Raw genomic sequence first — 91,293 nt, 5'->3', positions numbered from 1 at the left:
CGGCCCCGACCCCTCCAAGGAGACATGGCTCAGCGAGCAACGACTCCGACAACTACACACCCTCAAATAACCCGGAACGTTAAGCCGGGAAACCACATGGGACACGGCCAGCCACCAAGACCCTGAACCGTTCCCCGGCTTAACAACAAACCCGGCTTAATCGCTGTGGTGGATAAGACCATCCGCGCCGCCGCGGGACGCGGCCCATGAGATCGTCTGCTCCAACGCCTGCAACGGCAGCTCCTGCGTGTTCATGGTCATGGCGCACGCCCATCCCACGATCCGACGGGCGTACACGTCGGCGGCGAACGCCGTGTAGCCGAACGAGCCGTTGGCCATGCGCACGTGGGTGATGTCGGCCACGTGCAGGCGGTTCGGCGCACAAGCCTCGAACCTCCCGTCCACCGGATCCGGCCTGCCGCCCGTGCCCTTGGCGGGTTTCGTCGTCACCGGGGTTTTGCCGCGGCGCACGCCCCGGATGCCAAGCTCGCGCATGATGTTCATCACCTGGTCGCGGCCGACCTCGGCCGGATCCCGGCCCTGGGCGACCAGCTGCGCGTGCATCTTCCCGTAACCGTACACGGCCATGAAGAAATCCGAATGGATCTGGAGGATGTCGCGGGCCAGCGCCCCATGCCCCGCCCGCATGCGGCTGACGGGACGCGTTCTGAACATGCGGCAGCCGCGCGGCGTGAGAAACCCGCAGTCCAACGATTCGAAAAGGACCCCGCAGATCGGCCCGACCTTGAAACGGCTTTCATGCCCGTCGACGTACGCGGCCATCAACGCCGTGTCGGGTCGAGCCTGGCCGCGAAAAAAGCCGACGCCGTCGTCAAAATCTCGTTCGCCCGACGCAATTCCGCGTTCTCGGCCCGCAGCTTCTTCAGCTCCGCCATCGCGTCCTCGGCCGACTGCCTCGTCTCCTCCGCGACCGTCGCGTCCGACTGGTTGCGCCAACGCCGCAGCGATTCCGGCGCTATCCCCGGATCCTTCGCCACCGCGGAGATCGCGTTCGTCTCCGACGAATACGAGGAACGCGATTCCGCCAGCAGCCTGACCGCCTTCGCCTTGAACTCCGGCGTATATCGAGTGCCCTTTGCCATGGTTCCATCATCTCCCATCGAGTTAGAGGAAATGCGGAACAAAAATCAGTTCATATCAGTGAGAACCATGCGGCTCCCGGAACACTGCTGAAGTCGGCTGCGCCCATGCTGACGGCAACCAGTGTGCCGACGAGAAGTGCGATGATCACGGAGAACATGTGGAGAATGCCACTGTTGCGCAGCTTGTACTGGAGGACCATGCATACGAGCAGCACAATGAATGTGACACAGCCGCTCAAAGCGTTAGCGGTCAGATTGCCTTTGGTGCTGAACACTCCAGTGACCGCGGTAGGCACCAGGGTGAGGCCGACGATGAGGATGATGATGCCACCAATGAACGGTGGGATGGCGCGGCTGATGAACTTGGAGAACAGTTTGCTCATGCCCAGTAGGATGATGATGATCGCACCCGGGATGAGGCTACCAATCATTGTGGGAATGCCCATGGTCGCGCCGATCATACACAGTGCGGCGAGAGGCACATAGGACGGGCCTTGCACGATTGGATAACGCATGAACAGTCCGCTTTGCAGGAGTGTGGCGATACCGCAGGCGAAGAAGCTCATCTGCAGGAAGTAGGACAGGTCGCCTCCTGCCAGGCCGATGGCGCCACCCAGGATGAGTGGCATGATGTACAGGTCCATGGACAGGACGTGCTGGAGTCCGAAGACGATGGACTTGCCGACTGGAATCTTGTCGTCGATGCCCGCTACGAGTTGCGGCGTTTCTTCCTTACTCATGATAGTTTTCCTTCCAAATTCAACGTGATGTGTGAGGTTCGTCAACTGGCGTGGTGGCGAGGGACGTTCCAGATTGGAACGGGGTGAGGTTAGAGCTCAGGCGTCAACCTGAGATTTGAGTTTGGTTAGCTCCGCGTTGATCGCGTCGGACAGGTCACGTTCGTCGATACCGCAGGCGAATTTGCCGTCATGGTAGACGATCTTGCCGTTGACGATGGTTGTGGAAATGTTTTCCGGCGTGGACGAGTACACGGTCGTCGCGTAAGGATCATGCATGGGCATGGAAGTGAGTTTGCGCGGGTCGAAGAGAATCAGGTCGGCTTTGCGACCCTTCTCCACGACTCCGAGAGTGTCTGGCATGCCGATGGCCTTGGCGCCACCGTTCGTGGCCATGCGGATGGTTTGCGGGGCGGTGATGCGGGCGGCGTCACGCGTGAACCCTTTCTGCACGAGCGCCGCGAACTTGATGCTCTCCAAATAGTTGGTGGTGTTATTGGAGGCCGCGCCATCGGTGCCGATCGACACGTTCACTCCCGCATCCAATGCTTCGCGGATCGGCGCCGCACCAGACCCCAGGTACATGTTGGAGACCGGATTGTAGCTGATGGAGACACCGTTATCGGCGAACCGTTTGATCTCGTCAGGGGTGAGGTTCACGCAGTGCACGCCGAGCATATGATCCGTGAGGAAGCCCATGTCGTCCAGCATTGGTATGATGTCTTGCCCGTAATGCTTCTGGCACATGTCGTCATCGACTTCGGTTTCGTCGATGTGCATCGCGTAGCGCACGTTCTCGGACTTGCAGTAGTCCAACATGGTACGGTATCCCTCTTTGGTGGTGGACCATGTCACGTCTGGACCGGTCCAGATGGAGAGCATGTCGCTACGGTCCGCGTAATCGTGGCGTAGGCGGCTGACTTCTTCCATGGCTTTGTCTGCCGGTTGGATGAAGCATGCGGGCATGCCGTAGTCTTCGCCGCAGTCCTGGAAGGTGCGGATGAACACGCTGCGGATCCCTGTGTCTTCCATGCCGGCGATGCACCCGTCGGCCAGCTCAGGATCCTGGTCAGTGTAGAAGAACTCGCAGAGCGTCGTGCAACCGCTTTTAATGGCTTCCATGCAGGTCAGTTGCGCGGCGAGACGATGCTGGTATGGAGTCATGTACTTGCCGTACGGTAGGGCGGAACGGTTCAGCCATTCGATGAGATGATGGTCCGCTCCCAGACCCTTGAGGAATGACTGAAAGATATGAGTATGAGTGTCGATGAACCCAGGGAACAGCACCTGACCCTCGGCGTCAATGACAGTATCCGCCTCCACTCCTGCGGGCACGGAACCTTCGTTCACAGAGGTGATGGTTTCTCCGTCGACGACGACATACCCGTGTTGGATGCGGGTCATGTTCGCGTCCATCGTGCAGATGTCCGCGTTCTTAATGATGAGATCGTGATGAGCCATAACATTTCCTTCCCTTGTGATCTGCTGTGATCCCACCCTGAAACGCAGGACGGAACCAATTCCGGCCCACGTTTTGGTTTAGAAGGAAAACGAGGAAAACTTTGTTTACTTATAGCTTTAACCATAAGGGGGCACATGTTACGGCGAGTTACAGAACATCGCACAAGTTATTACGATCCTGCCGAAACCGGTAACCACGAGGAAACAATGCACGGAGCCACTAAGTAGACATGAACCTGCTAGCAGGCATGTGCGATAGCGATCTCATCCCATCTGGTCGTGGCACACGACGACAACCTATTAAGCCGAGTCCGCCACTCACCACCGGTCTCCTCGTTCGTACGACCGTCACCGCGAATGTCACCCCAGCCGATACCCGCATGCATCGCGCCAAACTTACGGTTAATCTCTTCCAGCGCCTCCGACAATCCCTTATCGCATACCGGATCCAAACCATCTAACGTACAGTATCGATCCCGATCACCGTCAAACAAGCCTGTGTGGTGCAGACGCCGGCGACCGGTCATATGCAGACCGGCTTGCCTAACATCCTGACTTGTGTTGCGGGATTGTTGGCTGGTCTGGCTGTCGGGTTGCTTTCGCGCCGTCGGAGCAAGGTCTGAGCCTAGTTGCCATGCGAAAAGGGGTCCTTCCGATTGTCGGGAGGAACCCTTTTCGCATCTGGCCTAGTCGTGCACATTTGTGCGGAGCATCGTCCTTTGTTGGTCCGAATACGCCGTACATTGGAATTGACGATGAATCCGCGGCAATGCGGCCGGAGATGGGAGATGGTGATGATTGATGAGGAAACGCTTCGTCTGTTCGAAGCGAATACGGCATTCCGGCATGGCGGGGATGCGGAACGTCTCCGGCTTGAACATAAGCCTGAGGGCGTGGCTTCCGTTATGGACATCCCTTATGTCGGTGAGTCTGACCCATCACATGACGTTCTGCACAAGCTGGACGTCCATCGTCCCGCTGACATTCCGACGAAGAAATCGTTGCCGGTCATCGTGGATTTCCATGGCGGCGGTCTGTATCACGGGGACAAACGGAACACCACCTGTCGTGACATGCTGTTCGCCAAGCATGGGTTCGCGGTCGTCAACGCCAACTATCGGCTCGTACCCCAGGTATCGTTCCGTGATCAGCTTGCGGATGCGGTCCGCGCATTGGACTGGATTGCCAAGCATTGCGAGGAACACGGGTTCGACACGACGCGAGTATTCATTACCGGGGATTCCGCGGCCACGTTGCTTGACCTTTATCTGTGTGCTGTTCTCCATTCTCCGATCGTCGCCGCGCAACTGTGCGTCTCGCCCGGAACCAGTGGCCTGTGCATACGCGGCATTGCAGGAGTGAGCGGCATGTACCGTTTCGAAGGCGGCGCCCATGGCACAGCCATGGCCTATTACGGCAGCGGCTTCTTCCCCACGCCCAAGGATCGCATCGCCATCACCCCATACCTGGACATGGATCGTCTCGTCGTCGACGGGAACCTTCCTCCCATTCTCATGGTCTCCAGCGCCGAGGATTATCTCGCGGACAATACGCTGGAGTTCGCGCGTATCCTCCAATACCGTCATCATGACTACGAGGTGCGGGTCCTGCCCAGGGGTTTGTCGCATCCGTTGGACCATGATTTCAGTGTCAAGGAGACAGGCTTGCCCGACAACACGGAAGCGTTGGATGTCCTCAATGGCATCATCCGGTTCTTCCGCCGCTATTGTTGAGGGATGCTGTCTGTATATTCGCAGGGTTCTCGACGTTGGTTGGTGTTCGCCGGCTGTTGCGTCATGTCGTTCGTCGGTTCCGGTCTGATTGTCAATACGGCGGGACTGTACTTCGACGCACTCGGCCAGGACCTGGGCATCAGCCGTACGGCAGCGGCGTTCCCGGTGTCGGTGCGATTGATTGTGAGCGCGTTGGCGATGCTGCTGTTCGGACGCGTGTTCTCCCGTTTGAATCTGAGGGTGGCGTTGTCCGTTTGCGTCATCGTGTGTACGACGGCGTTCCTCGCCTGCGCATGGTTCGACAGTGCCTGGCAGTTCGACGCGGCTTTCGCCGTCATGGGTGCTTCCTATGTGGTTCCGGTGACGTTGGCGCCACCCGTGTTGCTGTCCATGTGGTTTCCGACACGGTTCGGCACGGTGATGGGCATCGCCGGATGCTTGTCCGGGTTGGGTGGGGCGGTGTTCAACCCGTTGGTGTCGCATATGATCACCGCCTATGGGTGGCGCACGGCATACGCCGCCACCGGTGTCACGGTCCTGTTGTTGTTGCTGCCTTTCGCGGCGACGGTCATGGAACGACCATCGCCACGCAATGCTCCCGATGTGCAGAAGAGCCAAACCAACATTCCTGATGCATCTTTGTCTGACAGTCAGAAGAAATATCGGCGTCATCTGGCGTTCGGGTTACTGCTTCTCTCCATGGTGTTGCTGCAGATCGCGTCCGGCATCAACCAGCATGTCCCAGCCCATGAGCTTGCCGTCGGCCTTACCTTGGGACAGGCGTCGATGGTGGTGTCTGCACGCATGATCGGCTCGGCCGTCGGCAAGAGCACGCTCGGTCTTTTGCTGGACGGACGGCGCCCGTCGCTAGTCATGGGCCTGTATTCCGTAATCGGGTGGATCGGCTGGATCGGAATATGGCTTGCCACGTCGGCGTCGATAGCCATGGGCGCAAGCCTGTGCGCAGGCGTAGGACAGGCGATTCTGCTCACCGCGTTGCCTTGGACGATACGGCAGGTGGCGGGGGAAGGTGATTATGCGCGGCCGTTGTCCGTGATCACGGCGACGGGACAGGCGACGGTGGCGATTGCCACGACGGTGCATGGGCTGATGTTCGATGCCACCGGTTCCTACTCATTGTCCTTGGCAGGGAACGTGGCGTGGTATCTGGTTGCGTCGGCGGCGTTGATCGCCGCTCTGCACCTATGTCGTTCAGGGCATGTCGAGCAGTAGCTCGGCCATGCCACAGTTCGTCGCCAGCCCGCTCATCAGATGACCGACAAGACAGGCATGCAAAGCCTTCGCGCGCCATAGCTCCCATACGATGCCGATCACCAAAGGGATTTCACGGAAACGGTCGAAATCCACGCTGATGGTCCGGTCACACAACGAAGTGCGCACATGTCGCCCCTGAGCGTCGATGTGATGCCCGCAGATGTGCCCCACCACGCCGTCGCGTTCCATCTGACGCGCGATGGCCGCGTCTTCGAACGAGTTGAAAATGCGACCGGAATGGCCTTCTCGGATGGCGCCTACGCCGACGATGGCCATGTCGGCACGGTTGCCCAGGGCGAGGGTGCTGGCGATCATGTCCTCTCCCCGCAATGCTTCTGCCATTTGTGCGGTTCTGACGACCATGGGAACGGGAAGAGTGGAGTATGGGCATCCGAGTTTCTCGGCGAGCATGCGGCAGATGTCCTGTGAGTCGGTCAGGGGATTGTTGGGGGACAGGGAGCCGAGCATTTGGGTGACATGGGCATGCGGGTAGTCGAGCACTGGCAGGGCGCGTACGGTCGATGCCATGGGTGTGCCGGTGGAGGTGAGGATCAGGGAATCGGGTTTCAGATTCTCCATGAGGAGGGCGGCGCCGCATTGGGGGACCAGCATCGAGTCGATGTCGTCGCCGTATGAGGCGGAGACGCGCACGCATTTCAGCCCGTATTTCTTCTTCAGTGCGTTTTCCATGGATACGAGTCGTTGCAAGGGGTGGCCTATGGAGATGTGGACCACGCCTTCCTCCCGTGCTTCGGTGAGCATGCGTGATACGGAGGATCGGGAGAATCCTACTTGTCTGGCTATCTGTGCCTGGTTGAGTCCGTCCTCGTAGTAGAGTTGCGCCACTTTGATGAGCGTTTCGATGTGCTGTCGCGTCTGCGTCGATGCGAGTGAGGTCATCAGGTCCTTGGACATATGTGCATGTTAGCGCGAATCGTGTTCCTGTGCTTCCGACGGCAATCCGCATGAACCCGCCCGTTGGATGCAGACGGACATTGAGGTGAAACGTTTTGGACGTGCACATTTGTGCAGCATGCCGCCGGAAAGCCAGTATTAACGCGGTTAACATCATGAGTACGCCGGTTCGAAGCGGAACGGCGACGCCCATGGGAGGGCGGAATTCCGAACACGCGCAACGCGCATGACAAGGAAAGAGGAGAGAAATGTCCAGAACCTGGCATTACATCAAAACCCACGTGTACGGGGCGGCGACCATACTCGCCGTGGCCCTGTGCATCATCGGCAGCTGCCTGGCGAACCTCGCACAAACCGACTTCGGCAAAGTCGACAAGGAAAACCTGATCATCGAATCATCCTCCGGTCACCGTCTGGGCATCAACATGCTCAAGCCCGACACCGCCACCGACAAGACACCCGCACCCACCATCGTGTTCTCGCATGGCGGCAACGGCATGAAGGAAAAGTGGGACAACTATCAGATCGAATGGGCGCGGCGTGGTTTCGTCGTCCTGTCCTTCGACCTGTACGGCATGGGTGACTCGGAGATCCTCAACAACACCGACTGGCTTGTCAACGGGCGCGGCCTGTACGACACCGTCAAGTATGCGACCACGCTTCCGTTCGTCGACAAGGACAAGATCGGCGTGTCCGGCCAATCCCGCGGCGGTAACACCATCCATGAGACCATCCTCCTTGACAACGAGGCCAAGACTCCGTTGATCAAGGCAATCCTGTACGTCAGTCGTGACGCCGTCTACAAGGACAACGAAACCCAGGCGTTCGGCTATGTGCCCGGCAAGACCACGTCCGCGCAGGCCGCGTCCAAGAACAATGGCGAATACTTCAACTATTACGGGAACCGTGACGTCGGCATCATCGCCGGCAAGTTCGACCAGTATTCCTTCAAGGAAACCGACAAGACGACCGGCAAGATGCTGCCTAACCCCGATTATCTCAAGCACAACAACGCCAAGTCGTTCCTCAACTTCGGCATCACGCCCGATGCCTCCACGCCGGACGGTGTGAGCGGCAAATGGTATACGAAGACCATCGACGGCAAGGAAGCGGCCCGCGTCATCTACATGGAGAATGGCTTCCACACTTCGCAGCTGTTCCAGCCCAGGTCCACCACGAACGCAGTCGAGTTCATGACCCGCGCGCTCAACGTGGACACCACGCTCAAGAGCACCAACCGCATCTACCCGCTGCGCATGATCGGAAGCACGATCGGCTTCCTCGGCATGTTCCTGTTCGTCGTGTTCTTTGCCCTGTGGCTCTCCCGCATGCCGTTGTTCCGCGGCACGTCCCGCGGCGAAGCCGTCATGCGAGTCGCCGCAGCCCATCCGGGCAGCAAACGCTGGGCTTGGGGCTGCCTCATCGTCACGACTCTGTTCGCGACCGTCAGCACTCTGTCGCTCTACTATCTGGGCGTCGACACGCACATCGGCTCGTTCTTCCGCCAGGGACAGCCGTTGTTCTCCGCCGCGATGCTTGCCATTTCGTCCGTGTTCACCGGTCTGGTGACGTTCGTCTGGTATCACTGCTTCGCCAAGAAGAACGGCATGGATCTTGATGAGATCGACATCAAGACCACGGTCTTCGACCTGTTCAAGACGATCGTGCTGGCGTTGACTGTCACCGGCGGAACCCTGCTGCTGGTGTGGGGCGCGCAGTACTTCTTCAAGACGAACTTTGCGTTCCTGTACTGGTGCATCGTCCCGTTCCCGGCCTACAAGATCATCGAGATGCTCAAGGTCCTGCCGATCTTCCTGATCGGCTATGTGATCTCGTCGATCTTCGTGAACTGCATGAACTACAACACGTCGTACGGCCGGAACAAGATCGTCAACATCCTGGTCCTCGCCGCCGTGACCGCCGCCGTGCCTGCACTGGTGTCCGGCGCCGGCTGGACGTGGTTCATGGTCACGGGTGTCAACGACATGTTCGGCGCCGCTTACACGCGCATCGTCGACAACCTGTTCCTGACGATCTTCCTTTTGTTCGTCACTCCGCTGACGGCGCGAGGCATCTACGCGAAGACCCGCAACCCGTATCTCGGCGGCATCGTCAACGCAATCCTGGCCATGGTCATCACCTGCGTCAACTCGCAGATTGTGTTCCCGGCATGATGTGACTTCGCGAATCCCGAATGATGGTTGTGGCACTGCCCAAGGGCGGTGCCACAACCGTTTCCTGTGCAATACAGAGTATGCCCCTCTGATGTTTAGCTTCCTTCCGGTACCTAACGAAAGGAAGCTTTCTTATGTTCTCAGTCCTGTAGATGGGATCATGATTCGTGCGAACAACTTATCCGCCATTCGGACTGCTGCATGGAAAGAGCCGCCATAGGCGAGCCCTTTGGCTTCTTAGGGGATGATAGAACGCATGGTCATGTGGCATCCAGGTCGGGATAATGGCGAGAAGCCATTTGCAGTTCCAGTCACGAAGGTGAATGAGTTCAGCCTGCTGTTCCAGTTCGACGGCCCGGAGTCGGAGATCCAGGAACGTGTGGCGGCCCAGACTCGGCTGCTCCGCCAAGGCAGGGGCTTGTACGAGCGCGGCGGCCTACGCAACTGGCATGAGATGGGCAACACGTGTCATGCGGACGTGGTCGATGGCGACAATCTGGTCGCATCCGTGGCCGTCAGGATGCAGGAACGGACGATCACCGGCATCGGTTGCACGTGTGCACAGGGCGAGGCACCGCGTTGCGTGCATGCGTGCGCCGTGTGCTTCCGCCTGTTCTACCGCAACCGGTATTCATCGAAGCTCAATGGCAAAATCGTCATCCCGTGCGAGGTGTCGGAAATGGTCGACCGTTGTGGCGCCAGGCGATTGGGCGCGTGGGTGTATGGCGAGGATGCCGCGCGGGAGACAGCACTCGGATTGGAGCACCTCATCGGCTTGGCTGAAGAGTACAGGTACCAGCGTTGGCTGGACGGCACGCATTTCGGAGAAATACTCGGCAACTGCATTCCCTCCGTCGAAGAGGAAATCGACATGGACACGGACCATTGGCCCGACCCCAAGGCGCCGGACCTGACCGCGGACCTGCCCCACGGATAGTTCACTCTGCTGGAGGCCATGTACGAGAAATCCCATGACTTCGAGAAGCTGGCACGGCTCTATGCCATCTACATCGCCCGGGGCAAGCTTGCCGAGGACGCGCGCTACGTGGACCGGCTGCGCTGGATGCTCTCGGAGACAGGACAAGACGACGAAATCGACGCCTTTCTGAAGGAACTGTTGCAGGAGATCCTCAACCAGCTCATGGCCAGGCCCCGGCTTTCCGATGGCGACGATAGGCATAACAACGCATACGAATGTCTGCTTCGCGAATACGGCACGCATGAGGCGATCCGCGCATATCTCGATGCCGTCGAGCAGATGGGTCACAAAGAGTGACCTTAAACGACAGTCGCCCGCCGACCGTGAACGGTGGCGGGCGACTGCGATGCAATGTCCCTTTGTCTAGGACTATCGCAGCTTATCACGCGGGGTCTATGCGTCCGAGGCCCCCGATGTCTATTTAGAGGTGCAACACCCCTGTTGGTCCTGCAATTCTAGCAGTTCGTCGGCGAATGCCTCGGCGGGCGTCCGGTAGCCCAGCACGCGCATGGGACGGTTGTCGGCCTCGTCGACGATCTCCCGCAGTCCCCCGGCCATGTCCATCCGGATCTCGCTGCGTTTGGGCAGATACCGGCGGATGATGCCGTTCCCGTTCTCGTTGCTTCCCCGCTGCCAGCTGGAGTACGGGTCGGCGAAGTACGTGTCCATGCCCAGCTCGTCGCGCAGGCGCGTGTGGCGGGCGAACCCGGTGCCGTTGTCGTGCGTGACGCCGACGCGCGCGCCGGCCGGCAGCGGGGAGGACATCGCCAGCTGCGCCCCGACGCTTTCCCCGGCGGTCTTGCCGGGCACGATCCCGGCCATGAGGAACCTGGTCTTCCTCTCGACCTCGGTGTGCAGGTTGCGTCCGGCGCCGATCACGCTGTCGGCCTCCCAATGGCCGAAACCGCTGCGGTCGCCGGCCTCCGGCGGACGCTCGGAGATGGGAGACCGTCCGGGAATCGGGAAACGCGACGTCCTCCCGCCGCCACGCCTGCGCCGCCTCCCGTGGCCGCGTGGAAGGCAGCGCGCCCAGCGTTCACGGCAATGGCGGTCGGCGTAGATCCAACGGTAGACGGTCTGCGGGCACACGCGCATGGCGGAGCCGTCGGGGAACAGGACGCGCAGCCCGCCGCCGATGATCGGCCACCCGCGCCCACAGGCGTTCGCATGACAGGCGGTAGCGCTTGCGCGGTTCGGCGCGCCTGCGGCCGGCCTTGCGCCGGGCGGGGCCGGCGATGTAGTATCCGCCCGTCCACGGGCCCGTCTTCAGCCGTTTCGGCCGGTACGGCCGTCAGGACTCGTTCTCGTTGGACGGGAACCACGTGTCGCGTTCGATCTCCCTGCCGACCGTCGAGACGTTGCGACCGAGCATCAGACCGATCCTGCGGATGCTGATGCCGTTGCCGATCTCGATCCGGATGACCCGGCGTTCCTCTTCCGACAGGTGCGAATATACTTCTCCCATAGGTGCAACATCCCTTCGGACTGGTTATCCGGACAATCTCCAATCTAACGGGTGTTGCACTTTCATTTAGCCAACGGGGCCCCAGCTGACATGACTGATTTGAGGTATGATATACGTATGTCACACCACTGTTATAAGGAGTAATGATGGCTATCAAGGAGAAGACCACGATCAGTCTGGATGCGCAGACCAAGCGTGACGGCATCGCCATACTTGACGCCATGGGGTTGAACCTGAGCACGTTTGCCGAAATGTCTCTCAGACAATTGGTACGCGACGGGCGTCTGCCATTCACGCCAAGCGTCCGCCCTTCATTCGAAAAAGACAACGAGGGATATCCCCTGTTCAAAGCGAACATGGATGATCCCCGCATCGTGACGCCCCAGATACGTGATGGTGCCGTGATCCTGCCGGAGGGTTGGGACGATGATGAAGACTGATCCGCACCAGTTCGAGATATGGTGGGTGCCGTTCACTTTTCCCGACAAGCCAGGCAAAGCGAAGAACCGTCCCAGCGTGATCCTCCAATGGGACGACGGTACCCGCATCGCCTTGGTGACCAAGGTCACCGGCAACACCTGGCGCGACGAACCGGGCTATGTGGTGCTGCGTGACTGGCAGGACGCGGGACTGAGCAAGCCCGGCGCCGTGCGATGCTCGCAACTGCTGCGGCTGCCAAGCAATCTTTTCCTCGACGACGGCCCGACAGGAAGACTTTCGGCATATGATGCCGGCCGCGTCACCTGGGCGATCAACGAACTCTATCCGGGCCTACTAGCCTGAGAGCAACCGATACCGTCACCATCCCTGTCGAGGTGCTTGCCGCAGCACGGGTCACCGACGTCACTCTTGTCAAGTTTGGCGTGATGGGCTGTTGTCGCGGGCGAATCGTTCCCCGCTAACCGCTAATGCAGTCCGAACCAGCCGCTGCCTCCTGCCTCCCGATAAAAATGAATCCGTCAAATTCTTTCGGGCAGCGAATGCAGATACATGTATAGAGCATCTGTACTATTTTCAAGAATGCTCATTGTCTGCGGCAACGGTTCGGCATACACAGTTTTATAATCCACCTCATCGTACTCTTTCCGAATGGGGAAAGCCAAACGTTCATCGTCAACAGAAAAGTCTGCTTGTACACCCTCTTTATTCCCTCTTGCATCTACACGAATCCATCGGTCAATGGATCTCAGATAAATGGCATTCAAGGCATGGATGCAGTATCCGCTTTCAGGCGTACTGCCTAACGTAAGCCTTTGATAGCATATTCCGGCAGGAATGCCATTTGCCCTTAATAGGGCGGCCAATAAATTAGATTTTGCCCAACAAATACCGACGCCCTCCCTTAATGCGTCTGAGGCTGTTGCCGTGACTCTTTTGTCTTGGACATCCCATGAATGCTTGATTTCATCTCTAACAAAATAGTAGGCGGCTTTTGCCAGTTCGATTTCGCCTTCAGTGGAGTCTTTTAGTTCCTTGGCTTTTCTTTGCACACTCGGTTCATTCCAATCGATATAGTGCGAAAAGGCAAGGTAGCTACTGATATCATCTTGAATATCCAACATATAACACCTCCGAGAATCCCGATTCGTCGCTCTCTTACTTTTTACCCCGTTGCGAGGTTGGTTGTTTCAGCAAGTCCGACATAGCGGCTTCTCACCAAGCTATCTCATTTTCGTGCAGACCGATCTGCCACAACAACGACGACCAGATTGGCCAGCACCATGACAACAAGCGTGGCCACCAACGCAATCAATGCCTCCGATGCCATGTTATTGAAGCTCTTCTCCATGGCCCCGCCAATGATGATTTCAAGGGCGATGAGGAACAGGGCACATGCATCAACGAGGAATATCGGAGCGTACTGCTTGTGAATCCGATTCCATGTGTCTTCGGATGACATTGTTGCCGGCGTTTTGATGCCTACCGAATTCTGCAAAGGCAACGTTCCGTTCTTTGCATCACGATAGACCCCGACCAAAAACACGCCGACGACCACGGCCACAACTACTTCGACGATAAGCATGCGTCAAGGATATCTCCCCCCCCCTAGACTAGTAATGGTTTGAATCCCGCCTGCCCACCGATGGCAGGTCGATTACGCGAGGTGACCATATGGCTCCAGTGGAGCGTCATATCGAGGAAACGCTGTATCGCAGTGCCGTGGAACTGATCGAGCGAAGGTATCCGACAGGATGGGGAGGCGCGGCGGCGATGCGACTCGCCGGCAAAGACAACGGTAAACATGACGGAAGCAACGGCTCGGAGGCACTTATCGTCACGAGCGTGGCGATTGAGACACCCAATGCCGCCGCTTCGCTATGCATCGAGGTCGGAGCGATGTGCGAGGCGATGAAGCTTGAACGCCGTGTCACCCACACCATCTGCGTCGTACGCGATGACGAACACGCCCCGTTCACCGTGTTGTCTCCATGCGGCATCTGTCAGGAACGGCTGCGCTATTGGGGCGACGACGTGATGTGCGCCGTTTCAGACAACAATCAGGGAGAGCATCCGTGTTCGTGCCGCTGCGCGACCTGCAGCCGCACCATTGGACTCAGGTGTACCCACTCGCCGAATTGGAACACTACGAGCGATAAGCCGCCCTCGATTGAAATCCCTACCTCCCTAAGCTATGCAGTAGGCTCCGCCCGCAAGTCACACTGGTACAATTTTCAGGTTTGAGACTGTAGCAAGTTGAGTCGCTTTATCAGTAAGTCTGTATTTGGAGGTATCGATGGCCCATCGTCCGCTTATCGGCGTGGTCCCGTTGTGGGACGACAAATTGAACAGCCTGTGGATGCTGCCCGGCTATTTCGACGGCATCGCCGAAGCCGGCGGCATCCCGGTGATGCTGCCGCTGACCGACGATGAAGCTGCAATCGAACAGCTGGTCGGCCAATGCGACGGATTCCTGGTCACCGGCGGCCACGACGTGGATCCGGAACGGTATGGCGAGGCGGCCGGCCCCAAGACGGTCAAACTATGCAAGGCCCGCGACCGGATGGAGGAGCGCCTGATCCCCTCCGTCATCGCGGCGGACAAGCCATTGCTGGGCATCTGCCGCGGCATCCAGAGCCTCAACGTCGCCTTGGGTGGCACGCTGTGGCAGGATCTGCCGGACGAACATCCCAGCCCGGTCGTGCATCATGGCGACAAGCCGCCGTATGACCCGGTGGTCCACGAAGTGTCGATCGCGCCCAATTCGCCATTGGCCCGCGCGTTGTGGCCGCTGGGAGACAACGGCCCGAGTGAGGCGGAGGCCGATGAGGTCGATTCCTTCGGCAGGCCGTATCATCCGCGCGCCTATACGCTGGGCGTCAACAGCTATCACCATCAGGCGATTCGTACGCTGGGCCAGGGACTGGAACCGATGGCCACCGCGCCGGACGGCATCGTGGAGGCCGTCCGGATGTCTGCCAAGCGTTTCGTCTGGGCCGTCCAATGGCATCCTGAGTTCTCCCACCGCGCCGATAGCAACCAACGCCGCATCCTCAGCGCCTTCATCGACGCCTGCTGACGCAAGCTCCCGCCAATCTCGACGAAACGCCTTCCAGGAAATGGCTTGCCCGCATCCGTAGACCAGCAGATATTCAATCAATGTGCCGAACGGACTCATCGCAACAACAACATCCAGATCACCCACAATGCAGGTGACAAGACCGAGATGAGCGCCCGGCGCCGCAGCTCAAGCCCAAAGTCCGCCCCATTCCTCCTGCGCAGAACGGCGTGATTCCAGTGCTCCGGCAACCGGAGCCGTCGGAATCACGCCGTTTTGATGCGCCCGTGGTCGTGCCAGCGGATACAGTCGTCGATCGGGACGAACACCTCGTCACGGGCACGCTCCTCCCAATGCCCGGGGTGGACGGATTCCGTTCATTCAGTCTCCGGGAAAACGCCCGCACCCCGGAACGCGAGAACCCCGCGTCCCTTGCGGGAGCGGGGTCCAAGCGGTATGTCCTTGATTCTGATGTTTCAGATAAGGGGGCCCGAATCAGCGGGCGTAGAATTCGACCACGTACTGGATGTTGACCTGCACCGGAATCTCTTCGACCTCGGGCTTGCGGGTCAGGGTGGCCTTCAGGGAGGCAAGGTTCACGTCGAGGTAACCGGGAACCGCGGGCAGCACATCACGGTGCACGCCTTCGGCGGCGATCTGGAACGGAACCATGGTCTGGCTCTTGGCCTTCACCTGGATGGTCTGGCCGGGCTTGACGCGGTAGGACGGACGGTCCACCACGTTGCCGTCAACGAGGATGTGACGGTGCACCACGAACTGACGGGCCTGGGCGGTGGTGCGGGCGATGCCGGCACGCAGAACCAGGTTGTCGAGACGGGTCTCGAGGTCGGTCAGCATGGCGTTACCGGTCTGGCCGGCGGTACGGGTAGCCTTCTCGTAAGCGGCGCGGAGCTGCTTCTCGGAGATGCCGTACTGAGCGCGCAGACGCTGCTTCTCGCGCATACGCACCGCGTAATCGGATTCGGTGCGGCGACGGTCGCGACCGTGCTCGCCAGGAGCGTACGGACGCTTTTCGAAAATGCGCTGAGCCTTGGGGGTCAGTGCGATGCCGAGGGCGCGGGACAGGCGCACCTGACGGCGAGAACGCTGAACGTTCGTCATTGGATTATTCCTTCTGTCGTTATCTGAACGGAACGTTTGGTTTCGTATGATTCCAAACGCTGAGTCGGGCCTCTCCAACGCTTCGTCGTGATTGCTCACGAGCGGGTTGACGTTCTTGCGATCGCCTACCGCCGACCCGTTGACGGGCTATGACTCCAGACGGCATCTACCAGTCGGCAGACACCAGCGAACAATATTACACCGCAGCCATGGACAGCACTCCGGCATCCATGCGGTATACCTTGTCCGCATACTCCAGCGCATCCGGATCATGCGTGACCATGAGGATCGCCGTACCGTTATCGGCTTGGCTTCTCAGCAGTTGCATCACGATGTCAGTGCTCTCTTGGTCGAGATCGCCGGTCGGTTCGTCCGCGATAAGCAATTTGGGCTGATTCATCAGGGCGCGGGCGATGGAGACACGCCGCATCTCACCACCGGATAGTTCGCGCGGATAGCTGTCTGCCAAATCGGCGGCACCGAGCTGGGTGAGCAGATGCTTGGCGCGCTCGGTAAGCACATCAGGCTGTCCGAGCGCTGAGTATAAGGATTGGTCGGTGCCTGTGATTGGCGCGATGACATCCGGCATAAACGGATCCGGCTCGGTGGAAGACTCGGTACTGTTCTCATCGGATGCGGAACCGTTATCGGCCTCAGATTCGATGCAAGGCTCGGTCTCGGCCATATTGTTCTGTTTTTGCACGGCTGCATCGTCCTTATTCTCAGCCTCCCTGAACGGCAGAGCATCCGGGAACATCGTCGCGGGCAGAATCACATTGTCGAGCACCGTGAGATTGCCGAGCAGGGTCTGGCTTTGGGTCACGAAACCGATGGTTCGGTTGCGCAGTAGGGACAGTTCCTTATCGCTCAGCTCAGTCACTTCGCGCCCATCCACACGCACGGTTCCCGAACTTGGGCGCACCAATCCGGCGACCATATTAATCAGGGTGCTTTTACCGTTACCTGAGCGACCGACGATGGCGACGAATTTCCCAGCGTCAATCGTGAGATCGACGTGACTGACCGCGTCAAACGGCGTGCCGCGACGGACGAACTGGCGGGTCAAATCCACCAATTCCAGCAGATGAGATGCAGTTTCGGTCATGTCACTCCCCTTCTCGCAGGGTCAGATAGGCTTCGGGGCGGCCAAGTCGCCACATGGTCAGCAACGAGCCGACAATGCCGATGGCGGTTGAGCACACAATAGTTATGGCAATGAATCCGATAACGGCGGCCGGTCCGGCTTGCAAATATGGCAATTGCAATTGTTTGCCGATCAGCGAGCTGAATGGGAAGAGCACGAGGCTCGCCACGCCTACGCCGATTACGCCGCCAATCAGTCCGATAATGGCCGATTCCTTGAGAATGATGACATCCAACATGCCACGCGTGGCTCCCATAATGCGCAGAGACGCGAACTCGCGCTTGCGTTCGTTCACCGAAGAGGCGAATACGGCGAGCAGCACGATCACACCCATCACCCAGATCACGGCCACGAACACCTTGAGGTAGGTGACCAATGCGGTCAGCGAGGTCTTGGTATTGGCGGTGATGCCGCCGGGATACACGTAGCCCAGATCGGCGAATCGGGAGTCAATGCGTTTGATGTTTTCGGCCACGGTTTGCGCCTCATACCCCTGCTTGACCTTGATCATCACGGTGGAGACGGCCTTGCCCGCATATTCCATGGGCATGACCTGCTTGGAGACCTTGGACGATGCGGCGACCATGTCGGGCACAGTGGCCTGGTTGATGAACACCGAATTGTCGAGGCTGGTGCCGGTATTGGCCAGCTGAGCGACCACCGGCCATTTACGGCCGTATAGCTCAATGGTGCCATCGGTGGACACATTGACGTTCGCGCCGGCGATCATCTTGCCGTCTTCGAGGGTGCCTTTGAATTGGGAGGCAACCCATGGCTCGATAACGAAATCGGTGGACGGGTCGTAGCCGATGATCTGCAATTTCTCGTCACAGCAGGCGGCGGCCAGTGACGATATGTAGGTTTGTTCGCTGGCTTGTTCGATGCCATCCGTTTGCTTGACCTCAGTGGCGATGTCTCTGGTGAAATAGAACGTGCTGGGGTTACCGTTGGTCAACAGCGCTTCGGCTTTCTGCGCGGTGTCCTGAGGCACAACCATCAGGTCGGCGCCCAGGCGCTTCTCCATGCTGGTCATACCGGTGTTGAGGTTCATGGTCAGCATGGTGCCGCCGAAGAACGTCAGCGCAAGAATGGTGACGACGGCGAGCAGGGCGCCGGTGCGGAATGGCTTACGCTTGAGATTTTCAAGCGGCAGGCCGCGCAATGCGATATGCGATGGCACGATGGGGGTCCTTTATTGATTTATGGTGCGGTTGCAATAAGCGAGACCGGAACCCGACTCCTGGAATGAAATCGGACCCCAGTCACACAAGGTCAAGTTCAGTGCTTGGCCGCTCGGGAATCGAGCCAGATGGCGACAGCGGCGAATACGAGAGTGAGTACGCCGAGCACGATAAGCGTGGGCAGCATGACCATGCGGCAGTGCATCATGGCGCCCTTGCAGATGCCGATCAGGAAGGTGGGCACGGCAAGCAGCAGCAACGCGTTAGCGATGGCGGCGATGTTCAGACCAATACGGACCTGGGCGTTGACGAACAAGGCCACGACGCCGAGCACAAGAATCACGACGCCGATGCCGGTGGCGGCCTGCTGCGAGTAGTGGCAGGCGCCTGGCATGTCATGGCCGGAGCAAGCGTGAGCAAAGGTCTGGGGTGCGATGGCAATAAGCGCACCGAACAGAATATTGGGCACGGATGCGAACAGCTTGTTCTTCATAACTTCCTTCCTCTCCCCTGTTATCAGGGGTTCGTGAGCACAACCTCCGCATTATGCCCACAGTGTGATGAGGAACACAAGTCTTGTTTTTTATGAAATTATCTGGTATGAGCTTTCAGCTCACAGCTTTTCGATCGGTGCCACGCGGAGCATGAGGCGTTTGACGCCGGCTGACCCGAAGTCCACGGTGATGACCGAATTGCGGCCCTTGTCCTGCGCGTCGGTGACCTTGCCGAGACCGTACTGATCGTGGCTGATCATGTCGCCCACAGCAAAGTCAGAGATATTCAGTCCATTATCTTTAGCGAGCTTGGAACTTGGCATGGAAGATCCGGCGGAACCGGACTTCGGCGTGGTGTGGCGCGTAGTGACCTTGCCGCCACGAGTGCCGCCGGACGCCGAACTAGAACGGGAACGAGAACCATATGAAGAGCCGGAACCCGAACCATAGGACGAACCCGAGCGCGAGCGGGAACCGTAGGAGGAGCCGGAACGTGAGCCATACGATGAACCGCCCGAACGGGAGCCATAGGACGAGCCAGATCCATAGCTTGACGAGCCGTAATGAGATCTCGAGCCATACGACGAACCCGAACCGCGAGAGCCGAATGTCGAGGACCCACCGAACGTCGTACCGCCAAAATCGTCGTCGTCCCAGCCACCGAACTCGTCATCGAAGCCGTCGGATTCCCAGTTGGCGCGCATGCGTTCCATGCCGGCCTCGCGGCGTTTCCAATCGATGAGCGAATCGGGGATCTCGTCGAGGAACTGGCTGGGCATCATGTCGGCGGCCTGCCCCCACTGGGAGCGTACGGCTGCGCGCGTGACATACAGGCGCTGCTTGGCGCGGGTGATGCCCACATAGGCAAGTCGGCGTTCCTCCTGCAGTTCGGTGGTGTCCTCCATCGAACGCGAATGCGGGAACGTGCCCTGTTCCATGCCGGTCAGGAACACCACCGGGTATTCGAGGCCCTTGGCCGTGTGCAAGGTCATCAGCGTCACTTTGCCGGAATCCTCCGCCTCGCCGGGCAGCTGGTCGGAATCGGCCACGAGCGCGGTGGTCTCCAGGAATGCGGATAGCGTGGCGTCGGGCGTGTTCTGCTCGAACTCGGCTGCGGTGGACTGCAGCTGGGAGAGGTTTTCCAAACGGGAGGCGTCCTGCGGGTCCACGGACTTTTCCAGCTCTGCACGCAAGCCGGACTTCTCCAGCACTTCGGCCACAATCTCGCTGGGCTTGGCGTCATGTGCTCGCGTGAATTGCGAGAGCTCACCCATCAAATCACGGAAGGCCTTGAGCTGCGTGGCGGTACGTGTGGGCACGTCCTGAATTTCATCCAAATGCATGAGTGCATAGAAGAAGCTGGTGCCACGTTCGCGCGCATAGGCGAGCAGGATGCCCTCGGCACGATCGCCGAGCCCGCGCTTGGGCACGTTCAAAATTCGACGCAGGTTCACGTCATCATCCGGGTTGACCAGCGCCTGCAGGTAGGCCAGCGCGTCCTTGATTTCACGGCGTTCGTAGAACTTGGTGCCGCCGACGAGCTGGTACGGCAGCCCTGCGTTGATTAACGCCTCTTCGAGCGAGCGGGACTGCGCGTTGGCGCGATACATAATCGCCATGTCAGAGTAGGCGATATCTTCTTCGGCGTGCAGTCGGGCGATTTCGGTGGCCACCCACTGGGCCTCCTGCTGGGCGTTATCCGCCGCGTAGCCGACGATTGGCTCGCCTTTGCCGAGTGCTGTCCACAGTTTCTTGGGCTTGCGTCCCTCGTTGTTGCTGATCACCGCGTTGGCCGCGTCCAAAATGGTCTGCGTCGAACGATAGTTCTGTTCGAGCATGATGGTCTTGGCGTTCGGGAAGTCCTGTTCGAAATCCTGGATGTTGCGGATGTCGGCGCCGCGGAAGGCATAGATGGACTGGTCGGAATCGCCCACGACGGTGATCCAAGCAGGGCCCGCCTTGCCGGCGTTCGGCGCGCCCGGAATGGCCTCCTCCCCTGTGTCCACGCCGGCCAGCTCGCGTACGAGCACATACTGGGCGTGGTTGGTGTCCTGATACTCGTCGACCAGAATGTAACGGAAACGGTGATGGTAGTACTCGGCGACGGCCGGGTCGGTGCGCAGCAGTTCGACCGTGCGCCCAATCAGATCATCGAAGTCGACGGCGTTGGCCAGGGCGAGCCTGTGCTCGTATTCGGCGTATATCACCGCGTAGATGGCTTCAAGGTCGCCCACCGTGCCGAACTGGTAGCCGCGCTGGCCGGGCGTGAAGTCGGGCGCATGGACGGCGAGGTTTTCCTTCCAGCCGGTCAGGTTGTTTTTCAGGTCGGAGATGTGGCCGAGGATGGAGCGCGGCGTGTAGCGCTTGATATCGAGGTTGAATTCGGTGGCGATGATCTTGACGAGTCGCTCGGAATCGGCGGAATCATAAATAGAGAAGCCGGACTTGAGACCGATGGATTTGCCGTCGCGGCGCAGAATCCTCACGCAGGCGGAGTGGAAGGTGGAGACCCACATGCGCTGGGCCACCGGACCGATAAGTGCGCCCAGACGTTCGCGCATCTCGGCGGCGGCTTTGTTGGTGAAGGTGATGGCCAGGATCTGGCTGGGCCATGCGCCGAACTGGCTCAGGATCCATGCGATGCGTCGGGTGAGGACTCGGGTTTTGCCGGAACCGGCGCCGGCTCCGATCAGTAGCGCCTGGCCGCGGTATTGCACGGCTTCGGCCTGCTGCGGGTTCAGGTCGCCTACGAGTTCCTGCGCGCTGCGGGCGATGACTTCCGGCTCGTCGTACACTGTTGCCTCCCTTTGAATCGCGACAATCATGTTTACCACATGCACGGGTCAGCGGCAGCTGAAGAACCGGCTCGGGGGTGGGCGTCTGGCACCCGAATTGTCACGGGCTCCTGGTGTTCCGGCAGCCGACTCATCATGTGGCGAAGAACCGCCGCCGCACCGCCCCTCGCATCGGACAACGTACACTTGCAGATATCCATATCATCCATATCGGTTGTGGCACACGATGACAGGAGGTCCGATGCAGGAACTTGAGGAACGAATCCAGAGCGAGGGAACGGTAAAGGCAGGTGACGTGCTCAAGGTGGACGCGTTCCTGAACCACCAGTGCGACGTACGTCTGTTCGACCGTATGGGAGCCGCGTGGGCCAAGCATTTCGCCGGCAAGCACATCACCAAAATTCTGACCATCGAAGCGTCCGGCATTGGCATCGCATGCGTGGCCGCCCAGCATTTCGGCAATGTGCCGGTGGTGTTCGCCAAGAAAGCGCAGTCCATCAATCTGGACGGCGACCAGTACACCACCACCGTGTATTCCTTCACCAAGCAGAAGGAATTTCCGGTGATCGTGGCCAAGAAGTATCTGAATGCGGGCGACCATGTGCTGCTGATCGACGATTTCCTGGCCAACGGTAAGGCGCTGCGCGGCCTGATTGATCTGTGCAAGGCGGCCGGCGCCACGGTCGAGGGCATTGGTATCGCCGTGGAGAAGGGCTTCCAGGGCGGCGGCGACGCGCTGCGCGCCGATGGTTACGACGTAGATTCATTGGCCATTGTCGAATCCATGGATCCCGGAACCGGCGAGATCACCTTTAGGCACTGAGGACTATTGCCCGCTCCCGCTGGCGGGAGCTGTCACGACAGTGACTGAGGTTGGTTCATCTTGACCGCAGACCACCCTCAGTCGGCTACGCCGCCAGCTCCCGCCAGCGGGAGCAAACAAAAAGGGAACAGAGAAAAGAGAATCATGTCAGAGAAGAAAACCAAGAATTCCATATCATTTGAGGCATTGTCCTCGCTGGACGCGCCCGTATCCTTCTGGAAGGGCATTCCGTTCGGCCTGCAGCATGTGATGGCCATGTTCGTGGCCAACCTTGCCCCGATCTTCATCGTCGCATCCGCCGCGAAGATGACGCCGGCCCAGTCGGCCACAATCATTCAGTCCGGTCTGCTGGTGGCAGGTCTCGGTACCTGTCTGCAACTGTATGGCGCGTGGCTCATCGGCTCCCGGCTACCGATGGTCACCGGCATCTCCTTCACCTACGTGGCGGCCGCCGTGGCGATTTGCGCGGACAAGGGCTATGGCGCCGTGGTCGGCGCGGTCATGGTCGGCGGCCTGCTGGAACTCGTGCTGGGCTTAACGGCCAAATATTGGCGTCGGTTCGTGCCGCCAATCGTCTCCGCCATCGTGGTCACCTCCATCGGTTTCTCCCTGCTCAACGTGGGCGCCACGAGCTTCGGCGGCGGCAGCGGCGCCAAGGACTTCGGCAACTGGCAAAATCTGACGCTCGGGCTTATATCTTTGGTCGCCTGCTTGGCATTCCAGCTGTTGATGAAGGGCACGGCCAAGCAGCTGTCCGTGCTATTCGGTCTGGTGGTCGGTTACGTGGTGGCCATCTGCATGGGCAAGGTCGATTTCTCCGGTTTCCAGAACCTTGCCATTGTGTCTGTGCCGCAGATCATGCCATTCAAGCCCGAGTTCGACTGGGGTTCGATCATCTCCATCGGCCTGCTCTATGTCGTCTCCTCTGTTGAGGTGCTGGGCGACACCGCCGCGCTGACCAAAGTGGGTCTGAACCGTACGCCAACCGAACGTGAGACTGCTGGCGCCATCGCCGGTGACGGCCTTATCTCCACCGTCTCCGGCCTGTTCGGCTGCCTGCCGCTGACCTCCTTCGCGCAGAACATCGGACTCGTGGCCATGACCAAGGTCGTCAATCGTAAGGTCATTCTTTCCGGTGGCGTAATCCTGATTTTGGCGAGCTTCGTGCCGGCCATCGCCGAGGTGTTCAACTCGCTGCCGCAGGCGGTGCTCGGCGGCTGCACCATCATGATGTTCGGCAATATCATTCTTTCCGGCTTCCAGATGATCGCCGAAGCGGGCTTCACGCAGCGCAACATCACGATTGCGGCGCTCTCGCTGACCATCGGCATCGGCTTCACCCAGGTGAGCGACATCTTCGCGCAGTTCCCGGCCCTGTTCCAGCAGATCTTCGCCTCGAACTGCATCGCCGTGGCGTTCGTGGTGGCCGTGATCCTGAACGCCGTGCTGCCCAGTGAGGAGCATTTCCTCTCCGCGCCCAAGGAGGCACCGGCCGCGGACGCCGAGTGATAACAACGCAACATATCAGCTGCGCATAATCACATGATGATGCCCTATCGTCTTGCAGGATGATAGGGCATCATTGATTTTGGGAGAGACTACAAGTTGAACCATGAGTTCGAGCCGGTGGCGTGTCGATCAATCGTCATCTTCCCATTCGAGGATGTCTCCGGGTTGACAGTCGAGCGCCTTGCAGATGGCGTCCAATGTGGTGAAGCGGACGGCTTTGGCACGTCCGTTCTTCAGAATGGACACGTTGGCGGGCGTGATGCCAATTTGTTCGGCGAGCTCGCCGACGCCAATCTTGCGTTTGGCCATCATGACGTCGAGATTGATGCGAATCGTCATCTCAAATCACCTGCTCGAGTTCGCTCCTGAGCCGGACAAGGAGAACAGTTTCCATACGGCCACGAACGCCGCTTCGATGCAGAGCAGGAACAGCACGCCCATAATGAGATATGGCCAGTGCATCGACGTCTGGCTCGGGTAGAGGCCGGCCAGCGCGCCGCTCAATCCCGGTACAGCGAGTAGTTGGCCCCATAGGCAGGCCAGCCAGACCAGAATCACGATGGCTTTCAACGCGAGCAACACCCATCGGTTCATGTAGTTTTTCATAGCCCGGTCCTTTCAGGTGCCGACGTTTTTGACGACACCGCGAACATCGATATGACTATATCGAAAAACGATATACCATGCAAGGTGTATTGCGTCAACTGGCATTGGTCGCTCGTATACATATAGGCTTCGGCAGACCGTCAGCTCAACGGAGCGAACGCCATATGAGCCACCCATTCGCGTACGAGAGCTACGACGGCTTCGGGTTGGTCGATGTGCGCGTTGTGACCGGCATTGTCTAGCGTCACGAAGGTGGCGTTGGGATAGTGCGGCAACAGGGCTTGCTGGTCTTCGTATCCGACGATCTGGTCTTGTTTGCCGGTGACGATGAGCACCGGACCTGCATATGTGCCGAGTGTTTCCTCGGGGTCGTCATCCAGCCAATAGCGTTGATCCAGTCGTTCGCACGCCGCACGGTCACACAACGCCACACCAGGCAAGATGAACCGCTGGTAGCGCCGCCATGCATCGAATGACTGGTTGACGCCCATGGTAATGAAGTCGAACACCTGTTCCTGTGGCAGGGAGTGCGTCAGTCTGGGATTGGGATTCGCAACCACGTGTTCGGCCACATGCCGGCCGGCATGCTGCGGGTCCACAACCGGCGCGATCAGCGCCATGCCGGCCACTCGGCGAGGTTCGCGCGCCAATACTTCACGTACAAGCGCACCGCCCATCGAGTTGCCGACCATGGCGAATGGGGTTGCTTTGCCGACAAGGCCGTCAATGACCGTTTGCAGCCAATCAGCCATTTCCGGCAGTCCACAGGCATTCTCGGGCAGTGCCGGCGTACGCCCAAAGCCGGGCAGGTCCAGATATATGCGGCGAATCGAATCATTGCCGTCGAATGCTTCATCGAGCATCATCAGCGAACGATGGTCCACACCCATGCCATGCACAAACACGACGGACAATCCATTATCATTGCCCTCGATGGCGTAATACGGCTGCGGCTGTGTCATACGTTCCTCTCTCAAACCGGGACTGGGTGTATTTCACACAATAGCGTCTACGGTTCCTTCGCCGCCGAAACAGTTTCGAACGGCATTCTCGGTTTCAAGGGGCTGATTCTGTTATCCGGGAACATCTACTTCCACTTCGAGGGGCTGGTCGAAGCTCAAACCAAAAGTAGAAACGGCGTAACGACAACGCCATCCCGCCATTTTTATGATCTGTCTACTTAACCATCCGCCCCTTGAAACGGAAGTAGATGTTCTGGAAATGGCGAATCAGCCCCTCGAAGCGGAAATAGACGATTGCAACCCAGATTATCGATCTTGGCCACGCTGAAACACGGACATTGGAACATTCTTCTCGGTTCGGCTTGTGCGAGAGTCAAAGGGCGTGAAGAATTATGGCAAAGTCATCGGTGCTATGAGCATTCATCAGGCAGATATGACACTCTGACTGGTGGTGATCAGATTGACGTGACGATATGACATAGACGCGCAATCAGGCGAAGACCGATAAGGCCAGGAAGGAGGCGAGATGGTTCGGCGAACGCGATACCGGGCTCGTCGCCGCTCGGGCGGCAGATGGGTGCTGGTGTTTATCGTCGCTTGCGTCATCGTCGCGATTCTGGCCGCGCTCATCTATCTGCCACGCATTTTCTTTTCCTCCGGCACCCCTTCCCGCGCCTCCGACGACGCCTATTGTTCGGCGAAACCAGCCGACGGCCCAAGCTATTCCCTCATGCCGGAACAGGCCCAGAACGCGGAGCTCATCGCCAACATCGCCATCAATCGCGGACTGCCGGATCATGCGGCGACGGTGGCCATCGCCACGGCCATGCAGGAATCGCGAATCACGAACCTTTCCTATGGCGATCTGGATTCCATCGGACTCTTCCAACAGCGGCCGAGCCAAGGTTGGGGAACCGTGGAACAGGTGTCCGACATGACGTATGCCACGAACATCTTCTACGACCATCTGATGCAGGTGCCGGACTGGGAGACGATTCCCATCGAGGACGCGGCCCAGGAAGTGCAGCGTTCAGGATACCCGGATCTGTACGCCACATGGGACGCCATGGCGCATGCTTGGGCTGCGGGACTGACCGGTGAATTCGGAGCGACTATTTCATGCGCGCTGGAGCCGGCAACATCGTCGGATGCCGATGGGCTTATCGCTGCGCTTCCTGTTGCCTATCCGAGTGTTACCGCCGCTACTGCGCCTGCAACTGCCGAGGGAAACGGTAATAATTCATCAAACGGTACGACAATCACCGTAGCTCTGCCCGACGGCCTGTCCGCAGACGACCACAATCGCCTGTGCTGGCAGGTTACGGGCTGGCTGGTCACGCACGCACGCCAATACGGCATCGACGCATTGCATGCGAACGGCATGGAATGGAATCGCAAAGACGGTGTTTGGACAGGAAACGAAACCGTCGAGCAGACCATCACCGTCACATTGGTCTAATCAGGCAATCAAACGTCTAACTTTTGATGAATCCGGCACTCCCCTATTCAGCAATAAACCACTAAGATAAAAGCACATTACAGGCCTATTCAAAAGAAATGGGGAATCTATGAGCAAGGCGTTGATTGCGGTGGATGTGCAGCCGACATTTTGCGAGGGCGGCGAATTGGGTGTTGAAGGTGGCAACGCGGTCGCCGAGCGCATCGCCGATTATGTGAATGCGCATCGTGGCGAATACGCGTATATCGCCACCACGCAGGATTGGCATATCGAGCCGGGCGCGCACTGGTCGGCTGAGCCGGATTTCGTGGATACATGGCCGAAGCATGGCGCGGCCGGTACGTCGAACGCCGAACTGCATCCGGCGATCAAGGCGCTGGGCGTCGAGCATCATTTCAAGAAGGGCCAGTATTCGGCGGCATATTCCGGGTTTGAGGGTATCGAGGACAATACTGACCGCATCCAGACCCGTGAGGAGGTCTCGGCTGAACAGGCCGCCGGCAAGACACTAGCCGACGCGCTGAAGACGGCCGGCGTGAGTCGCGTGGATGTGGTGGGCATCGCCGAATCGCATTGCGTCAAGGACACCGCGCTCGATGCCAGGAAGCTCGGTTTCGAGGTCACCGTGTTCGAGGACCTGACCGTACCGGTCAGCGAGGAGCTCGGTGTCGCGGCCCGCAAACAGATGGCGGCAGCCGGCATCGCGCTGGTCGAGTCGCGCTGATCGATTCGGATATACCCGCAGCGAACGCATAGCTGTTTCCACATATTCAGGACTTACACTGCCGCATAGTCGATGTGTAAGGAAGGCGATTATGGTTACGATGCTGCTGACTTCGATGTTCCATAACGTCTCGCCCACCGTGCATGAAATCGAGCCGCGGCCACAGGGCAAACGGGTCGTCTTCATTCCAACGGCGAGCGCCGTGGAACCGTGGGGACCGGCTCGTACGGCATTGAGCAAACACGCGCTACAACGGCTCGGCTTCGAGGTCGAACAACTGGATGTGGAAAACATGCCGAGCGACTCCGCCGAGGACATCACCCACAAAATCACCGAGGCTGATTGCATCTATGTGGGCGGCGGCAACACGTTCTTTCTCCTGCAGGAGTTGCGCCGCACCGGTGCCGACCGGGCCATCATCAATCAGGTGCGCGCCGGCACGCCGTATATCGGCGAGTCCGCAGGCTCGGTCATCACGGCACTCGACATCGGCTACATCAAGCTCATGGACCGCACGGACAAAGCCCCCGATCTCACCGATTACGCAGGATTGGGCCTGGCTGATTTCCACGTGGTCCCCCACCATCATGCAGCGGCCATGGGTCACGCCGCACAACGCATTCTCGACCGGTATGGCGCCGATCTCAGTCTCAAGCCTCTTACCAACCGGCAGGCCCTGCTCGTCAAGGATGGCAGAACCCGGTTGCTGCGATGATGCGGGTCGTCGGCCCGTCGCCCATTCGGCATCGCCGTGGTGTGTCCGGCCTGATATGCCTATCGAGCGGCATCAATCACACAGCAATGTGGCTGGGAACCTCGCCGAACGTCAACACCTGCGTACATCAGCACGGCAAAATCTGCCGAAAAACGCCCGGCGCACGAGATGCCAGCCGGCCCCATCCGTCACCTCAGTGCCGTACCGGGCCAGGCATGGCCTTGAGCAACGGGATGAATCCGGCGCACAGTACCAGGGCAACGACGGCGAGTATCTGCCAGTGGGCGGAGCCGAGACAGCCGCCCCACGTGCCGACGGCACCGCCGATCGCATACGCGAACCTGGCACGGCCGCTAAATTTGGCCAGGTCACCACCGCTCAGCAGCAGTTGTCGCGATACGATCACGCCATGCGCCAGCAGGCCATAGCCGAGGTTGTTGATGAGCCATCCGACGCACACCGCGGCAAACTCGGGAACCAGTACGGCGGCAAGGGAAATCGCCGTGGCGATTGCCCCGATGGCGGACACGGCGCGCATGCCGAGTTTTGCGGAGAGCCGCATGTAGACAAACGATCCGATGATGCTGCCCACGCCGCCGAATGCGTAGACCACGGTCAGCATATCGCTGCCGTACCGGGAGCCGATGCCCAGCAACGCATAGCTTGCCCACAGCGACGGAATCAGCGCAAGCAGCAGCGATGCGATCAGCAGTCTGACCCGGGTCAAGCGGGTGACCGGAGTGCGCTGCGGCGCGTGTGACGTGTCGGCCGCCGTGGATTCGTCGGCGGAGCCGTCGCCGTCATCGCCGCCCGCACCATCGTTGCCGAATCCCGGCATGAACTCGCGGGTGCGGAATCGCGTCAGCGCGCAGGCAAATGACAGTGCCGACGAGGTGAGCAGCATGGCCATGATGGAGGCGTTGGCCAAGGCCGATCCGGCAACCTGGCCCAGCAACGTACCGGCCACGCTGGCAATCACGGCGACGTAGCCGCTGTACTTGACGAGCATGTCATCGTCGTCGCCGGCCGCATCCACCTCGAACACTTCGGAGGCCACGTCGATGACCTGCCCGGTCATCAGCAGCAGGCATGACAGGGCCAGCAGCAGCCACTTCCAATACGTCCAACCGTTGGGCACCAGCGCGACCGCCAGGCACAGTACGCCTTCCACGCCCTCCGTGGTCGCAAGCGAACGGAACGAGCCGAACCGCTGCACGATCCATGCGGATATCGGAGAAGCGAAGTCGATGACCAGATTGAACGTCTTGCGGAACGCGATCACCCATGCCGGCAGTCCGACGATCAGAATCGAAGGAATCACCGACCCCTCGAAAATCGCGTTGGACAGCATCGAAAACGTCATACCCACCAACGCCCATCGCAACGCCCTGCTCAATACCGATAATCCTCGCATACCCTAATTCCTCGTCCTTGCTAGTGTAACGGAATTATGACTTCTCAATCGTCCCCCGTTGTCTAAATGAAAGTGCAACACCCTTTCACTGGTTATCTGGACAATCTCCAATCTAAAGGGTGTTGCACTTTCATTTAGACAGCGCCCCCCATATCCGCATGTCACTGCTGCTATCATAATGAGCCAGTAGACGCCTTTAAGCGTTCTGACAACCATGGAATCGAAAATCGCTATGCACATCACAGAACAGCACTGCCAAGGCAAGAGGTCTGACCAGTCGCTCAATGAGGACGGGCTGATCATCACCGATGGTTTCGCGGCAGTGGTGGATGGAGTGACCAGCAAAAGAGTGCACCACCTTGCCGGCCTTGTTCTTGGCCGCGTCCAGCACCGGGGTGATGTCAGCGGCCCATTTTCACGCACCGAACGTCCGGCGAGCATGTCGTTGCTGCCCACGCACACGATCAGCACGTCCGGCCGGTCGTTGATATCGCCAATCATCCGGTAGCGCACGCGCCGGGCGGTCGCGCCGAGCTTGCCGACCGTACGCCAGGCCACCGGCCGACCGGTACGCTTGGCGACGCGCGCGGCGAGCAACGGCATGATGCCTTTCGACTGGCCGTCCACGCCACCCAACATAGTCCGCCCGCCTCGACCGGCCGATCTCGTCAGTGAACACGCGGAATCGAACCCTACATCGACGTTCGTTTCGTCTGGTTTGGCTCATGAATTCTGGATGAATTGGGGTGAACCGGCGGGGCTGGAGGCGAGCGGGCGGCGGATTATAGGGCACAATGGTGTCAAGGAGGCCGCCATGGTCGATGACTATACTGCCAAAATGACTGAGCTGATCGAACTCATGCGTCTGATCGGCAACGATACGCAGCAGTGCGAGGTCAAGGAATGCAAGCGCAAGATCTCCTCGACCATCACCGATACGCTGTCCGCGTTCTCCAATGGCTCCGGCGGCTGGATCATCCTGGGCCTGTCTGAAAAGAACGGGTTCACGCCGGTCGAGGGATTCGACGCGCGCGCCATGCAGGAGGCGCTGAGCCAGGCGTGTGAGAAGATGACGCCGGTGGTGCGGCCCGTGATCGTCACCTGCCCGTTCGAAGGCGCGAATCTGGTGTTCGCGCGCATCGACGAGATGCTGCCGCGCGACAAGCCCTGCTTCACCACCGCGCTCGGACCGCACGGCGGCTCGTTCATCCGCACCGGCGACGGCGACCGGCGCATGACCTCCTATGAGGTCGACCGGCTCATCGAGGAGCATCTGCAGCCCACGTACGATTTGGATATCGTGCCCGGCGCCACGACCGATGACCTCGACCCGCAGCTTGTTGCCGGATTGTTGGAGCGCGTGCGCGAACAGCATCCGCGCGTGTTCGCCGACCGGGACGGCATCGATGTGCTGCTGGATCTGCAGGTGTTGCGCCATGATGATTCCGACGAGTCGGAGGTCGGCGGAATACTGCGTCCCACCTTGGCCGGACTGCTGGCGTTGGGCCGCTATCCGCAGAAGTTCTATCCGCGGCTCGGCATTTCGATAGCCGTGTTTCCGGGGACGAGCCGGGACGATGTGTTCCGGGGCGACGAACGATTGGTCACCTCGAAGTCGGTGGTCGGTTCGATTCCGGTGATGATCGACGATGCGGTCGACTCGCTGATGCGTTGGATTGGCGCGAAGAAGCCCGATTATCCGCCGCTCGTGTTGCGCGAGGCGATTGCGAACGCGCTCACCCACCGTGATTATTCACCCGATGCGCGCGGCACGCAGGTGCATATCAGCGTGTTCACCGATCGCATCGAGATCACCAATCCGGGTGGCCTGTACGGCATGGTGACACATGATGTGCTGGCGAGCCCGCATCCGGTGACGGGTGCACCGTTCGTCTCCACCCGAAACCAGTTCCTGTTCACGCTGCTGGAGTCCACGCCGTATCCGGGCGGCGGGTTTGTGAACCCAGAAGGCGGCGACGGCTACCAGCGTATCGCCGCCGCGTTGCGCGAGGCCGGCATCGAGCCGGCGACCACGCGCAACGACATCAACACGTTCACGATGACCATCACCAAGCAACGCACGATGGAGAACAGTTCGCCGGGCGACGTGGTCAAGGCGATTATGACCGTACTGGAGCGGCATTCGGCGATGAGTGTCAAGGAGATCATGCGCGAACTGCAGTTGACGCCGCTGGCCGCCACATCCGGTATGCGCGAGTTGATGAAGGAAGGGCGGGTCGCCCGAGTCAAGTTCGCCGACGACTCGGTACAGCGGTATCGGTTGAAAGGCTGATTTCTCACTCGGCCAGCTGCGTGGTGGCGGGCGCGGCCAGGGCGGGGCGGGAGCGGCGGAACCGGCCGGCGGCCAGGCCGATGCAGATGAACATCACGCCGAACAGTGCGACCAATCCCAGCGAGCCGGCCCAGCCGGCGACGCTTATGCCGGTCTCCTCCGCCGTGCCGGAGCCGAGCGCACTGTCGATTGCTCGGCAATACCACCAGCCAGGCAGGAACTTGGCCATAGTCACCATCACGGCGGGCATCATGTCGATCGGCAACGCAACTCCCGACGTGAACATGATGAGCAGGCCGAAGATATTGGCGAATCCGTTGGCAGCCACCTCCGAAAGCCCGAATTCGCTGAGCATGAATCCACAGGCGACGGTCATCAGCGCATATACGCAGGTTGCGCAGAACGTCATCAGCACTTCTTCGGCGCTCAATGTCAACGGATCAAGTCCTGCCGCGACCATCAGACCGACCGCCAGCACCAGATAACCGACGCATACGACGAGCGCGAATCCGCTGAGCGTCAGCAACCGCTGGAGTCCCATCGACGACATACGTTGCGGGGATGCGGTGAGACGACGGCGAACCTCCCCGGTGGTGAATGTGCCCAGAATCATTGATCCGCAGACGGTCATCGCCAAAAACAGCGGATACAGCGCGGTTTTCATGGTGTTGCCGAATCCGCTGGCCGCCGTGTCCGAAGCACTTTCCGCGTCCGCGCTCGCCGTGTCGATCACAGCGACCTTATGGTTCGCATCCATGTCACTCGCCGACGCGGCAGCCACTTTCGATGCCTCGAACAGATCGCCGACGCTGGGTTTCTCAATCTGACCGGCCGGCAGCATATCAAGCATGTCCTGATTCGAGAATTCACCAAACCCGCCCATGCCATCTTCAGACGAATCACCTGCAGTGTCTCCAATGTCGATACCGGCCATAGCTGCGAGCGCCGCACTATCGACCGTCGTATGCGAGCCAATCAGTGCCGTACGCGTGAGTGAAAGGAACCCGATGACGTTCATCCGGGCCATCGAGCCTGCGCCGGACGTATAGCTGGTGACCGTGTCCACGCTTGGTGGATTCTCGCCTGTCGCCGCGGCATCAATGAAATCGTCGGCGAAACCATCGGGGATGATGACGATCAGATCCACCCAGTTCGAGGCGACGGCTTGTTGCAGAGTTTCACTAGCATCGTCAACGTTCACCAGTTCGCTGGAATCCGACAGGTATGTGCGCATCGATGACGCGATTCCGCCCCTGTCCGAGTCTCGATCGATGATGGCGACACGCATTTTGGCCGGCTCAAATGCCGCGACTGCGGAATCGGATGTGCCAGACAGCATCGACCAGCTGATAGACATTATCATGATGCCTACGAACACGAGGTAAATCAACAGGTAGACCCTGTGCGAGAACAGTACACGCAATGTGGCTTTACAGGTGTTCATAGCGTTGCCTCCTCAGCATTGCGATGCCGGCCAAGAGGAATACCGCGCTCATCGCCAGCAAAATGGCACAAGTGGTGATGAACGGCTGGTAGCTGTCGTAGTACAAAATGTCGTAAAACAGGTTCGTCACCTGTTGCGCGGGGTTGATGGTGCCGAGGATGGGCGCGTTGCGTGCTATCCAGTCACTGATCTGCATGGCGAAGCCGCCGTACAGTCCGGTGAACAGCGACAATATGCAGGCGATTCCGCTCGACAAACCGTATTTCGTGTCGTAGGAAAGCTTCGGTACCGCGCCGAGCAAAGTACCGGCTGAACTGGTCATGAATGCGGCGATGATTACCGCGACCACCGTCACCGGTTCTCGCCCTCCAAACGAAATGTCGCAAATGAAGCGAACATAGGCCAATGCGATGAGCAATGCGACCGATGCGCACAACCAGCAGGCAAGTAAACCGGCAATAAGCTGTCTGGCATGGCTCAATGGCGCCACGGTGCGGCGAATGCCCAATGCGGACAGGTTGGCTTGCGCTGTGGAGACCGTGCTGATTGAGTATCCCATGGCCATCATGCAGGACATGGCCAGCAACGCGCAATAGTATCTGGCGATGGCATTGGGCTGGAAATGCGTGAGCGTTGTTTCGTGAGTCACATCGACGCTTTGCCCGACGCTATTCCAGAAGTTGCGGCTGAGCGCAGCCTGTGGATTGTCGGCGATGGTTTGTCGGATGACGGCGTCGGTGCGGTTGTACAGGTCGATGGCGCTGCGCAATGCCGATAGGCTGATATCCAGTCCGACGCTTCCTGTGGTGTCATTGGCCGCGGTCACCGTTTCCCGACTGATGGTTATCGCCAAACGCCCGTTGCCGTCAGCAGCCAGGTAGCCGCGGACTGTGCCATCGGCGAGCAGCTGTTCGGCTTTCCGCACGGTGTCGGCTGCGGTGATGGTCAGCAATTGCTGATTGATATCGGCGTATGCCGTGCCGTCCAAAGACTCCGACGATGAGGCCGTCTCTCCAGACAAGGCATCCACAAACGAACGCGCTCCGTCCGCCTGCTGCCAGCGGCTATCTTCGACGACGGCCACTGGCACCGGTTTGAGCTCGTATCCCTCGGACAGTCCGCCGAAGAACCCGTTGAACATGGTTGCCAGCACGATCGGAAACACAATCATCCAGAACAGTGCCTGACGATTGCGCAGGTTCGCTTTCAATTCGACCAGAAATGTGGTCCACATGATGTCTCCTTACCTGCTCCCGCTGACGGGAGCTGTCGACGAAGCCGACTGAGGGTGGTTACTACGGGACCACCCCACCCGCTTCGCGGGAACCCCGCCAGCGGGGGCAAGATTGTTAGTCCCTTAGCGCCTTGCCGGTGAGTTCCAGGAATACGTCATTCAGGGTGGGCGGGCGACTGGTCAGGTGTCCGATGTTGGCGCCGGAGCGTTTGACCGTGTCGAGCACGTCGGTCAGGTTGTGTTCGCCGCGTCGGCATCGCACATCGAGTTCCTTGCCGTCATAGGTGGCTTCGATGGCGCACGGCAGCGCACGAACCGAGGCCAGCGCCGAATCCGCCAAATCAAGCGTTTCTATGGTGATGCGTTCACCCGTGTCAATCATGTTCTTGAGCTCGTCGGCGGTGCCGAGCGCCAGATGTCGACCATGATCCATGATGAGGATGCGGTCGCAGATCTGCTCGACTTCCTCCATGTAATGGCTGGTGTAAATCACCGTGGCACCGGCCTGATTGAGCCGCTGGATGCCCTCGAGAATTGCGTTGCGGCTCTGCGGGTCGACGGCCACCGTAGGTTCGTCGAAGAAGATCAGGTCAGGCTTGTGTGCGATGCCGCAGGCGATGTTCAATCGCCGCAGCAGACCGCCGGACAGTTTGCCGGGCCGGACCTTACGAAAGTCCTGCAATCCGACGAATTCAATCGCTTCTTCGACCAAAGGTGCACGGTCGGCCTTGTTCGGCACGTACAGCGAGCAGAAGTAGTCGATGTTTTCGGTGACGGTCAGCTCGTTGAATACGGCCACGTTCTGCGGCACGATGCCGATGCGACGTTTCAGCGCGTATGAGGTCGGCGTCATCGGCTGACCAAACACGCGAACAGTGCCCGAATCGTAAGTGAGCAGCGCCAAAATACAGTTGATTGCGGTGGTTTTGCCGGAGCCATTCGGCCCAAGCAGACCAAAGATCTCGCCTTGCGCCACGTCGAGGTCGAAGTAGTCGAGCGCCACCATGTCGCCGTATCTTTTGACCAATTGGCTGACGTGCACGGCCAGAGCCGGGTTGGTTGTCGAGTCGTGTTCGGAAGCTCTGTTGTCGGTTGCCATAGCCACTCCCTTCCTTGGTGATTCCATCATCCCAAGAAGGGGCCGGACGCCGCCACAAGCAAACGTCACGACTTGGCCGTACAGGCGTGACATTTGTCATTACAGCCCTTCGGCGTCGGTCTGCATGGCCTTGTACACCTTATCGACCGGCATCAGGCTGATCTCGTCCATCGAATAGTTGGACGCCCTGTGGCTTTGCGCAATCATCGGTATCATCCCTTTACGGTTGTGTCGACAACATCCGACGCTTGTGCCTCATCTATTCGGGAAGTGTGACCCGTTGTCTTGGACCGTCATGCGAATAATTCCGCACGCCCGTCAAGTTCGTCATGTTCCGCCCACCGCTAGACTGGTGGGTGGAAGAGCATCAAGCCAGGGAGGTGCCATGCGTGTGTTGGCCGAAAAGGTCTCGCTGCTCGTGTTAGGCCCGACACTGGCTTCGCTCGTTGGAACGCGGTTCGATGGCTTCTTCATCGCCGGCCTGTTGCTGGCTGTGTCCATCGCCGGATTGGTGGAATGGCTGCGCCCCGCTGCGCAATGGTCTTGGGTATTGTGCGCGGCGTTTCTCGCCATCGCTGTGACGGTGCCGTCATGGTGTGCGTTCATGCCGCTCATCGCCTACGATATGGCACGTTTGCCAGCCGTTGCCTCATCCGAAACCCGAGCCGCGGCAAGCGACCGCTTCCCCAGTGCCTCACAATCCCCGGCCTCTCGTCGTTCGTTTGCCGACGCTGTGCGCACAGTCCCATGGCTCCCTGCCGCCGTACGCTGGATATGGGTGTTGCCGCTACTCACGCTTTGGTTCACCCGTGGCTCCGACTGCCTCCAAACGCTGGCGATGGCGCTGGTTGCACTGCTCGGATTCGTCCTGGGACGGGCCCGAGTCTCGTCGGATGTGGCGCGGTGCGCGCTGCTGCGAGCGCAGGATATGGCTCGAGAGTCCACTCGTTCGAATCGTTTGCGCATTGCCGACATCGATGAGAAACGCGCCCAATCCGTTCGTATGGCAATACTCGGTGAACGCACACGTATCGCCCGGGAAATCCACGACAATGTAGGCCATCTGTTGACCCGCGCAATCATGCAGGCGCAGGCCGGCAAAACAGTGGCCGAGGCGACAAATGATACGGTCGCCGCACAGGGTTTCGCCACATTGGGCACGACCTTGGATGATGCGATGACGATGGTACGCCGGTCAGTGCACGACCTTGAGGATGATGGCACTGATTTCGCCGCGCAAATCAATGATGCCGTTACCTCATTTGATGGCATCTCCCCCGGTTTCGCCGTGACGCTGGCCAACGATATCGCCAAGGCACCAGCGCCGGTCTCACGCTGCTTCGCGACCGTGATTCGAGAGGCATTGTCGAACGTGGTGCACCATAGTGCGGCGCATGAGGCGAGTGTGACGTTACGTGACTTCCCCGCGTTCTGGCAGTTGGTCATTCAGGATCCGGGACCGTCTATGCCCAAGTCCGATGAGTCCCAGACGACCGCAACCCAGCCACGTACGATGCGCGCCACGCGTGTCGGCTCACGACTCGCCGCCGATGGCGCTGCCGACATGCGTGGTTCGGCCGATGAACCGATGCGCGGCATGGGTTTGGCGGATATCGAATCACGCGTGCGTGCCCTTGGCGGCACTGCGGTTTGCGGGCCATATGAGGGCGGCTGGCGCGTGTTCATATCCGTGCCGAAGCAGCGTTGGACCATGGAATCGAGGGAACAATGAGAATCGCAATCGTGGATGATGATCAGATCGTCTGCCAGTCATTGGAGACGATTCTGACCGCCACCGGTACGGCCGACGTGCTGTGGACGGCGAATGATGGCGGTGCCGCCGTGCAACAGTATTTTGCCTCACCGGCCAATCACCCGGATATTCTGCTCATCGACATTCAGATGCCCGGCAAGGATGGGCTGGATGCCGCGCGTGAGATTCTGCCCAAGGATCCGGCGGCGCGCATCCTGTTTTTGACCACGTTTGCGGATAAGGATTACATTGCGCAGGCGATGGCGCTTGGCGCCAAAGGCTACCTCATCAAACAGGATGTGGCCGCCGTGGGCCCTGCATTGCAGGCGGTCATGGCCGGTCAGGTGGTGCTCGGTGCGGAAATCCTCGGCAAACTCACCGAACGGACTACGAATCCTGCAGATTCCAGCAATTCCGGAAATGCCAACGATTCCGCCACCAAACTTCTGAACGACCGCGAACGTGAAATCGCCATGCTCGTTGCCAAGGGGCTTGATAACCGCGACATCGCCGCCAAACTGTTTTTGAGCGAAGGCACCGTCCGCAATCGAATCAGCGTGATATTGGACAAGCTTGGACTGACCAACCGCACGCAGCTCGCCATCATATGGCTGAACGCGCACCAATAAATCTACGTGCAGTGCCGGTAATTCGGTCAGCTGTTCTTCATGACGATGCTGTCGATGGTGTTGGCCACGCGCTCGCAGTCGTCGGAGCACTGTTCAAGGTGACGATACACATCATGCCAGGCGAACACCTGCAACGGATCGGTGCAGGTGGTGTGCAGCGTGCGCATTGATTCAATGAACAGGTGATCTGCCTCCGTCTCGATGTTGTTGATGGCAAACACCAGTTCGCGCAGCGTCTTGGAACGCCTGAATCGCGGCAGCTCGTCTACCAGTTCGCGGATGCTTTCCGTGGCACGCACTACCATGTCCGACATCTGCACGGCGTCATCACGCATATCGGTCACATTGTCGTAATACATGCGGTTGAGCACGCCTTCAATGCTGTCGGTCACGTCATCGAGCACACGGCCGAGCTCATCGATGTCTTCACGGTCGAACGGCGTGATGAAGGCGGTCACCAGCTCGTCCATCATGTCATGACGAACCCCGTCTGCGGCCTTTTCGAGCGCATGCATGCCGTCCATGCGCTCGCGCAGCTGATCGGGATTGAAATCGTGCATCACTTCGGACAACAGTTTCGCGGCCTGACATGCGTAGTCCGCACCGCGACGGAATCCGTCAAAGTAGAACGCATCTTTTTGTCTCGCCATGATGAGGGGATTCCTTTCTAGAACACGACCATGAACAGTTTGGCCATTACGAAGCTGATAAGACCGCAGCCGGGGAACGTGAACACCCAGGTGAGCATCATGTCGCGCACCACGCCGAAGTTGATGGCGGAAATGCGGCGTACCGCGCCCACGCCCATAATGGCGCTGGTCTTGGTGTGCGTGGTGGAGACGGGAATGCCGAGCACGGTCATAACGAGCAGACACAGTGCGCTCGACAGGTCGGCGGAGAAGCCCTGGTATTTCTCGAGTTTGACCATGTCCTGGCCCACGGATTTGATGATGCGCTCGCCGCCCACGGACGTACCCACGCCCATAATGGTGCTGCACAGAATCATCAGCCAGACCGGGATCATCACGCCCACCACACTGGGCTGACCGTTGCAGAACGCCATGCCAAGAAACAGCACGCCGATGAATTTCTGGCCGTCCTGCGCGCCGTGCATGAAGCTCATGGCGGCCGCGCCCACAATCTGCGCGTACGTAAAGAATCCGTTGGTGCGGCGGCGGTCCATGCCAGCGCAGATCAGCGTCACGACCTTGCACACCAGCCAGCCGATGGCGAAGCCGAACAGAAGGCTGGCCACCAGACCGTACAGCACCTTGACCCATTCGCCCATGTTGATGCCGTCGATACCGCCCTGGATGGCGATGGCCGCACCGGACAGGCCGGCGATCAGACTGTGGCTTTCCGAAGTCGGAATACCCAGCAACGAGGCTCCCACGCTGTATACGACGATGGAGAAGAGCGCCGCGCATAAGGCGATCAGTGCCGCATTCGTATCACCTCCGAAATCGACCATATTGCTGATGGTGGAGGCCACGGAGGCGTTGAGCTGCGTCATGATGAAGACGCCGAGGAAGTTGAAGATGGCCGCCATGATCACGGCGGAACGTACGCGCATGCATCGCGTGGTCACGCAGGTGGCGATGGCGTTGGGCGCGTCGGTCCAGCCGTTGACGAAGATAACCCCCAGTGTCAGCAATGTCGTCACGAACAGAGCCGGGTTCGAGAACACCTGCTGAATGAAATTCGCCAGGGAGACGTCCAAGGAAATCAACACCTTCTTCTTCGGGGGCGGAAGCCGTCACACTGATTGTAGCGGAAGAATGGCTACGTAGTTTCCGTGGCGCGCGGATTTTATGGTGTTGTTATGTTGCGCGCCGCGCATCCTTTCGTGAAAACAGAGCGGGACAGTCGTACGCTTCGATTCGGCGCCTGCATCGACAACTCTCGTCATCTACCGAGGATTCGGTCATGCGTGTGCGAAAATGGACGCGGCGTCAATCAGGAGGTGCACGGTGGCGGTAAGCGCAGATTCGGCTCATGAGCTACCCGAATGGGTGAAGTACGGGATGTTCTGGCACGTGTACCCGTTGGGATTCTGCGGCGCCGATATCCGTCCCGCCGGCCCGCGCGAATTCCATGGCCGTGGCCTTGACGCGCTGATTCCTTGGCTGGAATATGCCCGTGACTTGGGCGCTTCCGGTCTGCTGCTCGGTCCAATATTCGAATCGGCGACGCACGGGTATGACACGCTTGACCATATGCACATCGATGTGCGGCTGGGAGGAGATGCTGCATTCGACCGGCTGATCACTGCCTGCCGGGATATGGGTTTGCAAGTGATATTGGATGGCGTGTTCAACCATGTAAGCCGTAATCATCCTGCCGTTCAGGCGTCGCTTGACGAAGCCGCCGGCCGCTTGGATCCGGCCGATAACCCGTGGCACGGTCTGGTCCGCACGCATGTCGGCGATAATGGCGAACCCACTTTGGATGTGTTCGAGGGGCACGACGATCTGGTAGCGCTGGACCATTCGTCCGATAAGACCGTTGACTATGTGGCCCGTGTGATGAACTACTGGCTGGATCGCGGGGCTGCCGGTTGGCGACTTGACGCCGCGTATGCGGTGCCGAGCGCGTTCTGGGCGCGAGTGTTGCCGCAGGTCAAACCCACGCATCCGGATTCGTGGGTTTTCGGCGAGGTGATCCATGGCGATTACCCGCGCATCATCGAGGAATCCACGATGGATTCAGTCACGCAGTATGAGCTGTGGAAGTCGATTCAGCATGCGCTGGAGACGGAGAACTTCTTCGAACTGGATTGGAACCTCAAGCGGCATAATGCGTTCCTGGATTCCTTCGTGCCACAGACGTTCATCGGCAATCATGATGTGACGCGCATCGCCTCGCAGATAGGCCCGGCCAAGGCGGCGTTGGCGGTGGTGGTGTTGCTGACGGTCGGCGGCGTGCCGAGCATCTATTACGGCGACGAACAGGGCTATGTGGGCGTCAAGCAGGAGCGGTTCGGTGGCGACGATGATATCCGTCCGAAGTTCCCCGACTCCCCTGCCGAGCTCTCCACATTGGGCGAGCCAACCTACCGGCTGCATCAGGCACTGATCGCGCTGCGCCGCCGCAACCCATGGCTGATTGACGCACGAACCGAGGCCGTGAAGCTGGAAAACAAGCACTTCATCTATCGTTCCGTGAGCGCCGACGCGCAACACTCCCTGACCGTGGCCCTCAACATCGAGCACACTCCCACCTTCACCATCCGCAACGCCGACGGCTCCGTAGCGTACCAATATTAACCAGCGTTTGGCCCCCTCCCTGAAGGGAGCCAAGGAACGTCATCGACGTCCGTTGCGGGTACCGGACGAGCGGAATGGCGAGCTGTTCTTCTTGGAATGGTGACGCTTCGGGCCTTGTGTATTACCGTATTTGGCGATCATACGGCGCTCATGACGCTTGGCTCCCTCGGAACGCTCATCACGCACGATGCGGTTCTCGTTCTTGCGGTGGATACGCTTGCTGCCTTCATGCTTACGCGAGCCGAACTCATCGCTTCGATCGTAATCGAATCTGTCTCGCCGATCGGACTTGCCGTTCTTGGAGTACTTATCGCCGCGACGGCCATCATAACGGTCATCAGATTTCTTACCGCGACGGCGATCACGGCGATCCTCATATCGAGTGTCGGCACGATCCTCGCGTCGATTGCCACGACGCTCATCGCCATGCTCGAACAGATAATCGCGACGCTCGGCCTCGGGGTTGCTCATGCCGGCGCGGCGTTCCGCACGGTTGCGGTTCTTCTTGTTGGCCTTGCCGCCGTGCTTGCGCTGCGACTTGTCATCGGCAGCGAACTCATCGCCGGCGGTCTCGTACCGGGACTCGGTCTCGATGACGTTCTGCTCGTCACGGTTGCGATTGCGGTTACGCTTGCGCTTGCCGCCGCGGCCGGACTCGCTGCTCGCCGCGTTCTTGGCACCCTTATTCTTGCCCTTGCGCGGGTTGCCGACGGGCTGCGACTTGTCGAGACTCCAGCCGTCCACGCGCTCGGCTCGGTTGCCCACAAGCTCAAGCACTTCGGGCGAATCGTGAGTGACCTCAATCATCTTGGTTTTGATACCGGCCTGATTCAGCAGTCGGCGCGTTTCACGACGCTGTTCTGGCAGCACCAGGGTGACCACGTCGCCGGCCTTGCCGGCGCGGGCGGTACGACCGGAGCGGTGCACGAACGACTTCGGGTCGGCCGGCGGCTCGACCTGCACCACAAGCTCCACGCCGCCGACGTCGATACCACGGGCGGCCACGTCGGTGGCCACCATGACGCGCACATCACCGGAGTCGAAGGCGGCGAGATTGCGGTCGCGCTGGTTCTGGCTCAAATTGCCATGCAGTTCGGCGGCCGGAATGCCGTTCTGAGTCAGGTTCTTGGCGAGCTTCTTGGCCTGGAACTTGGTGCGGGTAAACAGGATACGACGGCCAGTACCGGAGGCCAACGTACGTACAAGCTCATGCTTGTCACCGCGCGTGGTTTCAAACACATGGTGGGTCATCAGGTCAGGTTCGGCGGTGGCCGAATCGACCTCGTGCACCTTGGGATCATGCAGGAATGTGTTCACCACTTCATCCACGCCATGATCGAGCGTGGCGGAGAACAGCATATGCTGGGCGTTGGGAGAAATCTGCTCAAGCAGTCGCTTGACCGGCGGCAGGAAGCCCATGTCGGCCATTTCGTCGGCCTCGTCGATTACCACGACTTCGACGGACGAAAGCGTGAGCGCTTTCTGACGCAGCAAATCCTCAAGACGGCCCGGGCAGGCGACCACGATATCGGCGCCGGCCTTCAAATCACGCACCTGATGGATGTACTTGACACCGCCGTAAATCGTGGTGGTATTCATGCCAAATGTGCGCGCCAACGGCATCAGCACGTCATTGATCTGGTTGGCCAGCTCACGGGTGGGGGCCAGCACGAGTCCGCGCGGATGGGGCAGGAAATCATCGGAGCGGCGCTCCTCAAGACTTGCCTTCTTGCGACGCTTGATTTCATCGCGGAATTCCTTCATCGCGGTTTGGCCAAGCGAATCATAGGATCCAAGACGAGTGACCAGAGGAATCGAAAAGGCGAGGGTCTTGCCGGAACCGGTACGGCCTCGGCCGAGAACGTCGCGCCCGGCCAACGAGTCGGGCAAAGTATCGGCCTGAATGGGGAACGCGGTCTTTTTTCCGTCCGCCGCGAGCACGCGTACCAACGGTCCGGGTACTCCAAGTTCACCAAAGGTAATGGGTTTGGATTCCTCGCCGTCATTCATCGGGAAATCGGCGGAATCCTCGAAATCATCAAAATCGTTACGGGGCACAATGGCCTTTCATGTCAAAGGTTGCGCAAATTACGCAAGCTTTCCAAACCTAGCGTAAGGCCCCTACTTTGCTTGTGAATACCACAGATCTTGCTATTTCACGACGCTACTCGCACATCTTGCTTTCAACGTTTCATGAATCACTTTTTAGCCCGCGTCATATGTCTTCTTTAGCGTCAGGAAATCAGGAAATAACCCCACTCATCCTAAAATCCTGTCGTTGAGACACCCTCAGTGACAGAAATTCAGGAGCATGGGGGGATTTCCTAAAATTCTGTCGCTCACTATGACTCAGCGACAGAAATTCAGGACGAAGCCACTCTTTTCCTGAATTTCTGTCGCTGATGAAGATAAGACGGTCGATCGGGCAACTACAGCACGTCCGGATCGTCCTTGGCGATGGTGCCGGTGGCCTTGCCGATGGCCTTGAGGCCGTGGTAGGCCACAAGAATCACAATCGTACCGATGGCAATGCCGTTGAACGACGTGCCGCCGATGGTGAATGCGAACTGGCCGATGGCGATGATCATAGTAATGGCAGCGACCATGATGTTAATCGGCTTGTCGAAGTTGACCTTGTTCTCCACCCAGATGCGAATACCAATCATGCCGATCATGCCGTAGAGCAGTGTGGTCACACCACCGAGCACGCCGGCGGGAATCGTGTTGATCACGGCGCCGAACTTCGGGCACAGGCTCAGAATCAGGGCGAAGGCGGCAGCGCACCAGTAGGCGGCGGTGGAGTAGACCTTGGTGGCGGCCATAACGCCGATGTTCTCGCCGTAGGTAGTGGTGCCGGAGCCGCCGCCGAAGCCGGCGAGCATGGTGCCAAGACCGTCGGCCATCAGGGCGGTGCCGATCTGGTTGTCGTAGTCACGGCCGGTCATCTGGGCCACGGACTTGACGTGGCCGACATTCTCGGCCACAAGCACGAGCACGACGGGCAGGAACATAGGCAGGATGGAGAAGTCGGCCTGCGGCAGGTGGAACTTCGGGAAGCCGATCCATGCGGCGTCATTAATGGCGGAGAAGTCGACCTGGCCGCGGAAGCAGGCATAAACGTAGCCGATGATCACGCCGACCAGAATATTGAGTCGACCAAGCAGTCCCTTGAACAGCACGGCGATAAGCAGCACGGCCAGCAAAGTCACGACTGCGGTATCAGGCGCGGCCTTGAAATTGGTCCATACGGAGGGCGCCAGATTGAAGCCGATAATGGCCACGATCGCACCGTTGACCACCGGCGGCATGATGATGTCGATCCACTTGGCACCGGCGTAATGCACGAGCACACCGACCAAAGCCAGCAGGATACCGGTGCACATGATGCCGAAGCTGGCGACCGCGATGCCCTTGTTGGCGGTGGTGACTGCGGTGATCGGGGCGATGAAGCCGAAGGACGAGCCCAAATAGCTTGGCAGCACGTTCTTGTTGATGAGCAAGAACAGTGCGGTGGACATGGCGGTAAAGAACAGGGTGGCGGACGGATCAAAGCCCGTGAGAATCGGCACCAGGAAGGTGGCGCCGAACATGGCGATGACGTGCTGCGCGCCGATGCCGGCGGTACGCGTCCAAGTCAGACGTTCATCAGGCTCGACCACCTCGCCGGGCTGCAACGTCTTGCCGTCGCCATGCAATTGCCACTGGAAGATATTGGACATTACTACTCTCCTCGCTCTCGGCGTCAGGCACGGCATACACACACATCCGACCGCGCTGTGCGCCATTGTATCTCATAGAGATTTTGCGAAGACGCACTTTGCGCAAGCTATTTGCCGTAATACTCCAGCAGGTGCGGGTCGACGGCCTGCACCACATCGACCAGATCGCCGTTGGACAGGTACGGGCGCTTGAATTCGCGCCACGGCTCCACTTTGACCTCCCAGCGTCCGCTCGCCTCGTCAAGCACGGGCCGGGCGGTCTGCTCCCAACGCACACGCTTGGACGTGCGACCGGTTTCGGGGTCTCGGCGCGTGTAATGCAGGCACGTGCAGTTGGTGATCTTCCAGTCGTCCGAGTCGGCGCGATGCAGGAATTCCTCGTCGGCCAGATCCTCGATGGTGAGCATCAGGGCGAGCATGAAGTCGCCGTGGGTGACCATGACCACGGATTCCGAATCGGATTTGCGGCTCAGCGAGGTCAGGATGTTGTGCACACGGTCCTCGGCCACATCGGCAATCGACTCGCCTGCCGGCGGACGCCAGTACAGCGGATCGGTGTTCTTGAAGTTCCAGTTGCGCGCGTAGTTGTTTTTGAATTCGTCCTTGGTGATGGTGTTGATCTCACCCCAAGAACGTTCACGCAGCACACGGTTCTCCTCCCATTTGGCCTTGGGCAGGGCCATGGTGGCTGCGGTTTCGCGGGTGCGCACGTATGGCGAGACCATGTAGCGGTCGAACAGCTGCTGCTGGCTGACCAGCCAGCGACCGATGCAGTCGGCCTGCTTGCGCCCGGTGGCGGTGAGTCTCCAGGAGCGATCGGGCACAGTGACGTTGTCCTGCGTGTACAGGGAATTGTCGCCCTGCTCGCCCGCCTGGACGATGACGTTCGCTTCGGATTCGCCATGCCGGATTACGTATAGATCGAGCGGCATGCTCATATATGTTCCCCTTTCGTTATTGGTTACGTTGTGTTGTTTTCTGTTGTTTCCTACTTGATTTGCGTGATGGTGTTCCCCTTGACCATGAACGCGTGCCGGGCCATGTCGATCATCGGCTGATCGAATTTGGAGTCGGTGTAGAACTCGTCGATGACGACGTCCGGACCGTACAGTTCGCGGAACCGTTTGGCCTTGTTGGTGCTGAAGTTGAGGTACGTGACCTTCATCGTCCCCACATCCACCTCGCTGGCCACGAGATTCCTCACGCCGAGTCTGCGGCAGGCCTCCCCCACCGTCAGATCGAAGGATGCGGTGAGGATCACATCGTCCGACTCAGGCTGGTACCAAGGCTTGATACGTGCGTAATATCGGTCCCAGAAGTCGTCCACGAGCTGTTCGACGCTCGCCACCCGTTTGGATCGGCTCAGTTCCGTGAGATAGCCTTCGGTCATCTTGCCCACGCCGTATTCCATTTGTTCAAGCGTGGCCCGGCCAAGCTTGTATTTGACTGCGTACCGCAGCACGGGGGCGATGTAGCGGAACACTTTCGGGTCGTGCCGGGCGGAATACAGGTACAAGTCGAACAGGCTTTCGCCATCATAGATGGTTCCGTCGAAATCGAATACGCGCATACCTTCTGCTTCTACTCTGTTATTCCTTGTTTAAGGCTAATCTCGGTAAGCCGGCGAAAGCGCAAATACGCAGTGAATTTCACATGAACACTGTTTTTTGGATTGATTTCGGTACAGGTAACGTACACTGGTGACAGCGTGGAAGGAGGTGCGTAATGGCGGCGTCTGAAATCGAACAATGGTGGATTGATAAGTTTCAGGAGAACCTGGGTCCGATTCGCAAGGTAGCCGGATGGACGACTCAGCAACTGGCCGACGAGCTGGGAGTCGCGCGACAGACGGTGTCTAACTTGGAGACCGGCAAAAGCCCGATGACCAAACTGCAGTATCTCGCTTTACGTACGGTGTTCAGCGCCGAAATCGCACGTCGTGAAGACCGCGATCTGGCACGCATCATCAAGACTTTGGTCGACGATCCCATTGAGCAACGCATTCGCGAACGGCGCGCTCAAGAGCAGGACGGCGAGGCCGTTGCCGACAATGCCCCAGTCAATACGGACGGTGGCAACGTTGCCGACAACGCCGCCACCGAGAAACGCAAGCCCAGTGCCGCCACATTGAAGGCTTCAAAGACTGCCGCAACGGGCAAGCCCACGCTCAGCACGGCGATGCAGGCTCTTGCCGTCATCACCGGCGCATTGGCCAGTGGAACCGCCGCCGGCATCATCACTTACTTGATGTTCCCGGACGGCGGCCCGAACAAGCGCTGAGTCGCCGAAATATCGAAACGGATTGAACAACCCAGTTCGAAGCCCTGAGCACCATTTTGTCCGTGTCGCACCAGCGTTTCCCTCATTATCAGCTGTTTCGAGTTGCATGAATGCACCGTTTATAGGCCGAGAATTTCGTGCTTTTTTGCATCAAATTCTTCTTGGGAGAGAATGCCGATATCAACCAATTCCTTCAATTTCTTCATCGCCTCGACTTGTTCTTCCACAGACATGGATGCCGTGTGAGAGGCGGGAGCAGCGGCTTCCGGTGCCGGCGCAGGTGCCGGCGCTTGAACCGGGGCGGCAGTCATAGGATTGATGGCTTGCGCCATATTCATACCAAGCAACATGCCGCCATCGCCAAAGCCGTTGTCTTGAATACCTTGCGCAATGCGCTGCTGGGCAGCCATATTGCCAGCTTGTTGGGAAACGCCCTCGTATGCGGCAACATTCATCTTATTCGAGGCGAACTGCTGCACGAGCTGACGTGATTGCTCGGTGAACTCGATGCTTTCGATGCCCACGCTGGACACTTCAAAGCCAAAACGATCATTCCATGTACCGGCATTGGCTCGATCGCCACGCACGCATGCTGCGATGTCATTCGCCTTGCCGGGCAATTGCGAAATACGATATTCATTGGACAACGAATTGATGGCCACAATAAACGACTGTACGAATTCGGACAGAATCTGCCTACGTGGCCCTTCATCATCGAATGAATACGACACGGTAGTGGCAGGCACAAAGTTACGAACGAATCGAACTGGATCAGTGACCTTTAGCGACATGGATCCGCGTGCGCGAATTTCCAAATCGACGCCATAGAACCGGTCGTTATACACCAGCGGCGCAGAAGTGCCGAATTTGATGCCACGAATCTCACGCAGGTTGACGAAGGCCACATATTTGGTGCGGCCAGGCTGACCTCCGAAGGTGAATCGATCGGCGACCTGGTTGAAGAACGATCCGATGCCGTCTCCGGCGAGCACGCTCTGTTCCCCGTTGCGATATTCATAACCGCCCGACTCGGTGATGACGTTTTCGATACCTGTTTCAGAGAAAATGAACGCCGCAGTATTCTCTGGCACATAGATACGCGAACCATTGGTGATTATTCCCTCGGAACCGTATTCATTCGAACCGCGATCGTTGTTGCTTCCGCGGGGAATGCCCGGCACAACGACGGTGTGTTCCGTGAACGGACCAGCGGTGATGATATCACGCCACAGGTCCGCGAATGTACCGCCGAGCGCGCCGGCGAACGCCTTAATAACTGCCATCTGTTTTCCTCGATATCTCAATGCACATGGCCGGTCTTGCGACTATGCAATCGCAAGACCGGCCGTTATGCTGGCATGTTGGCTATAGCTGCGTTTCGCGATCGCAGTATTCGCATCGAACGACTTCTTTGCGATGACCGGAAAGCGGAGCGCCACAACCTTCACAATTCACCGAAACCACGGGTTCGGTAATCCCAAGCCCACTACGGAATGCGCTAAAAGTGTCTTTCAGTGTCCCGGCCAGAGCCTCCGTTCCGGGGATGGCCTTGTTGAAGGCCGGCTCATCCATTGGCGTATACTGTCTGCCGCGTATACCCATATACCGTCATCGTCCCTTTCTTGGAAAACCGTTACCTCGATACGCCAGTCTGATCACTGGCCCACCGATGCGAGCTTCTGCGTGCATCGAGTCATGACCTCGGTGTAGTAGGCCAAATCCTCACTGCTGAGGGAGTTTTCGTCAATGGCGTCTACCTTCTGGGAGAACTCAGAGTAACGCTTCATCATGCTGGCATAGTCGGTAGCCATGCTGACCACGTTATCGGATTTCTGATATTTGTTCATGAAGGCAACATACTCATCGATAAAGGCCTCGTAGCTGTCCATCGTGGACTTGAAGTCAGCACTGTCATTGGTGTTCTGCTGCGCCTTCTGATCCGAAGACTGGTCGCTCTGCTTGTTGGCATCGCTGGAATCAGCGCCCGTATCAGTGCTCTTATCATCCTGCTTCGCGGCGTCGCCGTCCGTAGACGTATCTTCCTTCTTCTCCGGAACCTGGATAGTGATGGACATGATGGTTTCGTCGTCAGTGTCACGAGAAACGCTCACACTGTATCCATCGGCGTTCTTGGCATTGAAACTGTCAGCGGACTTGTTATAGTCCACGGTGAAACCGTTGTCTTGCACGGACTTGACGTAGTCGGCATACTGCTTGGCGTCGGTATCGCACACCTCGATGGAGAAGTAGTCCGAAGACTCGCTTTTAATTTCACCCTTTGTGGATTTCGGCTGCGGCAGCAGCGCCGCGATATCCGACTCCGGCCATGAATATGCTTCGCACTTGGTGGCGAGCGATGCTTCCAATTCCGCCCGATCAGCCTTGGCCTTCGCACCGTCACGAATTACGAACACGCCACCGATTACCAGACCCACAACGGTGATACCGACTGCCACCCAGGCCAGCACTCGGCCTTGCAACTTGCCACTCGGGCGGGTCACGTATACGGCGAAGCCTGAGAGCAGTGCCGGAATCACCGTGGCGAACAGCAGTCCGCCCCAGGATCGGCCAGAAACATCCACAAATTGGGCGAGTACGAACAACACTCCCCAAATAATGGCGAACACAGCCAGCTTGGAAGTCTTCTTCACCCCTTGTGCATTCGGAGCAAGCACGGCAGGCGCAGCGGCACCAGCAAAACCAGTGGCAGCACCGGCACCATGTGTGGCGGGTGCAGGAGCCACACCAATACGCTTGTCCAGAGCGGCGAGGAACTCATCAACGCGCTTGGCGCTTTCGTTTCCAGTCGCCTCCAGACGAATGGCGGCCCCTGCCGCACCCTGCGGGACTACGGTTAGCGTGCAGTTCACCCCATCATAGGAGTGGAAGGAAAACGCTCCGGTCTGGGTGTTTTCGTTATCCAAGGTAAACGTGGCGCCAGTAGTCAGCTGGTCGTGAATAACTTGGAACAGCTGTTGCGGACTGACCGCATATACACGATCAAATGGCGCGCCGGCGGGCCGCTGCGATGCCGTAGCCGGAGTCATCGGAGTAGTGGTAGCACCATCAGACGCTACGTTCGGTTGGCCAGCCGGTACAGTATTCGGCACGGTAGGCGCATTCGCGCGATCTTCCGGTGCGTCATTCGTGCCTTCGGACGGTGGAACCGGCTGAGGTTGTTGATCAAATGGCGTTGTCATGATGCCCTTCTTTCCTTAAGCAGCAGCATTACCAGCACAGAAGAGGCAAGCCCGGCAACCGTTACGGTCAATCCGACTGCCATGGCAAGCCGGTATCGTTCGCTCATCATTGCGTCCCTTCTTATTGCTCGCTTTGCTCTGCGATACATCGAAACCAGTGTATGGCGTTGTTATTATGTACGCAAATTAGCATTTTGTATGCATGTTAGCTTTATTGTCGATGCTTGATACCGCGCATGAACATCCTTTCCGCCACCGCACCTACACGGATGGCATCGACCATTGTCGGCGACACGCGCGGGCCATACATCAGCTGACAACTGAATTTTTCGGCGTGTTTCCGAAAAGTCGGCGTCCTGTACGCTGGGAATCGAGCAACCGCGTACGCTGGCGCAGCACAGCACCCGCAACACAGCGACAAGGAGCATGGGCAATGGCAGACATCCCCGAAGAACATTTGACCGAGGAACTGTTGGATCGGCTGCTCGCCAGCGCCAGCATTGAGCAGTATCTCGATGAGGGACTCGTCAGCGCACGCACGCTGACCGACTATCTGTTCGACCGTATGGAAGCCCATGACCTGAGACGAGCCGACGTGGTGCGGGCATCCGGCCTCAACGCCACAGTGGTTTATGACATTTTCTCCGGCAAAAGCCGCCCCGGCCGAGATCACGCCATTATGCTGGCTTTTGGTCTCAAGTGCACATTACGTGAAACCCAACGGCTACTTCGTCTTGCAGGCGTTTCCGAACTGTGGTGCAAACAGCGACGCGACGCGATTATCATCTGGTGTATACGCAATGGATTCGACCGCATTGCCACGGGCGACGAGTTGTATCGTATGGGAGAGGCGACGTTGCTACCGGCCGATTGACGACATTCGGCCCAACAACACTCACCAGTGAGACGCAAGTAAGAGGGCATCAAGGAGAGACATGGACGATAAGCAGGCGATGCATGCGATGAGCATCGACGATGCGTACCATGTCGAGCGTACGCTCGCTCGCGGACCTTCCGGCGTCACCGAACTGGTGAGCATTGACGGCAACGGCCCGTTCGTACGCAAGAAGATTCCCTCTCCCCTAGCGCAACGCAATGTGTGGGCGGCGCTCAGCGCCTGCCAGAGTAATCGTCTGCCGCGTGTGGAAGCGACGTACGAGCTGCCCGACCGGTTCGTCATCGTCTACGATTACGTGCCGGGCAGCACGCTTGCGCAAATTGCGGAGGAAAACGGGCGGCTTGCACCGAATGTGGCCGTGCAGCTTATCGACCAAATTTGCGAAGCCGTGCAGGAGCTTCACCAGCACGGCGTTATCCACCGCGACATCACGCCGGCCAACGTCATCGTGGCCCAGGATGGCGCGCATCTCATCGATTTCGGCATCGCGCGCATCCGGTCAGAGGCAAGCAACCGTTCACGGGATACCACGGCGCTTGGCACCTACGGATTCGCCTCGCCTGAGCAATATGGCTTTGCCAAAACCGACGCGCGTTCCGACGTATTCTCGCTGGGCCGGCTACTCGGATTCATGCTGACCGGCGTATATCCCGATGCCAGCGACTACGAGCAGCGACTTGCCGATGATGCCGCAGTACCGGCTCGACTACGCGCCGTCATCGGCTATGCGTGCGCATTCGAGCCCAGCAAACGGCCACAGAGCGTCCAAGAGTTTCGCCAGGCGCTGTTCTCCCAGTCCAATCCGCCCATACCGAACGCATCATCGGCAAATCCGCCATCAACGAGAACAACGAACGGCAGCGCGTCGGCGTCTCGACTATTCCGGCGTCTGCACTTGAGCAAACGCGCCATCGTGCTGTGGTCCATTGCCGGAGCGGCACTGATAATCGCCGCCATTGCGGGAGGCATTGTGTTGGCAGGCCAACTTGGCATTATCGGGTCGGCAACATCACCCGATTCCTCGACACAATCCAGCAGCCAATCAACCGATAAGGCCGATGGCGGGCACTCCTCGAACGGGTCAGGAACCGACAATGCCAATGGCACGGGCGGAGTAGTCGGCACTGACGGCGCTGATGGAGACAATCAAGACACCGTCACCGACAATCCTCTGAAAATAGTGGAATCCGGCTGGTCGGCGGACCAGCAAGGGTATGTCCACTACGCTTTCGCCCTGCGCAACACCAGTACGACCCAGCAGGTGCAGTATCCGCAGATTACCATTACGGGGCGGGCCAAAGACGGTTCCATCGTGTTCTCGCAGACGCAAGCACTGAATATGGCATTCCCGAATCAGACTGTATATGACGCCGGCCAAGCGGGCGAGGGCACGGCCCCGGCCACCGTAGATTTCGTTGTGCTTAGCCCTGATACGTACAACGTCACCGAGGCTCAAGGAACCGCTACCTTCCCCATCAGCGGAACATCCAAAATAGACAACAGGGACGGCGGCACGACGTTCAATGGCGAGGTCCGCGCCGTGGCAGATGGATTCAAGCCATCTGATGGACAGCAAATCAAGATTTCCCTAGTACTGCGTAACGCACAGAACGCAATCATCTATGGAGATATCGCATTCGTGGATTGGCCGGGCAATGGCCGATCCACGCCATTCTCGATTACCGTCTACGATCTGCCGAAGTATGTGTCTTACGATCTGTATGCGCAAATCTGGTAGTTGACTTTACGTCTGGCAGGTGGCCGTCAGGTGCCTGTCAGGCCGCTGTTCGCGTCACCTGCGCACTGACGTTACGGCGCGCCTGGCCGAACAGATAGATGCCGATGGGCAGGGTCAGAACACCGCCGATGATGAACACCAGCGAAATCGGGATCACGTCGGCCAGTGGCGCGAAGATCAACATGCCGAGCGGCATTCCGAGCGTGCTCAGGGTGGTGTCAAGGCCGAATACACGGCCCACCATCTTCTCATCGGCCTCGGTCTGGATGATGGTGCGCATCGGGCCCATGCAGATGGCCGAAGCCAAACCGTTCACCACATCAATCAGCAAATACGCCAGCAGATTGTGAACCACGCCAAGACCAACGACGGAGACGCCCACCAGAGCGATGCCGAAGGCGACCACGCGCATGTTGTTGCGGATGAGCTTGGCACCGATGGTAGACATCAGCGCGCCGCCGAGCAGCATACCGATGCTCCATCCCAGCTCGTTGGCGGCGAGTTTATCGGAGGCGGTGGTCAGGTTGATGAATCCGAGATTCAAATCGATGCCCTCATATTCGCGGGTCATGAGCAACAGCGTAAGGTTCATCGGCGCCACGGCCACGAAGCACACCAAGGCGTCACCGAGCACCACGTTGCGCAGGTTCGCCCGGCGCCATGTGTAGCTGAAACCATCTTTCAAGTCAGCAAACACACGACGGACGCTGGCAATCAGCGAACGATCAGCATTGGCATCCGACATCGGTTCGAGTGTGGGTTGCCCGCTATTCTCCGCTTCAGCCATACGCCTCGCAACATGTTCCGTGCTCTTCTTCGGCGCTTTGATCAACGCCACAAAGCCGACGCCGATAATGGCCGTGGTCACATCGACTAACAGAATCGACCACAGCGGCACTGTGTTGATAAGCACAGCAGCCACCGCAGGTGCCACAATCATATTCACCGAATTAATCACGCCGTATATTGAGTTGACGCGCAATAGTTTGCCCGAGGGAACAACATCCGGTATGAACGACTGCACAGCGGGCGTCTGCACCCCGCCTCCCGCCGAACGAATGAACAGCACCACGAAAATCATGGTCAGACTCGCCCATCCCATCGCGAAGCTCAGCGACAGCACGACGGTGACCACAGCAATCACCATATCCGGCAGCATAATCAGCAACTTGCGACTGTGACGGTCGGCCCAGGAGCCGCCGCAAATCGAGACGATGGCCTGCGGCACCACGCCAAACAACGTGGCCAGCAGCATGGCCGAACCGGTTTTAGTCTGCAATACGATCCACCACCAGATGGCATATTGCACAATATTGGAGCCCAGCAGCGAGAACGCCTGGCCGGTGAGTAGAAGCACTACACGGCGGATCCACGCACGCTCGGATTCCCCGTTGGCCACTGCTGCGGCATAGGCGGCACCGGGTTTGTTCGCGCTATGGACCGCTGCGCGCGCATTCGCATTGTCATCGCCGGAAACCTCGGGTGTTTCGCGCACAGTTGGTTCAGTTGTTGTACTACTAGAAGACATACGAGTGTTCTCAATTCTTCAATTCCACTACAAAGGTCACATCACGGCATACGCACGCCGACGCGCGTATGCGTGCACGACTCCAGCAACGAGCCGTACCCGCCGTTAGATGGCAGGCTTCAGTATCGTGACGCCATGCGTTAGCGTCACCATGCAACGATAGGAACCACTATTCGATAGTATAATCATGAAGGCGTGACGTTGCCCTTGCGCAGGTGCCGTAAGACTCCGCGGACAAAGCAATGAGGCTTCCCCCGCGAGAAGGGAAGCCTCATGGTCCATTCATTCTATTCAGCGATGATGGCGCCTAATCACCGATCATCCTTTGGGAACAGCGCGTCGAAGGCATGTTCCATCACGGACTTACGGCGGATCACACCGACGAGTCTGCCATCACCATCCACCACCGGCAGTTTCTTGAACTGCTTCTTGGCGAGGATTCGGGCCACCTCTCCAACATGCTGGTCGGGCGTGGCGGCAACGACCTTACGCGTGGCGATGTCCATCACCTTCTTGCCGGAGAGCGCCTGCACCTTGGAGGCCACGGTTTCGTCGTCGAACACCACCATCGTCGAACCGGTGCCGGTGGAAACCGTACGGGATTCATAGGTGGCAATCGATTTCAGGACATCGCCGTCGCTGACGAAGCCGACGAGCCTGCCATCGCCGTTCACCACGGGAAGGCTGGAGACGTTGAGGCGGATGAACTCGCGCACCACATGCGTGATGTCATCGCTGTCCAGGCAGCTGTAGGGCTGATCGTCCATGATCCCGCCGATGGACTGTTCCTGGGCCTGCTTGAATAGGGAGGCGGCGGGGGCCACGTATGCGCCGGCGTAGTGATGCTCGGCGGGCTGACCTTCAGTGGTTTCGGCCGCGACTTCGGCGGAGGCTTGCGCCTCGTAGGCCTTGGCGTTGCGTGCGGCCTTCTCCTTGGCACGGCTGGTGACGGTGAAGATGCAGATGATCAGGGCGACCAGCGAGATGGCGGCGCACAGCAGGTAGGAGAACGCGATGCCGCTGGCCGTGGCGGACTTCACACCCTGGGACATGTGCGAGGCGGTCACGGATGTTTCTGCGGTGACCAGAAGCGAGGTCGCAATGGCTGCCGCGATCTGGCGGCCGGTGTTGGCGATGGCGTTGCCATGGGCGATCATGTCGTTCGGCAAAGCGTTGACGCCCCAAGTGTTGATCGGCATGTTGGCGATAGCCTGACCGGATGCCTGCAATGCGCAGAACACGGCGACAAACAGCACTGATGTCCTGGTGTTGATGGTGCCGAGAAGACCAAGAGAGATGGTCATGAGCGCAAGGCCGCCGAGACCCACGCCGCGCGGGCCGAATTTGTCGAATGCGGCACCGGCGACCGGACTCAGGATGATGCCGACCGCCGCGGCGGGCAGCATGACCATGCCGGTGACGGTGGCGGATTGGCCGAGCACATTCTGGATGAAGATAGGCAACGTCACGTTGGTTGCGGCGACTGCGGCGTTGATCAGAGTGACCAGAATCGCGGAGTTGCGGAAGTTGCGGGTGGCAAGGGTGTCAACGCGCAACAATGGCTCATCGAGCTTGACTTGCTTGTATACGAATGCGACGAAGGCCACAAGACCAACGACGATTGAGGTAATGACGACCGGACTGGCCCATCCCATCGTGGAAGCGGACGAGAAGCCATAGAGCAGGCCACCGAACGCGATGGTCGAAAGGATCACGGACAGGATGTTGAGCTTTGGGTTCTTCAACTCGCTGACGTTCTTGAGCATCATCGTGCCTCCGACAAGGATGACCAGTGCCACGACTGCGATGCCAATGAACATCGGGCGCCATCCGAAACTGTCAATCACCAGACCACCGACAACCGGGCCGATAGCCGGGCCGGCGGCCATGACGATACCGGCCATGCCCATGGCGGTGCCGCGCTTATCCGGCGGATAGACGAGCATCGGCACTACGGCGACCAATGGCAACAGCACGCCGGAGCCGACGGATTGCAGTATGCGTCCGACGAGCAACAGCATGAAATTCGGCGCGACGGCACACAGCAGTGTGCCGACCATGAAAGCGGCAAGAGCTCCGGCGAAGAGCTTTCGGGTGGAGAATTTATCAATCAGATAGCCTGAAATCGGCACCATGATGCCCGAGACCAGCATGTAGACGCTGGTCACCCACTGCACGGTGCCGGTGGTGATATTGAAATCATGCATCAGTGCCGGCAAGGCCGGTGACATGACGGTCTGGTTGAGCAGCGCGATGAACGAGCCGACGACGATCACACCCACGACGATGAATCGGGTGTGCGGATCAATAGGCTTTACGGAACTGGTGGCGGACCCGAGTTCCGCGGTTTTCTGTGAGGTCACAGCATTTCCTTCTGTTGGTAACGGCATGTGTGGGCGATCCGGCCCCATGCTTGTGTCAAGACGCGGGGACACCGATGAGTCCGGGCGTAAAGGAAAAGCCGCCATCTGTTCCGCATTCATATACGGCAAACGATTCGCGGCTTTGCGTAAGTTGATGGCTATGGTGAGCGATTCATGCGACGTCGACTGCGGATGGGCCATCGGTACATCCCGGCATAAGGCGTGTCCCCGCTACACCAGCATCGAGAATAGGGCCATTTGTGGATTGGCAAACAGAACATTGCCGACGAACGACCCACGGCAGGCGCGTGCGATGAACATCGCGTAGCGATACAGGTTCATGGCATCTCCTTGATGGGTCTTCGTACGGCAGGCATCGAGAAGCCTATCATCATTCAAATCGACGGTGAAACCCACGCATGCTCGACAATACACAAAATCTTCACAAGAGGATTGGGCTTACGCATACGCTCCGCCTGAATAACGGTCCGGGGATGAATCAGGGGCGAGCTAGGGGTTGCGTCTCGTGTTTCCGTCATGATGTCTGGCGAAGACTCATAATAGAACACACATTATGCTGCTGCAGCAGCCAGTCCTTGCAGAACAATGTCATGACAAAGGCCTGAGAAGACGACTTCTCAGGCCTTATCCGTACCGCTCCCCCAGTCGCTTGTAGCGACAGCTCCCCTCGAAGAGGGGAGCCAGAGAAACACTTACTTGGAGACGTTGAACTTGAACTCGGCGTCTTACCGGTCTTCTTCGTCCCGCCTTGCCGCGGATATTCAATCGCATCGCAGGGGTGACTTCCTCGATCATTTGACAGACCGACCGACGGTCTGTATGCTTGACGGGGACATGAACGAAAGGCAGGCCATCCGCATGGCGCACGATATACATTCCGGAGACACCGAACGACGAATCCTCGATTCCGCCCGCAGGCTCTTCGCTGAAAAGGGCTACGAGAAGACGTCCATCCAGGACATCCTGAACGACCTGGGACTGTCCAAGGGCGGGCTCTACCACCACTTCAAATCGAAGGAGGCGATTCTCGACCGGCTGAACGCCGACGAGTGGGCCGTAACCGCGCGTCTTCTCGACAAACTCATCGAGCGCAAGGACATGAGTGCGCTTGAGAAGCTGCGCGCGCTCATCGTTTCCGCTGTGGACGCCCCCGATCATCTGGACCTGGTCCGTTCCCAGCTGGCGCTGCTCAAGGATCCTGCGTTCTTTACGGCGAACATGCGCTTCTGGTCGACGAGACTGCCGGAGTCCTTCCGCTCGCTCATCGATATGGGCGTGCAGGACGGCTCCATTCCCACGGCATACCCCGAGGAGGCGGCGCAACTGCTCTCGCTCCTCGGCAACTACTGGCTCATGCCCTGCTTCTACCCCGCCGATCATGCCGGCATGGAACACCGCATCCGCTGCCTCGCCACGATGCTCGACGCCATCGGCGCGCCAGTGTTCGACGAGACGCTCATCCTGCGGACGACCGAAGAGCTCACGGCCCTGACGCCGGAAGAGGATACGGCGTCCGCATAGGAGACGCGCCCGGGTGCGCCGCATCTTGCACATCCTGATGCCACAGATGTCGAAGCGCTTCCGCGCCCTTTTCCTTGGGCGTATTGTTATCACCATAACAGACCGACGGTCGGTTTGTATAAATGGCCGTGGCCAATCACAAGAAAGGAATCCACGATGACGAACGCATACGAATGCACGACCCAACCACAAAGAAGCCAAGCCGCTGATCCTCTTCGCACACGCGACTTCCGCCTGCTCGTCGCGGGTCTCGGAATATCGCTCTTCGCCAACCTTATGCTGCGGTTTGCCATGTCCATGTGGGTGCTTGACAAGACCGGCTCGGCGGCGGCGTTCGCCTCCATTCTTACTGCGAGCATCCTGCCCACGATTCTGCTCTCGCCCCTTGGCGGCGTGATGGCGGATCGTACGAACCGTCGGACCGTCATGGTGGCGCTTGACGCGCTTTCCGCCGTGACGGTGCTCGTCTGCGTGGCGATCTTTTCGGCCGCCGGTTTCAATCTGGCGGCGATAGCCGTGATGCAGGTGGTGCTCGCCGTGCTTGACGCGATGGAGACGCCTACGGTGCAGGCGGCGCTGCCGCAGATGTTCCGCTCCCATGGCGAGGATGTGATGCGTCGCGCGATGGCCGTGGTGAACGTAGTGAACCAGACGAGCACGCTCGTTCCCGCCGTGCTCGGCGGCGTGCTGTACGCGGCGGTTGGTGCGATGCCCATGATGGGCCTCACGATCGTGGGGTTCGGTGCGGCCGCCGTCGTGGAGTGTTTCATCCGGCTCGGCGCTCCCGACCGCGGCGACGCCGGCCGCGTCACCGCGGTCGACGACCTGCGCGCGGCCGGACGTTTCCTCACCCGCGAACGTCCTCATGTGCTGCATCTGGTGTTGATCTGCGCCGCGCTCAACTTCCTGGTGACGGGGTATGCGGAGGTCGGCTTCCCCTACATGGTGCGGACCGTACTGGGGTTCGGCTCCACGGCGTACGGCCTTGCATATGGTCTCGTGGGAGCATCCGGACTGCTCGGCGCGCTCGTCGGTGGACGGGTCGCGAGGTCGCTGTCCATGCGGCGATTCCCGATGGCGATCGCCGCCTTCTCGCTCACCATCCTGCCCCAAGCGCTTGTCATGACGATTCCCGCAGGTGGAGTGATGCGACTCGCGGTGCTCACGGCGAGCACCTGCGGAACCATGATCGCCATCACCCTCGCGAACCTCATCGCCGTGCCGGCGATCCAGATGGGCTGCCCCGAGAACATGACCGGCAAGGTGATGTCGCTCGCGCTCTCCGCGAGCATGTGCGCCCAGCCCCTCGGACAGATCGCATACGGCTGGGCGTACAGCGTCTACCCGGCGGGCGCGGTCCTGGCGGTGACGTTCGCCCTGGCCACCGCGATGCTGCCGCCAGTCGCGCACGTAACGCGGCGGTTCTAGGACGGGATTCCATCACCTTCGCTCTGGACAGCTGAGACATCAAAGCCATGTGCGGATATGCAAACGGCCGCCATCAATCATGGTGATGTTGGCCGTTCACGTCATCCCCGTACCGTAGATATGAAAATGACCACTGTAATCGCACATACGACGATGGTGGTCATTGGATCAATCGCCCCGGCGTCAGGCCTGCACGAGCGGGCGGATGTCGTCCAAGGTGCTGGGGTCGAAGGTCAGCAGATCGTGGTCGGCCTGAAGGTTCGCCCAGAACTCGGGCGTGGTGTCGAGCGCCTTGCCGAGCCGCCATGCCGAGCCGCCATGCCATGGGGTGGTGATGCGCCGCCTGCCATTGACGATCTCGCCGATCGGCGACATCGGCGTGCTTTGCCGTACCCGTCGAGGTGGGTGTGGACCTGCCAGACGTCCCAGATATGATATGCGCCGATGAGCGAAGCAATCGGACTTTGATTCGGAAACGGCCTTCATACCGCACTTGTCCATCACACAACTGGACTGGAACATGAACAGGCACGCAGTCACGGTTGCATAATAGGATTCAAGTCAATAGCAGCCTTCCACGCCTCCTCACAGTGCGCAACCCGGAAGGTCCTTTTTATTGGCGAACTCGACCGGTTTGGCCTATCGCAACAGTCGTTCGTTGAGGATGACAGGAGCGTGTTCGATTGACGGCTGCAACGCATCGAGCTGGTCGGACAGCTTCGACTCGTCGACCACCGGCAGTTCGAGCAGGGATCGTGCGGCCGCGTGCAGGTAGTCGTTCAACGCCTCGATGCGGCCCGGCTCCAGCGGGTAAGCCGGGTCGTTCTCCAAGGTGACGTCCAACGTTTTGCGCAACATCTCATGCTGCGCGCTGCCCATGATGGCCGCGCACTGGTCGCGGAACGTCATACGAGAATTTGCCGGCTGACGTTCGGACAGTACCTGCGGAATCCACGCGCCGCCCTCCCAGTCGGCGCGCATGTCGTTCTTGAACAGCGACATGTTATGGTCGAACAACGGCGCCGGACCCAGAATCCGGCCGGTACGGTTGTCGCGCAGGAACCCGTGGTTGTTGGCGTGACGGTCCTGATTGACGATGAGCGCGTCGAACACTAGCATCGTGCGCATCGCCTCGAACGATTCCTCGGACACGGCGCGTGCGGCGGCGAGGATCTCCGGGAACGACGCCAGCTGCGTCGCCGCATAGAACGGCACGAACGACACGTCCTTTGAGTTCATCGAACCGCACACCGACGCGAGCTTGCCCTTCCAACGGGCGATGCGGTAGTCGACCGCGTTCACACCGAGCCTGCGCGCCAGCTGCGAGGCGAGATACTCGGAATACGGTTCCAAACCGGCGTTCGCATACCCTTCGGAACCCGCCTTCCACAGTTCCAGCCCACGTTCCGTATGCCGCCATGCCTTCGGGAACTGGCCGTCCGTCGTCCACTCGCTCGACAGGCCGATCGCATGCTTCTCGCTCGACGTATACCCCGTGTAGGCCACGATGGCGAGCGTCTCGTCCAATGGATTGTCATACAGGTTGATGTCCGCGAACTTGAGGTTCTCACCGTCGCGTTCCGCCCAGAACGAATCGTTGACCGACAGCCCCTTGCACAGGTCGATGATCCCCAGCGTATCCGCAATGTTCAACCCCGCCTGCGCGAGAACCTGCGTGGCGAACTCACGATTCTTCGGAATCGTGCGCCGCTCCAGCCACGTCGTCAGCTTCGCATTATCCGGCTCCGGAGCCAACGGAAATGGCAGCAACGCGCGCTTCGACTCATCGAACCAGCGGACATGCGCCTCGATCTTGCCCGCCAGCAGGCCCTCGCCATACGACGCATCGAACCGGAGCAGCGGATCATCATAGAGCCGCAGCACGTAACTCGTCATATCCGGCCCCTCCAATCAAGCCCGCTCCAAAGTCATATCGGGCGATTCACATATGAAGAACAACTGTCTACAGTATAGACGAGGGCCTTGGAACGCGGGGGCTTCACTCTGAAGTCAAGTATTTGATACAATTTGGTGCAAAAAGATAGCAAATAGCAATAAGGAGTGGCTATGAGCATGCAGATTGCCACGCGAGTTGATGACGAGCAGGCTGCGTTGTTTAAGGAGACGACCCGACAGCTGGGTACCACCCCGGCCGATGCCCTGCGTATGTTCATCAGCGCGTTCAATGATTACCGTGGGTTCCCCTATGAGGTGCGTTTGCCACGAAATGACGTGGAGCCGTTTGCGTCCGAGCGGGACGCTACTGAGTATGCCAGTCGTCTCGCCTTGAGGATGTCCGATGAAACGAGGTGAGATTTGGACGTTGCAGGCCGATGGCTACGCCAGCAAGCCACGGCCGGTTGTCATCGTGCAGAGCGATGCCGTCGATCGGTTCGATTCCGTCATCACTTGTCTGCTGACCTCATACGATTCCTCCGACATCGACACGCGGGTCCGATTGGAACCAAGTCCGGAGAACGGCCTGAACAAAGTGAGTTACGTGATGACGGACAAGATCGTCACCGTCGACCGCAAACTGCTGGGATACCAAGTCGGCGTGGTTGATGATGCAGCCATGGCGAATATCGGCCGTCAGCTCATGCGGGTTCTAGGTTTGCTGTGACGTTTGGGATGGCTGGCGGGCGTGCGTCTACTTGTGACATCGTTTATGCACCCTTGAGGCCGTATGATGATGGCGTCGAATTCAAGCTCTCCCCAACGTCTAAGAAATGGCTTCCTTCATATTACGGTCATACGACCAACACCATATGAAGGAAGCCATCATGAATGGTCTAACGGCAATCAGCTTCTCATACGTGATTGCCAGTCATTCACCGAATCAACCGCGGTTGTCGAACATCTGCAGCAGCATCTTGCTGGGTTCGACGGCATAGACGGTGTGCGGCAGACGGGCGCTCAGGTAGACGATGCCGCCGGCCGTAAGCTCGACTTCACGGCCTTCGCCGCCGACGCGCAGCTTGCCTTCCAGCACCTGGATGATCACGGGCATGGCCGCGGTGTGCTCGCTCAGTGCCTGGTCCTTGTCGAAGCCGAACAGCACGGCGCGCAGGCCGTCCTCGCGCAGCACCGTACGGGAGACAGTGGCCTCCTCCTGAATATCGATCAACGAGGCCAAGTCTTCGATGAATCCAAGATGCGGCTCGGTCGAAATGGCGTGGCCTTCGGCGTCGTGGGCGTCGTGCTTGCAGGCGCAGTGCTTGGCCTCACCCGCTTCAGCGGCCGCGACTTCGCCATGCTTGCAGTGGCACTCCTTCTTCGCGCCCGGCTCCGCGGCCGCGCCCTCGGCGTGCTCGTGCTTGCAGGCGCAGTGGTGTTCGCCGTTGGCGGCAGCCGCCTCGGCTGCCGCGGCGGCTTCCCTACGCTGCTTGCACTTGCAATGCTGCTCGTCGCGTCCTGCCTTGCATGCGGTCTGCTGCTCGTTCTCATCGGCCATGATGTTCTCCTATTCGTCGCGCGTACCTCACATACGCGTCATCGCTTTTGGTCGTTTTCCATTATCCGGCCATCGTGGGCCGGCACACCGCTGTTACGCTTCGGGCTTGCGTACCACGAACGCGATACCGGTAAGTTCGTTGCTGTACTTGTCGAAGGTGTGCTTCATGTTGAGCACGCGGGCGCGGATGTCCTTGTTGCCCAGAACGTTGCGCAGGATGCGCAGCACACCGCCGATACCTTCATCGGCGATATTGCGCTTCATGTCCAGCAAGGCCATCGGCTCCTTGCCTCTCCACAGCACCTCGAAGCCTTCGGCTTCCAGCAGCTCGCGCCATTCCTGCTCGGTGAGCGGGCGCGCGTTCACCTTGATGCTGCGAGCCAGGGCCTTGCGCACCTCATCCTTGACGGATTCGTCCAGGTTGTCCGGCTGCAGGCCGAGTTCGTGAATCGAGTAGGTGCCGCCGGCGCGCAGTAGTCGGAAGGCCTCGCCGATAATCGCCTGCTTGCCACGCTCGGTCTGCATGGTAAGCATGGCTTCGCCGATCACCACGTCGGCGCTGTTGGATTCCAGACCGGTGTCGGCGGCGTCGCGCTGCACGCAGCTTGCCGGAATCGTGGCCTTCTCACTGGTGAGTTTGGAGATGATGTCCACGACCTGCGGATCGCGGTCCACGCCACGGTAGCTCTTGGGGTCGCGCTCGAGAATCGCCCTAGTGGTCAGGCCCAGCCCCGGGGCGAATTCGACGACATCCTTGCCGGCGATGTCCGCGTTGGCGAGCATGCGTTCGGTGAGTTTCTTGCCGCCGGGGCGCAGCACGTGCTTACCGATGCGGGCCAGAAGCCAATGGCCCTGCAGGTGCGCGGGGTCTCGGTCGGACTGCGGCAGGGGCAGCTCGCGGTTGGTGGCGGGTTTGGTGGCAGTGGACTGAAATGCCTGAGAAGGCTGCGGTGTAGTGGTCATGTGTCGTGATGCTATAGTCCACAGCCCGCCCGCACAAGGGTTTTTCGCTAGAAATCAGCCGAATGTGAGAATGCTCACCCGAGTAGGCGCCTGAGCATGCGGCTCAGGGACGATTCAGGGGATGCTCAGGGGTCCCGTCACCGATTCCCCACATATCGCCCGCGTTCGCCTAATAGAATGGAATCCAGAATTCGATTCGGTATCCGGCGCAATGCCGGCAAATGTGAGGAACTTACGATGAGGGTCATCGGCAATATTCTGTGGATCATTCTGGGCGGACTGGCAATCGCCATCAGCTGGACACTGATCGGACTGTTTCTGTGCATCACCATTATCGGTATTCCACTAGGAGTTCAGGCGTTCAAAATGGCGGGCCTTACCTTGACACCGTTCGGCAAAACCGTGCAATACGGTGGCGGCGTTGGCTCCACGCTGGCCAATATCCTCTGGGTGGTGCTGGTCGGCTGGTGGATGGCACTCGGCTATCTGGGTGCAGGCGTGCTCAACTGCATCACCATCATCGGCATCCCGTTCGGCCTCCAGTCGTTCAAAATGGCCAAGCTCGCGCTCTGGCCGTTCGGCGCACAGATCTACAGTCTGTAACAATTGTTTCTGCAGTAAGTCCGGTGCAACGCATTATCATCGTGCGTTGCACCGGACTTTTTTATATACAACGGGCATTTCACACACCGCGTGATTTGACGGATTTGGATGCAATGCCTTATAGTGCGCGAACCATGATTCAACACATCGCATTAAGCAGCAACGGCGTGAACGAACACGTCATCTGATCAGTACACCTCTCATTGACGCATAGCTGAATCATTGCCGGTGATATCGAGCCGACTCGTTCGCACCATGCCCCATAAACGTACCTATACGAGTATGCGTTCTTGGCATCGTCGCAACGCAATGCACCGCGGCAAAACCCATTGCATACCATCACATATTCAGAAAGAACAACAGATCATGAAGTATTTCACTACTGACACGCATTTCGGGCACTACATATGTCACTCACACGCAGTCATGCGCACAACTATATTTTTGTATCATCCATGATTTTATAGTTGTTTATTGACTCATTTCCTTCTCTATCTTATACTTTCTACAATCAAGGATGCTCTTTGGGAAGCGAGTCTCTCTCATGGATATGAAGTATAGAAGTTTGGCAAGGCTGTTCCATGCCGACAGGTCAGTCGATTCCTTCAATAACCATGCGGCACTCGCACGGCAGCGGCTTGAGGCAGATTCCACATTCAGGACCGGGGTCATCACGCCATTGGGCGAGCTGTTCTCCGCCACGCCACGCGAGACGACCCTGCTCACGGAAAATATACTTCTCGCCGAAAGGCGCGTATCACGGCTCTGGAACCAGATTCCCGGCGTCATGCGCTGGGACTACATACGGCATTCCATCAGTGAGGAACTGTTCGCCACCAACGAGATGGAAGGCGTGCGCAGCACCCGCAAGGAAACCCAGGACGCCGTGGACGCGGCCGACAAGGCAAGGAGGGACGGCGACGACTCCAAGGCGCGGTTCAGCGAATTTGCCAAGCTGTACCTGAACCTCACGGACAAGGACTCCGCGTTGCCGGCGGGCATCGCCGACATCCGCGACATCTATGACAAGGTCGTGCTCGACGAAATCGATGAGAGCGATCAGCCGGACGGCGACCTGTTCCGGAAAGGCGATGTGGAAATACAGGGGCCGCACGGCCTCGCGATCCATAACGGAGTCAAAGGCGAAGGCAACATCGGCGCACTCCTCACCGATATGATCCATCTCGCGACCTCCGACGAGATTCCCCGGCTGCAGTCGGCCATCATGTCGCACTTCCTGTTCGAATACGTCCACCCGTTCTACGACGGCAACGGCAGAACCGGCCGGTATCTCCTGGCCCTGTACCTGAACCATGACCTGACTATGCCCACCGTGCTATCCCTGTCCCGCACCATCGCGGAGAACAAGAACGCCTACTACAAAGCATTCATGGAAGCGGAAGACAAGCTGAACTGCGGCGAACTCACGCTCTTCGTGAACACCATCCTCGGATTCATCCAACAAGCCCAGGATGAGCTGATTGACGAACTCAGTATCAAGGTCGATCAGCTCGACAAAGGTCGGATACTCTGTACACAGCTTGAAAAGAGGCATGGCCTATCGCGCAATGCCGTCTCGGTGCTCTATGGCGTGATTCAGGAAGAGCTGTTCGACTCGTCCAAATCCATGTCGTTGGACGAAGTGGCCCATCACATCGGACTGTCCAAACAGAGCGCAAGGAAATACGTGGAAGAGCTCTTGGCCGCGGGGCTGGTCGTACAGACCGGAAAACGCCCGCTGAAAATACAGGTATCGAAATCATTGAGGAATGTTCTCGTCACAGGAGTCGACGAGAACGCGGAAGCCTAAATGAAGAAAGGTGGACGCAAACATCTCAACGAGGCCCATACTACGTGGAAAGGCCCAGGCAGCCAACACTGCTCGGACCTCTCTTTCATCGCTTTCCTCAGTCGCCTTCAGCGATAACTTCCCTCGCCGAGGGGAAGCCACGGAAAAAAACTTTCTTTCTGAACATCATCACTACGACGACGGCATACATCATCCATTGCATTGGGAATAAGCCGTCACCGAATACAGAATCTAATGAGCTCGGATCACTCATTCACGAGCACCAGAATTCGTTTCATGAATTACCACGTTTGTGTCTTTGAAAGGCATGCGGCCGAATCCAATTCGAATCGCAACTCGGGAATATACAGGCGGCGGCACCGATGCCTCTCACATCACCGGGAAACGATGACGACACCGGGAAAACCATCAGCCCACACTGCGGAAAAACACTGCCGAACCCGCCCAACAAATATTGAAGCAGTACACACCACGTGCAGGCCAACATCCTCGAACTGACCGGCAGGCGGCCCCGCCTGGAGGCCGGCAGACGGCTGCGCGCGATTGCCGCCGCCCGGCACGCGTCAAGGACCGGGACTCCGCCACGGCGTGGCTCGTCTCCTACAGCCGGTGGGAGCAGGACTTTGCCTCGTTCCTCGACGAGAAGAGCGAATACGCCGACGGCAGCGTGAACGGCATGCACCAAAGGCTCGTCAAGGCGCGGCGCATGATCCCAGGCGCATCCGGGAGGGCCAGCCGTTCGCGTTCCTCGACGAGGGGCTCGCGGCCAACGCGATGACCGACGAACGACTCGAGCGCCGGACACACATTTTGACCTATAACCCTTAATTTTCTAATCAGGAGCAGGGAAAACAGGAATTCGCCTATGAAATACTGGATGCACGCAGACAGTCCGCTGTCAGTGTCTTTGCATTTTGAAGCATCTCCTCCGGTGTCCCTGTAAATACCACTTCTCCCCCGTTCTTCCCTCCATCGGGGCCGATGTCAATAATCCAGTCCGCCTGCTTCATCACGTCCAGGTTATGCTCAATCACTACCAGCGTATTTCCGCTGGATACAATCCCATCAAACAGCTTCAACAGATTATCTACATCGGACCTGTGAAGGCCTGTGGTCGGCTCATCCATGACAATGATGCTACCGCTCTTCCCCAGGTTCTTTGCCAGCTTAATCCGCTGCCGCTCTCCCCCGGACAGGGTACTAAAGGGCTGCCCCAGCGTCAGATAGGATAATCCCACCTGCTGCATTACGCTCAGGCGTTTCCTGATCCTGGTATCCTCAAATAATTCCAGTGCCTGGGAAGCGGTAAGCCCCAGCAATTGGACAATATTCCTCCCCTTGTAGGTACAGGCAAGGGCCTCCCTGTTATACCGCACACCGCCGCATGCCTCGCATTCTGTAACAATCGGGTCCATAAAGGCAAGTTCCGTAACGAGAACACCTTTGCCGCCGCAGATTGGGCAGGCTCCGGCGGAATTAAAACTGAACAGGCTTTCCGGCTGATTGTTCTCCCTTGCCAGAAGTTTTCGTATCTCATCAAAGAAGCCCAGGTAGGAAGCTGGTGTAGAGCGGCTGGTAGCTGTAATCGGCCCCTGGTCCACCATCACCACTTCATTCTCATACGCTCTCGCAAATACCTGGGAAATGAGGGTACTCTTTCCCGAACCAGCCACACCAGTCACCACCGTCATGACCCCCAGAGGGATATCCACATCCACATGCTTTAGGTTATGAAGGCAGGCATCCCTTACCGGCAGGCTGCCTGCGGCTTTACGTGGCGTCTGTTTTATGGGGAACAACTTTTGCATGGATTTTCCCGTCAGGGTATCTGTCCTAAGTAGTTCCGGATAGCTTCCCTCAAACACGATTTCACCGCCGTTTTGTCCTGCCGCAGGCCCCACGTCAATGACATGGTCTGCGATGGAGATTACGTCTTTATCGTGTTCCACCACAAGGACTGTATTTCCTTTATCCCGAAGCTTCTTGAGAAGATGATTCATACGGTAGACATCCCGTGGATGCATCCCGGCACTGGGTTCGTCAAAGATATAGGTCATCCCGGTCAGACTGCTTCCCATATACCGGACCAGCTTCAGCCTCTGGGCCTCCCCGCCGGACAGGGAGGGTGTTTCCCGGTTCAGATGCAGATAAGGGAGTCCAATCTCGATCATCCGGTCCAATCCCTCCAGGATGGTATGAACCAGCAGACCCACTGTCTGGTCCGTGATCTGTGTCAGGACTTCCCGCAGGAGAGTCAGCTCCATCTCGCACATGTCTGCAATAGAATACCCGTTTATTCTACAGTTCAAAGCCGCCTCATTCAGCCTTCTTCCATGACAGTCACTACATTCTATTTCCGTAATCAGCTTTTTTGACTTCTCTTTGGTGTGTCTGCTTTTGCTGCTGATATCCCGGTTTAAGAGGGCCTTCGTATACTTATGGTACAGTCCAGTTACTTTCGGGTTCTCCGGCTCTCCCTTACCATCACGGGCACCATAGACAAGAAGGTTGTATTCTTCTTTTGTGTAATCCCGGATGGGTTTATCAAGGTCGAACAGCCCTGACTCAGCATACTGCTTCCAATACCAGGATCCCGGACGGTACAGGGAATCCTTCACACAGCCCTGGTTCCAGGATTTATTCCGGTCCAGGACTGCTTCCATATCCACTTTTGTAACTTTTCCGAGACCGGAACAGGTCTTGCACATCCCGTTGGGGTCATTAAAAGAGAAATAGGACGCAGTTCCCACAAAGGGCTGCCCAATCCTGGAAAACAACAGCCGCAGGCTGGCATACAGTCCGCTGATGGTCCCTACTGTGGAGCGTGCATTTCCCCCTAAGGAGGACTGGTCCACCACAACGGACGGTGTCAGATTGTCAATGCGCTCCACTGCCGGTCTGGGGTATTTGGGAAGCCTGGACCGTACAAATGCCGGGTAGGTTAAGTTCATCTGCCGCTGGGATTCCGCTGCAATCGTGTCAAAGACAATACTGGATTTCCCGGACCCGGACACCCCGGTAAATACTGTGATTTTTTCCTTCGGGATTCTGAATGTAACGTGTTTCAAGTTATTCTGGGTAAGCCCATACACCATAATGTCTGCCATCTGATCACACTCCTTTTCTCTTTTTCCTGCTGTCATATCCAACCAAACCTGCTGCAATCAGAGCCGTAAGGATGTCTGCGGTGGGACCTGCGTACAGAATCCCGTCCATTCCCCAGATACCCGAGAAAATATGGATGAGCGGTACCATCAGCAGAAGTGGCCGGAGGATGGAAAGCAGCATCGCTTTCACTGCCTGTCCGGCTGCCAGATAATACTGGGCTGACACCACCTGAAATCCAGTAAACGCCAGTCCGAACAGGGAAATGCGCATACACTTGATACCAAATGCCATAGATGCTGGCTCATTCATCCCAAAAATCTACAGAATCTCCGCCGGGAATAACTCACAGATAAGCCAGCCAATCACAGAAACCACCGTAGCTGCGCCAACCGCCTTTTTATAGGTTTCTTTGACCCGGTGTTCGAAACCAGCGCCTTTGTTAAATCCGATGATGGGCTGCATCCCAAGTGCAATCCCCACACAGATAGCAACCACTACAGAACTGATCCGAAGCACAATCCCAAGACTGCTAAGTGCCGCTTCGCTGCCAACGCCTGCCATTTCACAGCTCACCACCGCTTTGTTCAGTTCAATCTGCAGAATTGTTACCGCCACCTGAATCATGCAGGATGGAAGCCCAAACGCAAATATCTGACCGCAGATGGGTAATGTAGGGCAGATATTTTTTCTTCTTAACCGGATATGCCCTTTCTTTAAAAAGTAAACCAACAGTATGACCGCGGACATGATCTGCGAGGTTACGGTAGCGATTGCTGCACCTTTCACTCCCCAGTTAAAAACAAATATATAGATTGGATCCAAAACCAGGTTGATTACCGCTCCGACCAGGAAGCATCCCATAGCCAGGATGGGGCTGCCACACGCTCTGGCCATACTGGACAGGGCAATAGCTGCCATACTAAAGGGTGCACCAAGTAAAATGATGGGGACATAATCCAACACATAGGACAATGAGCCCTGCGCCCCCTTCGTAGCCCCAAAAGCTAGTGCCAGCGGTTTCAGGAAAGTAAGGCATATAACGGTAAAAAGAATACCTATGGCAACAGACAGAGTGAATACCGTTCCAAGGGTTTTTTCGGCTTCTGCTTCTTTTCCTGCCCCTAAGTTCATGGACGTATAGACACTGCCGCCAATCCCCAGCAGGGTGGCGATGGATAAAAGAATCGTGACGAAAGGAAAAGTAACCGTGGTTGCAGCAATGCCAAGATATCCCACCCCACGCCCAATGAATATCTGGTCTACGATGTTGTAAAGTGCATCCACCAGCATGGATAAGACAGATGGGATTGCAAATTTTATGAGCAGCCTGCCGAGAGGTTCGGCTGCAAGAGGGTTTCCCCTCACTGTTTTAATAGTCTTGTCCATCTCTTTTTCTCCTTTGGTTTTTTCATCATTTACGCTGGATTAGCGTATCAAAGGAGCGCAAACCATTCATGATACTTTTTGCGGTTTTTTCATCCGAAGGCCTGACGGCAAACCATGCCTCCTGAATCGGCGTCTCCATGCCCCCGCCTTCTATAGGGTATACCTCGATATCCGGCAGCTCTGCATAAAAAAGGCCTGATGATGGCAGAACTTCTAAATGCAGATACCGGAACATATTATCGGAAGTCACATGGCAGCATGGATCTGCTGTTACCATGCACCAGGTGGCTTCAGATATCCGAAACTCTTCCATTCCTGGGGGCATTGTTTGGTTTAAATAGAACTGATATAATGTGGATAGGAAAAACTGTGAACATCTGGGAGGCAATATGAAGAATTTATCGGAATTACCTAACATAGGAAACGCTGTAGCTAATCAATTAAAACAAGTTGGTATTTTAGATGAAGACGATTTGAAATCCATAGGAGCAGAACAAGCATGGCTGAAAATACAGCAAATTGATAAAACAGCGTGTATCAATAAACTCTACGCATTAGAGGGTGCAATCTTAGGCATAAAAAAAACTTTATTGCCAAACGAAAGAAAAGAAGCATTAAGAGAATTTTATAACAGATATAAAAAGTAATAGTAAAAACGGATGGAGGTGCCTGTTTGAAACGATATCCCCCTTTAGAAAGGGCCATTACCTATATCGAAGCACATCTAAATGAATATATCGGTCTGAATGAAGTATCAAGAGAAACCGGCTACTCCTACTACTACATGACCCGCCTGTTTTCTTCTGTTTTAGGTGAATCCGTGGGACACTATATCAACCGTCGGAGGCTTTACAATGCGTCCGAAAAACTGATTCATTCCGACCAGAAGGTCATTGATATTGCACTTGACTGTGGTTATGAATCGTCAGAGGCGTTCAGCAGGGCCTTTAAAGCTGTTTTTGGATACAGTCCTGTAGCTTACCGGAAAGCCGGACTTGATTTGGTGATAAAAGCAAAAAAAGAACTGGCGCCGGAAGATGTGTGCCATATTGCCAATCATATTTCACACGCTCCCAAGATCATCCTGCTAGGTGAGACAGAAGTAGCTGGGCTTCGGGGGACTACTTCCCTGTCCGACAATCAGCTGCCCGGACTGTGGGAACAGTTCCATGGTCTTAACAAAGATTTTTTCACCACATCTGCGGGATATGGCATCTGTGAAACGCAGAAGACGGCTTATACAAAAGACGGCGACGCGTTATATTCCGTCATGATCGGCGGTCCGGTGAAGGATTTTGATTGCCTGCCGCTGGAACTGGCAAAAAAGACGCTGCGTGCAGGAAGATACGCTGTTTTCACCCACCGGGGCACACTTGGAAACTTTATATAAAACATATCAGTATATCTTCGGAACATGGTTGCAGACCACAAGGGAAGAACTGGATGACAGGGAAGATTTTGAAGTTTATGAGCATGAAATTCTATCCTTTGATGATCCAGATAATGAAGTTAAAATTTTTATTCCTATCAAATGACAGGACACCATTTTGCGCACGGGCGCTGACGGTGTTTTACATATCACCGGGTATTTAGGGTGTGTTTACACTATCTAGGTTTTGTGTGATAATTATCGTGTGTGTACGCCAGATATCACACAAAACCTAGATAATGTAAACACACCCTAGAATTCCCAGATTTTCAGCACTACCAAACGGTCACTTCTTAGACGTTGGGGAGAACTTGAACTCCACAATATCTCCGTCGGCCATGACGTAGTCGCGGCCCTCCTGACGGAGCTTGCCTTCCTCCTTGATCTTGGCCATGGAGCCGTCGGCGGCCACGAAATCGTCGTAGGAGACGATGTCAGCCTTGATGAAGCCCTTTTCGAAGTCGGTGTGAATCACGCCGGCGGCCTGCGGGGCGGTCCAGCCCTTGTGGATCTGCCAAGCACGCACCTCCTTGACGCCTGCAGTCAGGAAGGTCTGCAGTCCGAGGATGTCGAAGCCCACGCGGGCCAGTTGGTCGAGACCGGACTCGCTCAAGCCAGCGTCGGCCAGCATTTCGCGGGCGTCCGCCTCGTCGAGCTCGGTCAGGTCCGCCTCGAACTGAGCGTTGAGGAACACGGCCGGAGCCGGGGCCACGGATGCGGCGAGCTTTGCCTGCAGGTTCTTGTTGGCCAGCTCGTTGTCGTCCACGTTGAACACGTAGATGAACGGCTTGGCGGTCATCAGATGCAGGTCGTAGACGGAATCCTTGTCGAAGCGGCCTTCGCGTGCGGCCTTGTCGAGCGTCTCGCCGGCTTCAAGGATGGTCTTTGCCTGCTTGACAGCGTCCATGTAGGCCGGCTCGATCTTCTTGCCGCGCAGATCCTTCTCCAGCTTGGGCAGCGCGTTTTCGATGGTCTGCAGGTCGGCGAGGATCAGCTCGGTGTTGATGGTGTCGATGTCGTCGGCCGGATCCACCTTGCCGTTGACGTGGACGATGTCGTCGTCCTCGAAGGCGCGCACAACCTCGCAGATCGCGTCGGCCTCGCGGATGTTGGCCAGGAACTTGTTGCCCAGGCCTTCGCCCTCGGAGGCGCCCTTGACGATGCCGGCGATGTCCACGAAGGTCACCGTGGCGGGCACGACCTTTTCGGTGTGGACCAGCTTGGCCAGCACCGGCAGGCGCTTGTCCGGCAACGGTACGATGCCAGTGTTCGGTTCGATGGTGGCGAACGGATAGTTTTCGGCCAGCACGTTGTTGCGGGTCAGTGCGTTGAACATGGTGGACTTGCCGACGTTGGGCAGTCCGACGATTCCGATAGTAAGAGACATGCCTTTAAGTCTAAAGAGCCAAGCGACAAGCGCACGGGAACCGCGAAATGCTCGACTCGCACAATATGAACATCCCCATTTCGGAGTATCCGATAGCAGGGTATAAACGGCGTTCATAACGCAAAACCCGGCCGGCACATCATCAATGCATATTGCGAAGCTCATCAATCACATGCCATCGGTTGCGACTACTGGGTTTTGCGCATCAGCCGGCTGCGAGTTCGAGCAACGGCTCTTGCAATACACCACCCCGACCTCCAAGTCAATACCTTTATCCGCACTCGTCGAACGTTCTTTTCTTGGCGAAATACACCCCCGCCACCCGTTATCCTTATGGGGTAGCACACGGAGCCGCTACGTTTTACCCCATACATGCGGCCCGCAACCATTGAGAGAGACCATGCAACAAGCATTACTACGTATACGGAAGGAGGGCCGGCTGTGAGCTGGGAAGTCATCCAAGCAAGTCTTCCACTGTTCGGGAGGGCGTTCGTCTTGACGTTACGTCTTTCCGCAATCAGCGTGGTGCTGGCTACCCTTCTGGGATTGGTGCTGGCATTGCTGCGCGAATACCGCGTGCCTGTGCTCGCCCAAATCAGTACCGTATTCGAGGAGCTGTTCCGCAACACCCCTTTGCTGATTCAATTGTTCTTCCTGTATTACGGATTCCCGTCCATCGGCATCAAATGGAGCGCCGAGATCTGCGCTGTCGTCGGTATGTCCATTCTGGGCTCCGCATACATGTCCGGCGCATTCCAAGGCGGCTTCAGTGGTATTCCGCAGGTGCAGAACGAGTCTGCACGCGCGCTGGGACTCTCGCCTTTGCAGATGATTCGTCACGTGACCCTGCCGCAGGGACTCACGCGCAGCGTGCCGGCCGTCGCCGCGAACGTGATTTTCATGGTCAAGGAGACCTCCGTGTTCACCGTTATCGCGGTACCGGAACTGACCAACACCGCACGCGACTTGATCGGCATGTACTACCGCAGCGACGAATACCTGCTGGAGCTGGTCATCGCCTACGCAATCATTCTTATCCCGTTGTCCGTCATCCTCACACTGCTGGAAAGGAGGGTCCGTCGTGGTACTTTCGGCGATAACTGAGGCCTCCGGCGCCAGCGTGCTGTTCACCGGCGACAACTTCACCCGTCTGCTGGGCGGACTCGGCACCTCCATCACGGTGGCCGGACTGGCCCTGCTGGTGGGCATTCCCCTGGGCATCATCCTCGGCGCACTGCGTATCCTGCGCAATCCGGTACTGCGCGCGGTGCTGAGGCTGTACCTCGAGTTCTTCCGCATCGTGCCCACGCTGGTACTGCTGTTCCTCACCTATTACATCCTGCCGCGCGAACTTGGCGTGCAGGTCGACGGCGTGACCGTGGCAGTCGTGACGTTCGGCCTATGGGTCGCGGCCGAAATCAGCGATATCGTACGAGGCTCGTTGATTTCCGTATCCGATCATCAGGTCGATGCCGGCAAGGCGCTGGGCATGAACGGACTGCAGGTGCTGTGGTACGTGCGTATCCCCCAGTCCATCAACCTGATGGTTCCGGCCACCATCAATCTGGCGGCGCGCGTCATCATGACCACGTCCCTGCTGCTGCTCATCAGCGTGATCGACGTGATCACGGTGGGCCAGCAGATCATGGAGGCCAACCGTATGACCCACCCGGACGCCGCATTCTGGGTGTACGGATTCATTTTCCTGCTGTATTTCATCATTTGCTGGCCGCTGGCGATGATCGCCAAGGCCCTGGAGAAGCGAGCCAAGGAGCGTAACAATGGCTGATTCAGAAGAAGTGTCCGTGTCCAACGACTCCGAACCGCTGCTGTCCGTCCGTCATCTGCGCAAATCCTATGGCGATCACGAAGTGCTCAAGGATGTCAGTTTCGACGTCAAGCGCGGCCAGGTGCTGGTGCTGCTCGGTCCCTCAGGTTCCGGCAAGTCCACACTGATTCGTTGCCTGAACGGTTTGGAGACCATTCAGGGCGGTGAAATCTGGTTCAAGGGCCAGAAGATCGCGAATAACAGCGAGAAGACCTGGCGCAAGCTGCGTGCCGAAATCGGCATGGTGTTCCAGAGCTACGATCTGTTTCCGAATCTGACCGTGGCCAAGAACATCGAACTGGGCCCCACCAAGGTGCAGAAGCGCCCGAAGGCCGAGGTCGCCAAGCAGATGGATCAGCTGCTGGCCGACGTGCAGCTCACCGAATACAAGAACTCGTACCCGCGCGAACTGTCAGGAGGCCAGAAACAGCGCATCGCCGTTGTGCGTGCGCTTGCGATGAACCCCGAGCTCATGCTGTTCGACGAAGTCACCGCATCACTCGATCCGGAAATGGTGCGTGAGGTGCTGGAGCTTATGCTTCGTCTCGCCAAGCGCCATATGACGATGATCGTGGTGACCCATGAGATGGAGTTCGCCCGGCGCGTGGCCGACACGGTGATGTTCCTGGAGAACGGCGTGATCTTGGAACGTCAGCCCGGCGACGAGTTCTTCACGAATCCCGAAACTGACCGTGCCAGGAACTTCCTAGAGAGCATGGCTCCGGTCGGCGGTGAGGCATGAGTACTCCGTTCATGCCGAATCATCAAGATTTGCAATAACCAACAAGAAAAGGATAAAGGGGAAAGAATTATGTTCAATGTCAAGAAAGCTTTGGCCGGTGTGCTCGCCGGCGTCACGCTAATTTCCGTCGCGGCTTGCGGCAATGGCCCGGATCCGGCTGCCGGCGGCTCCTCCTCTCAGCAGGGCCAGACCGTCGAGCAGATCAAGAAGACCGGCAAGATTCGTATCGCCACCTTCGGCGACCTGCCGCCCTACGGCTATGTGAAGAACGACGGCACCCGCGCCGGCTATGACGTGGCGCTCGGCAACCAGATCGGTAAGGACCTTGGCGTCAAAGTCGACTGGGTGCAGGTGAACGCCGATGGCCGTGTGGACTCGCTGAAGTCCGACAAGGTCGACCTGGTGCTGGCCAACTTCACCGTGACCGACGAGCGCAAGCAGGTGGTCGACTTCGCCGATCCGTACATGAAGGTGTCCATCGGCGTGGTCTCCCCCGACAGCGCCAAGATCACCAGCGCCGATCAGCTCAAGGGCAAGCAGCTGGCCGTGACCAAGGGCACGACCGCCGAGGCCTTCTTCACTGAGAAGTACCCGGATGTTCAGCTGCAGAAGTTCGATTCCAAGACCCAGCAGTTCCAGGCCTTCAAGGATGGCCGTGTGGCCGCCCTCGCCGACGACAACACCTACCTGTACGCGTGGGCCAAGGACAACCCGGGCTACACCGTGGGTATCAAGACCATCGGTGACGAGTCCACCATCGCCCCGGCCGTGAAGAAGGGCAACAAGAGCCTGCTCGAATGGACCAACAAGGAGATCAAGACCCTGACCTCCAACGGCTTCTTCAAGGACGCCTACCAGAGCGAGCTCGCCCCGAGCTTCACCTCCGACATCAAGCCGGAAGACGTGATCATCGAGTAGTTTCGTCTGCTTCATACTGCTCCCGCTGGCGGGGGCTATCATGCGAAGCATGACTGGGGGTGGTCCTGTGATTCGGGAGACCCCCAGTCGGCTTCCGCCGACAGCCCCCGCCGGCGGGGGCAATTTTTTTGCCGAGTGCAGTCAGCCGACGATGGCGTCGACGGCGTCAATGACCGCGCCACGGAAGCCGTCTTTTTCGAGCTGGGCAACGCCCTTGATAGTGGTGCCGCCAGGCGAGCAGACAGCATCCTTCATGGCACCAGGGTGGGTTTCGGTGGCCATGTACAGCGCTCCGACGCCCTCGACCATCTTGGCCGCCAAGCGGTAGGCGGTGGCGCGTTGCAGACCGTACTGCACACCGGCATCGCCCAGTGCCTCCATGTACATGTCGGTGAATGCGGGCGCGCAGCCGGCCACCACCATGGCGATGTTCATGTGTGCGGTATCCACGCGCTCAATGAGGCTGATGGGCGCGAACACCTGTTCGAAGGTCTCGGTCTCCTCATCGGTCAGGGTGTTGACGGATTCGGTGACGAGCACGCCCTCGCCCACAGCCATCGGCGTATTCGGAATCGTGCATTGAATGTGGATGTCCGGAGAGTCGACGGATTCGCCGTCTTCGGTGGTGAACAGATCCTGATATTTCTTGAGATTCCAGCCGGCCGCAATGGAGACGACGATTTTGCCAGGCTTGGCGAGTTCGCTGGCGAGCGGCTTAACGACGGCGTCAATCTGATAAGGCTTGATGGCGATGATGACCACGTCGGCGGCCACCACCACTTCCAGCGGATTGTGCAACGGGCGCACGCCGAGCTCGGCAGTGGTCTTCTCGAGTTTGTCATAGCGGGCGGCGCAAGCGACCATCTGGCCGCCGGTGACCACGCCCGCGTCGACAAGGCCTCGGGCGATGGCCTGAGCCATGTTGCCGTATCCGATGAATCCAATGGTGAGATTCCGGGTCATAAGATTTCCTTTCGTCCGTACTTGGGCTCCCCTCTCTCTAAGGGGGCTGTCAGCGGAGCTGACTGAGGGAAGTTTTCCGCACTTGACATACTCCCCTCAGTCTCGCTCCGCGAGCCAGCTCCCCTCCAAGAGGGGAGCCAAAGAGGTTAGAACAGTTCTTCGAGGTCGCCTCGGTTGAGGGCTTCGTCGTAGAGGTGCTTGAACACCACCGAACCGTGCAGTCCGTCGTGCTCGAACTCGTTGGTGGTCCAATAATGGCTGTTGCCCACGCGGCTCAATGTGTCGAGTTGCATGCCTGAGTCGACGTACATGTCGTCGAAGTAGACACCGGCCTGCAGCGGCACTTCGTTGCGTGCCAGCTGGTCCTCGTCATAGATCACGCCGAAGCTCGTGTCTTCCATCAGCAGGTCCATGGCGGGCTTGAACGGGCGCAGCGCGGCCTCCTGCTCGAACATCCACGGGAACATGGCCTCACCGGTGAAATTGAGCGGGCGCACATCGGCACCGAACTCGGACTTGCCGTCGCGCACACGCTGGGCGGCCCAGCGAATCGGCTGGTCCATCTCGCCGTTGGCGTAGATGAATTCCTGCAACGGCCAGTACAGCGGACGCGATGAGGTGGCGTTCATCACCTTGGTCAGGAATTCGTCGGACAACGGCGATGCGGCGGAAACGGAGCCGTCGCCATCGAGGAAGGCGCTGTCGAGGATCCAATGCACTCGCTCGAAACTCGGCTTCTTACCGAAGTCGGAGCCAAGGCACTGCAGACGTTCCACGGTGAGCGGGTCGCCGTTGGGCATGATCGGGAAACCGTGGGCCGCCATGCCGGCGATCACGCCGAGACGATGTTCGACTTCGGTTCCCGCCATCGGGTTCAGTACGGAATCGGTCAGCTTGCCCACGAACTCGGAGACTTCCGCGGCGGTCGGCAGCTTCTCCACAATGGCCGCCACACGCTCCTTGTCCTGCGGATAACGCTCGTAGAACTGGGCGGTCTTGCGAATCACACGCGGGAAGGTGTGCTCATAGACCTCGGTGGCGCAGGCGGGCACGTGCGGAATGCCGCCGGTGGTGAAGCTGGCGATCACACCGGCCGGGAACAGGGACAGCGTGGTCAGGGTCAGGAAGCCGCCATAGCTTTGGCCCATTGTCACCCACTTGCGCCCGCCGAACTCGGTCAAACGCAGATGCTCGAAGTCACGCACGATGGAATCGGCGAGGAACTTCTTCAGGTAATCGGCCTGGGCGCGAGCGCCGGCTGCGACATCACCTTCATGGGCGGCGGCAATACGGGCCATGGTGTGCGTGTCCACGCGCGAAGAACGACCAGCACCACGCTGGTCGGGCAGAATCACACGAAAATGCTTGGTGGCCTCTTCAATCCAGCCATCGGAGGTGGGACTGTTCAGACGCGGGCCCTCACCGCCGGGACCTCCCTGCAGGAAGATCAGCAGCGGCAGGTCATCGTGCACGTGTTCGGGCGTGGTGACCACACGGTAGAACAGTTTGATGGTTTCGCCGTCGAATGCTTGGCCTGGCTCATGGCCGGACCAAGCGAGAGGAACGTCAATGGAATGGTCCTCGATGGCGAGGCCCGGTACATAGTATTTGCTCAGCAATGTCATGGCTCAAACTCTAGCCCACAAATCCGTCTGAAGGGTGATGTCGGCTTGTTAACGGACACGCTAGCCTTGGGACGTATGGAAATGGTCGCGCACGTGAGGGCATGGTTCGCTCGGAAGCCGAGTCACACCCTGCTATGGGACACCCTGCTCGCCGCAGTACTGACATTCGGACTCATCCCGCTCATCAGTTCCACCAGTTCCTCTTCGACTCCTGGACTATTATTCGTATCGAACAATTATTCATTGTTGTTCTGGTCGCTACCGACGTTTGTTCCGCTGATGCTGCGACGATACCAGCCGGAGATCGCCGCTTGGTTGTTCGTGGCTCTGACCGCCGCCCATCTCGTCTTCGGCCCGTCGATGACCTACGGCGACTTCTACACGCTTATCATCCTGTATTCGGTGCTCGTGTACGGCAATCCCAAGCATTCCTTGCGATTCATTATCACCGCCTTTGCCATGGGATTGGCCGCGGCTGCGGTCTGGGCGGTGTCAATGAACGTCGGCCCGCTGTTCAAAAGCGGTTCCTCCAATGCTTGGACCGCCTGGATCAGCTGGCTGCCCACCGCTGCGACCATGCCCATATGCCCGGCCTCTCCCGGTCTCATCAGCGAGCCGAGCGTATCCAACTGCGGAATCAAAATGCTGCGGGATACGGGCGTGCTGGCGCTGTGCATGGAAATCAGCGTGCTGAGCATTATCATCATGGCGTTATGGCAGCGTGCGCGCAAGGCCACGCTCACGGCCATGCGCGAACGCAATGCTTCCATAGTGGCCCGCGAAGCGGAGGAGACACATATCGCGGCGCTGGCCGAACGCGCGCGCATTGCCCGTGATATGCATGATGTGGTGGCCCATACGCTGTCGACGATTATCGTGCAGTCGGATGGCGGCCGATATGCGGGCGCGCATGATCTGGCCGTCGCCAAGCATACGATGAGCACGATTCGCCATGAAGCGGAACGCGCGCAGCGTGATATGCAGCGACTGTTCGGCGTGTTCGGCACGGATGATGATGCCGGGTATGCGGACATCGATTCTCTGTTCGACGGTCATCTGGTCGTATCCCGGCGTGTGACCGGCAAGTCACGGCCGGATCGTTTGACCTCCGATGCGGATGCCGCCGTGTTCCGCTTGGTACAGGAGGCGCTGACCAATACGCGCAAGCATGCGGGCGAGGGCGCGAAGGCCTCCATCGATGAGGTGTGGTCGGATGACGGGCTTGCGATTACCGTGTCCGACAACGGCCAGGGAGCGGCATCCGCCGCCGACGGGCACGCACCCGGCTATGGGCTGATGGGCATGCACGAGCGCATCGAATCGTTGGGCGGCAGCGTCTATGCCGGCCCTGGCCCGAACGGCGGGTTCATCGTGGCGGCCACGATTCCCCTCTCCCCCGAAATCGCGCAAACCGACGCCGAACCGTCTGACGCTTTGTCCTCCACCATCACACGACTACGGAAACTCCTGGATTCGATACGCCCCAAGCCGCTCGATCAGGGAGATACCGGTGAGTCGAATTGGGTGGCCCGCTTCGCACAATGGACCGAACGGCATTATCTGCTGGTGGATATTCTCATCACCGTGGCGCTGATCGCGATGTTCAGTTCCGCGACGCGCAGCGAGCTGCAGATGATGACGGTCAGCAATGACCCAGTTCAGCCCAACACTGTGCTGAACATGACACTGACCATCATCATGCTTGCCCCTCTGGCTTTCCGACGTCGGTTCCCGGAGGGCAGCGCACTGGTCATGGCGATTCTGTCCACCGTGCAGCTGCTGTTTCTGCCATCCATCCTGACCGTCAACATGTTTGCATTGGTGTCCGTACACGCCGCCGCACTGTATGGACGGGAACAGGCATGGAAATGGGTCAGTGTGGCGCTGGTCGCGGATTCGTGGCTGGCCGGCATCAAGGTAATGTCCGGCTGGAACGGATATGACATGCTGATTCAGATGCTGCTGCCCCTCAACGGCGAATCGGCGATGTCCCGCTGGCTACTGGTGCTTTCCGGCCTGATACCGGGTGGCGTGGTGATGCTGTTTGGCTTTGCGTGCATTGCGATGGCCCGGTGGAGCCGTTCACGCGGCTCGAACGCGCTGGTGCTCATGCAACGCGAGGAGGCGCTCAAGGCCGAGCAGGAGCGGCAGAAGGTGCTGGCCGCCAATCTGGAGCGCAATCGCATCGGCACGGCCATGCAGGCCGAGGTATTGAATACGTTGGAATCGGTGATCACGCAAGCCGATGATGGGCTGGCCATGCTGAACTCCGAACCGGCTCCCGATAGCGAGCAGATCATCGCCGCGTTCACGGTCATCGGGGAACGCGGGCGTGCGGCTCTGGCGCACATGCGGCAATTGCTGACGGTGCTGCGCGAAACCGGATTCAGCGACGAGATGCATGAAGGCGCACAACCCGACATGCAACTGCGACCGGCTGCTCCTCTGTCCAGCCAGATGAGGCAGGTGGAATCCACATCTCAGACGGATTCGTCCACGAACATGAACTCAGGGAACAATCAGGGTGTCCATGGAGCGGCACTCGAATAGGAATCGGATACAGTGGAGAGCATGAACGAGAGCAGAAGCATTCGCGTGATCATTGCGGACGACCAGGAGCTGGTGAGGGCCGGCTTCGCCATGGTAATCGGCTCGCAGCAAGATATGGAAGTGGTCGCTCAGGCGTCCGATGGCGCCGAGGCCGTGACGATGGCGGAGACCCTGCACCCCGATGTGGTGTTGATGGACGTGCGCATGCCGGGCATGGATGGCATCGAAGCCACCCGCCGTATTACTTCGCTGACCGCCGGCACGGATGGCACGCAGCCGACCCGTGTGATCATCCTGACCACATTCGATTTGGATGAATATGTGATGGCCGCCATCAATGCCGGCGCTTCGGGTTTTCTGCTCAAAGACACCGAACCGGAGACGCTGCTCAATTCGATTCGCACCGTGTTCCAGGGCAATGCGATCATCGCGCCTTCGGCCACCAAGCGTCTCATCGAGAAAATGATGCAGGACGGCTATGCGCAGCATGGGTCGTTGAGTGGCGGCGTTTCGAACGCAAGTTTCAATGGCAATGCTGGCGGCGTCGCCGACACTACTGGAACGGTCGGAGCTACGGGTGCCGATTCGACGAACGGCATTGGCACCGCACGCCCCACATATACCGATCCCGAGCTGAAACTGCTCACAGATCGCGAACGTGAGGTGCTGGTGGAAATCGCCCATGGCCTGAGCAATCAGGAGATCGCGGACAAGCTCTTCATCTCCTTGCCCACGGTCAAAACCCATGTAGCGCATATTCTGGCCAAAATCAATGCCCGAGACCGCGTCCAGGCTGTGGTCTTTGCGTACGACAACGGGTTGGTGTGACCTCCCCAATACACACGATACGGCAGAACAAGTGGTATCCGCCTCGAAAGAGGTACATTCGCCTTTCTGCAGAAAGCTATCTGCTTTCAGCAGAGATATCCGAGACCTGATAACACGAGTACGATCATTGCAATTCCAACGGTTGTACTCGCGTTTTCGTATATCCGGTACCCCTTTGAAAGCAGATAGCTTTCCGCAAAGGAACGAATGTACCTCTTTCAAGGCAGATAGGTCTATTCGCAGCACACGAATAGACCTATCTCTTCGCTCTTAGACTATGACCGGGCCACTAGGCCTCAGCCAAAGCCTCGACGGGCGGCGTCTTGACGGCTCTGCGGGCGGGGGCAACACTGGCGAGCAGCGCGGCAAGCGCCGCCACGCCAAGCACTGCACCATTGGTGGTCCACTCGAACGGGAACACAGTGTCACCATACAGGCTGAACACCATATAGGACCCAAGCCAGCCGAACAGGGTGCCCAGCGCCACACCCACCACGCCGGAGACGAGCGACAGCAGTAAAGCCTCCACTGCCAGCGAACGCCGCAGCTGGCCGCGCGTCATACCGATGGCACGCAGGGTGGCGGATTCGCGGGTGCGTTCGATCACCGATAGACTCAGCGTGTTCGCCACACCGACCAGTGCGATAAGCACAGCCACCGCAATCAAGCCGACAAGCAACGCCATCATGCCGTTGATCATGGTCTCCCACTGCGTGCGTGCGGCCACCGGACCAGACACGTCAATGTCTGCACTGGCGGAGAATGCATTCTGCACGTTGGTGAATACGTCGTTCAGCGTGGTGTCCGCGCTTTCGGCGTCGATACGCATAAGCATGATATGTCCGTTCGCTTTTACATCACCGTTGGTGAAGTGACCGGCATCCACGAAGGCGACTGCGGCATAGTTGGCTGAGATGCGACGATAATCCACCTTCTGCGGCGCGAGGGTCAGTGTCTGCACGCCATCGGATTGTCCGCCATCGTTCTCAGTATCACTCGCGGCAGCATCAGCTGTACCAGTCTGCGAGCCGGATACATCACTGGTGAAGGTGACGCTCTTACCTAGCGGAATGTCCTCGCCCGTGGCAGCGGAATACTTGGGCATAAGTACGGAGTCACCGCTGATGGTCACGCCGGACAGGTCGGCACGCACCACTTTGCGCAGCGCGTCAACACCATCCACGCCAACGATGAGTACGTTCAGATCCTTGCCATTGGCATCCTTCATGCTCATCATGCGAGTCGGCGCGTAGATACTATCCTTAATGCCCTTAATCTTGGCGACCTCATCGGCCTGTTTGCTGGTCATATCAGCACCGGCCGCGATCATGTCGACGCTGTAGCGGGTGGTCAGCGCCTCGTTCATGGTTTGCTTGGCGCTGGCGGCACCGGTGGCAATGGTGGAGACCAGCGTCACGCCGATAAGCAGTGCGGCACCGGTGGCGGCCACGCGGCGCGGATTCTTCTGGATGTTCGCATGCGCCACCTTGGCGGACGGCCCAGCAAACGCAACCAGCGCGCCCACACCGCGCATCAATACCGGCAGCCAGAATGCGGCGGACAGCACCAGTCCGAGGAAGATCAGCGCGCAGCCGGCGATGGCGGCGAGCAGTACCATCGGATACTGCTTGTCGGCCAGCGAATCATGTCCGGCGATCTTTTCGTTCATCTGCCAGGCGGAGAATGCGGCCAGCCCGATGCCGACGAGCACCAACAGACCCGCAAGTATGGCACGGATCTTACCGGCCCGACGGGTATCGGTCAGTTCGATGGGCCGCAATGCCTCCAGTGGGGTCACAGCGGTGGCGGAGCGCGCGGAGCCGAGCGAGGCGATCACGGTCATAACAACGCCGAAAGCGATCGGCACCACGAACGCCGGCCAGGACAACACCAATCGCATGGTCATGCCGGTGGCTTTCATCAGGCCGGATTGGCACAGCGCCGCCATCAGTCCGATGCCGAGGCCCACGCCCAGCATGGAGGCGATGAGTCCCAGCAGACCGGCCTCGAACAGTACGGAGACATACAGCTGGCCTTTGTTCGCGCCGATGGTGCGCAGCAAGGCAAGCGTGCGACGGCGTTGGGCGACGAGCACTTGGAAGGTGTTGGCGATGACGAGCGCCGCGACCAGCATGGCGAGGATGCCGAAGCTCAGCAGGAAGATGGTGGTGATACTCGTATCGCCCTTGCTCACGGATTTGATGGATTCCTCTTCCATCGCTGCGCGGGATTGCACGGTGAAATGTTTTGGCAGCAGCTTGTCGATTTGTTTCACGGTGGCGTCGGCGGACGGCTGATCGGCATCGTCGATATCGAGGTAGACAAGATAGACATTGAGTTTGCCGAAATCGTCGATACCGTTCATCGCGGTGATCACGTTATCGGAAAGCACTGAGGCTCCGCCGTAGTACGCATAGGCGCCGTTCGGATCTTCAGTGATACCCACTACGCGAACGGTCATACCGGAATCAGCGGCAGTGTCGTTGCCGGCGGAACCGTAGCCCGTCGAAGCTACGGCCTGCGCGGTACGGGAGTTCACGGTCACGCTATCCCCCACCTTGACACCAAGCTGATCGGCCACGGACTTAGTCAATGCTATTTCGTTGCCATCGACCGGCTGGTCGCCTTGAATGATGCTGACCGGCAGCAGATCACGCTGTGCGGCGGTGGTGATGGCATAGCTGCTGGCGTGCTTATCGCCATTGGCCACGGTTACGGAACTCGAGGATTCGACGCGCACATCCTTGACACCTTCTGTGGCGCGGATACGGTCGAGTTGGAAGTCGTTCACCGTGCGAGTGTAGATGTCATTCCGCTCCTGCTCGTTCAGGCCCTCGCTGGAGTCCACGCTGATCACATAGTTCGCGCCGCCAAGCTGCGCGGTGGTCTGACGGGCCAGGGAATCGTTCATGGCGTTGCCGAACAGGAATGTGGCCGCAATGAACGCGGTGCCGATCAGGATGGCGATGCCGGCCGGAATCAGCATTCTGGCGCTTTTCTTCATGAGTTTCACTGTGATGGAAAACATGGGTTCGTCCTACTCTCTTGCTTCCCGTGGGTCAGCGGGCGTGGCGTGCGGCGGCACGGGCGTAGCGCAGCGTTCCCTCACGCCCAGAGGTGGGAACGGCCGGCGGCAGCGGCGCATCGGTGATGGGCAGATCCGGCACGTTGCGCACGCCTGCCATCTGTGCCATCTGGTCAGCAGGAGTATCGGTAAGAGTGGTGCGGGTGGTGCGCTCTCGCTCGGCCATAAGCAGTTCATTCATGACTTCGGCGTTGGGATGCTGTTCGTCGGCCACGATCCGTCCGTCGGAGAACACGATGGCACGGTCCGCGTAGGAGGCTGCCACCGCATCATGCGTGACCATGACGATGGTCTGTCCGAGTTCGTTGACCGAACGCTTCAGGAAGCCGAGCACTTCGGCGCTGGAAACGGAGTCGAGGTTGCCGGTCGGCTCGTCGGCGAACACCAGCTTCGGCTTGGTAATCAGCGCGCGGGCGATGGCCACGCGCTGCTGCTGGCCGCCGGACAGTTCATTCGGTCGGTGGTTCAGGCGCTGCTTGAGTCCCAAGGTTTCGACGAGCAGGTCGAACCAGGCGCGGTCGGGCTTGTCTCCGGCGAGAGTCAGTGGCATGAGGATGTTCTGTTCGGCGGTGAACATGGGCAACAGGTTGAAGCTTTGGAAGATGAAGCCGATCTTGTGGCGGCGTAGCAGGGTGAGCTGCTTGTCGTTCATACGGGTCAGGTCTGCCCCGCCGAACAGGATATGGCCGGAAGTGGCGGAGTCGAGGCCGGCGAGCGTGTGCATCAGCGTGGATTTGCCGGAACCGGACGGGCCCATGATGGCGGTGAATTTGCCGCGTTCGAAGCTGACGTTCACGTTGCGTAAAGCATGAACCGTGTTGTCTCCGGTGCCGTAGTCCTTGACGAGGTCAACGGCCTGAATGGCGATGCCGTGTGATGCGGCGGGGTTTTGTGCGTTCATGACGTCTCTCCATAATTTGACCGGGCCCATTGCCCGGATGATGATTCCAACTTATGAAGAAACGGCGGCGCTCCCCATCGTGCGCCAGGCTGAATTATCGGTTCATCCTCATCCTCGAGGATTACGGGATTATATGCGCAGCGAATGGTTCTCAATAAGAAAAACTGTGAAGCCTATTAGCAAAGAAACGAACACGGGTTTTCCGGAATCGGCCTTATGTTGCGGTTCGACGATATGTGCGATTGATTGATAATGTGCGTTTGACTCACACTTTTCCTATTGAGGATCATTCGCTGTGCAGTCAAACACAAGAAAGCTCGCACTGCATGACGTCAGTGCGAGCTTTCCACTCCTTGGGTCAAGTTATTTGGCGGAAAGACCCCATGTGCTTCGGTATTGTGCGGCACACTCCATAAGTGTCGCTCCCCTTCCTACCTCAGCACCTTTCCGTCATCTCACTTGGCCAGGCCGGAAGCGCGAAGGGCTTCGAAGCCGCCCTTCAGATCGTCGAGGATGTCCTCGATGTTCTCGGTGCCGATGGACAGGCGGATGGTGCCCTGGTGGATGCCCTGGTCCTCCAGCTCTTCCAGGGTTTCCTGGGAGTGGGTGGTGGAAGCCGGGTGGATGACCAGCGACTTGGCGTCGGCCACGTTGGCCAGCAGGGAGAACAGGTGCAGGTTGTCGATGAACACGCGAGCCGCGTCCTTGCCACCCTTGATGTCGAAGGTGAAGATGGAGCCGGCTCCGTTCGGGAAGTACTTCTCGTACAGGGCGTGGTCCGGACGGCCCTCGATGGACGGGTGGGAGACGGACTCGACTTCCGGCACGGTCTGCAGGTACTCGACGACCTTCAGTGCGTTCTGAACGTGGCGCTCGACGCGCAGGGACAGGGTCTCGGTGCCCTGCAGCAGCAGGAAAGCAGCGAACGGAGACAGGGTGGCGCCGGTGTCGCGCAGCAGAATGGCGCGGACGCGGGTCACAAAGGCGGCTCCGCCGAGAGCCTCGTAGAAGTTCAGGCCGTGGTAGGAGGGATCCGGCTCGGTCAGAGTCGGGAACTTGCCCGGAACGGCGTTCCAGTCGAACTTGCCGCCTTCGACGATCACACCGCCGAGGGTGGTGCCGTGGCCGCCGATGAACTTGGTGGCGGACTCGACCACGACGTCAGCGCCGTGCTCCAGCGGGCGGAACAGGTACGGGGTGGCGAAGGTGTTGTCCACAATCACCGGCAGGTTGTGCTTGTGGGCGATTTCGGAGATGGCTTCGAAGTCCGGCAGGTCGGCGTTCGGGTTGCCGAAGGTCTCGAAGTAGACGAGCTTGGTGTTCTCCTGGATGGCGTCCTCGAACTCCTGCGGGTTCTCGGCGGAGACGAAGGTGGTGGTGATGCCGTCGCGCGGCAGGGTGTGGCGCAGCAGGTTGAAGGTGCCGCCGTAGATGTTCTTGGCGGCGACGATATGATCGCCGGACTGGGTGATGTTGCGCACGGCGTATTCGACGGCGGCGGCGCCGGAAGCGACGGCCAGACCGGCGGTGCCACCTTCAAGGGCGGCGATGCGGTCCTCGAAGACGCCCTGGGTGGTGTTGGTCAGACGGCCGTAGATGTTGCCCGGGTCAGCGAGGCCGAAGCGGGCCTCGGCGTGGTCGAAGTTGTGGAAGACGTAGCTGGTGGTGGCGTAGATCGGGACCGCGCGGGAGTCGGTGGCCGGGTCGGCCTGATCCTGACCCACATGCAGCTGCAGGGTTTCAAAACGGTACTTCTTGTTGTTCTCGGCCATGGTATTCTCCTTGGTTGCGCTAGGTCGCGAGGATATTTTCCTTGCCACCCGCCTGCCGTGTTCGGGCGGTTGGCGAGGTGTTAGTTATGAAGTTACGACGCTCAAGGTGCATGTCGCAAGCCGAGCGTTATCGGGGTTGCCTATAGACCCTTATAAACCCTTGGAATCATTGGGATATGAGGCGGTTACGTCGGGCAAAATAGTCATCAAAAATCTCACGACACGCCGAGACACTTCCACGTCTCTTCGCGACAGAAATCTAGGAAATCATCCTCAATTTCCTGAAATCCTGTCACTGAGGTGACGTCAGCGACAGAATTTCAGGACGAATGGGTTTATTTCCGAAATTTCTGTCACTGAGACGGATTCAACGACAGCAATTCAGGGGATCAGGGATGATTTCCGAAATTTCTGTCGCTCAGATGGACCCAGCAACGGAATTTTGGGGTGGATGGTTTTATTTCCAAGATTTCTGTCGCTAGGAGTTTGAGCGATCTGTTGAATTCGGCGACGGAACCTCACCAGATGAATACCGGTTAGCGTGTCCGTATCCCTACAGACTAGTGTCAACTGTGATTATGTGACATCCGTCTGATTGATTGGAGTTTTCTAGTGTCCGACGTTACGTTGTACGACCGCGATCCGAAGTACATCCCGCGCGTGGCCGCCGTGCATGACATGTGTGGCTATGGCAAGTGCTCGCTGACCGCCGCGATTCCGATTCTTTCGGCAGCCGGCTGCGATGTCTGCCCGGTGCCGACCGCCCTGTTCTCCGCACACACGAAGTACGCGGTGTTCACCTTCCATGACACCACGGATATCCTCTCCGGCTATCTGGATGCCTGGCAGAAGGAAGACGTTGAGCTTGACGGCGTGTACTCGGGATTCCTGGGCTCCCCCGATCAGGTGGCGATTATTCAGCGTCTCTACCGCGAATATCCGAATGCGCTACGTTTGGTCGACCCGGTGATGGGCGACGCCGGTGAAATGTATCCCACGTATACGCCGGAACTGTGCGAGGCGATGGGTGCGCTGGCCGACGGCGCCGATGTGCTGATGCCAAACCTGACTGAAGCGAGCATTCTGACCAAGCGCGACTACCCCGGTCAGGATATCGATGAAGCCACGGTTGACGAGCTGTTGGGCGCGCTGCTGGAGCTTGGCGCGAAGAACGTGGTGTTGAAGGGCATCGACCATGGCGACGGCAAGATCATCAACTATGTGGCCAGCGCCTCCACTGG

General features: G+C 58.5%; 79 protein-coding genes and 4 pseudogenes (1 of these 83 cut by a window edge). 38 read left to right on the top strand and 45 right to left on the bottom strand.

Annotated features, from left to right (window positions below; all coding sequences use genetic code 11):
- Positions 1–159 precede the first annotated feature (159 nt).
- The 4 genes and pseudogenes from NBH12_RS08855 to NBH12_RS11015 form a co-directional block, all read right to left on the bottom strand.
- A pseudogene (locus NBH12_RS08855) lies at positions 160–1,103 on the bottom strand (IS3 family transposase); the annotation flags it as partial.
- Positions 1,104–1,153: 50 nt separating this feature from the next.
- Positions 1,154–1,843 (bottom strand): solute carrier family 23 protein, encoded by a 690-nt coding sequence (locus NBH12_RS08850; RefSeq protein ID WP_016463224.1) that lies wholly within the window; start codon positions 1,841–1,843, stop codon positions 1,154–1,156.
- A gap of 96 nt (positions 1,844–1,939) precedes the next feature.
- Positions 1,940–3,301 carry an amidohydrolase family protein gene (locus NBH12_RS08845; RefSeq protein ID WP_016463223.1) on the bottom strand — a complete coding sequence of 454 codons (1,362 nt, stop codon included), beginning with the start codon at positions 3,299–3,301 and terminating at the stop codon, positions 1,940–1,942.
- 239 nt (positions 3,302–3,540) lie between these two features.
- On the bottom strand, positions 3,541–3,828 hold the full coding sequence (locus NBH12_RS11015) for a DUF4113 domain-containing protein (protein ID WP_080649279.1): 288 nt from the start codon (positions 3,826–3,828) through the stop codon (positions 3,541–3,543).
- Positions 3,829–4,095: 267 nt separating this feature from the next.
- Here NBH12_RS11015 and NBH12_RS08840 point away from each other — a divergent pair, with 267 nt between their 5' ends.
- Together NBH12_RS08840 and NBH12_RS08835 are read left to right on the top strand one after the other, a co-directional pair.
- Positions 4,096–5,034, top strand: coding sequence for an alpha/beta hydrolase (locus NBH12_RS08840; RefSeq protein ID WP_032734845.1), 939 nt, complete (start codon positions 4,096–4,098; stop codon positions 5,032–5,034).
- A gap of 63 nt (positions 5,035–5,097) precedes the next feature.
- Positions 5,098–6,267: an MFS transporter gene (locus NBH12_RS08835; protein WP_051129436.1), complete on the top strand. Its 1,170-nt coding sequence runs from the start codon at positions 5,098–5,100 to the stop codon at positions 6,265–6,267.
- Here the strand turns inward: NBH12_RS08835 and NBH12_RS08830 are convergent.
- Positions 6,247–7,224 (bottom strand): sugar-binding transcriptional regulator, encoded by a 978-nt coding sequence (locus NBH12_RS08830; RefSeq protein ID WP_032734822.1) that lies wholly within the window; start codon positions 7,222–7,224, stop codon positions 6,247–6,249. The genes NBH12_RS08835 and NBH12_RS08830 overlap by 21 nt on opposite strands.
- Before the next feature lie 248 nt (positions 7,225–7,472).
- Between NBH12_RS08830 and NBH12_RS08825 the strand changes: the two genes are divergently transcribed.
- From NBH12_RS08825 to NBH12_RS08815, 3 genes are all read left to right on the top strand, one after another.
- Positions 7,473–9,398 carry an alpha/beta hydrolase gene (locus NBH12_RS08825; protein WP_016463219.1) on the top strand — a complete coding sequence of 642 codons (1,926 nt, stop codon included), beginning with the start codon at positions 7,473–7,475 and terminating at the stop codon, positions 9,396–9,398.
- Between the two features lie 319 nt (positions 9,399–9,717).
- Positions 9,718–10,335: a hypothetical protein gene (locus NBH12_RS08820; RefSeq protein WP_141671914.1), complete on the top strand. Its 618-nt coding sequence runs from the start codon at positions 9,718–9,720 to the stop codon at positions 10,333–10,335.
- 18 nt (positions 10,336–10,353) lie between these two features.
- The gene (locus NBH12_RS08815) at positions 10,354–10,674 is read left to right on the top strand and encodes a hypothetical protein (protein WP_016463217.1); all 321 of its coding nucleotides are present in this window, start codon (positions 10,354–10,356) and stop codon (positions 10,672–10,674) included.
- 120 nt (positions 10,675–10,794) lie between these two features.
- Here the strand turns inward: NBH12_RS08815 and NBH12_RS11160 are convergent.
- Positions 10,795–11,842, bottom strand: a pseudogene (locus tag NBH12_RS11160) (IS30 family transposase).
- A gap of 143 nt (positions 11,843–11,985) precedes the next feature.
- Here NBH12_RS11160 and NBH12_RS08800 point away from each other — a divergent pair.
- Positions 11,986–12,282 carry a type II toxin-antitoxin system RelB/DinJ family antitoxin gene (locus NBH12_RS08800; protein WP_003829235.1) on the top strand — a complete coding sequence of 99 codons (297 nt, stop codon included), beginning with the start codon at positions 11,986–11,988 and terminating at the stop codon, positions 12,280–12,282.
- Positions 12,269–12,625, top strand: coding sequence for a type II toxin-antitoxin system PemK/MazF family toxin (locus NBH12_RS08795; RefSeq protein ID WP_250819376.1), 357 nt, complete (start codon positions 12,269–12,271; stop codon positions 12,623–12,625). Before NBH12_RS08800 ends, NBH12_RS08795 begins: the two co-directional genes overlap by 14 nt.
- A gap of 176 nt (positions 12,626–12,801) precedes the next feature.
- Here NBH12_RS08795 and NBH12_RS08790 read toward each other — a convergent pair whose 3' ends face one another.
- Complete coding sequence (locus NBH12_RS08790; protein WP_003829233.1) at positions 12,802–13,404, bottom strand: transglutaminase-like domain-containing protein; 603 nt, start codon at positions 13,402–13,404, stop codon at positions 12,802–12,804.
- A 104-nt stretch (positions 13,405–13,508) separates the two neighbouring features.
- Positions 13,509–13,865: an SdpI family protein gene (locus NBH12_RS08785; RefSeq protein ID WP_012577924.1), complete on the bottom strand. Its 357-nt coding sequence runs from the start codon at positions 13,863–13,865 to the stop codon at positions 13,509–13,511.
- Positions 13,866–13,954: 89 nt separating this feature from the next.
- Between NBH12_RS08785 and NBH12_RS08780 the strand changes: the two genes are divergently transcribed.
- Positions 13,955–14,524, top strand: a complete 570-nt coding sequence (locus NBH12_RS08780) for a cytidine deaminase (protein WP_250819375.1) — start codon at positions 13,955–13,957, stop codon at positions 14,522–14,524.
- A gap of 52 nt (positions 14,525–14,576) precedes the next feature.
- Positions 14,577–15,359 carry a gamma-glutamyl-gamma-aminobutyrate hydrolase family protein gene (locus tag NBH12_RS08775; protein WP_003833230.1) on the top strand — a complete coding sequence of 261 codons (783 nt, stop codon included), beginning with the start codon at positions 14,577–14,579 and terminating at the stop codon, positions 15,357–15,359.
- Between the two features lie 474 nt (positions 15,360–15,833).
- Here the strand turns inward: NBH12_RS08775 and rpsD are convergent, their stop codons facing one another.
- The 5 genes from rpsD to NBH12_RS08750 form a co-directional block, all read right to left on the bottom strand.
- Positions 15,834–16,460 carry a 30S ribosomal protein S4 gene (gene rpsD / locus NBH12_RS08770; protein WP_003829226.1) on the bottom strand — a complete coding sequence of 209 codons (627 nt, stop codon included), beginning with the start codon at positions 16,458–16,460 and terminating at the stop codon, positions 15,834–15,836.
- Between the two features lie 196 nt (positions 16,461–16,656).
- Positions 16,657–17,565, bottom strand: coding sequence for an ABC transporter ATP-binding protein (locus tag NBH12_RS08765; RefSeq protein WP_077149476.1), 909 nt, complete (start codon positions 17,563–17,565; stop codon positions 16,657–16,659).
- 1 nt (position 17,566) lies between these two features.
- Complete coding sequence (locus NBH12_RS08760; RefSeq protein ID WP_250819374.1) at positions 17,567–18,784, bottom strand: ABC transporter permease; 1,218 nt, start codon at positions 18,782–18,784, stop codon at positions 17,567–17,569.
- A 98-nt stretch (positions 18,785–18,882) separates the two neighbouring features.
- On the bottom strand, positions 18,883–19,278 hold the full coding sequence (locus tag NBH12_RS08755) for a DUF4418 family protein (protein ID WP_003833224.1): 396 nt from the start codon (positions 19,276–19,278) through the stop codon (positions 18,883–18,885).
- Between the two features lie 120 nt (positions 19,279–19,398).
- Entirely contained in the window at positions 19,399–22,074 is a 2,676-nt protein-coding gene (locus NBH12_RS08750; RefSeq protein ID WP_250819373.1) for an ATP-dependent helicase, read from the bottom strand.
- A gap of 241 nt (positions 22,075–22,315) precedes the next feature.
- On the opposite strand from NBH12_RS08750, the gene NBH12_RS08745 reads away from it, so the two are divergent.
- Positions 22,316–22,897, top strand: a complete 582-nt coding sequence (locus NBH12_RS08745) for a xanthine phosphoribosyltransferase (protein WP_025221538.1) — start codon at positions 22,316–22,318, stop codon at positions 22,895–22,897.
- A gap of 144 nt (positions 22,898–23,041) precedes the next feature.
- Positions 23,042–24,406 (top strand): nucleobase:cation symporter-2 family protein, encoded by a 1,365-nt coding sequence (locus NBH12_RS08740; protein WP_052789080.1) that lies wholly within the window; start codon positions 23,042–23,044, stop codon positions 24,404–24,406.
- A 129-nt stretch (positions 24,407–24,535) separates the two neighbouring features.
- Here NBH12_RS08740 and NBH12_RS08735 read toward each other — a convergent pair whose 3' ends face one another.
- The 3 genes from NBH12_RS08735 to NBH12_RS08725 form a co-directional block, all read right to left on the bottom strand.
- Positions 24,536–24,745 carry a helix-turn-helix domain-containing protein gene (locus NBH12_RS08735; RefSeq protein ID WP_003829211.1) on the bottom strand — a complete coding sequence of 70 codons (210 nt, stop codon included), beginning with the start codon at positions 24,743–24,745 and terminating at the stop codon, positions 24,536–24,538.
- A 6-nt stretch (positions 24,746–24,751) separates the two neighbouring features.
- Positions 24,752–25,012, bottom strand: coding sequence for a DUF2975 domain-containing protein (locus tag NBH12_RS08730; RefSeq protein ID WP_003829200.1), 261 nt, complete (start codon positions 25,010–25,012; stop codon positions 24,752–24,754).
- Positions 25,013–25,152: 140 nt separating this feature from the next.
- Positions 25,153–25,974 (bottom strand): alpha/beta fold hydrolase, encoded by an 822-nt coding sequence (locus NBH12_RS08725; RefSeq protein WP_250819372.1) that lies wholly within the window; start codon positions 25,972–25,974, stop codon positions 25,153–25,155.
- Between the two features lie 526 nt (positions 25,975–26,500).
- Between NBH12_RS08725 and NBH12_RS08720 the strand changes: the two genes are divergently transcribed.
- The 3 genes from NBH12_RS08720 to NBH12_RS08710 all read left to right on the top strand — a co-directional run bounded on the left by NBH12_RS08720 (position 26,501) and on the right by NBH12_RS08710 (position 28,872).
- On the top strand, positions 26,501–27,433 hold the full coding sequence (locus NBH12_RS08720; protein ID WP_250819371.1) for a cobalt transporter: 933 nt from the start codon (positions 26,501–26,503) through the stop codon (positions 27,431–27,433).
- Positions 27,434–27,542: 109 nt separating this feature from the next.
- Positions 27,543–28,157, top strand: a complete 615-nt coding sequence (locus NBH12_RS08715) for an isochorismatase family protein (RefSeq protein ID WP_016463200.1) — start codon at positions 27,543–27,545, stop codon at positions 28,155–28,157.
- A gap of 91 nt (positions 28,158–28,248) precedes the next feature.
- On the top strand, positions 28,249–28,872 hold the full coding sequence (locus tag NBH12_RS08710; protein WP_052790220.1) for a Type 1 glutamine amidotransferase-like domain-containing protein: 624 nt from the start codon (positions 28,249–28,251) through the stop codon (positions 28,870–28,872).
- Positions 28,873–29,065: 193 nt separating this feature from the next.
- Here NBH12_RS08710 and NBH12_RS08705 read toward each other — a convergent pair whose 3' ends face one another.
- On the bottom strand, positions 29,066–30,286 hold the full coding sequence (locus tag NBH12_RS08705; protein ID WP_250819370.1) for an MFS transporter: 1,221 nt from the start codon (positions 30,284–30,286) through the stop codon (positions 29,066–29,068).
- 214 nt (positions 30,287–30,500) lie between these two features.
- Between NBH12_RS08705 and NBH12_RS08700 the strand changes: the two genes are divergently transcribed.
- A complete protein-coding gene (locus NBH12_RS08700; protein ID WP_019728061.1) occupies positions 30,501–30,794 on the top strand; it encodes a hypothetical protein in 294 nt (97 codons plus the stop codon).
- A gap of 306 nt (positions 30,795–31,100) precedes the next feature.
- Positions 31,101–32,579 (top strand): ATP-binding protein, encoded by a 1,479-nt coding sequence (locus NBH12_RS08695; RefSeq protein ID WP_052787178.1) that lies wholly within the window; start codon positions 31,101–31,103, stop codon positions 32,577–32,579.
- Between the two features lie 4 nt (positions 32,580–32,583).
- Here NBH12_RS08695 and NBH12_RS08690 read toward each other — a convergent pair whose 3' ends face one another.
- The 3 genes from NBH12_RS08690 to NBH12_RS08680 all read right to left on the bottom strand — a co-directional run bounded on the left by NBH12_RS08690 (position 32,584) and on the right by NBH12_RS08680 (position 36,356).
- The gene (locus tag NBH12_RS08690; RefSeq protein ID WP_250819369.1) at positions 32,584–34,023 is read right to left on the bottom strand and encodes an ABC transporter permease; all 1,440 of its coding nucleotides are present in this window, start codon (positions 34,021–34,023) and stop codon (positions 32,584–32,586) included.
- Positions 34,010–35,257, bottom strand: coding sequence for an ABC transporter permease (locus NBH12_RS08685; protein WP_250819368.1), 1,248 nt, complete (start codon positions 35,255–35,257; stop codon positions 34,010–34,012). Before NBH12_RS08685 ends, NBH12_RS08690 begins: the two co-directional genes overlap by 14 nt.
- Before the next feature lie 115 nt (positions 35,258–35,372).
- Entirely contained in the window at positions 35,373–36,356 is a 984-nt protein-coding gene (locus NBH12_RS08680; RefSeq protein ID WP_250819367.1) for an ABC transporter ATP-binding protein, read from the bottom strand.
- 385 nt (positions 36,357–36,741) lie between these two features.
- Between NBH12_RS08680 and NBH12_RS08675 the strand changes: the two genes are divergently transcribed.
- Complete coding sequence (locus tag NBH12_RS08675; RefSeq protein ID WP_250819366.1) at positions 36,742–38,088, top strand: sensor histidine kinase; 1,347 nt, start codon at positions 36,742–36,744, stop codon at positions 38,086–38,088.
- The gene (locus NBH12_RS08670; RefSeq protein WP_250819365.1) at positions 38,085–38,738 is read left to right on the top strand and encodes a response regulator transcription factor; all 654 of its coding nucleotides are present in this window, start codon (positions 38,085–38,087) and stop codon (positions 38,736–38,738) included. The genes NBH12_RS08675 and NBH12_RS08670 overlap by 4 nt, the downstream gene beginning before the upstream one ends.
- A 26-nt stretch (positions 38,739–38,764) precedes the next feature.
- On the opposite strand, the gene NBH12_RS08665 is transcribed toward NBH12_RS08670, so the two are convergent.
- Together NBH12_RS08665 and NBH12_RS08660 are read right to left on the bottom strand one after the other, a co-directional pair.
- Positions 38,765–39,388, bottom strand: a complete 624-nt coding sequence (locus NBH12_RS08665) for a DUF47 domain-containing protein (protein ID WP_052822253.1) — start codon at positions 39,386–39,388, stop codon at positions 38,765–38,767.
- A 17-nt stretch (positions 39,389–39,405) separates the two neighbouring features.
- The gene (locus NBH12_RS08660) at positions 39,406–40,458 is read right to left on the bottom strand and encodes an inorganic phosphate transporter (RefSeq protein ID WP_025221513.1); all 1,053 of its coding nucleotides are present in this window, start codon (positions 40,456–40,458) and stop codon (positions 39,406–39,408) included.
- A 250-nt stretch (positions 40,459–40,708) separates the two neighbouring features.
- Between NBH12_RS08660 and NBH12_RS08655 the strand changes: the two genes are divergently transcribed.
- On the top strand, positions 40,709–42,004 hold the full coding sequence (locus NBH12_RS08655) for an alpha-amylase family protein (protein ID WP_065463911.1): 1,296 nt from the start codon (positions 40,709–40,711) through the stop codon (positions 42,002–42,004).
- 39 nt (positions 42,005–42,043) lie between these two features.
- On the opposite strand, the gene NBH12_RS08650 is transcribed toward NBH12_RS08655, so the two are convergent.
- The 4 genes from NBH12_RS08650 to NBH12_RS08635 all read right to left on the bottom strand — a co-directional run bounded on the left by NBH12_RS08650 (position 42,044) and on the right by NBH12_RS08635 (position 47,293).
- Positions 42,044–44,062, bottom strand: a complete 2,019-nt coding sequence (locus tag NBH12_RS08650) for a DEAD/DEAH box helicase (RefSeq protein ID WP_250819364.1) — start codon at positions 44,060–44,062, stop codon at positions 42,044–42,046.
- Between the two features lie 371 nt (positions 44,063–44,433).
- Positions 44,434–45,723, bottom strand: coding sequence for a uracil-xanthine permease family protein (locus tag NBH12_RS08645; RefSeq protein WP_019728053.1), 1,290 nt, complete (start codon positions 45,721–45,723; stop codon positions 44,434–44,436).
- Between the two features lie 107 nt (positions 45,724–45,830).
- The gene (locus tag NBH12_RS08640) at positions 45,831–46,661 is read right to left on the bottom strand and encodes a histidine phosphatase family protein (protein WP_019728052.1); all 831 of its coding nucleotides are present in this window, start codon (positions 46,659–46,661) and stop codon (positions 45,831–45,833) included.
- Between the two features lie 50 nt (positions 46,662–46,711).
- Positions 46,712–47,293: a haloacid dehalogenase-like hydrolase gene (locus tag NBH12_RS08635; RefSeq protein ID WP_019728051.1), complete on the bottom strand. Its 582-nt coding sequence runs from the start codon at positions 47,291–47,293 to the stop codon at positions 46,712–46,714.
- 155 nt (positions 47,294–47,448) lie between these two features.
- Between NBH12_RS08635 and NBH12_RS08630 the strand changes: the two genes are divergently transcribed.
- Positions 47,449–48,003 (top strand): helix-turn-helix transcriptional regulator, encoded by a 555-nt coding sequence (locus NBH12_RS08630; RefSeq protein WP_007052097.1) that lies wholly within the window; start codon positions 47,449–47,451, stop codon positions 48,001–48,003.
- A 119-nt stretch (positions 48,004–48,122) separates the two neighbouring features.
- On the opposite strand, the gene NBH12_RS08625 is transcribed toward NBH12_RS08630, so the two are convergent.
- Both NBH12_RS08625 and NBH12_RS08620 read right to left on the bottom strand, forming a co-directional pair.
- Entirely contained in the window at positions 48,123–49,286 is a 1,164-nt protein-coding gene (locus NBH12_RS08625; protein WP_007052095.1) for an SPFH domain-containing protein, read from the bottom strand.
- A 372-nt stretch (positions 49,287–49,658) separates the two neighbouring features.
- Complete coding sequence (locus NBH12_RS08620) at positions 49,659–51,203, bottom strand: DUF6591 domain-containing protein (RefSeq protein ID WP_250819363.1); 1,545 nt, start codon at positions 51,201–51,203, stop codon at positions 49,659–49,661.
- 433 nt (positions 51,204–51,636) lie between these two features.
- On the opposite strand from NBH12_RS08620, the gene NBH12_RS08615 reads away from it, so the two are divergent.
- Positions 51,637–52,077 (top strand): helix-turn-helix domain-containing protein, encoded by a 441-nt coding sequence (locus tag NBH12_RS08615; RefSeq protein ID WP_250819362.1) that lies wholly within the window; start codon positions 51,637–51,639, stop codon positions 52,075–52,077.
- Positions 52,078–52,138: 61 nt separating this feature from the next.
- On the top strand, positions 52,139–53,839 hold the full coding sequence (locus NBH12_RS08610; protein WP_069483814.1) for a serine/threonine protein kinase: 1,701 nt from the start codon (positions 52,139–52,141) through the stop codon (positions 53,837–53,839).
- Positions 53,840–53,876: 37 nt separating this feature from the next.
- Here NBH12_RS08610 and NBH12_RS08605 read toward each other — a convergent pair whose 3' ends face one another.
- Both NBH12_RS08605 and NBH12_RS08600 read right to left on the bottom strand, forming a co-directional pair.
- Entirely contained in the window at positions 53,877–55,367 is a 1,491-nt protein-coding gene (locus NBH12_RS08605; RefSeq protein ID WP_021975354.1) for an MFS transporter, read from the bottom strand.
- 311 nt (positions 55,368–55,678) lie between these two features.
- Complete coding sequence (locus NBH12_RS08600) at positions 55,679–57,730, bottom strand: MDR family MFS transporter (RefSeq protein ID WP_019728045.1); 2,052 nt, start codon at positions 57,728–57,730, stop codon at positions 55,679–55,681.
- 879 nt (positions 57,731–58,609) lie between these two features.
- On the opposite strand from NBH12_RS08600, the gene NBH12_RS08595 reads away from it, so the two are divergent.
- On the top strand, positions 58,610–59,272 hold the full coding sequence (locus NBH12_RS08595) for a TetR/AcrR family transcriptional regulator (RefSeq protein WP_019728044.1): 663 nt from the start codon (positions 58,610–58,612) through the stop codon (positions 59,270–59,272).
- A 156-nt stretch (positions 59,273–59,428) separates the two neighbouring features.
- Entirely contained in the window at positions 59,429–60,700 is a 1,272-nt protein-coding gene (locus NBH12_RS08590) for an MFS transporter (RefSeq protein WP_003829121.1), read from the top strand.
- A 183-nt stretch (positions 60,701–60,883) separates the two neighbouring features.
- Here the strand turns inward: NBH12_RS08590 and NBH12_RS08585 are convergent, their stop codons facing one another.
- Both NBH12_RS08585 and NBH12_RS08580 read right to left on the bottom strand, forming a co-directional pair.
- Entirely contained in the window at positions 60,884–61,075 is a 192-nt protein-coding gene (locus NBH12_RS08585) for a helix-turn-helix transcriptional regulator (protein ID WP_003829118.1), read from the bottom strand.
- A gap of 264 nt (positions 61,076–61,339) precedes the next feature.
- Positions 61,340–62,596 carry a HipA family kinase gene (locus NBH12_RS08580; protein ID WP_019728042.1) on the bottom strand — a complete coding sequence of 419 codons (1,257 nt, stop codon included), beginning with the start codon at positions 62,594–62,596 and terminating at the stop codon, positions 61,340–61,342.
- Between the two features lie 171 nt (positions 62,597–62,767).
- Here NBH12_RS08580 and NBH12_RS08575 point away from each other — a divergent pair, with 171 nt between their 5' ends.
- Entirely contained in the window at positions 62,768–63,013 is a 246-nt protein-coding gene (locus tag NBH12_RS08575) for a type II toxin-antitoxin system RelB/DinJ family antitoxin (protein ID WP_003829112.1), read from the top strand.
- Entirely contained in the window at positions 63,000–63,323 is a 324-nt protein-coding gene (locus NBH12_RS08570) for a type II toxin-antitoxin system PemK/MazF family toxin (protein ID WP_003829109.1), read from the top strand. Before NBH12_RS08575 ends, NBH12_RS08570 begins: the two co-directional genes overlap by 14 nt.
- A gap of 216 nt (positions 63,324–63,539) precedes the next feature.
- Here NBH12_RS08570 and NBH12_RS08565 read toward each other — a convergent pair whose 3' ends face one another.
- Positions 63,540–64,154 carry a cupin domain-containing protein gene (locus NBH12_RS08565; RefSeq protein WP_003829107.1) on the bottom strand — a complete coding sequence of 205 codons (615 nt, stop codon included), beginning with the start codon at positions 64,152–64,154 and terminating at the stop codon, positions 63,540–63,542.
- 93 nt (positions 64,155–64,247) lie between these two features.
- On the bottom strand, positions 64,248–65,117 hold the full coding sequence (locus NBH12_RS08560; RefSeq protein ID WP_003829104.1) for a class I SAM-dependent methyltransferase: 870 nt from the start codon (positions 65,115–65,117) through the stop codon (positions 64,248–64,250).
- 237 nt (positions 65,118–65,354) lie between these two features.
- Between NBH12_RS08560 and NBH12_RS08555 the strand changes: the two genes are divergently transcribed.
- Both NBH12_RS08555 and NBH12_RS08550 read left to right on the top strand, forming a co-directional pair.
- Positions 65,355–65,720, top strand: a complete 366-nt coding sequence (locus NBH12_RS08555; protein ID WP_052789064.1) for a YccF domain-containing protein — start codon at positions 65,355–65,357, stop codon at positions 65,718–65,720.
- A gap of 544 nt (positions 65,721–66,264) precedes the next feature.
- On the top strand, positions 66,265–67,530 hold the full coding sequence (locus NBH12_RS08550) for a Fic family protein (protein ID WP_051129432.1): 1,266 nt from the start codon (positions 66,265–66,267) through the stop codon (positions 67,528–67,530).
- Positions 67,531–67,627: 97 nt separating this feature from the next.
- On the opposite strand, the gene NBH12_RS08545 is transcribed toward NBH12_RS08550, so the two are convergent.
- A complete protein-coding gene (locus NBH12_RS08545; protein WP_019728038.1) occupies positions 67,628–67,783 on the bottom strand; it encodes a hypothetical protein in 156 nt (51 codons plus the stop codon).
- Positions 67,784–68,000: 217 nt separating this feature from the next.
- Between NBH12_RS08545 and NBH12_RS08540 the strand changes: the two are divergent.
- A pseudogene (locus NBH12_RS08540) lies at positions 68,001–68,298 on the top strand (IS256 family transposase); the annotation flags it as partial.
- Positions 68,299–68,393: 95 nt separating this feature from the next.
- On the opposite strand, the gene NBH12_RS08535 reads toward NBH12_RS08540, so the two are convergent.
- Genes NBH12_RS08535 through NBH12_RS08520 form a run of 4 tightly spaced genes read right to left on the bottom strand, consistent with a single transcriptional unit; the run spans position 68,394 to position 72,337 of the window.
- Positions 68,394–70,637, bottom strand: a complete 2,244-nt coding sequence (locus NBH12_RS08535) for an ATP-binding cassette domain-containing protein (protein ID WP_052789063.1) — start codon at positions 70,635–70,637, stop codon at positions 68,394–68,396.
- Between the two features lie 4 nt (positions 70,638–70,641).
- Positions 70,642–70,929 carry a hypothetical protein gene (locus NBH12_RS08530; protein ID WP_228429055.1) on the bottom strand — a complete coding sequence of 96 codons (288 nt, stop codon included), beginning with the start codon at positions 70,927–70,929 and terminating at the stop codon, positions 70,642–70,644.
- Between the two features lie 27 nt (positions 70,930–70,956).
- Positions 70,957–72,024 (bottom strand): MATE family efflux transporter, encoded by a 1,068-nt coding sequence (locus NBH12_RS08525; RefSeq protein WP_236716570.1) that lies wholly within the window; start codon positions 72,022–72,024, stop codon positions 70,957–70,959.
- A 25-nt stretch (positions 72,025–72,049) separates the two neighbouring features.
- Positions 72,050–72,337: a hypothetical protein gene (locus tag NBH12_RS08520; RefSeq protein ID WP_225851421.1), complete on the bottom strand. Its 288-nt coding sequence runs from the start codon at positions 72,335–72,337 to the stop codon at positions 72,050–72,052.
- Positions 72,338–72,413: 76 nt separating this feature from the next.
- Between NBH12_RS08520 and NBH12_RS08515 the strand changes: the two genes are divergently transcribed.
- Together NBH12_RS08515 and NBH12_RS08510 are read left to right on the top strand one after the other, a co-directional pair.
- A complete protein-coding gene (locus NBH12_RS08515; RefSeq protein ID WP_048349503.1) occupies positions 72,414–72,671 on the top strand; it encodes a TfoX/Sxy family protein in 258 nt (85 codons plus the stop codon).
- Between the two features lie 137 nt (positions 72,672–72,808).
- Positions 72,809–73,559 (top strand): annotated as a pseudogene (locus NBH12_RS08510) (AraC family transcriptional regulator).
- A 180-nt stretch (positions 73,560–73,739) separates the two neighbouring features.
- Here the strand turns inward: NBH12_RS08510 and ychF are convergent.
- Entirely contained in the window at positions 73,740–74,840 is a 1,101-nt protein-coding gene (gene ychF / locus NBH12_RS08500; RefSeq protein ID WP_014485005.1) for a redox-regulated ATPase YchF, read from the bottom strand.
- Between the two features lie 441 nt (positions 74,841–75,281).
- On the opposite strand from ychF, the gene NBH12_RS08495 reads away from it, so the two are divergent.
- The 4 genes from NBH12_RS08495 to NBH12_RS08480 all read left to right on the top strand — a co-directional run bounded on the left by NBH12_RS08495 (position 75,282) and on the right by NBH12_RS08480 (position 78,328).
- On the top strand, positions 75,282–75,944 hold the full coding sequence (locus tag NBH12_RS08495; RefSeq protein WP_025221487.1) for an amino acid ABC transporter permease: 663 nt from the start codon (positions 75,282–75,284) through the stop codon (positions 75,942–75,944).
- Positions 75,922–76,629 (top strand): amino acid ABC transporter permease, encoded by a 708-nt coding sequence (locus NBH12_RS08490; protein WP_003829075.1) that lies wholly within the window; start codon positions 75,922–75,924, stop codon positions 76,627–76,629. The genes NBH12_RS08495 and NBH12_RS08490 overlap by 23 nt, the downstream gene beginning before the upstream one ends.
- Positions 76,622–77,410: an amino acid ABC transporter ATP-binding protein gene (locus tag NBH12_RS08485; RefSeq protein WP_003833468.1), complete on the top strand. Its 789-nt coding sequence runs from the start codon at positions 76,622–76,624 to the stop codon at positions 77,408–77,410. Before NBH12_RS08490 ends, NBH12_RS08485 begins: the two co-directional genes overlap by 8 nt.
- 69 nt (positions 77,411–77,479) lie before the next feature.
- A complete protein-coding gene (locus tag NBH12_RS08480) occupies positions 77,480–78,328 on the top strand; it encodes a transporter substrate-binding domain-containing protein (RefSeq protein ID WP_003833469.1) in 849 nt (282 codons plus the stop codon).
- A 141-nt stretch (positions 78,329–78,469) separates the two neighbouring features.
- Here NBH12_RS08480 and proC read toward each other — a convergent pair whose 3' ends face one another.
- Both proC and NBH12_RS08470 read right to left on the bottom strand, forming a co-directional pair.
- Complete coding sequence (gene proC, locus NBH12_RS08475; RefSeq protein ID WP_065457850.1) at positions 78,470–79,291, bottom strand: pyrroline-5-carboxylate reductase; 822 nt, start codon at positions 79,289–79,291, stop codon at positions 78,470–78,472.
- A gap of 146 nt (positions 79,292–79,437) precedes the next feature.
- Positions 79,438–80,916 carry an alpha/beta fold hydrolase gene (locus tag NBH12_RS08470; RefSeq protein WP_014483852.1) on the bottom strand — a complete coding sequence of 493 codons (1,479 nt, stop codon included), beginning with the start codon at positions 80,914–80,916 and terminating at the stop codon, positions 79,438–79,440.
- Positions 80,917–80,997: 81 nt separating this feature from the next.
- Here NBH12_RS08470 and NBH12_RS08465 point away from each other — a divergent pair, with 81 nt between their 5' ends.
- The gene (locus tag NBH12_RS08465; protein ID WP_143246435.1) at positions 80,998–83,466 is read left to right on the top strand and encodes a sensor histidine kinase; all 2,469 of its coding nucleotides are present in this window, start codon (positions 80,998–81,000) and stop codon (positions 83,464–83,466) included.
- A gap of 21 nt (positions 83,467–83,487) precedes the next feature.
- The gene (locus tag NBH12_RS08460) at positions 83,488–84,294 is read left to right on the top strand and encodes a response regulator (protein ID WP_032740240.1); all 807 of its coding nucleotides are present in this window, start codon (positions 83,488–83,490) and stop codon (positions 84,292–84,294) included.
- A 289-nt stretch (positions 84,295–84,583) separates the two neighbouring features.
- Here the strand turns inward: NBH12_RS08460 and NBH12_RS08455 are convergent, their stop codons facing one another.
- From NBH12_RS08455 to NBH12_RS08445, 3 genes are all read right to left on the bottom strand, one after another.
- Positions 84,584–87,322: an ABC transporter permease gene (locus tag NBH12_RS08455; protein WP_065453815.1), complete on the bottom strand. Its 2,739-nt coding sequence runs from the start codon at positions 87,320–87,322 to the stop codon at positions 84,584–84,586.
- A 31-nt stretch (positions 87,323–87,353) separates the two neighbouring features.
- Positions 87,354–88,280, bottom strand: a complete 927-nt coding sequence (locus NBH12_RS08450) for an ABC transporter ATP-binding protein (RefSeq protein ID WP_080988903.1) — start codon at positions 88,278–88,280, stop codon at positions 87,354–87,356.
- A gap of 455 nt (positions 88,281–88,735) precedes the next feature.
- On the bottom strand, positions 88,736–90,052 hold the full coding sequence (locus tag NBH12_RS08445; RefSeq protein ID WP_065470880.1) for an O-acetylhomoserine aminocarboxypropyltransferase/cysteine synthase family protein: 1,317 nt from the start codon (positions 90,050–90,052) through the stop codon (positions 88,736–88,738).
- Between the two features lie 612 nt (positions 90,053–90,664).
- On the opposite strand from NBH12_RS08445, the gene NBH12_RS08440 reads away from it, so the two are divergent.
- Positions 90,665–91,293: the 5' portion of a pyridoxamine kinase gene (locus NBH12_RS08440; protein WP_003829051.1), read on the top strand. 244 nt of this gene lie beyond the right edge of the window; the window shows 629 of its 873 coding nt (coding positions 1–629); it begins with the start codon at positions 90,665–90,667; its stop codon lies off the right edge, out of view.

The sequence above is a fragment of the Bifidobacterium sp. M3-N-101 genome (assembly GCF_023656805.1).
Taxonomy (GTDB): domain Bacteria; phylum Actinomycetota; class Actinomycetes; order Actinomycetales; family Bifidobacteriaceae; genus Bifidobacterium; species Bifidobacterium breve.
Note: the sequence above shows the minus strand (reverse complement) of the source record. Positions and strands in the feature narration are given on the sequence as shown.

Coding starts and splice junctions, on each gene's coding strand:
- NBH12_RS08850 (WP_016463224.1), bottom strand. CDS start 1,843: ATGAGTAAGGAAGAAACGCCGCAACTCGTAGCGGGCATCGACGACAAG.
- NBH12_RS08845 (WP_016463223.1), bottom strand. CDS start 3,301: ATGGCTCATCACGATCTCATCATTAAGAACGCGGACATCTGCACGATG.
- NBH12_RS11015 (WP_080649279.1), bottom strand. CDS start 3,828: ATGACCGGTCGCCGGCGTCTGCACCACACAGGCTTGTTTGACGGTGAT.
- NBH12_RS08840 (WP_032734845.1), top strand. CDS start 4,096: ATGATTGATGAGGAAACGCTTCGTCTGTTCGAAGCGAATACGGCATTC.
- NBH12_RS08835 (WP_051129436.1), top strand. CDS start 5,098: ATGTCGTTCGTCGGTTCCGGTCTGATTGTCAATACGGCGGGACTGTAC.
- NBH12_RS08830 (WP_032734822.1), bottom strand. CDS start 7,224: ATGTCCAAGGACCTGATGACCTCACTCGCATCGACGCAGACGCGACAG.
- NBH12_RS08825 (WP_016463219.1), top strand. CDS start 7,473: ATGTCCAGAACCTGGCATTACATCAAAACCCACGTGTACGGGGCGGCG.
- NBH12_RS08815 (WP_016463217.1), top strand. CDS start 10,354: ATGTACGAGAAATCCCATGACTTCGAGAAGCTGGCACGGCTCTATGCC.
- NBH12_RS08800 (WP_003829235.1), top strand. CDS start 11,986: ATGATGGCTATCAAGGAGAAGACCACGATCAGTCTGGATGCGCAGACC.
- NBH12_RS08795 (WP_250819376.1), top strand. CDS start 12,269: ATGATGAAGACTGATCCGCACCAGTTCGAGATATGGTGGGTGCCGTTC.
- NBH12_RS08790 (WP_003829233.1), bottom strand. CDS start 13,404: ATGTTGGATATTCAAGATGATATCAGTAGCTACCTTGCCTTTTCGCAC.
- NBH12_RS08785 (WP_012577924.1), bottom strand. CDS start 13,865: ATGCTTATCGTCGAAGTAGTTGTGGCCGTGGTCGTCGGCGTGTTTTTG.
- NBH12_RS08780 (WP_250819375.1), top strand. CDS start 13,955: ATGGCTCCAGTGGAGCGTCATATCGAGGAAACGCTGTATCGCAGTGCC.
- NBH12_RS08775 (WP_003833230.1), top strand. CDS start 14,577: ATGGCCCATCGTCCGCTTATCGGCGTGGTCCCGTTGTGGGACGACAAA.
- rpsD (WP_003829226.1), bottom strand. CDS start 16,460: ATGACGAACGTTCAGCGTTCTCGCCGTCAGGTGCGCCTGTCCCGCGCC.
- NBH12_RS08765 (WP_077149476.1), bottom strand. CDS start 17,565: ATGACCGAAACTGCATCTCATCTGCTGGAATTGGTGGATTTGACCCGC.
- NBH12_RS08755 (WP_003833224.1), bottom strand. CDS start 19,278: ATGAAGAACAAGCTGTTCGCATCCGTGCCCAATATTCTGTTCGGTGCG.
- NBH12_RS08745 (WP_025221538.1), top strand. CDS start 22,316: ATGCAGGAACTTGAGGAACGAATCCAGAGCGAGGGAACGGTAAAGGCA.
- NBH12_RS08740 (WP_052789080.1), top strand. CDS start 23,042: ATGTCAGAGAAGAAAACCAAGAATTCCATATCATTTGAGGCATTGTCC.
- NBH12_RS08735 (WP_003829211.1), bottom strand. CDS start 24,745: ATGACGATTCGCATCAATCTCGACGTCATGATGGCCAAACGCAAGATT.
- NBH12_RS08730 (WP_003829200.1), bottom strand. CDS start 25,012: ATGAAAAACTACATGAACCGATGGGTGTTGCTCGCGTTGAAAGCCATC.
- NBH12_RS08725 (WP_250819372.1), bottom strand. CDS start 25,974: ATGACACAGCCGCAGCCGTATTACGCCATCGAGGGCAATGATAATGGA.
- NBH12_RS08720 (WP_250819371.1), top strand. CDS start 26,501: ATGGTTCGGCGAACGCGATACCGGGCTCGTCGCCGCTCGGGCGGCAGA.
- NBH12_RS08715 (WP_016463200.1), top strand. CDS start 27,543: ATGAGCAAGGCGTTGATTGCGGTGGATGTGCAGCCGACATTTTGCGAG.
- NBH12_RS08710 (WP_052790220.1), top strand. CDS start 28,249: ATGGTTACGATGCTGCTGACTTCGATGTTCCATAACGTCTCGCCCACC.
- NBH12_RS08705 (WP_250819370.1), bottom strand. CDS start 30,286: ATGCGAGGATTATCGGTATTGAGCAGGGCGTTGCGATGGGCGTTGGTG.
- NBH12_RS08700 (WP_019728061.1), top strand. CDS start 30,501: ATGGAATCGAAAATCGCTATGCACATCACAGAACAGCACTGCCAAGGC.
- NBH12_RS08695 (WP_052787178.1), top strand. CDS start 31,101: ATGGTCGATGACTATACTGCCAAAATGACTGAGCTGATCGAACTCATG.
- NBH12_RS08690 (WP_250819369.1), bottom strand. CDS start 34,023: ATGAACACCTGTAAAGCCACATTGCGTGTACTGTTCTCGCACAGGGTC.
- NBH12_RS08685 (WP_250819368.1), bottom strand. CDS start 35,257: ATGTGGACCACATTTCTGGTCGAATTGAAAGCGAACCTGCGCAATCGT.
- NBH12_RS08680 (WP_250819367.1), bottom strand. CDS start 36,356: ATGGCAACCGACAACAGAGCTTCCGAACACGACTCGACAACCAACCCG.
- NBH12_RS08675 (WP_250819366.1), top strand. CDS start 36,742: ATGCGTGTGTTGGCCGAAAAGGTCTCGCTGCTCGTGTTAGGCCCGACA.
- NBH12_RS08670 (WP_250819365.1), top strand. CDS start 38,085: ATGAGAATCGCAATCGTGGATGATGATCAGATCGTCTGCCAGTCATTG.
- NBH12_RS08665 (WP_052822253.1), bottom strand. CDS start 39,388: ATGGCGAGACAAAAAGATGCGTTCTACTTTGACGGATTCCGTCGCGGT.
- NBH12_RS08645 (WP_019728053.1), bottom strand. CDS start 45,723: ATGTCCAATATCTTCCAGTGGCAATTGCATGGCGACGGCAAGACGTTG.
- NBH12_RS08640 (WP_019728052.1), bottom strand. CDS start 46,661: ATGAGCATGCCGCTCGATCTATACGTAATCCGGCATGGCGAATCCGAA.
- NBH12_RS08635 (WP_019728051.1), bottom strand. CDS start 47,293: ATGCGCGTATTCGATTTCGACGGAACCATCTATGATGGCGAAAGCCTG.
- NBH12_RS08630 (WP_007052097.1), top strand. CDS start 47,449: ATGGCGGCGTCTGAAATCGAACAATGGTGGATTGATAAGTTTCAGGAG.
- NBH12_RS08625 (WP_007052095.1), bottom strand. CDS start 49,286: ATGGCAGTTATTAAGGCGTTCGCCGGCGCGCTCGGCGGTACATTCGCG.
- NBH12_RS08620 (WP_250819363.1), bottom strand. CDS start 51,203: ATGACAACGCCATTTGATCAACAACCTCAGCCGGTTCCACCGTCCGAA.
- NBH12_RS08615 (WP_250819362.1), top strand. CDS start 51,637: ATGGCAGACATCCCCGAAGAACATTTGACCGAGGAACTGTTGGATCGG.
- NBH12_RS08610 (WP_069483814.1), top strand. CDS start 52,139: ATGGACGATAAGCAGGCGATGCATGCGATGAGCATCGACGATGCGTAC.
- NBH12_RS08605 (WP_021975354.1), bottom strand. CDS start 55,367: ATGTCTTCTAGTAGTACAACAACTGAACCAACTGTGCGCGAAACACCC.
- NBH12_RS08595 (WP_019728044.1), top strand. CDS start 58,610: ATGGCGCACGATATACATTCCGGAGACACCGAACGACGAATCCTCGAT.
- NBH12_RS08590 (WP_003829121.1), top strand. CDS start 59,429: ATGACGAACGCATACGAATGCACGACCCAACCACAAAGAAGCCAAGCC.
- NBH12_RS08585 (WP_003829118.1), bottom strand. CDS start 61,075: ATGTCGCCGATCGGCGAGATCGTCAATGGCAGGCGGCGCATCACCACC.
- NBH12_RS08580 (WP_019728042.1), bottom strand. CDS start 62,596: ATGACGAGTTACGTGCTGCGGCTCTATGATGATCCGCTGCTCCGGTTC.
- NBH12_RS08575 (WP_003829112.1), top strand. CDS start 62,768: ATGAGCATGCAGATTGCCACGCGAGTTGATGACGAGCAGGCTGCGTTG.
- NBH12_RS08570 (WP_003829109.1), top strand. CDS start 63,000: ATGAAACGAGGTGAGATTTGGACGTTGCAGGCCGATGGCTACGCCAGC.
- NBH12_RS08565 (WP_003829107.1), bottom strand. CDS start 64,154: ATGGCCGATGAGAACGAGCAGCAGACCGCATGCAAGGCAGGACGCGAC.
- NBH12_RS08560 (WP_003829104.1), bottom strand. CDS start 65,117: ATGACCACTACACCGCAGCCTTCTCAGGCATTTCAGTCCACTGCCACC.
- NBH12_RS08555 (WP_052789064.1), top strand. CDS start 65,355: ATGAGGGTCATCGGCAATATTCTGTGGATCATTCTGGGCGGACTGGCA.
- NBH12_RS08550 (WP_051129432.1), top strand. CDS start 66,265: ATGGATATGAAGTATAGAAGTTTGGCAAGGCTGTTCCATGCCGACAGG.
- NBH12_RS08545 (WP_019728038.1), bottom strand. CDS start 67,783: ATGAGTGATCCGAGCTCATTAGATTCTGTATTCGGTGACGGCTTATTC.
- NBH12_RS08535 (WP_052789063.1), bottom strand. CDS start 70,637: ATGGCAGACATTATGGTGTATGGGCTTACCCAGAATAACTTGAAACAC.
- NBH12_RS08530 (WP_228429055.1), bottom strand. CDS start 70,929: ATGGCATTTGGTATCAAGTGTATGCGCATTTCCCTGTTCGGACTGGCG.
- NBH12_RS08525 (WP_236716570.1), bottom strand. CDS start 72,024: ATGGACAAGACTATTAAAACAGTGAGGGGAAACCCTCTTGCAGCCGAA.
- NBH12_RS08520 (WP_225851421.1), bottom strand. CDS start 72,337: ATGGAAGAGTTTCGGATATCTGAAGCCACCTGGTGCATGGTAACAGCA.
- NBH12_RS08515 (WP_048349503.1), top strand. CDS start 72,414: ATGAAGAATTTATCGGAATTACCTAACATAGGAAACGCTGTAGCTAAT.
- ychF (WP_014485005.1), bottom strand. CDS start 74,840: ATGTCTCTTACTATCGGAATCGTCGGACTGCCCAACGTCGGCAAGTCC.
- NBH12_RS08485 (WP_003833468.1), top strand. CDS start 76,622: ATGGCTGATTCAGAAGAAGTGTCCGTGTCCAACGACTCCGAACCGCTG.
- NBH12_RS08480 (WP_003833469.1), top strand. CDS start 77,480: ATGTTCAATGTCAAGAAAGCTTTGGCCGGTGTGCTCGCCGGCGTCACG.
- proC (WP_065457850.1), bottom strand. CDS start 79,291: ATGACCCGGAATCTCACCATTGGATTCATCGGATACGGCAACATGGCT.
- NBH12_RS08470 (WP_014483852.1), bottom strand. CDS start 80,916: ATGACATTGCTGAGCAAATACTATGTACCGGGCCTCGCCATCGAGGAC.
- NBH12_RS08465 (WP_143246435.1), top strand. CDS start 80,998: ATGGTCGCGCACGTGAGGGCATGGTTCGCTCGGAAGCCGAGTCACACC.
- NBH12_RS08460 (WP_032740240.1), top strand. CDS start 83,488: ATGAACGAGAGCAGAAGCATTCGCGTGATCATTGCGGACGACCAGGAG.
- NBH12_RS08455 (WP_065453815.1), bottom strand. CDS start 87,322: ATGTTTTCCATCACAGTGAAACTCATGAAGAAAAGCGCCAGAATGCTG.
- NBH12_RS08450 (WP_080988903.1), bottom strand. CDS start 88,280: ATGAACGCACAAAACCCCGCCGCATCACACGGCATCGCCATTCAGGCC.
- NBH12_RS08445 (WP_065470880.1), bottom strand. CDS start 90,052: ATGGCCGAGAACAACAAGAAGTACCGTTTTGAAACCCTGCAGCTGCAT.